We start from the raw sequence: 88801 nt of genomic DNA, 5'->3' as shown, positions 1-88801 counted from the left end.
AATAAATGAGATAATTAATTGAATAATAACAATTTAACTAACTGAATCAGCTAGTGATTTCAACTACTGATTCGCATAAATAACTTAATTTTTAATAGAGTATAAAAATATGATTTTACCTATTTATGTATATGGTCAGCCTGTATTGAGAAAGGTTGCAGAGGACATAACACCGGATTATCCGAACCTGAAAGAGTTGATTGAAAACATGTTTGAAACAATGGTGCACGCCGATGGCGTAGGACTGGCTGCTCCGCAGATTGGTTTGCCTATTCGCGTGGTTACTATTACGTTGGATCCGCTTTCGGAGGAGTATCCTGAATTTAAAGACTTCAATAAGGCTTATATCAATCCCCACATTCTGGAAGTCGGGGGCGAAGAAGTGAACATGGAAGAGGGCTGTCTCAGTCTTCCCGGTATTCATGAAACAGTGAAAAGAGGTGATAAAATTCGCGTGAAATATATGGACGAGAATTTTGTGGAGCATGAAGAAGAGGTAGAGGGTTATCTGGCTCGGGTGATGCAGCATGAATTCGATCATTTGGATGGTAAGATGTTTATCGACCATATCTCACCGCTTCGTAAGCAGATGATTAAAGGAAAGCTGAATACGATGTTGAAGGGAAAAGCACGCAGTTCTTATAAGATGAAACAGGTGAAATAAAGATAAAAAACGTTTATATCCCTGTTAAGTAAGCGAAAAGCATTATTTTTGCTTCGTTTACAAGCATAAAATATCAATGGTAAAAAGAATCTTAACAGTTTTATTACTGTTCCCAACGCTGGTGTGTGCTCAGATAAATACGGATCGGGTGATGACTATTGCCCGAAACGCTCTTTATTTTGAGGACTATGTACTTTCTATTCAGTACTTTAACCAGGTTATTAACGCTAAACCTTATCTGTATGAGCCCTATTTCTTCAGGGCATTGGCAAAACTAAATCTGGAGGATTTCCAGGGTGCTGAAACAGACTGTGATGCAGCTATCCAACGCAATCCGTTTGTGGTGGGTGCTTATCAGATTCGTGGTTTGGCAAGGATTCGTCAGAGTAAATTTGATGGAGCGATTGAAGATTACAAGAAAGCATTGCATTATGATCCGGAGAATATTACCTTATGGCATAATCTGACATTATCTCATATCCAGAAGAAAGATTATGATGCTGCGAAAGAGGATTTGGAAAGTTTGCTGAAAGTATCTCCGCGTTATACCCGCGCTTATTTGATGAGGGGGGAAGTGTCCTTGCAACAGAAAGATACGATTGCTGCTTTGAACGACTTCAATAAGGCTCTTGAACTGGATAAATATGATCCGGACGCATGGTCTGCAAGAGCGATCGTTAAATTACAGCAGGCTAAGTATGCGGAAGCTGAAGCGGATCTCAACCGTGCTATTCCTTTGAGCGCTAAGAATGCGGGAAATTATATAAACCGTGCATTGGCACGCTTTCATCAGAATAATTTGAGAGGCGCTATGAGCGATTATGATCTGGCGTTGGATATTGATCCGAATAACTTTATCGGTCATTATAACCGTGGTTTGTTGCGTGCTCGGGTAGGAGATGACAACCGGGCTATTGAAGATTTTGACTTTGTCATCAAGATGGAGCCGGATAATATGATGGCTGTCTTTAACCGTGGATTGCTACGTGCCCAAACGGGTGATTATCGCGGGGCAATACAAGATTACACAACTGTTATCAACCAGTATCCGAACTTCCTTGCCGGATATTACCAGCGTTCGGAAGCTCGCAGAAAGATTGGCGACAAGAAAGGAGCGGAGCAGGACGAGTTTAAAGTCATGAAAGCTCAAATAGATAAGCAGAACGGTGTGACGAATAAAGATGTAGCACAGAATAAGGATAAGGAAAACGAAGAGGAAGGCGGAGAGAAGACCCGTAAGAAATCAGATAAGAATATGAATAACTATCGTAAGATAGTGATTGCCGATGATTCCGAAGCTGAACAACGCTATACAAGTGATTATCGTGGACGTGTGCAGGATAAGAACGTAAATATAAAACTGGAACCGATGTTCGCTTTGACTTATTATGAGAAGATGAGTGACGTGAAGCGTTCGGTGAACTTTCACAAATATATTGAGGGTTTAAACCGTACAGGTATACTTCCGAAACGTCTTCGCATCACGAATATGGAAGCTCCGTTGACGGAAGAACAGGTGAAAGTGCATTTTGCCTTGATCGATACACATACATCGGCTATTGTGGAAGATGATAAGAATGCCTCAAAACGTTTTGCCCGTGCAATTGATTTTTATTTGGTGCAGGACTTCTCGAGTGCGGTCTCTGATTTGACTCAGACAATCTTGCTGGATGGTGATTTCTTCCCGGCATATTTTATGCGTGCATTGATTCGTTGTAAACAGTTGGAATATCAGAAAGCGGAACAAGCTGTCGAAACAGATGTTGTTCCTGGCGATAATAAGCGTAAAGAGATTACCGCAGTAGATTATGAGGTGGTGAGAAAAGATTTGGATAAGGTGATAAATCTGGCTCCGGACTTTGTATATGCATATTATAATCGTGCCAATGTTTCTGCCATGTTGAAAGATTACCGGGCTGCAATTGTCGACTATGATAAGGCGATCGAGCTGAATCCTGATTTTGCAGACGCTTACTTCAATCGTGGACTGACTCATATTTTCTTAGGAAATAATAAGCTGGGTATTTCTGATTTGAGTAAAGCCGGTGAGTTGGGGATTGTTTCTGCTTATAATGTTATCAAACGTTTTACGGATCAATCGGAATAACATTTTTTTGATAAAAAATAGAAAACTCAAAAGATTTAGTTACTTTTGCGTTCAAATTATGAAAATATAACATCATCATATTATGATAAAGATAACATTTCCCGATGGCTCCGTTCGTGAATATAACGAAGGAGTGAACGGTTTACAGATTGCTGAAAGTATCAGCTCGCGTCTGGCACAGGAAGTGCTGGCATGTGGAGTGAACGGCGAGACTTATGATTTAGGACGTCCTATTAATGAAGATGCTAATTTTGTTCTTTATAAATGGGATGATGAAGAAGGTAAACATGCGTTTTGGCATACAAGTGCACATTTGCTGGCGGAAGCTTTGCAGGAACTTTATCCGGGTATCCAGTTTGGTATCGGACCGGCTATCGAGAACGGATTCTACTATGATGTGGATCCGGGTGAAGCTGTGATTAAAGAAAGCGACCTTCCAGCCATTGAAGCTAAAATGTTGGAACTGGCTGCAAAGAAAGAAGAGGTAGTCAGAAAAAGCATCGCAAAGACAGATGCTCTGAAAATGTTTGGCGATCGTGGCGAAACATACAAATGTGAATTGATCTCTGAACTGGAAGACGGACACATTACAACTTATACCCAGGGTGCATTTACTGACCTTTGTCGTGGTCCTCACTTGATGACGACTGCTCCGATCAAGGCTATCAAGTTGACTTCAGTGGCTGGTGCTTACTGGCGTGGTCATGAAGATCGTAAGATGCTGACCCGTATTTATGGTATCACGTTCCCGAAGAAAAAAATGCTGGATGAATATCTGATATTGCTGGAAGAAGCGAAGAAGCGTGACCACCGTAAGATCGGTAAGGAGATGCAGTTGTTTATGTTCTCCGAAACTGTAGGTAAGGGACTTCCTATGTGGTTGCCAAAAGGTACTGCATTGCGTCTGCGTCTGCAAGAGTTCTTGCGTCGTATTCAGACACGTTACGATTATCAGGAAGTAATCACTCCGCCAATTGGTAATAAATTGCTGTATGTGACTTCAGGTCACTATGCAAAATATGGTAAGGATGCATTCCAGCCTATTCATACTCCGGAAGAGGGTGAAGAGTATTTCTTGAAACCAATGAACTGCCCTCACCACTGTGAGATTTACAAGAACTTCCCACGTTCATATAAGGACCTTCCATTGCGTATTGCAGAATTTGGTACGGTTTGTCGTTATGAACAAAGTGGTGAGTTACATGGTTTAACTCGTGTACGTAGCTTTACACAGGATGATGCGCATATCTTCTGCCGTCCGGAACAAGTGAAAGATGAATTCCTTCGTGTGATGGATATCATATCTATCGTGTTCCGTTCTATGGATTTCCAGAATTTTGAAGCACAGATATCCTTGCGTGATAAAGTGAACCGTGAAAAGTACATCGGTAGCGATGATAACTGGGAGAAGGCTGAACAGGCTATTATCGAGGCTTGTGCGGAAAAAGGATTGCCTGCTAAGATTGAGTATGGAGAAGCAGCTTTCTATGGTCCTAAACTTGACTTTATGGTGAAAGACGCTATCGGTCGTCGTTGGCAGCTGGGTACGATTCAGGTTGACTACAACTTGCCGGAACGTTTTGAACTTGAATATATGGGTTCTGACAATCAGAAGCATCGCCCGGTAATGATTCACCGTGCTCCGTTCGGATCAATGGAACGTTTTGTTGCCGTACTGATTGAACATACTGCCGGTAAATTCCCATTGTGGCTGACACCGGAACAGGTAGTTATTCTGCCAATCAGTGAGAAGTTCAATGAATATGCAGAGCAGGTGAAGATGTATCTGAAGATACACGAAATCCGTGCGATTGTAGATGATCGTAACGAGAAGATCGGCCGTAAGATTCGTGATAATGAGATGAAACGTATTCCTTATATGCTGATTGTCGGCGAAAAAGAAGCTGAAAATGGAGAAGTTTCTGTTCGTAGACAAGGCGAAGGTGACAAAGGAACCATGAAATTTGAAGAATTTGCTAAAATTTTGAACGAAGAAGTTCAGAATATGATAAATAAATGGTAACTTTGCAGCCGTTTCAGAATAAAATATTTAGTATAACAATAAAAAGATCAAACTAGGAAGTAAACGTTTTTAATGAAGAATGACACTCTAAAAGGGCAATACAGAATCAATGAACAGATTCGTGCCAAGGAAGTTCGCATAGTAAGCGATGATATTGAACCGAAAGTATATCCAATCTTTCAGGCTCTGAAAATGGCTGAAGAGAGAGAATTGGATTTAGTGGAAATTTCTCCTAATGCTCAACCCCCTGTTTGTCGTATTATTGATTATTCTAAATTTCTTTATCAATTAAAGAAACGCCAGAAGGAACAGAAAGCGAAGCAGGTTAAGGTTAATGTGAAGGAAATCCGTTTCGGACCCCAGACAGACGACCATGATTACAACTTTAAGTTGAAGCATGCTAAAGGATTTTTGGAAGATGGCGATAAGGTGAAGGCTTATGTATTCTTTAAAGGTCGCTCCATCCTTTTCAAGGAGCAAGGTGAAGTGCTTTTGCTTCGTTTTGCAAATGACTTGGAAGACTACGCTAAAGTAGATCAAATGCCGATACTGGAAGGTAAGCGCATGACTATTCAGCTTTCTCCGAAAAAGAAAGAAGCTTCTAAAAAGCCGGCAACAGCTGGAACACCGAAACCTGCTGCTCCTGCACAAAAAGCAGAGAAGCCGGAAACGGGCGAAGAATAAGAAAGGATGCGTAACGCGCAGGTATAGTGCGTTGCCATTATATATTTAATAATTTAAAAACAAGTAAGATGCCAAAGATGAAGACTAACTCCGGTTCTAAAAAAAGGTTTACCCTTACCGGAACAGGTAAAATCAAAAGAAAGCACGCTTTTCACAGTCACATTTTGACTAAGAAAACTAAGAAGAGAAAAAGAAATCTGTGCTACTCTACAACTGTTGATACAACAAATGTAAGCCAGGTTAAGGAACTCTTAGCAATGAAGTAATCAAAAGCGTAAAAGTATTATTAAAGTATTAACCGAATGCATTAGCCTGAAGTTCGCTGCGTGAAGTAGCGGCGCTAACATTCAAAAAAAGTAAAACTATGCCAAGATCAGTAAATCATGTTGCTTCAAAAGCAAGAAGAAAGAAAATTTTGAAATTAACCAGAGGTTACTTTGGTGCAAGAAAGAATGTATGGACCGTAGCTAAAAACACTTGGGAAAAGGGTTTGACTTACGCGTTCCGTGACCGTAGAAATAAGAAAAGAAACTTCCGCGCTCTTTGGATACAACGTATCAACGCTGCTGCACGTCTTGAAGGAATGTCTTATTCTAAATTGATGGGCGGTCTGCACAAAGCCGGTATTGAAATAAACCGTAAGGTTTTGGCTGATTTAGCTATGAATCACCCGGAAGCTTTCAAAGCTGTAGTTGCAAAAGCAAAAGCTGCTTAAGCATCAATAGTTTACGAGTTACAAAGTGTCAGTTACTAAGCTAGTAACTGGCACTTTTCTTTTGTTAGGCAGATGAAAGGGAATAAAAAAAATGTTAGTTGGCAAACAAAATCCTTTTTTTTCTTGTTAGTTTCATGTATTCTTATTACATTTGTGATACAAAAATATTAGCCGTATCGACTGGATCGGGAAACTCTTCAAATTAATCTGATGCACCGAGAAAGCTTCGTTCTTCAATGGCGGGCCACATCCTTCGGGACAGCTTTAAGCCGGTGGATTACAAAGAGGGCGAGCGCTCAAATCTTGTTCTATCAGAGTTTCATCACATCGTCGATGCGGCTTTTTTATATACTTTTCTATGATATTCTATTTCTCCGGTACAGGTAATTCTAAATGGATTGCAAATCAGCTTTCCAAAGAGCAAAAAGAAGAATTGTTTTTTATTCCCGATGCGTTAAAGAACAGAACGTTTGAGTTTTGTTTGCGGAAAGATGAAAAGATCGGTTTTGTATTTCCTGTCTATTCGTGGGCGCCTCCTGCAATCGTACTTAATTTTATTCGGCAACTCTCTTTAAAGGGGTATAAAAGACAATATTTGTTTTTTGTTTGTTCCTGTGGGGATGATACCGGGCTTACGCAGCAGGTGCTGGAGAAGGCTTTGAGTCATAAAGGCTGGAAGTGTCATGCAGGCTTTTCTGTGACTATGCCCAATAATTATGTATTGCTTCCCGGTTTTGACGTAGATAAGAAAGAACTAGAGGAGAAAAAACTGGCAGATGCTATTCCGACTGTCAATCAAATTAATGCTTCAATAAGTAGGAGGGAAGAGTTGTTTCTTTGTCATGAAGGGAGTATTCCTTTTATTAAGACGAGGATTATCAATCCTTTATTTAATCGCTTTCAGATGTCTCCCGAGAATTTTTATACTACGGATGCTTGTATTGGATGTAGGCGTTGTGAGAAGAGTTGTCCGGTAGGGAATATTATGATGATGGGCAGAAAGCCTGTTTGGGGGATGGATTGCACCTCATGCCTGGCATGTTATCATGTTTGTCCGCAGCATGCGGTGCAATATGGGAAAAGAACGAAAGATAAAGGGCAGTATTTCAATCCTAATTAATCCACTCGCCAATTAATCTACTCGTCTTTGATTTTAATGCAGCAATTGGATAAATCTTCAATGATAGCCAGGCTTTCTACTCTGACGCCTTGCTCCTCAAGTTTTTTACGCCCATTTTGGAAGGCTTTTTCAATAATGAATCCCATTCCTACCAAATTTGCTCCGGATTGCTTGATGAGGTCGATAATGCCTAATGCGGCATTGCCATACGCGAGGAAGTCATCCACGAAAAGAACATTGTCATTTGGAGTGAGGAAATCGGCACTGATAACGACTTCATAATCACGATCTTTAGTGAATGAGTGCACAGTGGTGCTTAGTGCATTCTGGATGGTTTTAGGAGACTTTTTCTTTGCAAATACAACTGGTAAATCCATTAGGTAGCCTGTCATGATAGCCGGGGCGATGCCGCTGGCTTCGATTGTCATAATCTTATTTACGTTTGTGGCTGCAAAACGACGGACAAACTCGACTCCGATTGATTTCATCAGGACAGGGTCCATTTGATGATTAATAAAACCGTCTACTTTCAGGATACCTCCTTCGTAGCATTTTCCGTCTTGCAGAATTCTTTTTTTAAGTAATTGCATGCTGTATGATATTAATTAATAATGTGCTAATATTCCATCCCGCATGGTGAAAACGGCGGTTGGTATATTAGCACATGGATATTTGAATCGTTACTTGTTGTCTCTTAAGTCTTTCACCCGGACGGCTTTTCCTTCGCTTTGAGGGAGAGAGCCTTTCTTTACCAGTTTAACTTTAGGAGTCACCAATATTTCATCCTTCAATTGGCGGGTAATATCCTTGCGGATTTTCTCCAGTTCAATATAATTGTCGGTAGAAAGGTCGCTTAATTCTACTTCGACGATCATTTCGTCTTGGTTGTTGACAGTTTCCAGCGTAATCAGGTAGTTGCTGCCTAATTCGGGGAATTGTACGAGAATCTTTTCTACCTGCATCGGGAAGATGTTTACTCCCTTGATAATGAACATATCATCACTGCGGCCTTTGATACGGTCGATGCGGATATGGGTACGGCCACATGGGCATTTTCCGGGAAGAATACGGGTTAAATCGCGGGTACGATAGCGAATTAACGGCATCATTTCACGATCGAGAGTCGTAAGTACTAATTCTCCGATTTCTCCTTCCGGAACGGGTTCGCCTGTTTCCGGATCGATAATTTCTACCAGGTAGCAGTCTTCCCAGAAGTGCATTCCATTCTGTTCCTGACATTCGAAGGCAACACCGGGGCCGTTCATTTCTGTCATACCGAAGCTGTTGTATGCTTTTACGCCCAGCATCTTTTCTATTTTCCGGCGTTGTTCGTCGGTGTGGGGTTCGGCACCGATAACCAGGGTTTTCAGTGTGGTTCCTTTGGGATCGAGACCTTCTTCCTGGAAGACTTCTGCAAGGCGGATGGCATAGCTGGGGATAGCATGTAAAGCGGTAGTCTTAAAGTCGTTGATGAATTTAATCTGTCGTTTACTGTTTCCTGCAGCGGCAGGGACTGTCAGGCAGCCCAAGCGTTCTGCACCGTATTGGAAGCCTAAGCCTCCTGTAAACATACCGTATCCGGAGCTGTTTTGGAAAACGTCAGTCTTGCGTATTCCTACTGCATACAGACAGCGGGCTACCAGGTTGGCCCAGGAATCGAGGTCGTGTTGTGAGTGAACGATAACAGTCGGGTTTCCGGTGGTACCACTGGAAGAGTGAATACGTACACCATCATTGCTCATATCACCTGCCACCAGTCCGAACGGGTAGTGGGCGCGCATGTCAGATTTGGTAGTGAAAGGTACTTTGCGGATATCATCCAATGACTGTATGCTATCTGCCGTGATGCCATGTTTGTTGAAAACTTCTTTGTAATATGGAGCGTTCGCAGCTATATTGATTGTTTTTTTAAGCCGTTGAAGCTGCAATTCCTGCAACTTCTCCCGGCTCATGGTTTCTAATTCTTCTTCCCAGTATTGTGTACTCATGGTAATGCCTTTTATTGCATCAGCTTTTCCGCAATTTCTTTGCCGGCTGCCAATGCTTTAAGATTCATTTCTACAATTGCTTCTCCCTTACGCTGGAAGATTTCACGGATGCTGTCTTGCACTTTTTCGTAATCAATGCCCAGGAATGGGATTGTTGCTCCCAGTAAGACAATGTTGGCAACGCGGGCGGAGCCTACTTCTTTTGCCACTTTGTCTACGTTCAATACTATCTTATGAGGCAGTTTGTTGATTTCTGCCATCACTTTGTCTGTTTCCGGATAATTGGGGATGTTGACAAACGGAGTTTCGTTAGTCACCAACCAGCCGGTAGGGCTAAGGTAGGGGAGGTAACGCAATCCTTCCATCGGTTCCAATGAGATGATGAGATCACATTTGCCTGATGGGATCAGGTCTGAAGCAATCGGCTGGTCGCTGATACGGAGATTGGATTGAACATCTCCTCCGCGTTGGCTCATTCCGTGCACTTCCGCTTGTTTCATGTATAATCCTTCTTTCAAGGCAGCTTTGCCGATTACTGTGGCAATGGACAGAATTCCCTGTCCGCCGACTCCTGATAATATAATGTCTTTTTTCATGGCTTACTTACTTCTTTTTTTGCGTGCTAATGTCTGGATACACTCTCTGCGTGGGATAATGACAGATACACCACGATATTCGATTTCTTCGCGAATGATTTGCTTCATTTCCTCATAGTTTTTCTTCAATGGAATAACTACACGGATATGGGCCGGATCTACTCCGATACCTGCACAGATCGCTTCGATGCGTCCGGTTCCGGCAGAGTCCTGTCCACCTGTCATGGCCGTGGTTTCATTGTCGGAGATGACGATAGTTACACTGGCGTTCTCGTTCACGCAATCTAACAGTCCGGTCATTCCGGAATGGGTGAATGTTGAATCGCCGATGACAGCTACGGCCGGGAAAAGACCTCCGTCAGCGGCACCTTTTGCCATCGTAATGGAAGCACCCATGTCCACACATGAGTTAATTGCATTGAAAGGAGCATTTGCGCCTAATGTGTAACAGCCGATGTCGCTAAATACTTTATGGGATGGATATTCTTCTTTCAGAACTTCGGTCAGCGTGATATACATATCGCGGTGTCCGCAGCCTTCGCAAAGTGCAGGCGGGCGCATTTCTACAACAGAAGGAATACCGAATTCCGATTTATTCTCTTTACCTACGGCACGGGCTACAGAGTCCGGATTTAACTCTCCGTCCTGTGACAGAGTACCGTCGAGGCGTCCTTTTACTTTAACGCCGATACCCAGATAGCCTTTCAATTGTTTTTCTACAAAGGGTTGTCCGTCTTCCAGAACTAGGATTTCGTCACAAGACTCGATCAATTGATGCAATTGTTTTTTAGGCAATGGATATTGGCCGATCTTGAGTACCGGATATTCGCAACCTTCCGGATAGTTTTCCATCAGATAATTGTAACCGATACCACAAGCTACGATTCCCAGCTTTTTGTTAGGACCGTCTGTGTATTTATTATAAGGTGATTCTTCTGAAGCTTTGATAAATTCGTCTTGGCGGGCAAGCAATACTTTGTAGCGTTTGCGGGCATTTCCCGGCAACAAGATGAACTGACGCGGATCTTCGCTGAAAGAGATGCTGTTCTGCGGCTTTTGCTCTTTGCGTTCTACTCCTGAACGGGAGTGTGCCAGGCGGGTTACCATACGCATCAGGATCGGTTCGCCTAGCTTTTCAGAGAATTCGAAGCCACTGTATACCATATCATACGCTTCCTGCTGATTGCTTGGTTCGTACATCGGTATCAGTGAGAAGTCTCCGTAGAAACGGCTGTCCTGTTCGTTCTGCGAGGAGTGCATACTGGGATCGTCTGCGGCTATCACAATCAATCCGCCTTTCACGCCTGTGATGGCAGAGTTGACAAAACAGTCGGCAGCTACATTCATACCTACGTGCTTCATACAAACTAATGCCCGTTTACCTACGAAAGACATACCCAACGCAGCTTCCATCGCTGTTTTTTCATTGGCACACCAACGGTTGTGTATATTCTGTTCGGTCGTTATAGGGGCCATTTGAATATATTCCGTAATTTCAGTTGAAGGAGTACCCGGATAGGCATAAACGCCTGAAAGTCCGGCATCCAGTGCAGCTTGTGCAATGGCTTCATCGCCAAGTAAGAGTTGCTTGCTCATATCTATTTCTTTTATTTAGTGTTGATCACAGTTTGTTAATCTATCGGGCAAAGATAGGCTTTTCCGTTCGTTTTATCACAAATTTACTTGAAAATCTTTCTTTCATTCAGGGCTTTCCAGTATTTTCTTGCATTTGCCATGTGGTCGGCGTAATTGGAGGCAAAGTTGTGAGTTCCGGAAAAATCTTCTTTGGCACACATGTAGATATAGTTATGTTTGGTATAGTTCAACACGCTATCTATTCCCTTTTTAGAAGGAATACGGATGGGACCCGGAGGTAATCCGGTATTTATATAGGTATTATAGGGAGAATTGACTTTTAAATGTTCGTTGGTAATTCGGCGCAGACCAAAGTCCTGCAGGGAAAATTTGATGGTGGGATCTGCTTGTAAGGGCATATCTTGATGTAACCGGTTGATATACAATCCGGCTACCATTGGCTTTTCTTCGTTGTTGTTGGTTTCTTCTTCAACGATGGAAGCAAGAGTGCTGACTTCTTCCGGTGTCATGCCGATGGCGGTAGCTTGTGACAGGCGATCTTTATTCCAGAAGCGTTCGTGTTCGTCCTTCATTCGTTTGAAGAATTCGTCTACGCTCATATCCCAATATACCTGATAGGTTTCCGGTATGAAGAGGCTGGGGAGTGTTATGCTGGTATATCCCATTTGCGCTTGGAAAGTAGAGTCGAACAGTTGGCTCGCGATTTCGGCAGAGTCTATCATGAGTTGCTTGCCGACGCTTCGCGCCAATCGGTCTAATGTCCGGACGCTTCCGATAGTAAGGTTCATAGGCTCCTGATAACCTCTGGAAAAACGGCTATATACATGATAAACATTGTCATTGGGGCGAATGGCATAACGACCGGTATGGATATTCTGATCGAAATCCTTGTATTTTGCCATCCACTGGAATCCGGTGAACTTATTGACATGCCCGAATTCTTTTATTTTATGGTAGATAGAATCGGCAGTATCATCCCGGTCTACATAAATATATACGGTTTTAGGTGGGTGAAATTGGGGGGCAAACAGATAATAATAAAAGGTGCCTCCGGCAACTGCACAAAGGAGGAATGCTCCGATTAGAATTGATAGTAGAATATTTCTCTTTTTTTTCTTCATCTTTTGAGGTGTATTTAAAAAGTTCGTCAAAGATAAAAAGAATTTGGATAGGAGTGTTCTCTTTTTAGGATGAATCATAAGGCGACTACATCAAAAGTATATTTCTTTCGGTGCGATTGTGAATTCATTCTTTCACGTTACGTCTGCCTTGCTTGATTTATTCAGCTGCTTATTGTGTCTCTTTGTTTTCATTGTGATTATCTTTTTGTTTCCAGAGTAGTTCCATTATTCCCATATATTGTGGGACTATTTTCCCGCAATATATGGGAATGTTTTCTCATAAAATAAGAGAATACTTTCCCACAATATGTGGGAATAAGACAATCTCTTGACGTTACAATGGGAAACCTTGAGAGTAATACAACAACTCCCTTTTATTGAAGTGAGAGTCTGTTTGTAACTAGAATGCCATTGGCACAAGGAAATGAATTCATTTCAGAGAAACGAGTTTTGCTACTTAATTAGGCCATAGGGAGTAATTAATATCTGCTTCTATTTTGTTTTCTATCTCATCGGGCAGAGGTGCGAAGAAATCCATGTTAGTCAGGCTCTCGATGCTATCTATTGTTACCGCATAGGATGATAGAGGTTCTACTGCCTGCTCATTATTGAATAAGAAACCGATAGCTCGCATCGGCTTGACAAAAGGAGAAAGGACTACTTTAAAAAACTTTTGAGGTACTACGACTTTATTCTTTCCGATTGTTTTGGGATGTTTTTCAATAATAGGGCCACCTATAATAATGATGGCGCTGTCTGCTATGGCCCAATTCCGGATCTTTTCTTCCAGATTTTTCCATCCTCTTCTGTTTAGTTGTGGATGTTGCGGACACATATTGCTGAAATAAAATGATTCTTTCATGGCTTCAGGACTCCATTTCATATCTGCTGCGGGAGCCATATGACCTTTGTCATATCCTGAACGGGTATAGTCGGCATTTGTGGCAATTGGCCCTGTCACTAATGGATCGGCAATAAAGCGATTACCTCTTTTTTCTTTTCCTTTGGTTTCTTCCCTGGTTAATTCGTAAGAAACCCAGTTGGGAATTTTTAAATCTTTGTTATATGATACCGTATATCCGCTATGGCGGATGATTTGTTCTTGCCGGGGAACTAGTGATACAGGTGTCTCCAGATCTTTACCGGGTGGAATTTGAAAGGAAGTATCGGTTTGCGGTTCGTTATTTTTCTGGATATTAATCTGCTGGCAATACAAATAAACACCAAAAAGAATAGGAATGAGCACAATAATGGCGATGATACATCCTAATCTATTATTAGAGTGTGATTTCTTTTTGAATAGTTTTCTGTTTTTACCTTTTTTATTTCGATTCATTGATTGGCTGGTGATGACAGGTTTGTTTTATTCTTCTTTTCTCATGCTGAATTCGCAACCGCAATATTGTTGGTTGTAAAAGTTATATTCTTTAATGATGGCAATACGTCGTTCGCTAAGTCCCCCTTTCCGCCAATTCTGTTCCCAGTATGTAACATCCGGGTAAAAGGCGGTAGCATATTGTCCGGCTTCATTGATCTGCTCCAGACTTTTCCAACGGCTGGAGGCAAGTGTCGTGGTAATTACAGAGAAACCATGTTCGTGTGCGTAACGGGCTGTCTCCAATAAACGCAGTTTAAAACAACGCAGGCAACGTCCTCCTCTTTCAGGTTCCTGCTCCATTCCTATTATGTGACATCGCCAGTTTTCATGATCGTAATCAGCATCTATAATCTCCAATCCCAATGATTGGGCATAGCGCGTACATTCTTCTTTTCTTATCATATACTCTTCCTGCGGATAAATATTAGGATTGCAATAATAAATGACGGGGGTGATATGATGTTGCATCATACATTCAATAATGGCTGATGAACAAGGAGCACAACAAGTATGAAGCAAGACTTTATCGGCTCCTCCCGGAACTTCGAGTTGGAATTTCTTTTTCATGCTGTAAAGTTAGTACATATTTACGATACGAGTCAATGGTTTATGTTTTATTCAGAATAGTTTTTTTAGTATCTTTGTCCACTCAAGTTTATAACAGATCAATAATGAATGAATTAAATTGCGGGCAAGAAGAGCAATATGCAGGCCCGGAGAAGAAAAAAAGTACCTCGAAAATTGTAAAGAGAACTTTAGTTGTGGCTGCATTAGCTTTGGCGGTATATGTTGTATATTCCGTAGTTTATTTATTTGTTTCGCCTGATCGTAATATTCAGCAAATCTATCTGGTTCCTGAAGATGCTGCGTTTATCATTCAATCATCGGCTCCGATTGAAGATTGGGAAAAGTTTAGTGGAAGTGAAACATGGCAATGTCTGAAGAAAGCGAAATCTTTCGAGGAAGTAACGGAGAGTGTAGAGAAGCTCGATTCGGTAGTCAAAAGTAATAAAGTGTTGTTGTCGCTTGTTGGTGAACGGGATATGCTTATTTCGCTTCACAAGACTCGTGCCACAAAGTGGGATTTTCTGCTGATTCTGGATATGCAGAAAACATCGAAAATGGATTTGTTGAAAGACCAGGTGGAAACCGTATTGGTCATGAGTGGCTTTACTGTCACCAACCGGATGCATAACGGTATTAATATCCTTGAAATGCGTGATTCTGAAACAAGGGATATTTTCTATATTGCTTTTGTGGATAATCATTTGGTAGGATCTTATACGTCCGGGCTTGTCGAATCGGCTATTGATTCGCGTAATAAACCCAAAATCGGACTCGACCAGTCTTTTATTGAAACGGAGAAGTTGGTTTCCGGTAAGGGGCTTGTCAGAGTCTTTATTAATTATGCGCGCGTACCTCAATTCATGTCTATTTATCTGGGGGCAAGAAACGAATACATTGATCTGTTTAGCAATTCTATGAATTTTGCCGGACTTTACCTAAATACGGATAAGGAGCGGATGGAAGTGAAAGGGTATACGTTGAGAAAAGATTCTGCCGATCCTTATGTCACTGCTTTATTGAATTCGGGAAAACATAAAATGAAAGCGCATGAGATTCTGTCCGGGCGGACGGCTCTTTATACCAATATAGGTTTCAACAACCCGGTAACTTTTGTAAAAGAGCTGGAGAATGCGATGTCGGTTCATAATAAACAATTGTATGATTCTTATCAAAGTTCCCGGAAAAAGATTGAAGGGCTATTCGGGATATCTTTGGAAGAAAACTTTTTGAGTTGGATGTCGGGAGAATTTGCTATTACGCAATCCGAACCGGGGTTGTTGGGACATGACCCAGAACTAATTCTGGCTATCAGAGCTAAAAGTATAAAAGATGCCCGTAAGAACATGGAATTAATAGAAAAGAAGATTAAGCGGCGCAGTCCGGTTAAGATAAAGACGGTTAATTATAAAGATTTCGAGATTAATTACGTCGAAATGAAAGGCTTTTTCCGCCTGTTCTTTGGAAAACTATTTGATAAATTTGAAAAGCCATATTATACTTATGTCGATGATTATGTAGTTTTTAGTAATAAGGCTGCATCTTTGCTCTCTTTTGTGGAAGATTACGAGCAGAAGAATTTATTGAAAAATAATCCGGGATTTGAAAATGCGCTTTCCTATTTAAAGTCAAGTTCTACCATTTTCTTATATACGGATGTGCACAAGTTTTATTCCCAACTGAAACCTATGATGAATCCTGCCACATGGAATGAAATACAATCCAATAAAGATATTCTGTATTCGTTTCCTTACTGGACTATGCAGGTTATAGGAGATGGACGGTCAGCTTCTTTGCAATATGTGATGGATTACAGTCCATATCAACCGGAGGAGGTTGTTGCCGTTGCTGCCGATGAAGATGATGAGGAAATGAACGAAGATGCTGAAACTGAAAAAGAACAGATGAGCGAATTGAAGCGTTTCTATGTCGAAAAGTTTGAAGGAAACGTTTTGAGGGAGTTTTATCCGGAGGGAGCGTTGAAGAGTGAAGTGGAAGTAAAGGAAGGAAAACGTCACGGTCGTTACCGTGAATATTATGAAGATGGGACATTGAAGCTTCGTGGAAAGTATGCAAATAATAAACCGAAGGGTACATGGAAGTACTATACCGAGGACGGGAAATTTGAACGCAAAGAAAAGTTCTAGATTACGTCAACAAAAGTTGATTTAAAAATTATGCTCAAAAAATAATCGGATTCTTTTTGTTTTCTCAAATAAAGCTGTAATTTTGCACGCCGTAAACGAGAGACAAACGCCGCTATAGCTCAGTTGGTAGAGCAACGCATTCGTAACGCGTAGGTCGCCAGTTCAAGTCTGGCTAGCGGCTCTCAAATTAGAACGCTGATTATTAATTAATAATCAGCGTTCTAATTTTTACAGGATTCCCTATTCTTATTTTAAAAGGGAAATCCTGCGTATGTAATAGATGTGAAATATAAAAATGTAATCTATGTTGAGTCGTATTATTGTTTTAGTGGTTGCCGGAGTAGCCGTAGTCTATATCGTTCGCTTTATAGATAACTTTTTCTCCCAGCGTAGAAGATAAAACTAGCTTTCAAACATTCTGCTGCGTGCGAGCATACAAGCGCCAACGATGCCGGCTTTGTCTTTCAGCTTAGATGTGATGATGGCTGAATCTTTATTAACCAGATTTAGAGAGTACTTGCGTACGGCTGTTTTTATGGGCTGGGTGATATAATCACCGGTTAAAGATAAAGTTCCACCTATAATGACCAGTTCCGGGTTGAAGATATTGATTAGCCCGGCGATCTGTTTGCCTAGTTTCTGTCCGATTTCTTCTACAATTTCAATGCAAAGCAGGTCTTCTTTATTCACAGCGGCAATGATCTCATCAAGAGTGATCGGGTTTTCCTCTGTGGCGATTCGTGTAGATAGAATGGAACTTTCCCCACTTTGAATACGCTCTAATAAGATACGATGAAGTGCCGATCCGGAAGCTTCCGTCTCCAAGCAACCTTTTTTTCCGCAATGGCAGATTATCTCATTATCATAAGCACTCATGTGTCCAAATTCACCGGAGAATCCGGATTTCCCGGTATAAATCTTACCATCAATAATAATTCCGATACCTACTCCCCAGCTTACATTCACAAAAATGATATCTTTTTCTCCTTTTACGCAGCCTTGCATATATTCGCCATAAGTCATGGCACGCGTGTCATTATCAATGGTTACTTTATATCCCAATTTTTCGGATAATACATCCGCCAACGGCCTTTCCTCAAAATTGAATTGACTGAAGCTATACCCTGATTCAGGATTTACACGTCCCGACACATTTACATTAATATTTAAGATCTTTTCTTTATTAATAGTGAGCTTTTTTATAAAATTAAGAATATGCTTGCATAACTCATTCATCCCTTCGATTGAGTTCTCAAACTTATAAGGTATATTCATTTTTAATTCTACCATATCACCTTTGAAATTTATCAGTCCGATATTGACGGCGAATCTTTTGATGTCTACACCCAAAAAGTAACCGGATTCCGGATTAAGCCCATAGAGGTTGGGATGGCGTCCGCCACTAGTCTCCAATTTGCCATAATCATTAATATATCCGTCATCACACATTTCACCGATAAATTTGGTGACGGTTGGTACACTTAAATCCAGCTCTTTTGAAAGATCGGGAATTGTGGAACTTCCATTATATATATAATGTGTAATAATCCTCTTTTTGACGAGAGCACTTTTAGAGCCCTTTTCTATTTCTTTCAAGAATTGTTGGTTCATAACTATGCATATTTGGTAATTCACACAAAGATAATTAATTTTTTTATTAATACGTGGTTTTGAAGCCTTGAAAATTAGAATATCTTGAATGTTATATTTCCTATATACTATGTAATGGATTTATATATAGGATAATGTAGCTATGGATGATTGTGGATATAATAAATGAAAGAAGACGATTTGTGAGGTAATTCCCCCTTCTATTAATTAATAATGCAAGAAATAATGATTTTATTAATAAAATATTTTATTATCTATTGTTTATTTAATAAATATAGCTATATTTGTGCCGTGATATTATTAATAAAACTCTATATCCTTAAATGAATTTAGTATGAGAAACTATTTTTTAGGTCTGTGTTTATTATTTGCTTTGTGTTTTACAGCATGCTCTCATTCGGATGATTCTGTTGATGTGCTAATTATTGGTGGAGGTGCCAGTGGAGTGACTGCTGGTATTCAGTCTGCTCGAATGGGGGCTGCAACATTGATAGTAGAAGAAACAGAATGGCTGGGTGGAATGCTTACATCTGCAGGTGTAAGTGCTGTTGACGGAAACTATGATTTACCGGCAGGTTTGTTTGGTGAGTTTCGCGAACATTTGGCAGATTATTATGGTGGACTTGATTCTCTAAAAACCGGTTGGGTGAGTGCAGTGTTGTTTGAACCTTCAGTCGGAAATAAAATTTTCCATGAAATGGTTGACGCGGAGAAAAATCTAAAAGTATGGCATAATGCTACCTTGGTAAAGCTGGAAAGAGAGAAAGATGTTTGGATTGCTCAAATTCAGATGAAAGATAATACAATCAAAAAAATACATGCTAAAATATTGATTGATGGTACTGAATTGGGGGATATAGCAAAAATGTGCGGGGTGAAATATGATGTTGGTATGGAAAGCCGTCATGATACAAAAGAAGATATCGCTCCGGAAGAGAAAAATAATATAGTTCAGGATATTACATACGTAGCAATCTTGAAAGATTATGGTAAAGATGTGACTATTCCTTGTCCTGAAGGATATAATAAGGATGAATTTGCTTGTGCTTGTGCCAGTCATGTTTGTATCACGCCTAAAGAACCGGATCGTGTATGGTCTAAAGACATGATGATAACTTATGGAAAACTTCCTAATAATAAATACATGATTAATTGGCCGATAGAAGGCAATGATTATTATGTAAACTTGATTGAAATGACCCGTGAGGAACGTGAAGAAGCCTTGAAATATGCAAAACATTATACGATGTGTTTCGTTTATTTTCTGCAACATGAATTAGGTTTTAATACATTGGGCTTGGCTGACGATGAATATCCTACAGCCGACAAATTGCCATTTATTCCTTACCATAGAGAGTCTAGGAGAATCCATGGGCTAGTACGTTTTGATTTAAATCATGCTTGTGAACCGTTCAGGCAGTCTCAACCTCTTTATCGTACTTGTATTGCCGTGGGGAATTATCCTGTGGACCATCATCATACGCGTTATCATGGATATGAAGAGTTGCCTAATCTTTATTTTCATCCGATACCGTCATACGGTTTACCTTTAGGAACTTTGATTCCGAAAGATGTTGAAGGATTGATTGTTGCTGAAAAATCAATATCTGTTTCTAATATAATTAATGGTACCACTCGTTTGCAGCCGATGGTTATGCAGATCGGGCAGGCAGCGGGAGCATTGGCAGCTCTTGCGGTGAAAGAAGGTAAAAACATAAGAGAAGTATCTGTTCGGGAAGTACAAAATGCGATTTTGGATGGAAAAGGATATTTATTGCCTTATTTAGATGTTGAGTTAGATCACCCAATGTTTAAGTCACTACAACGTATCGGCTCTACAGGTATATTAAAAGGTATAGGTAAAAGTGTTGACTGGTCAAATCAAATGTGGTTCAGAGCGGATACATTATTATTGGCAAATGAGTTGAAAGGATTGGGTGATGTTTATCCTTTTGTCAATAAGCAAGTATTCGAAGGTAATAATACCATATCAATTCAGAAAGCTACAGAGCTAATAGGAGAGATTGCAGAAAAAGAAGGTATTGAGATGAAAGAGGGTAGGGTAGAAGAGATATGGAATGAATTTGAATTGAAGGACTTTGATATGAATCGAGACATCCTACGAAGTGAAATGGCAATTTTGATTGATCAGATATTAGATCCTTTCAATAATAAAAAAGTAGATATTACAGGACAATATATTCAATAGGTAATAATAATATAAGTGTTAACTGCTGTTTTAATTAAACTAATATGAAAACATTAGATCGAAGAGACTTTCTAAAAAAAGCCACATTGGCTGGCGCGTCAGCCTTGACTGTACCAACTTTGTTTGAATCTTGTACTTCAAAAGCTAGTGCCAGTACAGTAGTGGCAACTGATGGTTTGGAAAGTAAACTCATTGTTCCTAAAAACAATGGCTTAAAAATTACCGGAACTTTTTTGGATGAAATATCACATGATATTCCACATCAGAACTGGGGTGAGAAAGAATGGGACTTGGATTTTCAGCACATGAAAAATATAGGAATTGATACGGTAATAATGATCCGTTCTGGTTATCGTAAGTTTGTCACTTTTCCTTCTCCTTATTTATTGAAGAAAGGTTGTTATATGCCTTCTGTTGACTTGGTGGATATGTTTTTACGTTTAGCTGAAAAGTATGGAATGAAATTCTATTTTGGACTATACGATTCGGGTAAATACTGGGACACAGGGGATATGACCTGGGAAGTGGAAGATAACAAATATGTAATTGATGAAGTTTGGGAAAATTATGGTTCCAAGTATAAAAGTTTTGGAGGATGGTATATCAGTGGTGAAATAAGCCGGGCAACGAAAGGGGCGATTGGTGCTTTCCATGCATTAGGAAAACAATGTAAGGATATATCTAATGGATTACCGACTTTTATATCGCCTTGGATTGATGGCAAAAAAGCAATCATGGGAACGACAAAAATGACTAAAGAAGATGCCGTTTCTGTACAACAACACGAAAAAGAATGGGATGAAATTTTTGATGGAATTCATGATGTGGTAGATGCATGTGCATTTCAAGATGGGCATATTGATTATGACGAATTGGATGCGTTCTTTTCTGTCAATAAAAAATTAGCAGACAAGTATGGTATGCAATGTTGGACAAATGCCGAATCTTTTGACCGTGATATGCCAATTCGTTTTCTACCCATTAAGTTTGATAAACTTCGGATGAAGTTGGAAGCAGCCAAACGTGCCGGATATGATAAGGCTATTACTTTTGAATTTTCTCATTTTATGAGTCCACAATCAGCCTACCTGCAAGCAGGTCATTTATATGACAGATATAAAGAATATTTTGAAATAAAATAAATGTTATGAAGTCTACAATCAATTTTGGTTATCTTATATTCCTTTCTGTTGTGGCAGCATTGGGAGGCTTTTTGTTCGGATATGATACCGCAGTTATATCGGGAACAATTGCCCAAGTGACTCAACTTTTTCAATTAGATGCACTGCAACAGGGATGGTATGTAGGATGTGCTTTAGTAGGCTCTATCGTAGGTGTTCTTTTTGCTGGAATCTTAAGCGATAAGTTAGGAAGAAAACTTACGATGGTTATTTCAGCCGTATTGTTCTCTACATCAGCTTTGGGGTGTGCACTATCTGCCGATTTTACTCAATTGGTGATCTATCGGATAATAGGTGGAGTAGGGATAGGGGTTGTTTCCATTGTTTCTCCTCTTTATATATCTGAAGTAGCCGTGGCACAGTATAGAGGACGCCTAGTGTCATTGTATCAGTTGGCTGTAACAGTCGGTTTCTTAGGAGCTTATTTAGTTAACTATCAATTATTGGCATGGGCGGAGAGTGGTACGCAATTGAGTGTGGATTGGTTGAATAAAGTATTTATAACTGAAGTATGGAGAGGTATGTTGGGTATGGAAACATTGCCAGCAATCTTATTCTTCATAATCATATTCTTTATTCCGGAAAGTCCTCGCTGGTTAATCGTGCGTGGAAAGGAATTGAAGGCTGTAAATATATTAGAAAAAATATATAATTCAATTACAGAAGCGAAAAGTCAATTAAAAGAAACGAAATCTGTACTGACCTCTGAAACGAGATCGGAATGGTCGTTATTAATGAAGCCTGGAATCTTCAAAGCTGTTATTATCGGTGTTTGTATTGCCATTTTAGGGCAATTTATGGGAGTGAATGCAGTGCTCTATTACGGCCCTTCTATTTTTGAAAATGCAGGACTTTCAGGTGGCGATTCTCTTTTTTACCAAGTTCTGGTAGGACTAGTCAATACTTTGACCACGGTTCTGGCTCTTGTCATCATCGATAAGGTGGGCCGCAAGAAGCTGGTATATTACGGAGTTTCGGGCATGGTGCTCTCTCTGGTCCTTATCGGTCTTTACTTCCTCTTCGGAGATTCCCTAGGAGTATCCAGCCTCTTCCTGCTTGTTTTCTTCCTGTTCTATGTATTCTGCTGTGCCGTATCCATCTGTGCCGTGGTGTTTGTACTCCTCTCGGAGATGTATCCCACCAAGGTTCGCGGACTGGCCATGTCGATAGCAGGATTCGCCCTGTGGATCGGAACGTACCTGATCGGACAGTTAACCCCCTGGATGCTCCAGAATCTTACCCCCGCCGGAACATTCTTCCTGTTCGCCCTCATGTGCGTGCCGTATATGCTGATTGTCTGGAAACTCGTGCCGGAGACTACCGGGAAGTCGCTGGAGGAGATTGAAAGATATTGGACCCGTTCGGAATAGTAAAACAAAAAGACCTTAATAACTTAATAATAAAAGATGTATGGATTTTAAGAAACTGGCAAATCAATACAAGGATGAACTCTTGGATAATGTTCTTCCTTTCTGGCTTGAAAACTCACAAGATCATGAATATGGAGGCTACTTCACCTGTTTGGATCGTGAAGGAAGAGTTTTCGATACAGATAAATTTATCTGGCTGCAAGGCCGCGAAGTGTGGATGTTCTCTATGCTTTACAATAAAGTGGAAAAACGTAAGGAATGGCTGGATTGTGCCGTTCAAGGTGGTGAGTTTTTAAAAAAATATGGACATGATGGAGACTATAACTGGTATTTTTCCCTTGACCGTTTGGGTAGACCATTGGTAGAACCATACAATATCTTTTCATATACATTCGCTGCCATGGCTTTCGGGCAATTAAGCCTTGCAACCGGTAATCAGGAATATGCTGACATTGCTAAGAAAACCTTCGATATTATCCTTTCCAAAGTAGATAATCCGAAAGGTAAATGGAATAAACTTCATCCGGGCACTCGTAATCTAAAAAATTTTGCCCTGCCGATGATACTATGCAATCTTGCTATGGAAATTGAGCATATTTTAGGCAAGGACTATTTGGAACAAGCGATGGATACTTGTATTCATGAAGTTATGTCTGTTTTCTATCGTCCCGAACTTGGTGGTATCATTGTTGAGAATGTAGATGTGAATGGTAATCTGATAGATTGCTTTGAAGGACGGCAGATTACCCCTGGCCATGCGATTGAAGCCATGTGGTTTATAATGGATTTAGGGAAACGCCTAAACCGTCCGGAATTAATCGAAAAGGCTAAGAACATCACTCTTACAATGCTTGAATATGGTTGGGATAAAGAATATGGAGGTATCTACTATTTTATGGACCGTAACGGTTGTCCTCCCCAACAACTGGAATGGGACCAGAAACTCTGGTGGGTGCATATTGAAACACTCATATCTCTTCTGAAGAGTTATCAATTGACCGGAGATAACCAATGTCTGGAATGGTTTGAAAAAGTACACGATTATACATGGACCCATTTTAAAGATAAAGAGCATCCCGAATGGTATGGATACTTAAACCGGAGAGGTGAAGTGCTACTACCATTGAAAGGAGGAAAATGGAAAGGATGTTTCCATGTACCAAGAGGGTTATATCAATGCTGGAAAGTATTGGAACAGCTATAAACAATAACGGATATGTTAACCAATCTATATTAATAATCTAAAAATTAATTCTATGACAGAGTTTAACTCAAAAATCAAGAAGAACTCTCGTATATTGAAAATATTTATGTTTTCAATCTGCGCGCTATTTGCATGTGCTATCAGTAGTCATGCACAGAGTTTAGTGAAAGGAACTGTTACTGATGGTATAGGAGAACCGCTACCAGGAGTAAGTGTTGTCGTAAAAGGAACTACTAATGGCACTATTACAGATGTAAATGGAAAATATAGCATTCAGGCCACCGCAAAAGACATTTTATCATTCTCATATGTTGGAATGTCAGATCAGGAAATAAAGGTAGCAGGTCAGACGACCATTAATGTGGTTATGAAAGATGATGTGGCAGCTTTGGATGAAGTGATTGTGGTAGGATATGGTACTGCCAAGAAGCAATCTTTAACCGGGGCCGTATCTGCGGTGAAAGGCGACGAACTGCTGAAAGCACCGGCAACCAATGTGTCGAGTCTTTTAGGTGGACGTTTGCCAGGTATTTCATCTGTTCAAGTATCTGGTGAACCCGGAGACGATCAGGCTACATTACGAGTTCGTGGCTCTATTTATAATGTTACTTATATAGTAGACGGAATGCCTCGTTCTATTAATGATATTGACCCTAATGATATCGAAAGTGTATCTGTTTTGAAAGATGGAGCTTCTGCAGCTGTTTATGGATTAAAAGGAGCCGGTGGTGTTATTATTATAACTACAAAAAAAGGTCAGGAAGGAAAATCCAAAATCACTTATAATGGTTCAATAGGAGCATCTATGAATGCAAACTTTCCGCAGTTTATGAATGGACCTCAATTTGCATATTATTATAATATGGCTGACATGATGGATAAAATGGCTAATGGAAGCATTTCAAACATTAGTCAATATAATCCCGTTTTTACAAAGGCGAATGTGGAAGCTATGTTGAATGGTGATCCTACTGACGGATGGGATAATGTTAACTATATTGATAAAGTATTCGGAACCGGTATTAATCAGAAACACAATGTAACAATACAGGGAGGTAGTGATAAGATGCGTTACTTTGCTTCTGTGGGTTATTTAGGTCAAAAAGGTAACATTGACAATTTCTCTTACAAGAGATACAATTTAAGAACTAATCTTGAGACTCAACTGGCTAAGAACTTCCAGTTAAGTTTAGGTATTGCAGGAAATGTCGGTAAACGTGAAACTCCGGGATATGCTTCAGGCGGTACGGATTCTAATTCCGAATTGGGTGAACAAGGTTGGTTGTCAGTAGCTCATCAGACTATAATGATGCATCCCTATTTGCCGGAAACATATGACGGACTTTATACTGCTACTACACAGAATAACACAAGTCTGCCCAACAGTCCGTTGGCTGCTATTTATGAATCCGGATACAAGCATACCAATAGCTTTGATTTGCAGACCAACATCTCATTGCAATACAATGTGCCTTGGGTTAAAGGTTTGAGTGTAAAAGTAACCGGAGCTTATGACTATACAACTTCTCATAATAAGAATTTGAATACGCCTTACTCCACATATATACATAAAATGCCGACTTCGACAGCAGATTGGACTTGGTCTAAAGCAGACGATCCTCGCGGCACAGCAAATGGAATAAATTTAGGTGAAGGACAGTATAGTTCTCATCAAATGGTAGGCCAAGGAAGTATAAACTATGCAAGCTCCTTCGGAAAACATAATGTAGAAGCAATGGTATTGGCAGAAATCCGGGATTATAAAGAAAACAGTTTCTCCGGCTATAATAAAAACATGAGTTTCTCTGAACTACCGGAATTGAGCTTTGGACAACCTGCAGACTCTCCAATCTCGGGATACAGTGATGCAAACCGTAGTATTGGTTATGTTTTTCGTTTGAAATATGACTATGACAATAAGTATTTGGCAGAGTTTACAGGTCGATATGATGGTTCTTACAAATTTGCCGGCAATGTTAGTGGGAAACGTTGGGCATTCTTCCCGTCAGCGTCAGTAGCGTGGAGAATATCTAAAGAAGATTTTATGTCTAGTCTGACATTTCTGGATGATATGAAGATACGTGCATCTGTCGGTTTATTAGGAAACGATGCAGTGAGTCCGTATGCTTTCCTTAGTACTTACAATTTGATGGATGGTAACAAAAATGCATACCAGACAATTCTGAATGGAAAAGTAATGCAAGCATTACGCGCCTCTGTAATTGCCAATCCTACTCTAACTTGGGAGAACACCTTAACCTACAATGCAGGATTTGACTTTACGATGTGGAATGGTCTGTTGGGAATGGAGTTTGACGCATTCTATAATTATACCTATGATATTTTGACAGCAATGGGAGGCGATTACCCGCCATCTATGGGAGGATATTATTATACTTATGCCAACTATAATAAGGTGGATAGCAAAGGCGTTGAAGTAACGGTGAGTCATCGTAATAAATTAAACTTGGCAGGTAAGCCATTCTCCTATGGCGCAAGCTTCAATCTGACATTTGCAAGAAACCGTTATCTCCGTTATCCAGATAGTCCGAACACAGTAGAGTGGAGAAAACGCACAGGACGTAGTGTTGATGCTTCTGTTGTGTGGGTTGCAGATGGCTTATTCCGTTCGGAAGAAGAAATAGACAATTCAGCCTGGTATGGCACTCGTCCTAATGTCGGTGATATCAAATACAGAGATTTAAATGGTGATGGTAAAATAGACGAAGATGACAGAACACGTGTTGGACGTGGCAATCGTCCCGAATTAACTTACGGTTTGAACCTGAATTGTGCTTGGAATGGATTCGATTTAAGTGCACAATTTACTGGAGGTGCACTGTTTGATGTATCGTTGACAGGAACTTATTACAATGGATATGACGATAATACAGTCTGGACACAGGCATTTAAAGAAGGAGCCAACTCACCACTATATCTGGTTCAGAATGCATATACAGTAGAAAATCCGAATGGAACATTCCCACGACTTACACTGGGTAATCAAGGACACGGAGGAGATAATGGATTAGCTTCCACTTTCTGGTTGCGTAACGGTAGATACCTTCGTCTCAAATCCGCACAATTGGGTTACACATTCCCCAAGAGATGGATGAGTCCTGTCGGTATTCAGAATCTTAGAATTTATGTAGAAGGTTCTAATTTATTCACGATTTCCGGTCTTCCTGATGGAATCGATCCTGAATCTCCGGGAGTAAATAACGGATACTATCCTCAACAACGCACCATTATGGGCGGTATAACTTTGACTTTCTAAACCTTTAAAAGTTCTATTATGAAAACAAAAGTATTAAGTATCATATTGTTGGGAGCCTCTTTAGGGCTTGGCTCATGTAGTGATTATCTGGACATGACTCCAACAGACAGAGCATCAGATAAACTTGTATGGAGTAAACTCGACTATGCAGAACAGGCAGTCAACGATTTCTATCGCTATATAGATTATTTAGGAGTCTACAGGGATGGACAATGTTTGGCAGGAATGACAGAAGCTCTGACAGATCAGCTTAAATATGGTTCCTACAACTATATGGCTAAATGTCAGATACCTAGTGAAATTGCTTATGGAGGTTCTGTTCTCACAGTGAATTATGTTAGTACTTACCTTGGCAACTGGGGGACGATGTACGAATATGTGCGCCGTGTCAATGAAGGTATCAACAAATTAAAGAAATATGCTTCATTTGGTCAGGCTGATGAAGAACGCTTGGAAGCTGAAATGCGTTTCTTCAGAGGGTATCTCTATACAGATTTATTAAAGCGTTATAAAGAAGTGATTATATACGATGAGAATCTGGATAATATAAAAAAGGATATGCCAGTTAGTTCGGAAGCCGACGGATGGAATTTTGTATATAATGATCTAAAATATGCCGGTGAACATTTGCCTGTTGATAAAACTCCTAACGGACGTTTAACTAGCGGAGCTGCTTATGCAATGTTATCGAGAGCTATGTTGTATGCGGAAAGATGGGATGACGCTCGTATTGCAGCTGAAAAGGTGATGGGAATGGGTTATGAATTAGAAGCAAAAGAAGACTATTCAAATGCCTTTAAAGCAGGAAGCAAAGAAGCCATTCTACAATATTGTTATGATAAGAGTTCCACTGTGACTCATGACTTTGATGGATATATGGTTCCTGGAGGTGATAAAGCGCTCGACGGCAATTCCATGACCGGAGGATTCGGTACCCCGACACAAGAAATGGTTGAATCGTATGAATATGCAGATGGTAGTGGCTTCCCCGATTGGAGTGCATGGCATACTGCTGAAGGTACTACAACGACTCCTCCTTATGCCAAATTGGAACCACGTTTTAAAGCTACCATTCTCTATAATGGAGCAACATGGAAAGGCAGACCGATAGAATCTTTCGTAAACGGTACTGATGGTTGGGCTGCATGGAAAACAGATGCCAAACCGGAAGGACGTTCTACTACCGGGTATTATTTACGTAAACTGGTAGATGAAGCTCATAATTTTACTTCCATACAAGCCAGTACACAGCCATGGACAGAAATTCGTTACGCAGAGGTATTACTGAATCATGCAGAAGCATGTTATCATCTGAATGGCTATACGGATAAGGCAAATAAAGACATAAAAGATATTCGTAACAGAGTGGGATTGTCTTACACAGACAAAAGTGGGGATGATTTAATGAAAGCCATCCGTCAGGAACGCAAAGTAGAACTTGCTTATGAAGGACATTATTATTGGGACATGCGTCGTTGGAAATTATCTGCGACAGCATTTACCGGTATTCGTCTTCATGGAATGAAAATAGAGAAAAATGCAAATGGGTCTTTCACTTACATTTATACAGAATGTGATGATAAAGATCGTAATTTCCCGACTAAGATGTATCGTTTCCCAATGCCACAGGCAGAGTTGGACAATAACGGTGCGGTAACTCAATATGCAGAATGGCAATAAATCTAAAATGAAAACATTATGAAAAAGAATATATTATATCTATTATTAGGGATTTTGGCTCTCACGAGTTCTTGCCAGGATCCGGAATATGTGCTTCCTACTGCGGACAGACAGGGAATCACGAGCTTGACTGCACTCTTTACTTCTGGGCCATACGTGGATAAAGAGGCTGTGGTATATACTATTGCAGATGCTTCTGTAGATAAGTATGTAATTCCTATGCCATGGTATTATCCGGAAAATAGTGATAATGAAACTTCAGAATATATGAAAGCGATGAGGATTCAGGCAAAGTTGGCACCAAACTGTACTATTGAACCGGTTCTTTCAATTCTCGATCTGACTAAAGAGAATTATTTCACTTATACAGACGCTCAAGGATATAAGAAACAAATCTGCATCACAGGCGAAAGAGTTAAGTCTACTAAGTGTCAGTTATTAAGTTTCTCAATACCGTCTGAAGACATTACAGGTATTATTGATGAAGACCACAAAACTGTATCTTTAATCTCTGCGGAAGATTTATCTTCTTGCTTGGCAGATTATTCACTGTCGGCTCATGCGACCATGTCACCGGATCCTAAAACAGAGCCTCTTAATTTTAATTCACCTGTTGAGCTTACAGTGATTGCTCACGATGGAGTGACAAAGCAAACTTATACTATTCAAAAAGCAGTACCGGATAAGATTCCTTACGGATATAGAAAAGGTAGTGAGACAGAATTATTTAAATTGGATATGGGAGTTATCGGCTTACCTTGGACTGGAGCAAATGCACCTTCTTTAGCTGTTTCCGGAAATAATCTGGTAGTTTGCTTGGGTGATGGTACCACAACTCCTGCATATTACAATGCATCTACGGGAAATAAGATTGGTAATGTAACTTTGGGTAGTGTGAGTGTTGCATCTTTAGGATGTATGACAAGTGATAGTAGGGGAAATATATTATTAGCAACGAAGGCTACTAATGGCAAGTCTTTCTCAATCTATAAGACTTCTTCTGTTACGACTGCTCCAACTTTATTGACTACTTATACTAATAATACAGGGTTAGATATGGGTACGAAAGTGTCTGTTCAAGGAGATATTAATACTAATGCCTCTATTATTGCTACTTGTGACGGAACAGCCAGTTCAGGTTCCAATAAGTTTGTTCGTTGGATTATAACAGACGGTGTATTGGGAAGTCCTCAAGTAGTAACAGTGAATGGTGTAGGTAATTGGGGAGCTCCCGCATCAAACACTAAAGTTGTGACTAAAGGAACTACTGCTCAAAGTGATTATTTTTTGTCATACTATGATTCTAACATTCTTTATTGGGTGAATGGAACAAATAATAATGCAAGTAAATCTCTGGAAGACTCCGACAATGGTAATTCTTGGGCAATGAATAACAACTGTCTGGATACAAGAAGCTTTAATAATGCACAATATCTTGTATTGGTATGTACAGCTCATTTCCCGCAATGGGGTGGAACTCCATGCTTATATATGTATGATGTAACGTCAGACGGATCATTCACTGGTACAATATCTACTTCAGATGCTCTGTCATTCAATCCTTCACTTTCCTCATACAATTCATCCGATGGTGTAGCTGCAACAGGTGATGTATTGCTTGCTCCGACAACAGATGGATATAAGCTCCGTGCTTACTACGTGGATAACAACTGTAAGGTTATCGGAGGATATGAGTTTGATTGTATCGACAAATAATTAATTGATCTCTTTATCTCATATATGATGAGAAAATACCCATTCATCATATATGGGATAAAGAAATCTGTAAATCATTTAAAGGAGTAGCTATATGTCAACAAAGAAAAAAATGTTATGGTTATTATCATTACTGCCTTTTTTCATAGCATGTGGTGATGATAACACTGATATCCCGGATTGGCCATGGGCGGAGCCGGAGACTCCAACTGAACCTGTTGAAGCCAATCCTGGTATTGTAAATTTAGGCTGGACCAATGTGAAAAGCACTTATGGAACCTTGCCTGAACATATCAACGTATATAAATCACCAGAAACACTGGAAGGCAAAAAAGCGATAGCTTATATTGCGGTAGGTGATATGAGTAAGGCAGCATTTGGTGTATTAGGAGAAAAGACTGGATTGAAAAAGCCAAAAGAATTTTATGAAGAGAACAACTCCACAATTGTAATCAATGGAGGTTTCTTCTATGAGGGGTCATTAAGCCTAATATGGCGTAACGGTGAAATGGTGTGTAAGAACAATGATGTAACAGCAGAAGATTGGACTAACGGTCCATTCTGGTATCCTGTATTAGCTGCATTCTGTGAAATGAATGATGGCTCATTCAAATCAATGTGGACTTACACAACACTATCCAATGTTACTTATTGGTATTCGGAGCCCTCACCGGTAAAATCAGAAACAACTCCTAATGAAAATTTTCCGTCTACAGGAACTGTCTTAAATGCTAAAACAGGAATAGGCGGTGGCCCCGTACTTCTGTTGGATGGAAACATAAAGAATACATACGAAGAAGAAATTTTATCAGATATTGGCGCCACGGTGAACAGACCTCGTTCGGCTATTGGTATCACCAATGATAAGAAAATGATTCTTTTTGTGTGTGAAGGAGATGGAATGACAACGGGAGTTGCCGGTATGACCACCGAAAATGTAGCTAATATCATGAAAACACTGGGATGTACGGATGCTATCAATTTGGATGGCGGTGGTTCCAGTTGCATGTTAGTCAATGGGCAAGAGACTATCAAGACAAGTGACTCCAGCGGAGACGAAAGATCCGTAGCATCAGTAGTCACTCTTAAATAAAAAATGTACTGCGGATATATCAGGCAGTATATACCTAATAAAACAAGTATGATATGAGAAAATTTCTAAAAATACTAATACTGACTTTCTTGGGAGCAGTTACAATAACCTCCTGTAGTGATGATTCTGATGGAATTCCCGGATGGCCGTGGAACGATAATTCGACAGAAAAGCCGGACGAGCCGGATGTTGCAGAAGCTAAGCCACGATATATTTGGATTGATGCGGCTGCTAATTTTCCTGACTATGCCAATAGTAAGGAAAACATAGCCAAAGATATGGAAAAGATAAAAGCGGCAGGATTCACTGATATTATTGTCGATGTACGTCCCACTACAGGAGATGTATTATTCAATACTAATGTTGTAGATCAGGTGAAACGTATGGATGTATGGGGTAATTCCGGATATAGTTATTATGAAAGGACGGAAACTTGGGATTATTTACAGGCATTTATTGAGGAGGCTCGTATACAAGGATTAAAAGTGAATGCTTCTATCAATACATTTGTAGGAGGCTATTTATGTCCGTATAATTTAGGACATGATGGAGTCTTGTTCCGTGATGAATCAAAAAAAGGATGGGCTAGTGTAGCTAATCTAGCTGACGGGCTAACCAATACGATGGATTTGTTGGACGATGAAACCGATTATGGAGCGAAATTTTTCAATCCCGCTAATGATGATGTACAAAACTTTGTTTTACAGTTGTTGGCCGACTTGGCTAAATATGATTTGGATGGCATCATATTGGATCGTTGTCGTTATGATGACTATGGCTTAGAAAGCGATTTTTCAGATATTTCCAAACAGAAGTTCGAAGAATACATCGGTGAAACTGTAGCAAACTTCCCGGCAGATATTATGGCACCCGGTACGGATGAAATACCTTCTGACCAGCCTGTTTATTTTAAGAAGTGGTTGGAATTCAGAGCGAAAGTTATTCATGATTTCATAGTAAAGGCACGCGAGAAAGTTAAATCTGTCAATAACAATATCAAGTTTGGAGTTTATGTTGGTGCCTGGTATTCAACATACTATACATCAGGCGTGAACTGGGCCAGCCCTAAATACAACACCTCCGCTTATTATCCGAAATGGGCTACTTCCGATTATAAGAATTATGGATATGCGGACCATTTGGACTATATCTTTTTGGGTGCTTATGCTTCCGTGAACAATATATATGGAAGTGGCGAATGGACCATGGAAGGTTTTTGTAAGAATGGACGTGAACTGTTACAAGGAGATGTACCTTTTGCAGGCGGACCAGATATCGGTAACAGTACCGGATGGACTGACGGAGGACAATCTGCAAAAATTCCGGATACTATTGATGCTTGTATCAGTAATAGTGACGGCTTCTTTGCCTTCGACCTTTGCCACGTTAAGAAATACGACTATTGGAACGCTTTTAAAACAGGCTTTGATAAATATCTGGAATCTATCGAAGAATGAGGTTTGAACTAACCAACTAATTATGAAAATATATTTATTACAATTCTTTTTATTAATAGGTCTGGGCTTGAATTTACAAGCCCAGATTCCTTCTAACCCTATTCGCGGGAAAGTAACCTGTAATGGGACAGGAGTCCCGGGGGTAGTAGTGACCGACGGAATAGACTGTGTTTTGACTGACCAGCAAGGCCAATATACTCTCCCCCCTAATAGGGATGTTCGTTTCATTTATTTATCCACTCCTTCCGGATATTTACCGAAAACAGAACAAACAATACCTTTATTCTATCAGAAGCTGAATCCGGCCAAGCAAGATATTTACGACTTCGAATTGGTAAGAAATCCGCAAAATGAGATCAATCATTTGTTTTTGGTGCAGGCAGATGCGCAGGTTACTTCCGAAGATGACGTAAAGGCTTATGCTAAATATCTGCAAGATATGAAAGAATATATTCGTCCGTATATGGGCAAAAAAGAAGTATTCGGCATAGATTGTGGGGATATCGTAGGAGATACTCCTTCTTTATATCCTTCCTATATAGATACGGTATCATCATTAGAGATTCCCATCTATCGGGCAATTGGTAATCACGACATGACGTATGGAGGGCGTACTTTTGAATATTCTTATCGCACTTTCGAAAGTTATTTCGGTCCTATCTACTATTCATTAAATAAAGGTAATGCTCATTATATCGTGCTTGACAATTGCTTTTATGTCAACCGTGATTATCAATATATAGGTTACATTGATGAACGTACTTTCCAATGGCTGGAGAAAGACCTCTCTTATGTGCCCAAAGACAAACTTGTCTTTGTAGTGATGCACATTCCTTCCAGTCTTCAGAAGAAGCTAAGATATAACACGCTAGATTAAGATGAAACGGTCAATACAGCTGCACTATATAAATTATTGGAAGGTTATAATGCCCACATCATTTCCGGACATACACATTTTAATGTAAACGTATGTTTTAATGACTCATTAATGGAGCATAACACGGCTGCTGTATGCGGTACCTGGTGGCGTGCGGACATCAATGTGGATGGTACTCCGAGGGGGTACGGAGTGTATGAAGTAGACGGGAATCAAGTGAAATGGATCTATAAAAGTGCAGGTTACCCGAAAGAGCATCAGTTACATGTATATCCAGCCGGTTCATCTGACGAGCACCCTTCCGATATAATTGCTAATGTATGGAACTGGGATGAACAGTGGAAAGTGGAATGGTATGAAAACGGAAAACGAATGGGAGAAATGCAACGCTACAAAGGATATGATCCTGCAGCAAAAGCAATCTGTTCTGACAAAGAAAAAGTGAAATATGAATGGATTTCCCCGGTTCTTACCGAACATCTTTTTCATGCTACTCCCCGCAATAAGAATGCTAAAATGGAAGTGAAAGTGACAGATCGCTTCGGCAACGTGTATACTAAAGTTATAGAAAACAAATAAGGATCATATGTTGAAAGCCAAATATTTTATATTATTGATATGCTTGTCGTTTCTCCTCAAGGCAGAAGCGAAAGTAACCCTTACTTCCATTTGGGGGGATAATATGGTGTTACAGCAACAATCGGAAGTTACTTTTTCCGGAACAGCAACTTCGGGAAAACGTGTACAGGCTACCGCTTCATGGAATAATAAAAAAATCCAAACGAACGTTGATGCAAAAGGTGAATGGAAACTTTCTCTCCAAACACCGGTAGCTGGAGGTCCGTATAGTATTACGTTCTCGGATGGAGAGGACCTCACATTGCAGAATATTTTAATAGGAGAAGTCTGGTTCTGTTCCGGACAGTCGAATATGGAAATGCCAGTGAAAGGATTCCGTGGACAGCCTGTGTTTGGTTCCCAGCCGTACATTGTATCTGCTAATCCCAAACGTCCACTGCGTCTCTATACTGTAAAAAATGCTTGGAGTACCATTCCACAGGAAGCTGGGGTGGACGGAGAATGGAAAGAAGCCTCTCCGGAAGATGTTGCTGATTTCAGTGCAACTGCTTATTTCTTTGGCAATCAGTTACAGCAATCTTTGGATGTTCCCGTCGGTCTGATACATTGTTCCTGGAGCATGTCAAAAATAGAGGCTTGGATGAATAAAGAGACTTTATCGGGCTTTCCGGAAATAGCATTGCCTGATGTAGCACAGAAAGAGTTCGGGTGGACGGCAGGGACTCCTACATTGTTGTGGAATGCAATGGTGAATCCATGGAAAGGATTTCCTGTTAAAGGAGTGATTTGGTATCAAGGTGAAGCAAACACACCCGATCCCGGATTATATAAGAGATTATTTTCTGCAATGGTTTCTCAATGGAGAACATTCTTCAACAATCCCCAAATGCCATTTTATTACGTACAGATTGCACCATGGAAATCGGAAGGCAATGATAAACTGGATTGGGCTTGGTTCCGCCAGTGTCAGTTGGAGTTGATGTCAGCTGTTCCAAATGTTGGGATGGTGACCACAGGTGACGCCGGGAGTGAAAACTTTATTCATTCGCCCTATAAGATAAAGGTCGGTGAACGACTGGCTTATTGGGCATTGGCAAAAACGTATCATCGTAAAGGTATTCAATATTCCGGTCCTATATACAAATCCCATCGGGTAAAGGGGAATGTAGTAGAAATAGACTTTGAATATGGTGAAGAAGGTTTGACTCCGGAGAATCAAAACGTGAAAGGGTTTGAAATAGTGGGGACAGATGGCATATTCCGGCCAGCCAAAGCGGAAATTATCAATGGCTCTTCTACCGTAAAGGTCTGGAATGATTCGATCAATGATCCGATAGAGGTACGCTATTGTTTCCGGAATTATATGTTGGGCGAATTATGCAATAATGCAGGGATTCCTGCTTCTCCTTTCCGGATCGTAATCAAAAAGAAACCTGCACTGATGTGGTTCGATGCCGAAGCTAATTTCGAACGTTTCAGCCATAAAGACTCAATTGACTTTTATTTGGAGAAAATCAAATCAGTAGGTTTTACCCATGCAATAGTGGACATCCGACCCATTACAGGAGAAGTACTTTATCAAAGTCAGTTTGCCCCACAAATGAAAGAGTGGAAAGGCGCAAAGGCCGGGAATTTTGATTATTTGCAATACTTCATTAAAAAAGGGCATGAATTGGGGATTGAGGTTCATGCTTCATTAAATGTATTTTGTGCCGGACACAATTATTTCGATCGTGGAATGGTGTATAGCGGACATTCGGACTGGGCGTCCATGGTATATACTCCCGAGAAAGGCATTATTCCGATTACGGAAGAAAAACAGAAATATGGTGCTATGATTAATCCCTTGAACGAGGAGTATCGTACGCATATTCTAAATGTATTGAAAGAAGTAGTGACCAAATATCCTGATTTGGATGGTCTGATGCTCGATCGCGTACGCTATGATGGTATAACAGCTGACTTCTCGCCGCTTTCACGTGAAAAGTTTGAAGCATATATAGGTAAGAAAATGTCTAAGTTCCCCGAAGATATTTTTGTTTGGAAGAAGAATACGGACGGAAAGTTTATCACACAACCGGGAAAGTATTTCCATAAATGGATTGAATGGAGAACGAAAAATATTACTGATTTTATGGCATTGGCACGTAAGGAAGTGAAGGCTGCCAATCCAAAAGTTTCTTTTGGCACATATACCGGAGCTTGGTATCCGTCTTATTACGAAGTGGGAGTTAATTTCGCTAGCAAAAAGTATGATCCGGCTCAAGACTTTAGTTGGGCCACTCCCGAATATAAAAATTACGGATACGCAGAACTAATCGATTTGTATGCAACCGGAAATTACTATACAGACATAACGATAGAGGAATACAAGAAAACGAACCGCAATATCTGGAACGAGACAGACTCGCAAGCTCAGGCCGGTACATGGTACTGCGTAGAAGGTTCCTGTCAGCACTTGCGTCAGATTCTTAAAGATAACAAGTTTATGGGTGGTATCTTGGTGGATCAATTCTATGATAATCCGGGGAAATTGTCCGAAACAATAGAAATGAACCTTCGTCGATCGGATGGACTAATGGTGTTTGATATAGTACACATCATCCAAAAGAATCTTTGGAAAGAAGTAGAAAAAGGAATGCGTGAGGGAGGATCTTTATGAACAACAGAGCTTTAGCCTTAGATGCTTTACGGGGATATGCAATTATTACGATGGTGCTTTCGGCTACCATCGTAACGCATGTTCTTCCCGGTTGGATGAGCCATGCTCAAACACCTCCACCGGATCATGTGTTTAATCCTCTGTTGCCCGGTGTTACTTGGGTAGATCTTGTGTTTCCTTTTTTCCTGTTCGCTATGGGAGCTGCGTTTCCTTTTTCCATAAGGAAACGTGCTGAAAAAGGTGATTCAAAACTAAAACTCGTTTATGAAGCTGTCAAACGGGGGATTCAGTTGACCTTCTTTGCTATTTTCATCCAGCATTTTTATCCGTATATGCTAAGTTCTCCGCAAGATATGAGGGCATGGTTATTGGCTATACTCTGTTTTGCTGTTCTATTTCCCATGTTCATGCGTATTCCTTTAAAAATGCCGGATTGGGCACATATTTCAATAAAAGTGGGAGCTTACATTGTTGCTGCCATTATGTTAGCTACCACTTCTTATGCAGATGGGAAAACATTCAGCTTATTCTCCAGCAACATCATAATTTTACTGTTAGCCAATATGGCTATTTTCGGTTCTATCCTTTACATTTTCACAATGCATAATCGTTGGATGCGTTTAGGAATTCTGATATTGTTGATGGCTATGATATTAGGAAGTACAGTTGATAGTTCGTGGACACAGAGCGTGTTTAATTATACTCCTTTGCCGTGGATGTATCGGTTTGACTATTTGAAATACTTATTTATCGTTATTCCCGGCAGTATAGCCGGTGAGTATTTAGCGGAGTGGATGAAAGCATTTCAAAAAGAGACGGATGATTATGCTACATCTCCTTATCGTAAAATAAGTATTATGCTAATGATATTATCCGTTATCATCATCATTGGCAATCTTTACGGTCTATACACTCGTAATTTGGTTGTTAATCTGGTGGTTACTGTTTTATTGTTATTAACTGGCAAGTGTGTATTTCCACATAAGGTGGATGGAATAGCTCTATTATGGAAAAAGTTGTTTAACGCAGGAGCATATTTACTTCTTCTGGGTTTGTGTTTTGAGCCTTTCCAGGATGGCATTAAAAAAGATCCAACTACTTTTAGTTATTTCTTTGTAACTTCCGGGTTGGCTTTTCTGGCTCTTTTATTTCTAAGTATCGTTTGTGATTATTTCCGATGTGTCAAAAGTACTCGTTTTTTGGTGATGTCCGGTCAGAACCCGATGATAGCTTATGTGGTTGGCGATTTGTTGATTATGCCCTTGGCTAATATACTTGGAATTGCTTCATTATTATCTTATTTTCAACAAAATGCCTGGTTGGGATTTCTTCAAGGAGTAATCCTTACTTCTTTAGCTGTTTTAGTAACTATGTTCTTCACAAAAATCAAATGGTTTTGGAGAACATAAATATCAATGTGACTATTTTATATTAAATTGATCGACATATTGTCATTCTTTCTTTGATTCTACTATTTCCCACTTTTTGTGAATGAAAGAAAGTGGAGCGAGAAAACAATGAAATACGGTATTTATATGCATAATTACGAATAAAAGAACGGGCATTTGCATATAAATTACCGTATTGTTTGTGGGAAATACACGGTTGATTGTAATGATACGTACGGTTCGTTTTAAAGAAACATACGGTTGGTTTATAAGAAACAGCACGTACGTTTTAAAGAAAGCTATTTTGACTCATAAAAATAGGATTTTTTGATTTATTAGAAGTGCTTTTATGAACTTACTTTATTAAACAAAATGCATAAATAGATTTAGAAATACATTCACTATGCAATGCATGATATCAAATAATAATGATTATGCTCCATAAGGAACGGATTTCTTTAATTTCTGAATAATACTAATGGCTAATCTATGCGATTCTTTTCTATATCCGGCTGTTCGCCTGAATAAATTCAATTATAGCATCATTCAAATACCAAAATGATATTTTATCATTTTGGTATTTGAAGATTTGTTTTTATTGATATAATGTACAAAAAGCTATCTATCCAGAGTATTGGAAATAGTGACGCTATGTCAACAAGATAGTGTCGCTATAGGCTGAATATAGTGACGCTATACCGAGTGGATAGCGTCACTATTTTATTTGATTGCTTTCTTAATGATTGGACAAACAAAATCAGCGTATCTCATCATGCCTAAATCTGTGAAATGAATACCGTCTATAGTAGCTTCTCCATCTTCTCCCAACATATTTTTGGAAGAGATAAAAATGATATTCTTTTCATTTTCCTTCTTTAACCGATTGAATATTTCCTTTAACGTGTCATTCTTTCTTTGTACTTCTTTAGCTATTCTTTCATCATAAAGTGTATGAGTGAAAATAGGATCTTCTATAAAAATGACTGGCGTAGCCGGATGTTTACAACGAATGATACGATAGAATGCTTCCATTCGTTCTTTCATCTGTTCTGCAGAAGCATTAGGCACAAAGTCTAAAACAAAAACGCTGGCATCTACTTCGGCTATCACTTTGGCCACTTCCAAGTCTAAAAGTGCGTTTCCGCTAAATCCCAAGTTGATACATTCACGGTTCAGCCTTCTCGATATGATATTGGTATGTGCCATTCCGGGACGTGAAGCACAACCTCCTTGAAGAATACTGGTGCCATAAAATACAACCGGCTTTTTGCGGATCGGATAATCAATTAAAGGCTGATCGATGGTGGCTAACGAATCTACTCCTATAGACAAAGAAACAAGACCATCGTAAAGAGGAAGATAAAGCATATATTCTCTCTCTTCCGGTCGCATGTTAGCAATGATTGTTGCTTGATTTGTTTTTCCACCCGGACGACCACTATTAACAAAACGCCACTCTCCATTCTTCTGAAGACAATAAAGGTCTAAGCCTTTTGCACCTGTATCCGTCATATGATTCATATGAAAATTGATGAGCGTTTCCCATTTAGCGGCTATTGTGGTAGAATTACTACGAAAACGTATCGCCATTCCGGCAGAATTACGGCTTAAATTCCATAACGGAGCACGGGAGATATTCTTCAATGAATCCGGGAGCCTTTCATATCGGGCTCCGGTAGCTTCGGTAGCTTTTCCTAATAAAGGGAACTTTGAGGCATCATGATATACTAATTGAGCATATATATGACACACCGAAAAAAACATTATAAAAATACAGATTCTTCTTTTCATATTTTGAGTATTATCGTTTCAAGTTCGCCAAAAACATTTTATTCGGGTGAAGAACATAGTTATCAGTACTGATAATGTTGTCAATACCACTCCTCGTAAAAATCCCATCCATGCGTTTTCGTTGAAATATACAAGCAATGATGCGATTCCTAATAAATTGACCAAAGGCATAATCAACAGATCTCCTACTACATAAGCCATCATAGGATTTTGCCCGGGCATTACGAGAAAACGCGTACTCTTCACGCAACGAAAATAGTCACATATTACATTTAAAAGCAACAAAGCCATAAATGCCAGGCCTGAAGTGAGGAATAAATAACCAAAAGTGGCGGGGTCTTTTTTTATACCTCCTTGAAAAGGTTCAAAACATAATCCCAAGATAACTAGAAAAGCTCCGGCTGTAAAAAGTTCTCTCCAAAGCTTTATAAATCCTGTGCCTTTTCTCAATAAAAAGACTCCACTTATCAATAACGGAATATTTATTATCAGATTCAAGACTGTACAATGTGTATAAAGTCCTGCCAAATTTACAATAATTATAGCTAATGTCAAAAGAATCATTACAATAGCTTTCCATTTATTGGTAGATTCAACAAACGAATCATTGTGTTGCTTCAGCCAGTCCATCAAATATTCTCCCGCAATGCTTCCCGGAATCACGATAAAGAGATATTGTAAATACTCAAAATGAAAAGCCCATGGTAGAGGTGTGTAGTTGTATATAGCTTGTGCCCAGGAATTCTCGACCTGTCCGCTCAACAACAAAGCCATCAATATCAGTAATACACCTACTCGCGCCCGGAGGCTTTGCATTGTGAAAATATATATGACTGAACCAAAAACAGCCATATTTGCCAATAATAATATGATAATATTGCTGAATGATACATCAAAAACTCTTCCATTTGCATATTGAGTTGTCTGTAACAGAACAATAGCTATCCCATATGCTACCACCTTAATAGCTATACGCATCCAATCCGGCATTTTCAGTGGAATACGAATGAACATGGGGAATAATATCACAAAACAAAGGATGGCCAATAACCAGCCACGCATGTCTTGTGGATTACTCAATACATGCGGATAAAAATGCTGGATGAAAATAGCAAAGAAAGTCAATTGTACACCTCGTTTGATAGCTTCATATACCAATCTCAACTTAGTGTCCCCTTTCTCAAATCTTTTTTTGATTGAGAAAGGGAAAGCTGCTCCCATTGCAAACAAGAAGAATGGAAAAACCAGATCCACCCAGGTGATTCCTGATAAACTGGCGTCGAAAGCTCTGTCCGGCGGAGGAGTTTGCGCATGATACATCCATCCGGGTAAAGAATTCCACGCAACCGTTGCCGAAAGCACCATTGTGATTATAGCGTATCCTCGTAGGGCATCTAAAGCATAAGCACGTTTAGTCATAATATCTATGGATTGATTGTTTGAATATATTCTTTGCCAAAACGGTCGGTAACTTTAACCGCTATACGAGCATCTTTATTTTTAGGAGTTGCCCGGAATATATGCTGGGTAGGTCTTGGAGTAATCCATGTATAGACCATCTTTTCCCGGTCCGAACATACCACTGATGCGTATGGGTCTAAACCTGTATATTGTGTCATGCTTCCCATCAATTGACCGTCTTCCAACCATTCCACTTTCCACAGTTTATCCCAGTTCCAGACATTAGCAATAATATCCGACGGATGCTCTTTAGAGGCCCCTGCCGGATATGAGCGAAACTGATGTTCTTTAGGATATCCGGAACTTTTATAATACCATTTCACATCGTTACCATTCACTTCGTATACACCATAACCACGCGGAGTGCCATCCAGACAAACATCCGCTTTCCACCACGTACCACAAACCGCAGCTGTATTATGTTCCATCAGATTCTCATTAAATACTACATTGAGATTGTAGTGAGTGTGTCCTGTGATAAGATGTGCCTTATAGGGTTTCAAGATCTGATGCAGTGCACCGGCATTAACCATCTGATTGCCAATCATATCATAGTTATACAAAAAAGCTTCTTGCTTTTCCGTTTGACGGGAAGGGATATGCATAATAAAGAATACGAGTGACCCTTTCGGTACGTATGATAAATCCTGGTCAAGCCATGCAAATGTCTTTTCGTCCAGATAACCCATATAAAAATAATCACGTCCGATGAAGAAGTTGTTGTCTACTACGATGTAATGGGCATTCCCTTTATTAAAAGAATAGTAGGAAGGACCAAAAGTATCTTCAAAAGTCTTGTAGGAAGTTTCATGAGTACGACCGTCATAATTCATATCATGATTGCCAACTACACGATAAATGGGTATATCCAGTTGATCGGCTCTTTTCAGGTAATCGGGATATAATTCTTGATGGTCGCCTACAATGTCTCCGCAATCGATACCAAAAACATCAGTTGTTGCATAAGAAGAGAGAAGTTGTTTGCAATCATCCACTACATACTGATAAATAGCCAGTTCATCTCTGGAAGTAACCTGTATGTCAGATTGAGTAACAAAGACATGAGAGGCATCATCTTTCGGATTCTTCTTTAAATTAAAATTATAGTTTTGCTTTTTAGAATGATCGATTGGTAAATAAAAAGAAGGAATAGTCCCTTTCCGGTCTGTCAGATAACCTGAAGGAGTACAAATATACACAAAACGGCTGTCTCCCAAAGTTGGTATATTATACTTTCCAGAAGCATCAGTTTGCACACATATACGGCCATCGGTAACCATTATCCCCTGTATCCCCTTACCTTCGCAGGTTACTTTACCTTTGATGATATGAATCGAGGCTTCTGCCTGAACTGAAAAGTTCAAGCAGAAGCACATTAAAAGCAATAAAAAAAAGTGTAGTTTATTCGTTCTCATATTGAGGTGTACTTTGTAAATTTATCGAATGATTTCTTTTGCGTATTTCTTATAGATTTGCCGGGCTAGTTTTATTCCGTCACCACCTTCGTTATAGTTGATTCTGTTACTCGGATTTACCCATTCGTTTTCATACATCCGTGATTCATTAAAGAAGGCTTCCTCATCAAAAGCCTTCTTCTTTTCGACAGCTTTAATCACTTCATTTATAAAACGATCCCACCGGACAGAATAATACTGATTGGTTAGTCCTGCCCATGACCGATTGGCGTAGTCGGTCAGGTGATAGCTATCTCCCCAAATGGTAATCAGAGAACGGGCATTCATCTCATAATAGTTTTTAGAAGCGGCATCGTGTCCCATATCGCGGGCGTCAGTGATCCATTTATTCAGAGAAAAGGTAGGATGACAGCTAACGAGCTTATCAAGATCAGCAAGAATTTCTCTCATTTTATCCCCTCGGTTTTTCATCATCATTATATCTCCGGCTTCATATGCAAGAGTAAACTCATCACGGACTACATTAAAATAATTTCCTAAAACTTGTCGTCCAATATTAACCAAATCAAACTCATAGCTATCCCGTTGACAGTCTTTTACTAACAATAGTAATCTCCACGCTTCAACTAAATCTTTGGGTTGATATTCTATTGTCGGCTTGGTAGTCCAATGTCCATTTCCCTTTAAACAAGGACGTGCATTGGTAAGTGTGCCTTGCCCTACTTGTGCCGGCTGGATATACACTTTTTCTGCCAGTATTTCCCATGCTTTTCTTGCTTCGGGAGACACCTTGCCAGTCCGTCTATCTGCCAGTTTTAAGAACCATTCTTTGTCTGTCTGACCGCTATTCCATGCTTTATCAAGAACAAATTCATACATAAACTGATTCAGGTCTATGCCTTCAAGAGTGGAACCAACTCCTTTAAGATTGCTGCCACCATTTTTTAAAGCATCTGCCAACCGTTCACTTACCAATTTAACTGGCCCTGACAAGAAAGAATTTCCTCCGAAATTGCCTAAATAACACCAAAGATAGGGTTGCCCGAAATAACTATCAGTCTGTTTCCATATTTCTGTATATTCGCAGAAGTAGTCTAATAGAATCAATTTGTCTTGAGGTACAGAACGAAGATAGGATTTTATACGTGGAGTAGTCCAATGCTTGATGTCAGCATAAAACAACCATGTCATTTGTAGCCATATTGCTTTCGGATCTACAGCAGCCACAGACTCGTAGATATGTTTAGCCATCATTCCTAAAGAATCGGCATCCCATGAAGGAGGATCTATCTCGTTAAACGGATCTATACCATAAATATGATTTGTGCCATACAAACGAGTTTGTTCGGTAAGATATTCTTTTTGTATGATCGCATACAAAGAATCCATAGGGTTAAGGAAAGTGCAACGATATTGATCGGCGAATCCTCCCCATTCGCTTACTCTGGATGTTTTTATATTGGGATAGACCCGTTTCAACGCTGCCGGTACATGTCCGGCAAAAGCCGGTAATACAGGTTGCATATTAAACTCACGTTCACGGGCAACGATCTGTTCCTGTAGCTCTGCCTGACTTGACAGCCACTCTTTGGGTAAGGGGCTTTGCCAGCCGTCCAAATTACACATTCGATGCCACGGAAGATGTGCAGGTCCTGTAAAATAGCCACGTATTTCTTCATCTGTCAATCCTAATTTACTCCAGACCTTATACCAGATGGCTTCCTGACCAGTAATAGCAAGAGGCATATTAATTCCGTTTAGAGCCATCCAATCGATGAAATGTTCCCAATCACTCCATTTCCACCAAGTCATTGAGTATCCGAACGTACAATAGTTCAGAAAGAAACGCGTTGGGACATTTGCCTTAATAGTGACTTCCGCCGGTATATTAGGAAGAGTCTTTGGCAATTCTATCGGATCATCCTTATACCATGAGATAGTAGTCAGGCAGTAGTTTTTCAAATAATGATTCAAACCTACAGCCATAGAGTTAGCATTATTTCCGGAAATAATAATTTTATTCCCTTCACTTTTGATGGTAAAAGTATCTGTAGAAGTATCATTCAACAGACGAAAATCAAAAAATGAAGCCTGTTGAGGAAACAACCGTTGTGTCATTTTACGCATGGTAGTGATATTTGTATCTTCCGCGCGAATTTGGCAGATGACAACAAGAAAAAGGAGCACACTAAATATTTTCTTCATAATCATATTATTGTTTGATAAAACGAATAGCACATCCACCGCTTGTTGCCAGTTTGACATGAAGCGTATCAGAAGCCGTTACTGTTTTTTCTTCATATTTAAAAGAAGTCGGATTTGTTTTCCATTCTGCATCATCACTGTCAGCATATATTTGAGCAATATACTTTACCTCCGTCTCTAAAAAACTTAAAGGAATGTCCAACTCTCTTGCATTTTCGTCAGTGATGCAACCCACATACCAATCGCTAGAGTTGCGATCTTTTCGTGCAAATACGGAATAATCACCAATTTTCGCATCTACGACATAAGTTTTATCCCAATCGGTAGGTACATCCTTAATAAAATCAAACGCTTTTATCCCTTTATAATTTTCTGGTAAATCCGAAGCCATCTGTAAAGGGCTGTAGATAACAACAAAGAGTGCTAATTGCTTGCAAAGCGTAGTATTGACACGTGTTCCCGGATATGCCTCGTTAGCAAAATTGAAAGTTCCGAATGTAAAATCCATAGGACCGGCTAATCCTCTGGTAAAAGGAATAACAGTTGTATGTTCCGGAGGATTTCCTCCATCGGGAGACCACGCATTGTGTTCCTGTCCGCGTACACCTTCTTGGGTCATAAGGTTGGGCCAGGTACGTTCAATACCGGTAGGCATAACAGGCTCGTGGTTGTCAATTGCTATTTGATATTTGGCAGCTGTTTCTATTACTTTCCGGTAGTGACGTACGCCATACTGACCGTCATGAGCTTCTTTAAAATCCATTAGGCGATTTACATATCCTGTTTTTACAACATGTACTCCATATTGTTGATAGAAAGCAAAAGCTTTGTCCAGTTGGTTCTCATAGTTGCGTGTAGCAGCTGCCGTTTCATGATGTCCGATCAGTTCCACACCTTTTTCACGGGCATAATCTGTAATTGCTTTAATATCGAAGTCCGGATAAGGTTTGGTAAAGTCTAAAGAATCACCATGCTTCATCCAGTTTCCTTCCCAGCCGACATTCCATCCTTCAACTAAAACACCGGAGATACCATTCTCTGATGCAAAATCTATATATTTCTTTGTATTGGCAGTAGTTGCGCTATGTTTAGGACCATAATACCATGTTCCTTTGCCCAAATGCATTTCCCACCATATACCCATGTATTTTCCTGGCTTTATCCAGGAAGTATCTTTAATTTTGGAGGGTTCGTTGAGATTCAACATTAAATAGGAGGTAACTAGATCGCCCGGTTTATCACCAATCACGATCGTTCTCCAAGGGGTAACAAATGGAGCTTTGATATATGCTGCTACTCCATTAGACCAAGGTACTAACGAAGCACAGAGGGTGGCAGAATCCTTGACTGTCAGATTCATTTTAGGATAATCTGTCAGATTGGCTTCGTGAATGGTAAGATACTTTCCTTCCGCTGTTTCCATTGTAAGAGGAGTACGTACGGTGTCTAGTTCGTTAATGGGAGAGAAGGTTGCTATACACTCATAATACGGATCGGATGCAGGAATCCACCAGGCTTTGTGTGTACCTGACATTCTAAACTCTGTTTCTTCACTCATAATCACTAATGAATCCATGGATTCCTGTTGCGGGAATTCATAACGATACCCAATACCATCATTAAACAGACGGAATATTACATTAAGTTTGCGCTTTCCGTCTGTTTCTTGGAGTAGTACCTTCAATTCATTATAGTGATTGCGTACATACCGGCTCTCTCCCCAAGGTTGTTCCCAAGTCTCGTCTAAAGAGGAACGTTCGGTACCTTTAATCACAAAGTGGTTTAAACTATCCTCATGTTCCAGAATAAATCCCAGTTTAGAAGGGAGTATCATAGCGGCGTTTTCTTTGTTTACTGTGTATGATATTGTATTATCATTTTCTGTGACTGTTAGTTGTATTTTACCATCCGGAGATTTTAGTACCAGATTATCAGTCTCGTTACAAGCTGAAAGGAGGCTGGTGATTCCCAGAATATAAAATACTCTCCTTAATACAGTTAATTGATTCATCTTCTTTCCTTTTTTATGTTTTTGCTTATTTAGATTGCTGCATTTTGCGGGTATATACATTACCACAATGATCTGTAACTTCTACTCTTATTTCGGAATCCTTCGTTTCAGGAACCGCATAAAACAAGTGTTCGGTAATGTCCGCTCCCAAATACTTATGTTTGAATGTAGAACTGTTTTTCTCGCAGTATTCATAAATAGCAGGATCGTATCCGGAAAAACGGATCATTTCCCCCTTGTCAATACCATTTTCATACCATTTCACTTTCCAGGTTGAATCGTAATTCCAAACATTTGCTACAACTGCCTCCTTTTTATTACGACTGGCACCTACCGGATAAAGCTCGAATTGATAATCTTTGTCTTTTCCTACACATTTGTAATACCAATTGACTTTACCTCCGTCAAACTCGTAAACGGCATATCCGCCTGGAGTTCCGTCACAAGCCCAGGGAGCTTGCCAAAACAGTGTTGACAAGGGAGCATGTACATGTTCGTAAAGATTGTCTGCCAAAACATAATTTTCATTATAGTGCTCATGTCCCGACATGATATGGGCATTGTAAGGTTTTAGCAACTCATACAAATGAGAACGGTTGTTCATGACTTTCATAGTAGACTCTTTTCCCCATTCTTTCCGACGTGCTTCTCTTGAATATGTAGGAATATGCATGGCAACTACTACTGTAGATCCCGGAGTGACTTGTTTCAAATCCTGTTCCAGCCACTGAAGTTGCTGCTCGGTGAGATAACCAACATATAAATAGCTTTTTGCAATAAAGAAAATATCATCAAGAACAACATAATGTATATCTCCTCTATTAAATGAATAATAAGTGGGACCATAATAAGATTTGTAAGTAGTACGGGCATGTTCATTAGAACGTACGTTTAAATCTAAATCATGATTTCCAATTACATAGAAAAAGGGAATTTCCGTTTCAGCTATTGCATCTATCATCGGTGTAAAGTAACTGGGCTTTTTATTGATGTCACCGATAATGTCTCCACAGACTATTCCATAGGCAGGAATTCCCTGATAATTAGTTGCCAACAGTTCTTTTACATCTTTTGAAGCCTGCTGTACTTGTGGCATTTCTTCATCGAAATAAACTTGTGGGTCAGCCCATACCACCAAAACGTGCTTTTTGTTGTCAGTAGATGATGGTGTCAGTTCAAAATCAAAATGCACTTTTTTTGAAGGTTGAGCAGGTACTTTTTGAAAGAACGCAGGAACTTTACCTTTCATCGGAATATTATAGCCATCAGGAAGGGTGATGTAAATGTATTCTGCATTAGAGGTACTTGATATGGAATATCGTCCCTTGTCATCCGTAAGGACAATTTGTGTACCATCTGTAACAGGTACATTAGCAATTCCCTTACCTCCGGACAGTACTTTCCCATAATAGACCACAGGAGTAGTGATTGCCTGCACACTGAAACAGGAAAAACTCCATTGTAACATGCTCAAAAGCAATAATAGTCTTAATTTCATTCTTTAATCCTTTCTATTTTAATCAAACGTGTGAGAGGCTTGTTTATTTTATATATTTGAGTTATCAACTGGTCTATTTCAGCTTGCCAGGCTTCACGTATCTGTGGAAACATGGCTTGGGTATAATTGGTATATAAATACTTCACTAAATAGTGACTTTCCCGCTCCGCTTTGGCAGCATCAAGAGCAGCTTTATTATCTGCGAAAAGTAATCCTCTATGCTTAAAAAAGACATACTGCATAGCCATATACTGTCGTAAACGTTTTTCTATAGCACATCTTTCCTCATTCAGATACATGATAGACAGGCTCTGTTGGTATTGGGGCGTGCATGTTATTTCAGCCAGATTAATTCCTTTACTCAATTCATTGCTATCCCAACATCCTATTTCTGTTCCATCAATAGTCACCCGGAAATTGCCATGCAAATCGGTCACTTTCATTATTTCCTGATTCATTTCCTGCATAAAGGGAATTTGTCTGACAGCATCCCGGGCTGTACCTTTTGTTCCCCAACGAGGAATAGTGTCGACAGGGAAAGGCAAGGAACGGGATAAATAGCTGAAAGATATTGTGTCATTTTCGTTCTTTATATGAGTTATTCGACAATTTCTCTCTTCCATTGCTTTCCTGTTAGTTGCATTGATATGAAAATAAGCGACTTCTTTTCCTGCAAGTCCCTGTGCTTTTAAGAACAAATATGCCATTACCATGTGGCCGTCTTTATCCGGATGAATTCTGTCACCTCCACAGAAAGTAGCTGTAGAATCAGACTGCTGAATCTCCTTATTCAGCTCACACATCACTGTATTGAAATTGACAAATCCCCATCCTCGCTTTTGGGCAACTTCTGCTTGCATTTCAATAATTCTTTTGATCGTCTCATTCTTTCCATGTAAAGTTTCCACTCCTTCCAATTTCACATTCTCATCATAAGGAGAAGAACCCAAAAGTACTACGTTTTTTATTTTCTTGTCTGCAAGAATCTGCTGTTGTAGTTTTCCAAACTCTGTGTTAGCGTATTCTACCTGTTTATTCGCGTACTTATCATATCCGGGCTTATTATATCCGTCATATCCGGAATCATTCATTCCGAAGGAACAAACCAGATAAGTTGGCTTTTTAATTTTAATATCTGAATCGAAACGAAAAACCATGTGGCTTGCACAATCGCCACCAATTCCTCCATTATAAATACGAAGAGGCAATTCGGGGAAATGCGTCATATAATACAGCCATATATAAGAATGATAATGGCCTCCTTCCGTTATACTATTTCCAAGAAAGACAATTCTGTCATTGGCTTTAAATGATGGAATTTGCTGTGCACTTACGGGAAACAATAAAATGCAACAGGTATATAATATGAATAGTATTTTTTTCATTGCTCAATCTTTTTATTCAATAGGAGTCAGAATTGCTGCCCAACCACCGCCTTTGGCCATTGTGACATTGATCGAATCACCTTTTGAAACTATTACCTCTTCTGTTTTAAAATCCGATGCATAAACATCTGCATTCACACCATCTTTGAAAACTTCCATTTTATATTTGTCTGCCTCAAGAAAGTTCAGTTTTACTTCAATGCTGCGGGCATTCCAGTCTGTCAGGCCTGCCAAATACCAATTCTTCCCATTTTTACGAGCAATCACCAATTGTTCTCCGATTTTGGCTGTTATCGCTTTGGTATCGTCCCAAGTGGTAGGTATACGGGAGATAAAGGAAGCAAATTCAGGAGCTTTATAATAGTTTGAAGGAGAATCTGCTAACATTTGTAACGAGCTTTCATACACTACATATAAGGCTGCTTGATGGGCACGCGTACCTAAACTGATCGGATGCACGAAATTGATGTAAAAATCTTCTGCTGTCGCATTGTTTACTGCACCAGGCGTATAATCCATCGGACCGGCTACCATTCTAGTGAATGGAAGTATCAGGTCATGTACCGGATTAATATCTCTTGAATCTTTATCGTGCTCTAATCCCAGTACACCTTCAAAAGTCATCACATTGGGGTATCTCTTTTGTAAGCCGGAAGGTTTGAAAGAACCATGAAAATCAACGAGTAATTTACGGTCCATAGCCGCTTTTCCTACACGCTCGTAGAAATTAACCATATATTGATCCGAACGTTGCATAAAATCGACTTTTATACCTTTGATTCCCCATTTTTCATAAATATCCAGAATTCCTTCCAAATCTTTATCCAGCGGGTTCCACAAAGTCCATAATACAAGGCCAACGTTTCTTTCCTTTCCATATCGTACAAGTTCCGGGATATTAAGTTCGGGGATTGCCTCTTTAATATTCCAAGTCCCGGCTGACCATCCTTCATCTAATAAAATATATTCAATTCCGTATTTTGAAGCGAAATCAATGAAATATTTATAAGTATCAGTATTCACACCTGCCTTAAAATCTACTCCATATACATTGAGTGTACTCCACCAATCCCAAGAGATCTTTCCGGGTTTAATCCATTCTGTATCTTGAGTGACAGATGGAGAGGCCAATTGATATACTAAGTTGTTTTCAATTACTGCTTTGTCATCCTCGTTAATCATTAACACACGCCAAGGGAAGGTTCTTGTTCCTTCAGTTTCGGCAATGTAAGAAGCTTTCTCTAATAATACTTCATCACGGTCGGCATCTTCCTTTAATGCACTTTTTAAAACTACAGGAGGAAACTCGCCAGAGAGTGTGTTATTGCGATCACCAGTCAGGAATAGATTAGGATAATCGAGAAGATCGGATTCCATGATGACAACTTTTGTTCCTTTAGGAGTAGAAAGATAAATGGGTAGATAACCTTTCATTTCTTTAGTCAGAGAGGCAATGTTTAATTCATCAAAAATGGCTTCACAATGTGTAATGTATTCCTGATTCTTTTCTCTAGGCCAATATACTTTGCAACCATCTGTCCAGTTTTGCTCAACAGTTTCATTATTAATGATAACTTTTGGTTGTTGTAGCGAAGTCTCAAAACGATAGGCAGCTCCATTGTTGTATACCCTGAAGACTATTGCGTAATTGCCCTTGCAAGTCAGGGTTAACTGATTATATTGGTCTCTGATGATTTTTTGTTTAAGTGGAACAACAGCGGTTTGCTCCGAATTTACTTTGACTGTTTTAGCCTTTATTACTTTCGGATTCACTCCTGGTTGTTCAGTCTGTCCTGCGATATTCATCTGCATCAGACTGGGATTTATTATACGCTCCCCGTTGTAATCAATGCTCCAGCTCAATTGTTTACCGGCTGTAACAGTCACTTTGATTTTTCCATCCGGTGAATTTACTGTGTAGTTTTTGGCTTGAGTCATTATGCATGTGCATAAAATAATGTGTAATAGTATAAGTACTCGTTTCATTTTATATATTATATTTTATTGAATGTTCTCTATTTAAAGACTCTCTGCTCGTTGAATTCCTTCTTTAATAGCTGCCCATTGATTGAATTCTATTACTTGTACAATGTCAAACACCATTAATCCTTCGGATTGGGAAAGACAGACATAAACGGCATCTGCTATATTGTCCTCGTGATTTAAAGCATACAAAGTTCCATAGACTTTACATGCACCATGAATAATGCGTTGTGCACGCGCTATACCATATTCTATTGATTCGGGATCATTTAATCCAAATATTTTGGTTAAATAAGTTCCACATAGAAAAGTATCCAATAATCCAGCAAAACCTGCATTTTTATATTCAGATGAAGCCCAACTGTATTCTTTTGAGAAATCATATTCGGTGGATGCCCAATTTTGTCCTTGCCCATAAATGGCATGAATCCATGAGGCGGCCCAATATTCTAATTGAATATCCGGTTTAATATTTTTGATTTCTGTACGTACCCGTTCTACAAAATTGCGTACAACCATAGAACGGAACTCCCACCATTTTTTATAATAAGCCCCTGTACGCTTAGTCCCATCCGTATTCCAAGTGAAAATATCATCCGGGAATTGATCTAGTTGTTTTCCAATGTATTGTTCAAAAGTTACTTTTGTAGTCTCCGAAAAGTCACTTTCATCTCCCGGATAACGACAATAGTCTAAAGCAAAGCCATCAAAATCGTAATTTGTAACTAATTCTTTTATGAAATTCAAACAAAAGTCTTGTACTTCCGGTAAAACAGGATTCAAAAAGGCGGAAACTTTCGTTTTATCGTTCTTTATATCTATCAACCCTTGATCTTTGGTGTATTCCAGACAAGTTTTTCCATTCCATGTATCATCACGATATGCCATCCCATTTTTAGAAGAAGGCAGGCCTGCTGTAAATATGGTGGTGGATACTGTAACTTTAAGTTCACGTTTATGGGCCTCATCAATAAAAAATTGAAGATAATCCCAATCTCTTTCAATATGTATACCGGCAAGATCAGTCAATGGGGTTAAATAAGAACTTTTAAACAGGGCATCCCCTTGTACAGGACGGACATCAACTACAATTTTATTAAAACCTGTTGATTTGGCAAGATCAAGATAATAGGTGATGTTCTCTTTCTTTGAGAAACGTTCAAAATTAGCTTCTGCATCAAACCAAAGCATTTTTTCTTTTTCAGGAATCGGTTCTTCCGGAATAACAGGAGCGGGAGGATTTGCATCAGGAAGTTCTGGTTCTACAGTCTTTGTGGAACAACTACTAAATGATAGAAGAAAAAAGAATAATAAAATGCTTGGAATGAATTTCATACTTTATTGTTTTTATTTCCCGATTTCAGGCTGACATTTAAAAAATACAGCCTGAAACCGAGAATAATAAGAAAGCTAAATAAAATAAATTTGTTATCCTAAAGATCTTTCGACCGTTATTTTAAAGCTACTGCCGTAGTTATAGCACGTTGGGCGCCTGCACTTGGTTTTATCACCGATTGTCCGTTGACCAACATACAAGTTGAACCACCACCATCAAGATTCATCGCATCTACACAACCCAAGCTTTTCAAAACATTAGCTATCATAGCCATATTCATACCCTTTACACCCTCCGTCACACTACGACCTTCGCAAACGAAAAATACGACCTTATTATTGGCTGTTACTCCAATAGCTGTTCTTGGATGATAATTTTCAGGAGCAACTCCACTTTCTTCATCAAAAAGCTCTTCAGTAAAAGTATTTCTCACATTTCCGTCTTTCAACAAGATCGGACCTCCTCCAATAGCTGTTTCCGCATTTAGTTTTACGCCTCTAGCCGGAAAATAAGCTGAAGGTATAGGTTGAGGTTCATAACCGGATTTATTAGGAGAAGGTTCTTCATAGGTATATGTCACGCCATCAGCTGTTGTATAAGCCCAATCTGTGGAGAAACTACCATTTTTTGACAACTGAAAGATACCTCGTGTCGGGTAATAACTTTTTTGAGAGCGTATCTCTTCCTGTGAATTTACTGCTAATACCTCTCCTTCACGACATAGCAGACTAACAGACTTTCCAGCTCCCATAACAAAATATCCGCCATTCATAATTATCGGATATTTTTGTTGTTCTGCTTGCCAAATTTGATTGGGAGTCTTAGAATATATCTGATCTCCTATAGTTGCAAAATTAGCTTTTGACATATCTGCAACAGCAATAAAAGCAATAGCTTTCATACCTTCCAATTCTGTTGGAGATTTATATACACTTATGTACTCAGGTAACGTGCCAAACTCTGTTGCCTGTTTAACCCAACCTAATGTTGTCGGATCAGGATCCGGCATTACTACCTTTTCATTATCATCATCTGAACAACTTGTCGCTGACATAGCGGCAATCATGAAAAGAAGCCAATATTTTGATATATTTTTCATTATCATATTGATTTAATCGTAAATGTTTATTTTTTATTTTTGTGCTTCCGCACGTTCTATGCCTTTTCGGATACCATCCCATAGATTCATCTCAATAACCTGTACTATGTCGAACACCATCAAACCTTCCGATTTTTCAAGACAAAGACTAACAGCATCCGCTATATTGGCTTTATGATTTAAAGCGTATATCGTCCCAAATACTTTGCAATCATTACCAACCAACCTCTGTGCACGGTCAATGCCATACTCTATAGATTCCGGATCATTCATTCCGTAAATACGCTCCAAGTACGTTCCACATAAGAAAGTATCCAGATAAGGTGCAAATCCTGATTCATTATAAGCTTCCGATCCCCATGGATAATTTAATGAGAAATCAGATTTTGGACTAGCCCAATTTTGTCCTTGTCCATAAATACCATGAATCCAGGAAGCAGCCCAATACTCTAGTTCTACTTTCTTATTAATGGAATGAATTTCTTTACGTACTTCTTTCACAAAGCTTGTAATAACATTAGCCCGAAATGCCCACCATTCTTTATAATAGATGCCTGGTTTTTTCGTTCCATCTGTATTCCATGTGAAAATATCATCTGGAAAGTTCTGAATTTTCTTGCCCAGGTAGCGTTCAAAAGCTTTCTGACTGTCAATAGAGAAGTCGCTGTCATCTCCGGGATATCGGCAATAATCTAATGCATAAGCATCCACATCATAGTTTTTCACTATTTCACGAACAATACTCAAAGCAAATTTGCGAACATCCTTACGAACCGGATTCAAGAAAGCTCCTACCTTTTTCTTATCCTCCCTGATGTCAAGCATCTTTCCGCCGGGTGTGTACTCCAAGCATGTTTTTCCATCCCAACGTGGCTCATCATAGACTAAGCCTTCACGACTAGCAGGATGTCCGGAGGGAAACATTGCAGTAGAAACTGTAACCTTTAATCCTAACCGACGAGCTTCACTGATAAAATACTGCAGGTAATCCCAATCTCGATGAATCACCTTGCCATTTACTGTTGTAAGCGGAGGGAGAATTTTACTTTTATATAGTACTTCCCCATATATAGGTTTGACGTCTACTACTACTTGATTGAAGCCTACAGATTTAGCTTTTTCCAGATAGTAAGAAATAGAATCTTTAGAAGCAAAACGCTCAAAATTGGCTTCTGCATCAAACCAAAGGTATTTAGGTTGTTCTTTGCCCCTGTTCCCGGCAAAGGAACAGGTAGCAAATAACAATAGAAAAAACGATATAATGCTTTTATTCAACATATTTCAATTCTATATAATTAGGAGTATTATGTCTATTTTTCGTATTTGGTAAGTTCATAACAACGAATACCTACACCATAACCGTAATAGAGGTATAATGATTCCCCATCATCACTTGGTGAACAAGTAGTCCAGATACAGGAGTTGGTAGTCCAAGGCTCGATTGTTTCAGTGATGGGTAATGAGTTATTATTGGATGGATCTAACAAGTGTAGTCCAACCCAGCCCCAACCACAAGTAATAGTTGAACCATACCATCTGCCATTGAATGGAATTCCTCTACCGGAAATAAGCACATGATTACCCCAGCCAGCATATCCTTTCTTATTCCACATATCAATATATGGACCTGTGATGTTGTTAAATGCCCCTGCCGTATTTGCTTTGTAACCGATTTCCGGTCCCATTACACCTCCTGCATTCACTGCGTCTATAACATAAAATGGTGGGTTATCTGACACTCCGAGTACAGCTACAATCTGTCGCCAGTTACTATCATTGCTTGGACGGCCGGTAACTAAGGATAAAGTGCTTGTATATGAACCGTTTTCAAATTTGTAAACAGCATGTGTACCTACACCATCTGGTTTAGAATCATAGACATATCCCACTTTATCAATATCACCGGTTGCAGAAACTTTATTTGCTCCGGGAGTTACATTAGCAACTTTTTGAGGAGCTCCTTCAACAGTAGTCCATCTGTATAATCCTACATTCTTTACTACACCTATCAGATTACCGGCATCATCATTTACTAACTGGCATAAAGAAGCGTCTATTCCTGTCACGTTTAACGTTTTATCAACTTTCTGCCCTGTATATTTATCATAGAAGTTAAACTGGGTATCTATTATATAATTACCAAACACTGCACCAAAACCATCTTTGTATTTGTTAGATGGGGTAGGTACACTAATTTCCCATTTCTTGAAGAAATATTCAAAACCTTCTCCATCGTTTAATTTTCCGCCATAAGTCCATTTCACGGTCCAGTCAGTGGTTGTGCCATCTTGCGCCTTCACTGTATAATGTACATCTTTTGAAAAATCTTGAGGTACATCAGGGGTAGGAGTAACTGTTGCATATGGAGAAATAAAGAACGAACAAGTAATTCCATTTAGTTTGCTTAAATCTAAGTCTGGAGTAATCTTGAATTCAATTATATTACCATCCTTAATGGTACCTTGTTTATAATTTCCCTCCCCCAATCTTACTTTGAATCCGGTTATATCAGTATCAGAGTATAATGTAGGATCGTCCGAGCATGCGGAAAATGCAACCATTGTTGCCATTATAGCAACTTGAAGCCAATTATGATATTTTATTTTCATGACATCTACTTTTTTAGTTATTCGGGTGTTTGGCAACCAGAGTATATTCTTTTTGCGTTCCATCACCTGCTACAATAGTTAGTTTAAATGGAGTAGATAAATCTTTAGCACCCGTCAATGAAGGATAAGCAAACGCTGCTACAGGCAAATTTGCCGTTACATACAATTCACTCAATTTTACTTTTGCCGGGAGTTCGAAAGTTATATTTCCATTCTCTGATATGACTCCATCGTAAGTAGTACCATCTTCCGGAGAATTAGCACGAACCATAATAGATACAATATTACAATCAGAGTGATAATGGATATCATCATGCTTTTCACAAGAAGAAAAGGAAAAGCTAAATGTTATCATTAATATGATGTATGTAATTACTTTGAAATTTTTCATAACTATAATAATCTTTTAATATTACCAAGGAGCATTATTCTCACATAACGGATTATTCTGTAATTCATCTACAGGAATAGGCAGTAAGTAATAGCGTTCTGGGAAGAAGCGGTTTATATTGTCATCACATGACACTTGTTCATAGGTATAAGTATTGTCGTCTTTTTTGGTGATTTTTGTCCCATGTGCCTGCTTACCATCAATGACTTCTCCTGCCAAACGCCATCTGCGTAAATCCCAATAACGGAATCCTTCAAACGCTAATTCACAGATACGCTCTTTACGTAATAGTTTCATAAATGAATCTTTATCCGGAGCTTCCTCTGTAGTGCGTTTGGGTAAATTAACACGTTCTCTGACTTCGTTGAGAGCTTCTAAAGCATCATCCTGATTTTTGCTATAATCCTGTTCTGCCAAGGCTTCGGCCAGATTTAACAAAACCTCCGCATAGCGCATTTCAATCCAAAATTGATCGCTTCCTTTGTCATCAAAATCAGCATTGTTTTCTTGTAGATATTTTCTGATAAAGTATCCGGTAACTGTTTGTTTTTCTCCCGGATTCATGTTATCTCTATAAGCAGCGAAACCATTTTCAGCATCCACATAAGTATAGATTTTCTTTTCTTTCCAGGTAGCTCCATTGTATATAATAGATGCATAGAAACGAGGTTCGCGACCTACATAAGGATCATTAGCCATAGAGCCACTCCATGAGAAAGGAGTTCCGTCGGCCATATCATAAGAATCGACTAATTCACTCGTCGGGACAGCTCTTCTTATTCCCTGTTTACCGTCAGGAGCAAAGTAACGATCAAAATAATGAGGCATATCTGGTATCTTATATGCTATAGAGAAAATAATTTCTTTATTGCCTGCCACTTTGAATACATCTTCATAATTGTCCATTAAGTCATACTTATTGAGCTTTTTAATCTCATCAGCTGCGGTAATAGCAACATCCCAACGTTTTGCGAAAAGTGCTGTACGACACATATAAGCATATGCAGCTCCTTTAGTTAGACGTCCATCCCATTTACTATCCCATTCTTTCGGAAGATGTCTTGCCGCAAATTCTAAATCTTTCAGAACAAAATCCCACGATTCAGCTTCAGTTGCTCTCGCTTTATCTTTTTGCCCTTCTGAATCGACTCCATTGGTTTCATCACGAAGTATAACACCTCCGAAAATTCTAATCATACGTGCATAATTCACAGCCCGGATAAAACGAATTTCGGCAATACGAATATTGAGAAAATCTTCACTAAATTTATTTCCATAAATACCAGCATCACGTAGAAATACATTTTCTCTAAATATATCAGTATAAAGTCCCCATGATGACATCGGGTTGTTATCTGATGTTATTGTATTTTGCTGTAACAGAATCTTATTATGAGCACTCCATGTCTGTGGAACTCCATTCCCATACTTTACTAAATCTGTATATCCATCGGTTAAGGATAAAGAAGAAAAGTTGGATAAGCCATTAAGAGGCTTATATAAGTAAGTCACATACATATCTAAAGAAGATTCCGAACTCCAGGCTACTGTTTCTGAATATGAGTCTGTGGGATCTTTCTCCAACAAATCATGGCATGAGGTTAGAAACTGTGACGTAAACATCAGTCCTATCCCTAATAGATATAATCTTTTTATTTTCATAATTATTGATTTAATTAGAATGTGATATTTAGTCCAACACTATAATTCTTTTGTTGGGGGTAATAACCATTATTTATAATAGCCATTTCAGGATCGCAATATTTGAACTCCGTAAAAGTAAACAGATTAGTACCTGCTACGTATACACGAACGTTGGATAATCCGATATTGGCTTTAGCAAGTATTTTTTTAGGAATGGTGTAACCAAACTGCAAGTTCTTTAAACGTAGGAAATTACCATTTACCAACCACCAGGAAGAGGTATATGCATTGTTTCCATTATGAATGGCACTTAATCTGGGATAACGGGCATTAACATTCTCCGGTGTCCATGAATCTTCTACCAGATAATAAGGAGCATTACCTCCAGAGTAGAATGGTCGTGTATAAACTGTATTATCCATTGAACCATGGCTATAAGTACCATTCAGTGTATAACTTACAATAGCGGCTCCTTGCCATAACGCACTCAAGTTAAAGCCTTTCCAATTGAAATCCATAGACAGAGAGTAGTTTAGCTCTGGTAAAGTACTGTGACCTATTTTAACTCTGTCTCCATCCTGTGTAATTTTACCGTCTCCATTAATATCTTCATACATGATATCACCAAAACGTTGAACTCCATTGCCAACGAAAGGACGGTTATCCAATTGCTCTTGTGTTTGATATAATCCTATAGCTTTATAGCCATAAATTTGTCCTAAAGGTTCACCTATGTTAGTCCGGTACCAAGGAGTACTTTCACTCTCTATTCGCGATAAAACTTTATTTCTAGCCCATGCCACACTACCGGTTATGTTATAATAGAAGTCATTAATATGGTTCTGATGCTTTAACACCAACTCAAAACCGCGATTATCGATCTTGCCAGTATTTCCTTTTTGAGCATAATTTCCACCTAGTGAAGGAGGGAAACCACCGCTCCGGCTTTCTTGTATGTCTTTTGTTAACTTATAAAATAAATCGAATTCTACTCCTAGTAATCCATTCCACATTGTCAGGTCAGCACCAATATTATAACTGCGGGTGGTAGACCAGGTTAAGCTGGAAGTAATAGAGTTGGATGCACCTAATCCCGCATAAGGAACTCCTCCGAATATATACGCATTCTTCTCTACCTTAAAAATACTTCTATGCAAAAAAGCATCTGTATTATCACTACCTAATTCACCAACAGAAGCGCGAAGCTTTAGTAAGTTGATAGAAGAGATGTTATTTTTTATAAAGTTTTCTTCCGAGATTACCCATCCAAGAGATACAGAAGGGAAGAAGCCCCATCTTTTATCTTTAGCGAATTTATAGGATCCATCTACACGGAAAGCAAATTCTGCAAGGTATCTTTTATCGAAAATATAATTGAAACGTCCTACATAACCAATGGTAGCTTTATCGCTGTGGCTACCTGTAGGATTGGATATAAATTCAGTACCTAATGAAAGGTCAACCGGATCATTGAAGTTATAACCGCCCATCTTTCCTGTCATTGTAGAACCTTTCAGTTGTGTCTGTTCATATAAGAATAAAGCAGAAACTGCATGCTTGCCAAAAGTATTTGCATATTCAACAGTTGGGCGGACCATAAATCTTCTGAAAGAAGAGGCCGATTTTGTATAATTACCTTTTTCACTTGTAGAAGATGCACGCATTAAATTATATGATTTTGAATCTGCACTGTATGCATTGACGTTATATCCTACTAAAAAACCATTATCTTCTGTATAGCTAGTATCGTAAACTAAGCCCAAAGAAGCTTTCAGCCCTTTCACCCATGGGAAAGCATAACTAACTTTCATTGTACCATCAAACTCATGTCTTTGATTTTTCTGGAATCCACTATTTCTCAATGTAGCAAGGGGACTTTGTGTGGTGGAACTACCAGGACCAATCCAAGCAGTGTATTCTCCTTGATAATAAATAGGGATAATAGGAGCTGCATAAACAGCCTGCTGGATTGGATTTTGTTCAGCTTGTGCACTTGTACTAATTCCAGGCCAATTCTTTTCTTCATAGAAGCCGGAGATATTAAGTTCGAACGTTAAATCCTTGGTGATATTACCTTCTACATTAGAACGAACATTGTAACGATCATAATTCACATTTTCGATGATACCAGATTGATCCAACATACCTATACTAGTAAAGAAGCGGATGTTTTTGTTACCACCAGAAGCCGAAATATTATGTTGATGTGTGAAGCCATAATTTTTAAAAACTTCTTTCGTCCAGTTTGTACTTCCATATTTACCTTCCGGATCATAGTTATTAGCTACTTTCGTCTGAATATCAGCTCCGTAATACGGACCATTACCATCAAGTTCACTAGCTTTATTATACCAATAGATATAGTCAGGACCATTTAACATTTCAGGCATAGCTGTGTTTTTTTGGAAAGTTACAGAACCGTCATATGAAAGCGTAACTTTACCTTCAGTACCTTTCTTGGTTGTTACCAAGATTACTCCATTTGCCGCTGCCAAACCATAAACAGATGCTGTGGCGGCATCTTTTAGAATAGATATGTTTTCTACATCATTCGGATTTACTGTATTCAACATACGTTCAACACCATCCACTAATATGAGGGGACTTGAATCTAAAAAAGTACCTAAACCGCGAATGTTGATAGATGTTTGATCGTTTCCGGGAAGACCGGAACGTTGAACACTTGTTACTCCCGGTAATTTACCTGTCATCATATTGGATAGGTTGGCTTGAGGAGCCATCATCAACTCTTTAGAGCCTACTTGAGAAACAGAACCTATTAAGAACTTCTTTTTTTGAGTTCCATACCCAACTACCACAACTTCATCCAATGCTTTTGCATCTTCTTGTAATCTGATAGTAATCTCTGAACGACCCTGTAAAGCAACTTCTTGAGTCTGATATCCAACAAATGAAACGACTAAAGTTGATTTTAAGTCTTGTACATTTAAGTTAAACTGCCCGTCAATATTGGTAATAGTACCATTGGACAAATTCCCTTTTACACTAACAGTAGCACCGACAAGCGGTTCATTGTTTGAGTCATACACTGTCCCTTTCACGTTCGTGTTTTTTTGAGCATGAGCGTTTAAAAAAGAAAGCGAACAGATGAATAAGGCTATAAACCTTATACTCCATGTGATTTGTTTCTCCATATTAAATATTAATGTTAATAAAACAAGATAGTTATTTATAATTCATCAAGTCTTCTAATGTTTTCCAGCACTGAAACAGCCCTCTTGGTACATGGAAACACCCTTTCCATTTTCCTCCTTTGAGTGGGAGCAATACTTCTCCTCTTCGGTTCAGGTATCCATACCATTCGGGATATTCTTTATCTTTGAAATGCTCCCAAGTGTAGTCATGTACTTTTTCAAACCATTCCAGACACCGTTTGTCTCCCGTTAACTGATAACCTTTCAGCAGGGAAATAAGCGTTTCGATATGCACCCACCAAAGTTTCTGATCCCATTCCAATTGTTGAGGTGGACAACCGTTACGGTCCATGAAATAATAGACACCTCCGTATTTCTTGTCCCAGCCATAATTAAGTATTGTAAGGGTGGTCTCTTTGGCTTTCTCTATCAATTCCGGACGGTTCAGACGTTTGCCCAGATCCATGATAAACCACATCGCTTCAATGGCATGGCCCGGAGTTACCTGACGACCTTCAAAGCAGTCAACCAGACTACCGTCTATATCTACATTTTCAACAATGATACCTCCGAGTTCAGGACGGTAAAAAACTTCCATTACTTCGTGGATGCAAGTTTCCATTGTTTCCCGCAGATAGTTCTCATCCAATAAATGCTCTATCTCCAAAGCCAGGTTGCAGAGGATCATTGGCAGGGCAAAGTTCTTCAGATTACGAGTTCCCGGATGAAGTTTGTTCCATTTGCCTTTCGGATTATTCACTTTAGACAGGATGATATCGAAGGTTTTTCTGGCGATGTCTGCATATTCCTGATTACCAGTGGCCAGGCTTAACTGACCGAAAGCCATGGTGGCAAATGTATATGAAAAGATATTGTACGGTTCTACCAATGGTCTACCCGAACGGTCAAGGGAAAAATACCAGTTATAATCGCCGTCATGTCCATATTTTTTTAGGAATTCGCCACCCTGAATGGCGCAGTCCAACCATTCTTGGCGATTTTCCACTTTATTGTAAAGCATGGAGAACATCCATACCTCACGACTTTGCAGCCAAATAAACTTATCCGTATCGAATACTTTTCCTTCACGGTCCAGACAGGTGAAGTAACCACCATACTCATGGTCTTGTGAATGTTCAAGCCAGAAAGGAAGGACGTTGTCCAGAAGCTCATCTTTGTACAGACTTGCCAGTTTCTTGAAATCCATAATCGTATTTCCATTATAGATTGTTATAGGTAATTCAGCGGTTAAAGAGATGTCTGCTGAATGACCAATGTTATTCTTACTATCCATATTTATAAAATGTTAGTTTATTGTTATTAAGGTCTGTTTTATATTTATTCCGAACGGGTCCAGTATCTTTCAATCTCCTCCAGCGACTTCCCGGTGGTCTCCGGCACGAGTTTCCAGACAATCAGCATATACGGTACGCACATAACGGCGAACAGGAAGAATGTTCCGGCGGGGGTAAGGTTCTGGAGCATCCAGGGGGTTAACTGTCCGATCAGGTACGTTCCGATCCACAGAGCAAATCCTGCTATCGACATGGCCAGTCCGCGAACCTTGGTGGGATACATCTCCGAGAGAAGTACGAACACCACGGCGCAGATGGATACGGCACAGCAGAATACATAGAACAGGAAGAAAATGAGCAGGAAGAGGCTGGATACTCCCAGGGAATCTCCGAAGAGGAAGTACAGACCGATAAGGATCAGAGAAACAACCATACCCGAAACTCCGTAATAAACCAGCTTCTTGCGGCCCACTTTATCGATAATGACAAGAGCCAGAACCGTGGTCAAAGTATTGACTAGTCCTACCAGAACTTGGTAAAATCAAAGTTTACTGTTTGCATAGTAATATTATAGTAGAAAAGTTTTATCTTTATCGCGTTAAACTAACTAATACCCCCATTATGAGAAGAATTTATTATTTACTTTTCCTTATCCTTTTAGGATATTCTTTTGACGTAAAAGCTTCAGACACAGTATTTATCCATGAAACACAAATCCCGGTTTTGATAGAGCGGCAAGACAATGTTCTGTTCTATCTTCGTTTGGATGCAAAAGAAAGTAAGAAGCTCGATGAAATCATTTTAGATTTTAGTAAAAGTACGAATCTGACTGATATTCAGGCAATCAAACTCTATTATGGAGGAACAGAGGCGTTGCAGGACAAAGACAAAAATCGCTTTGCTCCAGTAGAGTACATATCCAGCCACCGTCCGGGTGGGACATTGGCGGCTATTCCTTCCTATTCGATCAAATGTGCAGAGGTGGGATCATCAGAAAAAGTAGTATTAAAAGGTAATTACAATTTATTTCCGGGTGTAAATTATTTTTGGATCAGTTTGCAGATGAAAAAAGATGCCTCTTTGCAGACTAAGATACTCTCTGACTTATGTGCCGTTAAAGTAGATGGGAAAGAACTATGTTGTAAATCTATTTCTCCAAAGAATATTGTTCACCGGATGGCAGTTGGAGTTCGTCATGCCGGTGATGACGGTTCTGCTTCTTTCCGTATTCCCGGGTTGGTGACTACCAATAAAGGAACCTTATTAGGCGTGTATGATGTTCGATATAACAGTAGTGTCGATTTACAGGAATATGTTGACGTGGGTTTGAGCCGTAGCATCGATGGAGGAAAGAATTGGGAGAAGATGCGTCTTCCGCTTTCATTTGGCGAGTATGGTGGTCTGCCTAAAGCACAGAATGGGGTAGGAGACCCTTCTATTTTAGTAGATACTAAGACGAATACCGTTTGGGTGGTTGCCGCATGGACACATGGTATGGGTAATCAACGCGCCTGGTGGAGTTCCCATCCGGGAATGGATCTGAATCATACGGCACAGTTAGTATTGGCTAAAAGCACAGACGATGGTAAAACCTGGTCGAAGCCTATCAATATAACAGAGCAGGTGAAAGATCCTTCCTGGTACTTCCTGCTTCAAGGTCCCGGACGTGGAATAACGATGAGTGATGGCACATTGGTATTTCCAACGCAATTTATAGACTCTACCCGTGTTCCGAATGCAGGAATCATGTATAGTAAAGACCGGGGGAAAACATGGAAAATGCACAATATGGCACGAACCAATACAACGGAAGCACAAGTGGCGGAAATAGAACCGGGAGTATTGATGCTGAATATGCGTGATAATAGAGGAGGAAGCCGGGCTATTGCTATAACGAAAGATTTGGGAGAAACATGGACAGAACACCCATCTTCCCGCCAAGCACTTCAGGAACCGGTATGTATGGCCAGTCTGATTCATGTAGATGCCAAAGACAACATATTAAATAAAGATATCCTGCTGTTTTCGAACCCGAATACGACCAAAGGACGTAATCATATAACAATAAAAGCAAGTCTGGACAAAGGATTTACCTGGTTGCCGGAACATCAATTAATGCTCGACGAGGCAGAAGGATGGGGGTATAGTTGTCTGACAATGATTGATAAAGAGACAATTGGTATACTATATGAGAGTAGCGTCGCACATATAACCTTTCAAGCGATAAAATTGACAGATATAATAAAGGAATAAAGAGTCTGTCCCGAAAGTCCGAAGATTTAAATCTATGCTTACGATTTATAGGTAGCAAGATTTAGTTATAATGAAAAAGAATATTATTATAATAAAAAACGCCATTTCAGCTTACATTTGAGGGCAGAATACTACTCTTTATTTAACTAATTATAAACTGAAATTTTAGCCGATTTAATTGAGGCTTTCTGGACAGCTCATGCTAAAACAACATATTTTGTTAAATTATCCGTGAAATTTGCTGAAAAAGTAATATCTTTGAAACCGTTAATATCTAATGCCCCCACTATGATGATTGATTTGATCGGAAAAAAGACTCAAATAGCATGTGGACTACTATGCTGTTGCAGTATGGCGTATGCGCAGAGTAATGACAATTCCGAAATTGTGGTTTTAAATGCAGGTTGGGAATTTTCCCAGGCAGGTACGGAGCTATGGCGACCGGCACAGGTTCCCGGCACCGTTCATCAGGATCTTATCTATCATAAACAAATTCCCGATCCTTTTTACGGTATCAATGAACAGAAGATTCAGTGGGTGGAAAATGAAGACTGGGAGTACCGGACTGCTTTTACAGTTACCCCCGAGCAACTGAAACGGGACGACGCCCAATTAGTTTTTGAAGGTCTTGACACATACGCCGATGTATATCTCAACGGAGCACTGTTGTTGAAAGCCGATAACATGTTCGTCGGTTATACGATACCCGTCAAGTCGCAACTCCGTCTCGGAGAAAACCTTCTTCACATCTATTTTCATTCACCCATCCGGCAGACAATGCCTCAATATAACTCTAACGGATTCAACTATCCGGCAGACAACGACCATCACGAAAAACATGTAAGCGTATTCTCCCGTAAAGCCCCTTACAGTTATGGCTGGGACTGGGGAATCCGCATGGTGACTAGTGGTATCTGGCGTCCGGTAACCATCCGTTATTACGACGCAGCCTCTATCAGCGACTACCACGTAAAGCAACTTTCGCTGACCGACCAACTGGCAAAACTATCCAACGAATTGGAAATAAATAATATACTCCCTCAAGCACTTCAAGCAGAGGTGAGAATCAATACCTCCTTCGAAGGAAACACAGAAAAAGGCATTAGCCAGGCAATCACCCTACAGCCCGGAATCAATCATATATCTATTCCTTCCGAAGTGCTGTCGCCGGTACGTTGGATGCCGAATGGCTGGGGAAAGCCCGCCTTGTATGATTTCTCTGCTCAAATAATCGTAGAAGATAAAGTCGTAGCTCAACAATCCCACCGGATAGGACTGCGCACCGTTCGCCTCGTCAATGAAAAAGATCAGGACGGAGAATCCTTCTATTTTGAAGTAAACGGCGTTCCGATGTTTGCCAAAGGAGCCAACTATATTCCCCAGGATGCTCTATTGACTAACGTCACTACCGAACGCTACCAAACCTTATTTAGGGACATCAAAGAAGCCAACATGAATGTCATTCGTGTGTGGGGAGGCGGAACCTACGAAGACGACCGTTTCTATGACCTGGCAGATGAAAACGGAATACTGATATGGCAGGACTTTATGTTTGCCTGCACTCCCTATCCGTCCGACCCCACCTTCCTGAAAAGAGTAGAAGCAGAAGCCTGCTACAACATTCGCCGCCTTCGCAATCATGCTTCCCTGGCGATGTGGTGTGGCAATAATGAAATACTGGAAGCCTTAAAATATTGGGGATTCGACAAGAAATTCACGCCGGAAATCTATCAGGAAATGTTCCAGGGCTATGACAAACTGTTCCACCAACTCCTTCCTACCAAGGTAAAAGAGCTGGATGCCGACCGTTTTTATATACACAGCTCCCCGTATTTAGCCAATTGGGGACGCCCCGAATCATGGGGGATAGGAGACAGCCACAACTGGGGAGTATGGTATGGACAAAAAACTTTCGAATCACTAGATACAGATCTTCCTCGTTTCATGAGCGAATTCGGTTTCCAGTCCTTCCCGGAGATGAAGACTATTGCCACCTTTGCGGCTCCTGAAGATTATCAAATCGAATCGGAGGTGATGAATGCCCATCAGAAAAGCAGCATCGGCAATGCCCTGATTCGCACCTATATGGAACGTGACTATATCATTCCCGAAAAATTTGAAGACTTTGTCTATGTCGGACTAGTATTGCAGGGACATGGCATACGTCACGGTCTGGAAGCGCACCGCCGCAACCGTCCCTATTGTATGGGTACATTATATTGGCAATTGAATGACAGTTGGCCGGTAGTGTCATGGTCGGGTATTGATTACTACGGTAACTGGAAAGCCTTGCATTATCAGGCAAAGCGTGCATTTGCCCCCGTTCATATCAACCCTTTGCTGGAAGGTGACAACCTGTGTGTTTACCTGCTTTCCGATCATCTTGACACCCGGGAGAAACTGACGCTGGAAATGAGACTGACGAATTTTGCAGGAAAGAAAGTCGGAAGAACGGTTGTCCTTCCTTCTTTGACTCTTCCGGCCAACACTTCCCAATGTGTATATCGCACTTCGCTCACCACTTTGTTTTTTCCTGCAAAGCGCCCGCTTGCGGATGACCTGCGCCATTGCTTCATGCAACTGACCTTGAAAGACAAATCCGGGCATACGGTAGCCGAAACAGTCTACTTCTTTAGAAAGACGAAAGACCTGCTTCTGCCCAAGACAACCGTTTCCTGCAAGATAAAACAGAAAGACGGCGTGTGCGAATTGACTCTGCTTTCTCCCGCTCTTGCAAAAGACGTCTTTATTGAAATCACTTTGCAGGGAGCCCGTTTCAGTGACAACTTTTTCGACCTCCTTCCCGGAGAGCGTAAGACAGTTGTTATCACTTCTCCCCAAATAAAGAAAGGAGAGGAGATCCATTTGACAATCAAACATATTCGTGAAACCTATAATTAATTTATTAATAACTTAACACTTAATTTTTTAGTTTATGAAACAACTCTTAAAGTTAACCGGATGTCTGGCACTAGCAGGACTTTTTGCCTCTTGCCAATCGGCGCAACAGGAAGCCAACTACCAGATCATCCCCATGCCACAAGAAATTGTAACAGCTCAAGGAAATCCCTTCATTCTGAAGAGCGGTGTGAAAATCCTCTATCCGGAAGGAAACGAGAAGATGCAGCGCAACGCACAATTTCTAGCCGACTATCTGAAAACCGCTACCGGAAAAGATTTCGCTATCGAGGCCGGAACGGAAGGTAAGAATGCAATCGTACTGACATTGGGCACGGCAAACGAAAATCCGGAATCCTATCAGTTGAAAGTTGCCGGTGACGGAATCACGATTACTGGTCCTACCGAGGCCGGCGTATTCTATGGCATCCAGTCCCTGCGCAAATCATTGCCTGTGGCTGTCGGTGCAGACATTTCCATGTCCGCTGTAGAAATCAATGACGCTCCCCGCTTTGGCTATCGTGGTGCACACTTCGATACCAGCCGCCATTTCTTTACCGTAGATGAAGTGAAGACATATATCGATATGATGGCTTTGCACAATATGAACCGTTTTCACTGGCATATTACCGAAGACCAGGGCTGGCGTCTGGAAATCAAGAAATATCCGAAGCTGACAGAAATCGGTTCCAAGAGAACAGAAACAGTCATCGGACGTAACTCCGGTGAATACGACGGCAAACCTTACGGTGGCTTCTATACCCAGGAGCAGGCGAAAGAAATAGTAGCTTATGCTGCCGAACGTTATATCACAGTTATTCCCGAAATCGACCTTCCGGGACACATGCAAGCTGCCCTTGCCGCTTACCCCGAATTAGGATGTACCGGTGGCCCGTACGAAGTATGGAGACAATGGGGAGTATCTGAAGATGTGCTTTGTGCCGGAAACGATCAAGTCTTGAAATTCCTCGAAGATGTATATAGCGAATTGATTGAAATCTTCCCTTCAGAATATATTCATGTAGGTGGTGACGAATGTCCGAAAGTACGTTGGGAAAAATGTCCGAAATGTCAGGCACGTATCAAGGCGCTGGGCTTGAAATCGGATGATAAGCATAGCAAGGAAGAACGTCTGCAGAGCTTCGTAATCAACCATATCGAAAAATTCCTCAACGACCACGGACGTCAGATCATCGGTTGGGATGAAATCCTCGAAGGCGGACTTGCTCCTAACGCTACTGTTATGTCATGGCGTGGTGAAAAGGGGGGTATCGAAGCAGCCAAGCAGAAACACGATGTTATCATGACTCCGAACACTTACCTGTATTTCGACTACTACCAGACAAAAGATACGGAGAACGAACCTCTCGGTATTGGTGGTTACCTGCCTCTTGAAAGAGTGTACAGCTACGAGCCGATGCCGGCTTCCCTCACTCCGGAAGAACAGAAATATATCAAAGGCGTGCAGGCTAACCTCTGGACTGAATACATTCCTACTTTCTCTCATGCCCAGTATATGGTATTGCCCCGTTGGGCTGCCTTGTCCGAAATCCAGTGGTCGGCTCCCGACAAGAAGAATTATGAAGACTTCCTGTCCCGTCTGCCGCGCCTGATTAAATGGTACGATGCGGAAGGATACAACTATGCCAAACATGTATTTAATGTAACTGCCGAATACACGCCGAACCCGACGGACGGTACACTGGACATCACTTTGTCTACCATTGACAATGCGCCTATCCATTACACCTTGGACGGCACGGAACCTACCGCTGCTTCTCCGCTTTATGAAAGCCCGCTGAAAATCAAGGAAAATGTAACTTTCTCTGCCATTGCTGTCCGTCCTACCGGAAACAGCCGTGTGGTTTCTGAAAAGGTTAATTTCAGCAAATCCAGCATGAAGCCGATTGTAGCCAACCAGCCGGTCAATAAGCAATACATGTTCAAAGGCGAATCTACATTAGTAGACGGCTTGAAAGGAAATGGCAATTACAAAACCGGTCGTTGGATTGCGTTCTACAAGAACGATATGGACATGACTATCGACCTTCAGCAGCCTACCGAGATTTCGAGCGTTGCTATTTCTACTTGCGTGGAGAAGGGCGACTGGGTGTTTGACGCGCGAGGACTTTCCGTAGAAGTTTCGGACGATGGCAAGAACTTTACCAAAGTTGCTTCCGAGGAGTATCCTGCTATGAAAGAAAGCGATAAGAATGGTATCTATGAACATAAACTGTCATTCAGCCCGGTGAAAACTCAATACGTGAAAGTGGTTGCCCTGTCTGAAAGTAAAATGCCGGCATGGCATGGCGGCAAAGATAGTCCGGCATTTTTGTTTGTAGACGAAATCACGATAGATTAATGAATATAAGAAATAGATACGCTAAAGTTTGTCTTTTCTTATGGGTATTGGGAATGTGCTTAACCGCACATTCCCTCAAAGCACAGTCCGTCATACCTGTCCCATTAAAAATGGAGCAGGGGACGGGCTGTTTTTTACTGTCAGAGAACACAAAACTTTATATAAACTTGCAGGGTTTAGAAGCGCAGCTTCTGGAAAATTGCTTGCAAGCATTGCCGGTTCATTTGAAGAAAGGGAAAAAGAAGGATACGCAGAATATACTTTCTCTGTTGATAACTGAAAAGAACCACCAGTTGCCATCACCGGAAAGCTATACTCTTTCCGTTACTCCGCAACAAATCCTGATACGCGCCACTTCGGGAGCCGGATTATTCTATGGTGTGCAAACCCTGTTGCAGTTGGCACAACCTTCGGGGGCAGGCAGCTATTCCATAGCCTCTGTCGAGATAGAAGACACTCCCCGTTTTGCTTACCGTGGACTGATGCTGGACGTGTCCCGTCACTTTTCTACCAAAGAATTTATAAAGAAACAGATAGACGCACTGGCGTATTACAAAATCAACCGTCTGCACCTGCATCTGACCGATGCGGCAGGCTGGCGATTAGAAATCAAGAAATACCCTTTGCTGACCGAATTTGCGGCCTGGCGTACAGATCCCACCTGGAAGCAATGGTGGAACGGCGGACGTAAATATGTCCGTTTCGATGTTCCCGGAGCTTACGGCGGTTATTACACCCAGGATGATATTCGTGAAATCTTGGAATATGCCCGTCAGCATTATATCACGGTGATTCCCGAGATTGAGATGCCCTCCCATTCGGAAGAAGTGCTGGCAGCCTACCCGCAGTTATCCTGTTCGGGCGAACCTTACAAGAACTCCGATTTCTGTGTCGGCAATGAAGAAACCTTCACGTTTCTGGAAAATGTGCTGACGGAAGTCATGGAACTTTTCCCTTCCGAATACATTCATATCGGTGGCGATGAGGCCGGAAAGTCGGCTTGGAAGACCTGCCCGAAATGTCAGAAGAGAATGAAAGACGAGCATCTTGCCAATGTAGACGAGCTGCAAAGCTACCTGATATACCGCATTGAGAAGTTCCTGAACAATCATGGACGTCATCTGCTGGGATGGGACGAGATTCTGCAAGGAGGCATTGCCCCCAACGCAACCGTCATGTCATGGCGTGGAGAAGAGGGGGGCATCGCTGCCGTAACCTCCGGCCATCGTGCCATCATGACGCCGGGTGCCTACTGCTATCTGGACAGTTATCAGGATGCCCCATATTCGCAGCCGGAAGCCATCGGTGGATACCTGCCGTTGAAGAAAGTATATTCTTACAATCCCGTTCCCGCTTCTTTAACTGCGGAACAGGCGAAGTTGGTCTACGGTGTGCAAGGCAACCTATGGGTGGAATACATTCCCACTCCCGAACACGTGGAGTATATGATTTACCCCCGAATCCTGGCATTGGCGGAAACAGCCTGGTCGGCTCCGGAACGTAAGTCATGGCCGGATTTCCATACCCGTGCATTGTCGGCAGTGGCCGATTTGCAGGCAAAAGGATACCATCCTTTCGATTTGAAAAAAGAAATCGGCAGCCGTCCCGAGTCGCTTCAATCGGTCAGCCATCTGGCATTGGGTAAAAAGGTGATTTATAATTCACCTTACAGCTCCCATTATCCGGCACAGGGAAACACTGCTCTGACGGACGGTATACGTGGCGATTGGACCTATGGTGATGGCTCGTGGCAAGGATTCATCTCGGACAACCGCCTCGATGTGACGATTGATATGGAAAAAGAAACTTCCATCCATTCCGTCACTGCCGCCTTTATGCAGGTGGTAGGCGCGGAAGTATTCCTGCCGGAGACTGTGGTGATTTCCATTTCCGATGACGGAACCCATTTCACCGAGTTGCGCAAACAACACTTTGAAGTGAGCAAAGAAACACCCATCCGCTTTACGGATATTTCATGGCAGGGCGAAGCCAAAGGAAGATACGTACGCTATCAGGCACAGGCCGGAAGTGAATTCGGAGGCTGGATATTTACGGATGAGATTATTGTGAAATAAATATTGAAGGCATAAGGATAATACGTACGATGTGCTTTTTTAGGATTATTCCGGCCTAAAGCAACCGTGTAATCCGTATCATCCGGACTTGTTGATTTCAACCTGTCAATATCATTTAAATAAAAGAGGGAATCTACTCAACCAGATTCCCTCTTTTTTTGTTATATTTGTATTATTACCTTAAAAACTAAGAATATGGTACAACACGCTAGACTCATTTTCTACAGCCTTCTTCTTTTGGTAATCCCGTGCGAGGGCACGTTGGCACAGAAGATTCCCGTCGCGCCCATAGACTCATTGATTACCGTAGGATATGCCACCGGAAGTTTGAAAACCCTGTCCGGTTCCGTAGAGAAAATCACGGAGACACAGATGAACAAAGACCAGATAACGAACCCTTTGGAAGCAATCCGTGGACGTGTGCCGGGATTGACCATCCAACGGGGCTCCAACGGACCGGCGGCTCTGGATGCGGTGCGCCTGCGGGGAACTACCTCACTGACCAGCGGCAACGACCCTTTGATTATCGTCGACGGAGTATTTGGCGACTTGAGTATGCTTACCTCCATTTACCCTACGGATATTGAGAGTTTTACCATTCTGAAAGACGCTTCCGAAACCGCACAGTACGGTTCGCGAGGTGCATCCGGTGTGATAGAAGTCACCACCAAAAAAGGGATGAGCGGCAGGACACAGGTAGCTTACAACGGTAGCTTCGGGATTTCCACCGTCTACAAGAATTTGAAAATGCTGTCCGGTGATGAATTCCGTCGTGTAGCATCGGAACGAGGCATTTCCATTCTGGATAAAGGGAACAATACCGATTTCCAGAAAGAGATTGAGCAGACAGGACTGCAACAGAATCATCACATCGCCTTTTATGGCGGTTCCAGTGAGTCCAGTTATCGTGTTTCCCTCGGTTTTATGGATCGTCAGGGAGTGATTCTGAATGAAGACATGAAGAACTTCACTTCAAATATGAACATGAATCAGAAAATGTTCGACGGCTTCCTGAACTGCGAGTTGGGAATGTTCGGCTCCATTCAGAAGAATCATAACCTGGTAGATTATCAGAAAACGTTCTATTCGGCAGCTACGTTCAATCCTACCTATCCCAATCATAAAGACCCCGTCACCAATTCGTGGGACGGAATAACAACCGCCAGCCAAATTACCAATCCATTGGCATGGATGGAAGTGCAGGACGATGATGCCACTTCGCACATCAGTACGCACGCCCGTCTCACTTTCAATTTGATGGAAGGACTGAAACTAAGCCTGTTCGGAGCTTATACTTACAATATCGTAGAAAATTCGCAATACCTCCCCACTTCCGTCTGGGCGAACGGTCAGGCATACAAAGGAACCAAAAAACGCGAATCTTTATTGGGAAACATGATGCTGACCTATAAGAAAAACTGGAAAAAGCATTTCTTTGACGTACTCGCACTTGCCGAACTTCAGAAAGAGACTTATACCGGCTATTATACCACAGTCAGCAATTTCAGCACCGATAAGTTCGGGTATAATAACCTTCAGGCAGGAGCGCTCCGTTTGTGGGAAGGCACTAATTCCTACTACGAGCAACCGCGCCTAGCATCTTTCATGGGACGCTTCAATTATACATACGCCGACCGCTACGTACTGACGTTGAATGCCCGTACAGATGCTTCCTCCAAATTCGGAGCCAACCATAAATGGGGCTTTTTCCCCTCTGCGTCCGCGGCATGGGTGATTAGTGAAGAAGAATTTATGAAGCAATTCCCCGTGATAGACAATCTGAAATTCCGTATCGGTTACGGTCTGGCAGGTAACCAGAGCGGGATTGACTCATACACAACGCTGAATCTCGTCAAGCCGAACGGTGTCGTCCCCGTCGGAAACTCCGCCATCGTATCTTTGGGAGATATTCGGAATACGAATCCTGACCTGAAATGGGAAGTGAAACATACCTTTAATACCGGTTTCGACATCGCTTTATTCGGCAACCGCCTGTTGCTTTCCGCCAACTATTACAACTCCCGCACTACGGATATGCTTTACCTTTATAACGTAAGCGTGCCCCCTTTCACCTATAACACCTTGCTTGCCAACATCGGCTCCATGCGCAACTGGGGTACGGAAATCGCCATCGGTATCACCCCTTTGAAAACGAAGGACATGGAACTGAATATCAATGCCAACATCACCTTCCAGCGCAACAAACTGCTTTCATTGAGCGGTATGTATAACGGCGAAATGCTTTCTGCTTCCGAATATAAAAGTCTTGCCAGCCTTGATGGAGCCGGCTTCCACGGCGGCTACAACCACATCGTTTATCAGATGGTGGGGCAACCGTTGGGCGTGTTCTATCTTCCTCACAGCACCGGACTGGAGTCCGACGGAAACGGTGGATATACCTATGGCATCGCCGACCTGAATGGCGGAGGCGTCAGTCTGGAAGATGGTGAAGACCGCTACGTGGCAGGGCAAGCCGTACCCAAAACGATTCTAGGATCTAACATCAGTTTCCGTTACAAGCGTTTCGACCTGTCTTTGCAGATCAACGGAGCCTTCGGACATAAAATCTACAACGGAACTTCCCTGACCTATATGAACATGAATATATTCCCCGACTACAACGTAATGAAGAAAGCTCCGCAACAGAACATCAAGGATCAGACCGCCACCGACTATTGGCTGGAAAAGGGAGATTACGTCAACTTCGACTATGTGACGCTGGGCTGGAATGTGCCGATTGAAAAGGTGCAGAAACTAAAGAAATATGTCCGTTCCCTGCGCTTGGCATTTACTGTCAACAACCTGGCAACCATCTCCGGTTATTCGGGACTTTCGCCCATGATTAACAGTTCCACGGTGAACTCAACGTTGGGCGTGGACGATAAACGGGGGTATCCGTTGGCACGGACGTACACCTTAGGATTGAGTATTAACTTTTAATGGAGGAGGAGAGGATGAAACGATATATGAAAAATAGAAATCAGTTTTTGCAGATCTCAAAGCAAATAATCTACCCTTCAAGAATATTATTATTTTTTCTGGTGACGAGTCTGACCTTATTTTCCTGTGATAAGTTCTTACAGGAAAATCCGAAAGACAAGCTACCGGAAGAGGATGTCTACAATACGATCTCGGAAGTATATCTCAATGCGGTAGCTTCGCTTTATACCTACATAGGCGGTTATAGTGACAGTCAGGGATTGCAGGGAACGGGTAGGGGAGTCTACGACCTGAACACTTTCACTTCCGACGAAGCCATCATCCCCACCCGTGGAGGCGACTGGTACGATGGCGGTTTCTGGCAAGGACTTTACCTGCACGATTGGGGTGTTGAGAATGACGCTATTCAAGCTACATGGGAATATCTTTACAAAGTCGTCATGCTAAGCAACAAATCGCTCGAACGGATAGACAAGTTTGCCGAAACCCATTCCGATGCTGCACTTCCGGCATACCGGGCGGAAGTGCAGGCCATGCGAGCCATGTATTATTATTATCTGATGGATTTGTTCGGACGCATCCCGTTGGTTCAATCCTCTTCAGTGGCAATGAAAGAGGTTGTCCAGAGTGAACGGAAAACGGTTTTTGAGTTTGTATTCAAGGAATTGCAGGAAGCGGCTCCTCTGTTGAGCGATGCGCACAGCAACCAGTCCGGTCCTTATTATGGCCGTATCACCCGTCCGGTAGCCACTTTTCTATTGGCTAAACTGGCTCTGAATTCCGAAGTCTATACGGACAATGATTGGACAGACGGACAACGTCCGGACGGAAAAAACATAAAGTTTGCAGTGAACGGCAACGAACTCAATGCGTGGGAAACAGTCATCTACTACTGTGACCAGCTGAAGACGCTGGGCTACAACGAATTGGAACCAAAATACGAAACCAATTTCTCCATTTTTAATGAATCATCGATAGAGAATATTTTTACCATTCCGATGAATAAAACCTTGTACACCAATCAAATGCAATATCTATTCCGTTCCCGCCACTACAATCATGCCAAGGCGTACGGCCTAAGCGGTGAGAACGGTCCCAGCGCAACTATTGAAGCTCTCAAAACCTTCGGTTATGAAACAGCCGAACAAGATCCCCGCTTTGATATTTGCTATTTTGCGGGAGTGGTGCACGATCTGAAAGGAAACATCATCAAGCTGGATGATGGCACCGTATTGGAGTATCTGCCCTGGAAAGTAGCTCTGGATATCACAGATACCCCGCACGAACAAACCGCAGGAGCCCGTATGAAAAAGTACGAAGTCGACCCCACTGCCACAAAAGACGGTAAGTTGATGGAGAATGACATTGTACTGTTCCGCTACGCGGATGCTCTGTTGATGAAGAGTGAAGCGAAAGTGCGCAATGGAGCTAGTGGAGATGAAGAACTGAATGAAGTCCGTAGCCGCGTCAATGCCTCCTCTCGTCCTGCCACTTTAGAGAATATCCTTGCCGAACGTCAACTGGAACTGGCTTGGGAAGGTTGGAGACGTCAAGACTTGGTTCGCTTCGGGAAGTTTACAAGAGCTTACAGTAGCCGTCCGCAATTGCCGGATGAGGGAAACGGATATACTACCGTGTTCCCTATACCGGAGAAAATACGGGTGATGAATACGAAGTTGAAGCAGAATCCGGGGTATTAACAGCAGTTATTATTCAATCAACTCAAAATCATATTTTTCAAATTCATTCCCGTTGATAATCATAGCAATTTGGTGAAGTCCGAGATGGAGCTTCCTCGTTGTAACCACCCGGAAAGAATGTTTTCGGGTGATTCGCGTGGTTGAGTTCCCGGCATATTCTTTCTCGCTGATTTTATGCACTTTCTTCGTCAACGTTCCATTCGCTTTTTGGTAATAGATTCCATATTCGAGTCGTATCTTGGTCGTTTGATCGTTCTTGTTCAACAGTTTAAAACTAACCTCCAACGAATCCCCGACTTTCACTTCCGGGCTTGAAATTTGGAAATCCTCCACACAGATATTGCTGATAGTAGAGTTGAAGCCAAACAACTCCATCACCTCCGGATTGCCTTGTTTTAAGAGCGTCCGGCAGCCGTGTTTAATAATCCAATCCACCTCTTTCGATTCTCCCTTCCATTTCTTCACTAAATCAATGACGATTTCGGGATTATCTTTCGCGATATCATTCAAATTATTGGCAACGCTCAACCGCACAAATCTTGCCGGATCATTTTTTAGATTTTCCAGAATAGGAATGATAGGCGCAGGATTCTCTTTCAGGTTCGGCAACGCCATCGCCCAGGGAAGACGCGGACGACAACCTTCTGACGCAAGCCGCCTGACTCCCCAATGTTCGTGTTTCGACCAAACCAACATCTGTTTCATCATCTGATCCGGATATTTGATAATAAAAGAATGAGTCACAAACTCGCAACTTGTGAACTGCGTGATTTTCTCTATCGCCTTGACAGAAGTTTCGTAATCGTCCAGCCCATATTGTTCGACATAATTATCCAGAATTCCCCCATACTCCAAAGTCAAACCAAACTTCGTGTCGTCTATCACCGAGAAATCAGGTCGTGTCTTTTTTATATGATCCAACAATTCAAGTATCTTAGCGATCGCCTCTTTGTAATCTGCCGGTAAAAACTTTCTTAGCACCGTTGTGATGTGCATGCAGCGTTGTTTAAGTTCCCTGCCTTCCCATTCATCGTCCATCACTTGAGATACAAACTCGCGAGCATCAAAATCGTTGATAACAAGTTTCAAATCTTTCGTAAACAGATCGAAAAATTGCTCGTTAAACATGTTTTTAAAAGGTTCTGCCATTCTTTAAATATATAGTTTAGTTAAACAGTTATTGTTTTTTTATGGAGCGACTAAATAATATTTCTTTGATAAATTCGTTTTTTATAATTTGAATTTTAAAGTGTTGATAATTATTTTATGCCGATCTATTTGTTTGTTATACAAATATATGCCATTTTTTTTAGGATAGCTCTATATCGCGCCTTATTTAGGTAAACTATATGAAAAGATTGTGCGAGAGGGAGTCTATTTAGAGAATATCATAAAAAAAAGTGAGCCACAAAAAAAGATTGCAGCCCACTTATTCCTTATATATGATAATATGATAGCAAAAAGATTAATCGAAGAAACTCTTGAATTTCTTGAAAATCTTCTCTTTTACCGACGTGTTAGGTTTGAAATTGTCCGAAGCTTCCATCTTTTCGAGCGTGTTCTTTTCCTCCTTGTTGAGAGCTTCCGGCACATAGATACTGATATTGACCAGCAAATCTCCCGTACCGTACCCGTTTACATTCGGCAACCCCTTGCCACGCAAGCGAAGCACTTTACCCGGTTGAGTACCCGAATCAATCTTCACTTTCACTTTGCCGTCGATTGTCGGAATTTCCACAGCACCGCCCAGTGCAGCCGTCGGGAAACTAAGCAACAGATTATAAATCAAATCATTTTCGTCGCGAATCAAGTCCTGATGCGGTTCTTCCTCAACGAGGATCAATAAGTCGCCTGCCACACCGTTGTGCTTGCCGGCATTTCCTTTGCCGCCCATAGAGAGCTGCATCCCCTCTGCCACTCCAGCAGGGATATTCACCGATACCACTTCCTCGCCGTAAACGATTCCGTCGCCACCACACTTCTTACATTTATTCTTGATAATCTTTCCCTCGCCGCCACACGTAGAACAAGTGACGCGAGTCTGCATCGTGCCCAGAATGGTCTGCTGGTTACGGATCACCGAGCCGCTACCCTTGCAAGTAGGACAAGTCTCCGATCCGCCGTCACCCTCGGCACCCGTGCCATGACACTGGTCGCACGGCACATATTTTTTGAGTTTAAATTTCTTTTCTACTCCGGTAGAGATTTCCTTTAATGTCAGCTTCACTTTCACACGGAGGTCACTGCCGCGATACCGGCGTTGCTGTGAACCGCCACCGCCGCCAAATCCGCTGAATCCTCCGAAGCCTCCCCCGAAACCGCCGCCGCGGCCACCGAAGATGTCGCCAAACATAGAGAAGATGTCATCCATCGACATTCCCTCGCCACCGAAACCACCGAACGGACCGCCATTGCCTGCCGCACCGCTCACTCCCGCATGACCGAACTGATCGTAACGCGAACGCTTCTCCGGATTGCTCAACACGTCGTATGCCTCGGCCGCCTCCTTAAATTTCTCTTCAGCCTCCTTGTCGCCCGGATTCTTGTCGGGGTGATACTGAATTGCTTTCTTACGGTATGCTTTCTTTATTTCTTCTACTGTGGCTGTCTTCGTCACCTCCAATATTTCGTAATAGTCTCTTTTTTCTGCCATGCCCATTTATTGATTTATGATTGAAAAGATTTATGATTTATGAATTCTGATTTATGATTTACTCTGCAGACCAATAGCGCAGCCATAAATCATAATTCATAAATCTCCTCATTCTCCTACTACCACTTTAGCGTGGCGGAGCACTTTGTCGTTCAGTGTATATCCCGTTTGCACACAGTCCAGAATCTTACCTTTCTGTGCTTCCGACGGTGCGGGGATTACCGCGATGGCTTCATGGTAATCAGTGTCCAGTGGTTGGTCTTTTGTTTCGATGACTTTCACACCGTTTTGTGCCAGGACAGCCATAAATTTATTGTAAATCAGTTCTACTCCTTCTTTTACGGCATTGACATCTGTTGCCGTTTCCATTGTTTTGATGGCACGTTCGAAGTCGTCCACCACCGGAAGAATACTGCTAAGGCTCTTTTCGCCACCGTTCAGAATCAGTTCGGCCTTCTCCTTCATGGTGCGTTTCCGGTAGTTGTCAAATTCGGCAGACAAGCGCAGGTATTTATCCTTCTGCTCTTCAATCTCCTCTTGGGCCTTTTCCAGTTCTTTTTCCAACTCTTCTTCATGAGTCAGGGGAGTGGCGTCCTCCGCTTGTTCGTTTTGCGGTTGTTCTTCCGCATGGTTTTGAGTTTCCTCAACGTTCAGTTCTTCTTCCTTCACTTTTTTTTCTTTCGGATCCATCTTGGTATTTACTATTTTACTATTTACTATTTAACACACACGTTATCTTACTTGGTAGAATAACGCCAATAAACATACCGGGCTGACCGGATGTCATTGATTTTGTCTGCAAAAACTTTGCCAAGTTGGCTGTTTTGCCAAAAAACGCAGCAAAGGTAACACTTTTATGTCAGATTGGCACATATCAGATAGCTCATAATTCATTTTAAATGTCTAACTTTGCACGCTAAAATAGTTAATACTAAAATAGTAACTAACGAAATAGTAAAATAGTAGCTAGCAAAATAGTAAAATAGTAACTAGTAAAATAGTAAATAAAGAAGATGATTACAGTTTCGAACGTTTCGGTACAGTTTGGTAAAAGAGTGTTGTTTAATGACGTAAACTTGAAGTTTACGAGTGGTAATTGTTATGGTATTATTGGTGCTAACGGTGCGGGAAAATCTACCTTCCTTCGTACGATTTACGGAGATTTGGACCCGACAACGGGTACCATTGCGCTCGGACCGGGCGAACGCCTTTCGGTGTTGAGCCAGGACCACTTTAAGTGGGACTCTTATACCGTTATGGATACTGTGATGATGGGGCATACTGTGTTGTGGGACATCATGAAGCAACGCGAAGAATTGTATGCGAAAGAAGATTTCACAGATGAAGACGGACTGAAAGTATCCGAGTTGGAAGAGAAATTTGCCGAGTTGGACGGATGGAATGCGGAAAGCGACGCAGCCATGCTGTTGAGCGGACTGGGCGTGAAAGAAGATAAGCATTATGTATTGATGGGTGAGTTGAGCGGTAAGGAAAAAGTGCGTGTCATGCTGGCGCAGGCATTGTACGGAAATCCGGACAACCTCTTGCTCGATGAGCCTACCAATGACTTGGATATGGAGACAGTGACCTGGTTGGAAGAGTATCTCTCCAACTTCGAGCATACTGTATTGGTAGTGAGCCACGACCGTCACTTCCTCGATTCTGTATGTACGCACACCGTAGACATCGACTACGGAAAAATCAATATGTTTGCCGGTAACTATAGTTTCTGGTACGAATCCAGCCAGTTGGCTCTCCGTCAGCAGCAGAACCAGAAGGCGAAGGCTGAAGAGAAGAAGAAAGAGTTGGAAGAATTTATCCGCCGTTTCAGCGCCAACGTAGCGAAGAGCAAGCAGACCACGAGCCGTAAGAAGATGTTGGAGAAACTGAACGTAGAAGAAATCAAACCTTCTTCACGTAAGTATCCGGGCATCATCTTCACTCCCGAACGCGAGCCGGGCAACCAGATTCTGGAAGTTTCCGGATTGAGCAAGAAGACGGAGGAAGGCGTAGTGCTTTTCAACGACGTCAATTTCAACGTAGAGAAAGGTGACAAAGTGGTATTCCTGTCGCGCAACCCGCGTGCGATGACTGCGTTCTTCGAAATCATCAACGGAAACATGAAGCCGGATGCCGGTACCTTCAACTGGGGGGTAACCATCACCACTGCTTACCTGCCGCTGGATAATACCGATTTCTTCAATACCGACCTCAACTTGGTGGACTGGTTGAGCCAGTTTGGCGAAGGAAACGAAGTGTATATGAAAGGTTTCCTCGGCCGTATGCTTTTCTCCGGCGAAGAGGTGTTGAAGAAAGTAAGCGTACTCTCCGGAGGTGAGAAGATGCGTTGTATGATTGCCCGTATGCAGCTCCGCAATGCAAACTGTCTGATTCTGGACACTCCGACCAACCATTTGGATTTGGAATCTATCCAGGCATTCAACAACAACCTGAAGACGTACAGGGGAAACATCCTTTTCTCTTCTCATGACCACGAGTTTATCCAAACGGTTGCCAACCGCATCATCGAACTGACACCGAACGGTATCATCGACAAGATGATGGAGTATGACGAATATATCACGTCCGATCACATCAAGGAATTGAGAGCGAAGATGTACGGGGATCAGTAATTCCCCGTCTTGGATGTCGTAGCCATCGTATAAAACTTAGGCGCGAATTACACGGATAACACGTTTCTGATTTTAAAGAAATCGTGCAATTCGTGTAATCCGCGCCTGATTTTTATAGATAGGATTCCATTCACCTGTTCTGATGAGATTATTTATTTAGCCCAATATCAGATGTGGAGGTGAGTGCATACCTAAATCGGTGTTTGTGATGTGACAAGTACTTTATGATACCTCTTCCATCAGCACCAATTCCCAACTGCGCCATACGATCGTTGCCAGTTTCAATCCCCCTTTCTCACGAGCTTCTGCCACACATTCATCCTTGCTATAGCGAATCAACTGTTCCCGCGCATCATCGGCAAGTGCGCGTATCTCTTTCTCCGACGCTCCTGCTTTCGCATACTTCACCTCCAATAGATACGTGTACGGTGGAGATACAGGTGCCGCCGGACTGGGCTTAAAGAAGAAATCGGCAAAACCCTTATTCATCTCATATTCCGGATATAGTTGATAATAGCGGAACATACTTAGATAGGCGAGGAGGAATCCTTTGATATGAGCTTCCCCTTCTATGTACTCCCTTATCCGGCTCTGCTCTCGAATGGCCTCTGCTAGAAATTCGAACAACGGTTTCCAGTCTCCTTTGAAGGACATATTCTCAAACAGAGTGCGCAGACGGTTCACGTCGAGCTTGAAGATGTCATGACGGGCATATCCCTGAATCAGGAAATTGAATAGCTGTTCGCGAACCACCAGATTGGGAATGTGCAGGATGGGACGTCCCATCATATCCACCCCTTTGATAGAAAGCAGTCCGAAATAGAACAGCAGAGATTTGAAGTTGCCCACGTCCGTCATTTCCAGTGCGGAGAAATGGGTGACTATTTCAGTCACTATCTCGCCTTGCTCCGCAATCTCCTTGATGACGGAGAAGTTTTCGCCCAGTCCATGGTCGAGACGGACAAGGTAGGCAAGCTTGTTAAAGTCCGTACGGATATTGGGATCTACAATCTCTTTAGGTTTCACTCCGTGCAATATCAATGACTTCATGCAGTAGAGCACCATGTCCGAGTTGAACATACAATCTGCTAATTTATTTTCACTGAAGCAATAATTGTCATAGTTAGGCTTCATCATTGTCACCGCATCGTCTACCGACATCGGGAGAGCGCCTTGTTCCTTATAATACGTCAGCATCTCGCGCAATTCCTTCTCGCTGAAACCTACAAGGTCGTTAAACCACGGGTCGGTGGTGATATTCGTTCCGATGTTGAATCCGCTTGTCACGTCGTCCATCGTCACCGGGCTTACTCCTGTGATGAACAAACGGTTGACGGCAGAACCCATTCCTGTCGTGGCGGCTTTGATTACATTGAAAAACCTGCGGATATATCCTTCGCCATGCGTCGCTTTTCGATATAAGTCCGTGCCGTAAGTAGAAAGAATGGTATTCGTGAAATTATCGTATTCATCAATCAGGAGATAGATTTTGATGTCTCCCTTACGGGTGGCATAGGTATTGATTGAGGACAAAAAGGCTCCGGGATCTGCTTGTGTTTTTTCATCCAGCACTTTCCAAATGTCTTTTCCCAACAGATGCTCATATCTATAAACAAAATCGGACAGCTTCCCGCAACAATGCAACCGGAAAGATTCCTCCACCTCATTGATATTCGAGCTCACCTCCGAGAAATTGAATCTCATGATGAGAAACTGGTTATGTATCGGCGTAGGATGCTGCCCGATATACAGATTGCCGAACAATTCGTCGAACTGGTCGGCATACCGAACGTCATAATAAGCCTCCAGCATTGCCAGCGTCAGACTTTTCCCGAAGCGCCGGGGACGGATCAGGAACAGATAAGACGGTTGCATTTCTATCTTTTCGATAAACATCGTCTTATCCACATAATAATAGTTTTCTTTTTGGATGCGACCGAAATCCGTCAATCCGTATGGTATTTGCTTCATCATATTGTGATTCCTATCTTTATTCATCATTCATATCGAGCAAATATACGGAAAAACGGATGAAAGTGACACGTTTTATGCCACTAATTTATCCGTTTATCTGTTATTTCGTGCAAAAACGACTATTTGGAGGAAAAAAGCTATTTTGTGGAAAAACGACTATCCGTGTGAAAACTGCCATTTCGCGGGAAAACTACAACTCCAACCCCGTCTGCACCGGAAGCTGCGGGCGTATTGAATTTTCTTTGCGCTCTTCGGCCGAATACTCCACCACCCAATATTCCGTGATATTGTTGGAGGTCTTCCGTGAGTGGAAATGGTTGTTTTCCAATACCGTGACCAGCATTTGTTTCATCTGTGCGTTGGCCTGTGTGCGCCCGTTCATGCTCAATACCGACAGCAGCTGGGAGGCAGGATACCATTTTGCTTGTATATCGTTTGGTCTGGCTGCCCGGAAATAGAAGAAAAGATTCTCCTCTACCGGATCTTTTTGGCGGAACGCCTCATTGCGGTTGTTGAGAAACGTAATCTCCTGGTTCTCATACCAATATTGAAACCCCTGCCGGTAGAGTGCGTATGCTTGTGCATATATCCCCTGATGGTTGACAGGCGTGTGATAATCTATTTCCAGCAACGTATTGAACAGGATGCGCCTGTTCTCGCCGATGTCCGGCAGACAGTGCGGATTGTTGGTGCTGGCGATGAATGATGCGCGGCGGATGAACGTATAATTTTGGATGTCGTAAACCTTCCGTTCGTTCATTACATCTTGCGTGATGAGACTTTTCAACTCCTGCATGCGTGCGGGAGAGAGCGTATCAAACTCATCCAGATTGATGGGCAGGCAGGACGACATTTGCAGGAGATGGTCTTTGTTGTCGGGACTAATCATGCCGTTGCGATAATAATCCTTCAGCTCCGGTGGGAGGAGATGGCGGACAAAAGTACTCTTGCCTTTTCCCTGTGCGCCGTGGAGCAGCATCAACTGGTGGTTTTGCGCTTCGTCGTCGATGGCACATGCCACCATTCCCACCAGCCAGCGGCGGAAGCTGTCTTCAAAAAAAGCCTGGTCTGCCGCTTTCACTGTTTTTGTCAGTTGGCCGATGTGGTCTGTTTTCCCGTCCCATGTCTGGAGTGAGGTGAAATAATGAATAAACGGGTTGAACGGCTTTGCATAGTCCGAGTCTACCAGTGCTTTCAAATTAGCTTGCGAACTGTATATCTTCTTCATCTGTGCGTTGATATAGAATGTGTTGACATCCTTTGTGCGCAGTGTACTGAAAGGTGGCTGCTCTGTTTTAGGGAGATCAGGTATTATTTTCCGGAACTCGATTTGCTCTTTCACCACGTTTCTCCTGATTTCGTAGTGTTCGTCCATAAATTTGATGACTTGGCATATTCTCGGTTGTTGGCTTTCTTCTTCCGCCTGATCGGTCTTTGAGGTGTATTGGTAAGCATTGTGCAAGGGCAGTTCGAGGTCGAAGTCGGGTAGGTCGCCGAAATGACTGTGTGCCAGACTGACGGCTTCCTCTTCCGTGATATGGCGATGGTAACACTGATTGCCGAGACAATAGAAGAAATTGTCCCGGTTGCCTGTCTCGAGACGTTCTTTGCGTTTGGTGTACTCCAGCGCCTTGCGGAAGTCGAGTTGCACTTGCAGGTCGATGGGCGACGCATTCTCCTGCACGGGGAGGAGCGGGGATCGTTTTCCCGGATTCTTGCGCTTCTTGTTTTTACATTCTTCTTCAGTGGGCAGTGTCACTTTTACGGTCAGCGGCTTCACGTTTTCCAGTCGTTCGGTAGAGAGGAAGGCGTCCGGATCGTGCGACACGAAGAATCCGCGTCCCGGGTCACTTCCGCTGGTGTCTACTTTGGTATTGAGCAGCTTTTCATATTGGCTGCTTGCCAGGGCGTATATGCGGTGGTGGTAGCGTTCGAGGGTGAGGAAGTCTACGGTTCCCAATGCGTTCAGTTCGGTGCGTAAGGTTTCCGCCTCATTGCCGGTAAGATAGACGAAGATCTTCAGCCCGTGCATCCGGGGGCTGACGAAGCTGCCTAGCGTGTCGGGGCAATCGTTCACTAGTTGGCGGAATTCCGGGATCTTTTCTGCCGGCATATCGTCACAGTCGAGCGTGATGATGTCCTGATACGTGTCCAGACTGTAAGCCAGCCTTTCCTTGGCGTAAGTAGCCGTGATGGTGCAGTAGGGCAGTTGCTTCTTCATGTGGTCTGCTTTCACCGTTTCTCCTGCATCCATTGCTTCCCGGAGTCTCCGGATTCTGTCGCGATAGACATCCCCCCGGATAAATTCGAACATTTGCCGGATACTGATACTTCCTGATACGAGTGATAATCCCCTGTATGTCGTTATTGAGATATTTTCCATTTTAATTATTGATATGAATGTAAGTCGTGTCAATATTAACACACTGCAAAGGACGGCTTTTCATGTAGAATAAAAAAACTGCTTTTGGTACTCAAAAAGCAGTTTTTTAACAGTCGGTTCTTTCGTGTTAATCTTCAAGAAGCGTTCTTTTCATTCTTTGTATCTCATAATCAATCTCTTCCACGCTTAATGATTCGTCCGAATCATCCGATTTCTTGAAATCAACAGCCATAAACAACAACTCTGCAAAGTATTTGGGGCTTTTAATGTTAAAAACAGAGTCATGGTCATAACAGAGATGGACAAAGGGGAGGAGAAACTTCTTGCGGTCGCTTGGACTTACCTCTATTCTGTTGGTATACAAATTGTTGACAGTGCCAAGCATTTGCGTGATAAACTGGGATACTTGGGGAAATTCTCCCTTTTCGAGTGTTACAGCCTGTTTGTTCTGGTAAACGAAGCCTTCGGAAAAAATGTCTTTTTTCTCATGATTTTAAGTGTTATTTGATTAGTGTTAAAAAATGTTGGTCTAAAAAGACGCAAAGGTACGTTTTATTTTGTTTCTATCGTTTACTTATACTTTTTATTCTCTTTATATATTTTATTTGATGGAAAAAGCGTGTAATTGAGGTGGAGGGGGACCAC

At 41.2% G+C, this 88801-nt stretch carries 56 protein-coding genes, 1 tRNA gene and 2 pseudogenes; 28 read left to right on the top strand and 31 right to left on the bottom strand.

What is annotated here, in order from left to right:
• Nucleotides 1–109: 109 nt before the first annotated feature.
• The 7 genes from def to LPH68_RS05845 all read left to right on the top strand — a co-directional run bounded on the left by def (nt 110) and on the right by LPH68_RS05845 (nt 7313).
• The gene (def, locus tag LPH68_RS05875) at nt 110–664 is read left to right on the top strand and encodes a peptide deformylase (RefSeq protein WP_004313245.1); all 555 of its coding nucleotides are present in this window, start codon (nt 110–112) and stop codon (nt 662–664) included.
• A gap of 76 nt (nt 665–740) precedes the next feature.
• Entirely contained in the window at nt 741–2771 is a 2031-nt protein-coding gene (locus tag LPH68_RS05870; RefSeq protein ID WP_151922946.1) for a tetratricopeptide repeat protein, read from the top strand.
• Between the two features lie 82 nt (nt 2772–2853).
• Nucleotides 2854–4794: a threonine--tRNA ligase gene (gene thrS, locus LPH68_RS05865; protein ID WP_004313247.1), complete on the top strand. Its 1941-nt coding sequence runs from the start codon at nt 2854–2856 to the stop codon at nt 4792–4794.
• Between the two features lie 72 nt (nt 4795–4866).
• Nucleotides 4867–5478, top strand: coding sequence for a translation initiation factor IF-3 (gene infC / locus LPH68_RS05860; RefSeq protein WP_008021991.1), 612 nt, complete (start codon nt 4867–4869; stop codon nt 5476–5478).
• A gap of 68 nt (nt 5479–5546) precedes the next feature.
• Nucleotides 5547–5744 carry a 50S ribosomal protein L35 gene (gene rpmI, locus LPH68_RS05855; protein WP_004326827.1) on the top strand — a complete coding sequence of 66 codons (198 nt, stop codon included), beginning with the start codon at nt 5547–5549 and terminating at the stop codon, nt 5742–5744.
• A gap of 98 nt (nt 5745–5842) precedes the next feature.
• Nucleotides 5843–6193 carry a 50S ribosomal protein L20 gene (gene rplT / locus LPH68_RS05850; RefSeq protein ID WP_004297540.1) on the top strand — a complete coding sequence of 117 codons (351 nt, stop codon included), beginning with the start codon at nt 5843–5845 and terminating at the stop codon, nt 6191–6193.
• A gap of 358 nt (nt 6194–6551) precedes the next feature.
• On the top strand, nt 6552–7313 hold the full coding sequence (locus tag LPH68_RS05845) for an EFR1 family ferrodoxin (RefSeq protein WP_008774847.1): 762 nt from the start codon (nt 6552–6554) through the stop codon (nt 7311–7313).
• A 17-nt stretch (nt 7314–7330) separates the two neighbouring features.
• Here LPH68_RS05845 and xpt read toward each other — a convergent pair whose 3' ends face one another.
• From xpt to LPH68_RS05810, 7 genes are all read right to left on the bottom strand, one after another.
• Nucleotides 7331–7903: a xanthine phosphoribosyltransferase gene (gene xpt, locus LPH68_RS05840; protein WP_004311456.1), complete on the bottom strand. Its 573-nt coding sequence runs from the start codon at nt 7901–7903 to the stop codon at nt 7331–7333.
• A gap of 90 nt (nt 7904–7993) precedes the next feature.
• Nucleotides 7994–9301: a phenylacetate--CoA ligase gene (locus tag LPH68_RS05835; RefSeq protein WP_151922947.1), complete on the bottom strand. Its 1308-nt coding sequence runs from the start codon at nt 9299–9301 to the stop codon at nt 7994–7996.
• An 11-nt stretch (nt 9302–9312) separates the two neighbouring features.
• The gene (locus LPH68_RS05830; protein ID WP_151922048.1) at nt 9313–9897 is read right to left on the bottom strand and encodes an indolepyruvate oxidoreductase subunit beta; all 585 of its coding nucleotides are present in this window, start codon (nt 9895–9897) and stop codon (nt 9313–9315) included.
• A 3-nt stretch (nt 9898–9900) separates the two neighbouring features.
• Entirely contained in the window at nt 9901–11493 is a 1593-nt protein-coding gene (locus LPH68_RS05825) for a thiamine pyrophosphate-dependent enzyme (protein ID WP_151922948.1), read from the bottom strand.
• Between the two features lie 83 nt (nt 11494–11576).
• Nucleotides 11577–12614, bottom strand: coding sequence for an endolytic transglycosylase MltG (gene mltG, locus LPH68_RS05820; RefSeq protein WP_151922949.1), 1038 nt, complete (start codon nt 12612–12614; stop codon nt 11577–11579).
• Nucleotides 12615–13071: 457 nt separating this feature from the next.
• Nucleotides 13072–13950 carry a DNA/RNA non-specific endonuclease gene (locus tag LPH68_RS05815; protein ID WP_151922950.1) on the bottom strand — a complete coding sequence of 293 codons (879 nt, stop codon included), beginning with the start codon at nt 13948–13950 and terminating at the stop codon, nt 13072–13074.
• Nucleotides 13951–13977: 27 nt separating this feature from the next.
• Nucleotides 13978–14559, bottom strand: coding sequence for an epoxyqueuosine reductase QueH (locus LPH68_RS05810; RefSeq protein ID WP_087322486.1), 582 nt, complete (start codon nt 14557–14559; stop codon nt 13978–13980).
• A 104-nt stretch (nt 14560–14663) separates the two neighbouring features.
• Here LPH68_RS05810 and LPH68_RS05805 point away from each other — a divergent pair, with 104 nt between their 5' ends.
• Both LPH68_RS05805 and LPH68_RS05800 read left to right on the top strand, forming a co-directional pair.
• Nucleotides 14664–16703, top strand: a complete 2040-nt coding sequence (locus tag LPH68_RS05805) for a DUF3352 domain-containing protein (protein WP_151922951.1) — start codon at nt 14664–14666, stop codon at nt 16701–16703.
• A 108-nt stretch (nt 16704–16811) separates the two neighbouring features.
• Nucleotides 16812–16884, top strand: a tRNA-Thr gene (locus LPH68_RS05800).
• A 221-nt stretch (nt 16885–17105) separates the two neighbouring features.
• Here LPH68_RS05800 and LPH68_RS05795 read toward each other — a convergent pair.
• Nucleotides 17106–18314, bottom strand: coding sequence for an ROK family transcriptional regulator (locus LPH68_RS05795; protein WP_004307234.1), 1209 nt, complete (start codon nt 18312–18314; stop codon nt 17106–17108).
• Nucleotides 18315–18648: 334 nt separating this feature from the next.
• Between LPH68_RS05795 and LPH68_RS05790 the strand changes: the two genes are divergently transcribed.
• The 12 genes and pseudogenes from LPH68_RS05790 (at nt 18649) to LPH68_RS05735 (ending at nt 39028) form a co-directional block, all read left to right on the top strand.
• Nucleotides 18649–20523, top strand: a complete 1875-nt coding sequence (locus LPH68_RS05790; protein WP_049702992.1) for an FAD-dependent oxidoreductase — start codon at nt 18649–18651, stop codon at nt 20521–20523.
• 44 nt (nt 20524–20567) lie between these two features.
• Complete coding sequence (locus tag LPH68_RS05785; protein ID WP_008644125.1) at nt 20568–21665, top strand: DUF4434 domain-containing protein; 1098 nt, start codon at nt 20568–20570, stop codon at nt 21663–21665.
• 5 nt (nt 21666–21670) lie between these two features.
• Entirely contained in the window at nt 21671–23074 is a 1404-nt protein-coding gene (locus LPH68_RS05780; RefSeq protein ID WP_230296881.1) for a sugar porter family MFS transporter, read from the top strand.
• A gap of 40 nt (nt 23075–23114) precedes the next feature.
• Complete coding sequence (locus tag LPH68_RS05775) at nt 23115–24278, top strand: AGE family epimerase/isomerase (RefSeq protein WP_008651671.1); 1164 nt, start codon at nt 23115–23117, stop codon at nt 24276–24278.
• Between the two features lie 52 nt (nt 24279–24330).
• Nucleotides 24331–27555, top strand: a complete 3225-nt coding sequence (locus LPH68_RS05770; protein WP_004319081.1) for a TonB-dependent receptor — start codon at nt 24331–24333, stop codon at nt 27553–27555.
• A gap of 18 nt (nt 27556–27573) precedes the next feature.
• Nucleotides 27574–29235, top strand: a complete 1662-nt coding sequence (locus tag LPH68_RS05765; RefSeq protein WP_004297563.1) for a RagB/SusD family nutrient uptake outer membrane protein — start codon at nt 27574–27576, stop codon at nt 29233–29235.
• Between the two features lie 18 nt (nt 29236–29253).
• A complete protein-coding gene (locus LPH68_RS05760) occupies nt 29254–30951 on the top strand; it encodes a DUF5018 domain-containing protein (RefSeq protein WP_004308394.1) in 1698 nt (565 codons plus the stop codon).
• Nucleotides 30952–31045: 94 nt separating this feature from the next.
• Nucleotides 31046–32044 (top strand): phosphodiester glycosidase family protein, encoded by a 999-nt coding sequence (locus LPH68_RS05755; RefSeq protein WP_151922953.1) that lies wholly within the window; start codon nt 31046–31048, stop codon nt 32042–32044.
• A gap of 53 nt (nt 32045–32097) precedes the next feature.
• A complete protein-coding gene (locus tag LPH68_RS05750; protein ID WP_008644145.1) occupies nt 32098–33501 on the top strand; it encodes an alpha amylase family protein in 1404 nt (467 codons plus the stop codon).
• Between the two features lie 22 nt (nt 33502–33523).
• Nucleotides 33524–34957: pseudogene (locus LPH68_RS05745) on the top strand (calcineurin-like phosphoesterase C-terminal domain-containing protein).
• Nucleotides 34958–34964: 7 nt separating this feature from the next.
• Nucleotides 34965–37619, top strand: a complete 2655-nt coding sequence (locus LPH68_RS05740; RefSeq protein ID WP_151922955.1) for an alpha amylase family protein — start codon at nt 34965–34967, stop codon at nt 37617–37619.
• Nucleotides 37616–39028 carry a DUF5009 domain-containing protein gene (locus LPH68_RS05735; protein ID WP_141409156.1) on the top strand — a complete coding sequence of 471 codons (1413 nt, stop codon included), beginning with the start codon at nt 37616–37618 and terminating at the stop codon, nt 39026–39028. The genes LPH68_RS05740 and LPH68_RS05735 overlap by 4 nt, the downstream gene beginning before the upstream one ends.
• A 699-nt stretch (nt 39029–39727) precedes the next feature.
• On the opposite strand, the gene LPH68_RS05730 is transcribed toward LPH68_RS05735, so the two are convergent.
• The 17 genes and pseudogenes from LPH68_RS05730 to LPH68_RS05650 form a co-directional block, all read right to left on the bottom strand.
• A complete protein-coding gene (locus tag LPH68_RS05730) occupies nt 39728–40798 on the bottom strand; it encodes an SGNH/GDSL hydrolase family protein (protein WP_151922956.1) in 1071 nt (356 codons plus the stop codon).
• 18 nt (nt 40799–40816) lie between these two features.
• Nucleotides 40817–42217, bottom strand: coding sequence for a DUF5009 domain-containing protein (locus LPH68_RS05725; RefSeq protein ID WP_151922957.1), 1401 nt, complete (start codon nt 42215–42217; stop codon nt 40817–40819).
• A 5-nt stretch (nt 42218–42222) separates the two neighbouring features.
• Nucleotides 42223–43674, bottom strand: a complete 1452-nt coding sequence (locus tag LPH68_RS05720) for a calcineurin-like phosphoesterase family protein (protein ID WP_151922958.1) — start codon at nt 43672–43674, stop codon at nt 42223–42225.
• A gap of 21 nt (nt 43675–43695) precedes the next feature.
• Nucleotides 43696–45879: an alpha-N-acetylglucosaminidase gene (locus LPH68_RS05715; protein WP_217728446.1), complete on the bottom strand. Its 2184-nt coding sequence runs from the start codon at nt 45877–45879 to the stop codon at nt 43696–43698.
• Between the two features lie 7 nt (nt 45880–45886).
• Entirely contained in the window at nt 45887–47890 is a 2004-nt protein-coding gene (locus LPH68_RS05710; RefSeq protein WP_151922960.1) for a glycoside hydrolase family 97 protein, read from the bottom strand.
• Between the two features lie 25 nt (nt 47891–47915).
• Entirely contained in the window at nt 47916–49388 is a 1473-nt protein-coding gene (locus tag LPH68_RS05705; RefSeq protein ID WP_151922961.1) for a calcineurin-like phosphoesterase family protein, read from the bottom strand.
• Nucleotides 49385–50773, bottom strand: coding sequence for an SGNH/GDSL hydrolase family protein (locus tag LPH68_RS05700; RefSeq protein ID WP_151922962.1), 1389 nt, complete (start codon nt 50771–50773; stop codon nt 49385–49387). The genes LPH68_RS05705 and LPH68_RS05700 overlap by 4 nt, the downstream gene beginning before the upstream one ends.
• A 12-nt stretch (nt 50774–50785) precedes the next feature.
• Nucleotides 50786–52759: a glycoside hydrolase family 97 protein gene (locus LPH68_RS05695; RefSeq protein ID WP_151922963.1), complete on the bottom strand. Its 1974-nt coding sequence runs from the start codon at nt 52757–52759 to the stop codon at nt 50786–50788.
• A 33-nt stretch (nt 52760–52792) separates the two neighbouring features.
• Nucleotides 52793–54091 (bottom strand): family 10 glycosylhydrolase, encoded by a 1299-nt coding sequence (locus tag LPH68_RS05690; protein ID WP_151922964.1) that lies wholly within the window; start codon nt 54089–54091, stop codon nt 52793–52795.
• A gap of 116 nt (nt 54092–54207) precedes the next feature.
• Nucleotides 54208–55191, bottom strand: a complete 984-nt coding sequence (locus tag LPH68_RS05685) for a phosphodiester glycosidase family protein (RefSeq protein WP_230296879.1) — start codon at nt 55189–55191, stop codon at nt 54208–54210.
• A gap of 33 nt (nt 55192–55224) precedes the next feature.
• Nucleotides 55225–56469, bottom strand: a complete 1245-nt coding sequence (locus LPH68_RS05680) for an alpha amylase family protein (RefSeq protein ID WP_230296878.1) — start codon at nt 56467–56469, stop codon at nt 55225–55227.
• 32 nt (nt 56470–56501) lie between these two features.
• On the bottom strand, nt 56502–57800 hold the full coding sequence (locus tag LPH68_RS05675) for a DUF5018 domain-containing protein (RefSeq protein WP_230296877.1): 1299 nt from the start codon (nt 57798–57800) through the stop codon (nt 56502–56504).
• A gap of 13 nt (nt 57801–57813) precedes the next feature.
• A complete protein-coding gene (locus LPH68_RS05670) occupies nt 57814–58191 on the bottom strand; it encodes a hypothetical protein (protein WP_128858665.1) in 378 nt (125 codons plus the stop codon).
• A 21-nt stretch (nt 58192–58212) separates the two neighbouring features.
• Complete coding sequence (locus tag LPH68_RS05665; protein WP_141409162.1) at nt 58213–59853, bottom strand: RagB/SusD family nutrient uptake outer membrane protein; 1641 nt, start codon at nt 59851–59853, stop codon at nt 58213–58215.
• A 14-nt stretch (nt 59854–59867) separates the two neighbouring features.
• A complete protein-coding gene (locus tag LPH68_RS05660; RefSeq protein WP_141409163.1) occupies nt 59868–62990 on the bottom strand; it encodes a TonB-dependent receptor in 3123 nt (1040 codons plus the stop codon).
• A 31-nt stretch (nt 62991–63021) separates the two neighbouring features.
• Nucleotides 63022–64197: an AGE family epimerase/isomerase gene (locus tag LPH68_RS05655; protein ID WP_128858708.1), complete on the bottom strand. Its 1176-nt coding sequence runs from the start codon at nt 64195–64197 to the stop codon at nt 63022–63024.
• 131 nt (nt 64198–64328) lie between these two features.
• Nucleotides 64329–64826, bottom strand: a pseudogene (locus tag LPH68_RS05650) (MFS transporter); the annotation flags it as partial.
• A gap of 80 nt (nt 64827–64906) precedes the next feature.
• Here LPH68_RS05650 and LPH68_RS05645 point away from each other — a divergent pair.
• The 6 genes from LPH68_RS05645 (at nt 64907) to LPH68_RS05620 (ending at nt 78513) form a co-directional block, all read left to right on the top strand.
• Nucleotides 64907–66538, top strand: coding sequence for a sialidase family protein (locus LPH68_RS05645; RefSeq protein WP_151922966.1), 1632 nt, complete (start codon nt 64907–64909; stop codon nt 66536–66538).
• A gap of 288 nt (nt 66539–66826) precedes the next feature.
• Nucleotides 66827–69439 (top strand): glycoside hydrolase family 2 protein, encoded by a 2613-nt coding sequence (locus LPH68_RS05640; RefSeq protein ID WP_151922967.1) that lies wholly within the window; start codon nt 66827–66829, stop codon nt 69437–69439.
• 34 nt (nt 69440–69473) lie between these two features.
• Nucleotides 69474–71798 (top strand): glycoside hydrolase family 20 protein, encoded by a 2325-nt coding sequence (locus tag LPH68_RS05635; RefSeq protein ID WP_151922968.1) that lies wholly within the window; start codon nt 69474–69476, stop codon nt 71796–71798.
• A complete protein-coding gene (locus tag LPH68_RS05630) occupies nt 71798–73873 on the top strand; it encodes a family 20 glycosylhydrolase (RefSeq protein WP_151922969.1) in 2076 nt (691 codons plus the stop codon). The genes LPH68_RS05635 and LPH68_RS05630 overlap by 1 nt, the downstream gene beginning before the upstream one ends.
• A 195-nt stretch (nt 73874–74068) precedes the next feature.
• Nucleotides 74069–76813, top strand: a complete 2745-nt coding sequence (locus LPH68_RS05625; protein WP_230296876.1) for a SusC/RagA family TonB-linked outer membrane protein — start codon at nt 74069–74071, stop codon at nt 76811–76813.
• Nucleotides 76813–78513, top strand: coding sequence for a RagB/SusD family nutrient uptake outer membrane protein (locus LPH68_RS05620; protein ID WP_151922971.1), 1701 nt, complete (start codon nt 76813–76815; stop codon nt 78511–78513). The genes LPH68_RS05625 and LPH68_RS05620 overlap by 1 nt, the downstream gene beginning before the upstream one ends.
• Before the next feature lie 9 nt (nt 78514–78522).
• Here LPH68_RS05620 and LPH68_RS05615 read toward each other — a convergent pair whose 3' ends face one another.
• The 3 genes from LPH68_RS05615 to LPH68_RS05605 all read right to left on the bottom strand — a co-directional run bounded on the left by LPH68_RS05615 (nt 78523) and on the right by LPH68_RS05605 (nt 81856).
• Nucleotides 78523–79662: a DNA alkylation repair protein gene (locus LPH68_RS05615; protein WP_230296875.1), complete on the bottom strand. Its 1140-nt coding sequence runs from the start codon at nt 79660–79662 to the stop codon at nt 78523–78525.
• Between the two features lie 316 nt (nt 79663–79978).
• Nucleotides 79979–81166 carry a molecular chaperone DnaJ gene (dnaJ, locus tag LPH68_RS05610; RefSeq protein ID WP_004315796.1) on the bottom strand — a complete coding sequence of 396 codons (1188 nt, stop codon included), beginning with the start codon at nt 81164–81166 and terminating at the stop codon, nt 79979–79981.
• A gap of 108 nt (nt 81167–81274) precedes the next feature.
• Nucleotides 81275–81856 (bottom strand): nucleotide exchange factor GrpE, encoded by a 582-nt coding sequence (locus LPH68_RS05605; protein ID WP_004315797.1) that lies wholly within the window; start codon nt 81854–81856, stop codon nt 81275–81277.
• A 323-nt stretch (nt 81857–82179) separates the two neighbouring features.
• On the opposite strand from LPH68_RS05605, the gene LPH68_RS05600 reads away from it, so the two are divergent.
• Nucleotides 82180–83799 carry an ABC-F family ATP-binding cassette domain-containing protein gene (locus LPH68_RS05600; protein ID WP_230296874.1) on the top strand — a complete coding sequence of 540 codons (1620 nt, stop codon included), beginning with the start codon at nt 82180–82182 and terminating at the stop codon, nt 83797–83799.
• Between the two features lie 222 nt (nt 83800–84021).
• Here LPH68_RS05600 and LPH68_RS05595 read toward each other — a convergent pair whose 3' ends face one another.
• From LPH68_RS05595 to LPH68_RS05585, 3 genes are all read right to left on the bottom strand, one after another.
• On the bottom strand, nt 84022–85773 hold the full coding sequence (locus tag LPH68_RS05595; RefSeq protein ID WP_195651565.1) for an ATP-binding protein: 1752 nt from the start codon (nt 85771–85773) through the stop codon (nt 84022–84024).
• A 190-nt stretch (nt 85774–85963) separates the two neighbouring features.
• Nucleotides 85964–88156, bottom strand: coding sequence for a VapE domain-containing protein (locus tag LPH68_RS05590; RefSeq protein WP_230296873.1), 2193 nt, complete (start codon nt 88154–88156; stop codon nt 85964–85966).
• Nucleotides 88157–88283: 127 nt separating this feature from the next.
• A complete protein-coding gene (locus LPH68_RS05585; RefSeq protein WP_192920082.1) occupies nt 88284–88520 on the bottom strand; it encodes a hypothetical protein in 237 nt (78 codons plus the stop codon).
• Nucleotides 88521–88801: the final 281 nt, after the last annotated feature.

Source organism: Bacteroides sp. 1_1_30 (assembly GCF_020982715.1).
In the GTDB taxonomy this organism is placed as follows: Bacteria; Bacteroidota; Bacteroidia; order Bacteroidales; family Bacteroidaceae; genus Bacteroides; species Bacteroides xylanisolvens.
Note: the sequence above shows the minus strand (reverse complement) of the source record. Positions and strands in the feature narration are given on the sequence as shown.

Excerpts from the sequence above, each read along its gene's own strand:
- LPH68_RS05835 (WP_151922947.1), bottom strand. The coding sequence starts at position 9,301 with ATGAGTACACAATACTGGGAAGAAGAATTAGAAACCATGAGCCGGGAG.
- LPH68_RS05810 (WP_087322486.1), bottom strand. The coding sequence starts at position 14,559 with ATGAAAAAGAAATTCCAACTCGAAGTTCCGGGAGGAGCCGATAAAGTC.
- LPH68_RS05680 (WP_230296878.1), bottom strand. The coding sequence starts at position 56,469 with ATGTTGAATAAAAGCATTATATCGTTTTTTCTATTGTTATTTGCTACC.
- infC (WP_008021991.1), top strand. The coding sequence starts at position 4,867 with ATGAAGAATGACACTCTAAAAGGGCAATACAGAATCAATGAACAGATT.
- LPH68_RS05605 (WP_004315797.1), bottom strand. The coding sequence starts at position 81,856 with ATGGATCCGAAAGAAAAAAAAGTGAAGGAAGAAGAACTGAACGTTGAG.
- LPH68_RS05765 (WP_004297563.1), top strand. The coding sequence starts at position 27,574 with ATGAAAACAAAAGTATTAAGTATCATATTGTTGGGAGCCTCTTTAGGG.
- LPH68_RS05600 (WP_230296874.1), top strand. The coding sequence starts at position 82,180 with ATGATTACAGTTTCGAACGTTTCGGTACAGTTTGGTAAAAGAGTGTTG.
- LPH68_RS05690 (WP_151922964.1), bottom strand. The coding sequence starts at position 54,091 with ATGAAATTCATTCCAAGCATTTTATTATTCTTTTTTCTTCTATCATTT.
- mltG (WP_151922949.1), bottom strand. The coding sequence starts at position 12,614 with ATGAAGAAAAAAAAGAGAAATATTCTACTATCAATTCTAATCGGAGCA.
- LPH68_RS05670 (WP_128858665.1), bottom strand. The coding sequence starts at position 58,191 with ATGAAAAATTTCAAAGTAATTACATACATCATATTAATGATAACATTT.
- LPH68_RS05805 (WP_151922951.1), top strand. The coding sequence starts at position 14,664 with ATGAATGAATTAAATTGCGGGCAAGAAGAGCAATATGCAGGCCCGGAG.
- LPH68_RS05785 (WP_008644125.1), top strand. The coding sequence starts at position 20,568 with ATGAAAACATTAGATCGAAGAGACTTTCTAAAAAAAGCCACATTGGCT.
- LPH68_RS05830 (WP_151922048.1), bottom strand. The coding sequence starts at position 9,897 with ATGAAAAAAGACATTATATTATCAGGAGTCGGCGGACAGGGAATTCTG.
- LPH68_RS05775 (WP_008651671.1), top strand. The coding sequence starts at position 23,115 with ATGGATTTTAAGAAACTGGCAAATCAATACAAGGATGAACTCTTGGAT.
- LPH68_RS05870 (WP_151922946.1), top strand. The coding sequence starts at position 741 with ATGGTAAAAAGAATCTTAACAGTTTTATTACTGTTCCCAACGCTGGTG.
- LPH68_RS05720 (WP_151922958.1), bottom strand. The coding sequence starts at position 43,674 with ATGAGAACGAATAAACTACACTTTTTTTTATTGCTTTTAATGTGCTTC.
- LPH68_RS05740 (WP_151922955.1), top strand. The coding sequence starts at position 34,965 with ATGTTGAAAGCCAAATATTTTATATTATTGATATGCTTGTCGTTTCTC.
- thrS (WP_004313247.1), top strand. The coding sequence starts at position 2,854 with ATGATAAAGATAACATTTCCCGATGGCTCCGTTCGTGAATATAACGAA.
- rpmI (WP_004326827.1), top strand. The coding sequence starts at position 5,547 with ATGCCAAAGATGAAGACTAACTCCGGTTCTAAAAAAAGGTTTACCCTT.
- LPH68_RS05845 (WP_008774847.1), top strand. The coding sequence starts at position 6,552 with ATGATATTCTATTTCTCCGGTACAGGTAATTCTAAATGGATTGCAAAT.
- LPH68_RS05795 (WP_004307234.1), bottom strand. The coding sequence starts at position 18,314 with ATGAACCAACAATTCTTGAAAGAAATAGAAAAGGGCTCTAAAAGTGCT.
- LPH68_RS05695 (WP_151922963.1), bottom strand. The coding sequence starts at position 52,759 with ATGAAACGAGTACTTATACTATTACACATTATTTTATGCACATGCATA.
- LPH68_RS05635 (WP_151922968.1), top strand. The coding sequence starts at position 69,474 with ATGAAACAACTCTTAAAGTTAACCGGATGTCTGGCACTAGCAGGACTT.
- LPH68_RS05625 (WP_230296876.1), top strand. The coding sequence starts at position 74,069 with ATGGTACAACACGCTAGACTCATTTTCTACAGCCTTCTTCTTTTGGTA.
- LPH68_RS05675 (WP_230296877.1), bottom strand. The coding sequence starts at position 57,800 with ATGAAAATAAAATATCATAATTGGCTTCAAGTTGCTATAATGGCAACA.
- LPH68_RS05710 (WP_151922960.1), bottom strand. The coding sequence starts at position 47,890 with ATGAATCAATTAACTGTATTAAGGAGAGTATTTTATATTCTGGGAATC.
- LPH68_RS05735 (WP_141409156.1), top strand. The coding sequence starts at position 37,616 with ATGAACAACAGAGCTTTAGCCTTAGATGCTTTACGGGGATATGCAATT.
- LPH68_RS05640 (WP_151922967.1), top strand. The coding sequence starts at position 66,827 with ATGATGATTGATTTGATCGGAAAAAAGACTCAAATAGCATGTGGACTA.
- LPH68_RS05700 (WP_151922962.1), bottom strand. The coding sequence starts at position 50,773 with ATGAAAAAAATACTATTCATATTATATACCTGTTGCATTTTATTGTTT.
- LPH68_RS05730 (WP_151922956.1), bottom strand. The coding sequence starts at position 40,798 with ATGAAAAGAAGAATCTGTATTTTTATAATGTTTTTTTCGGTGTGTCAT.
- LPH68_RS05655 (WP_128858708.1), bottom strand. The coding sequence starts at position 64,197 with ATGGATTTCAAGAAACTGGCAAGTCTGTACAAAGATGAGCTTCTGGAC.
- LPH68_RS05715 (WP_217728446.1), bottom strand. The coding sequence starts at position 45,879 with ATGAAGAAAATATTTAGTGTGCTCCTTTTTCTTGTTGTCATCTGCCAA.
- LPH68_RS05725 (WP_151922957.1), bottom strand. The coding sequence starts at position 42,217 with ATGACTAAACGTGCTTATGCTTTAGATGCCCTACGAGGATACGCTATA.
- LPH68_RS05645 (WP_151922966.1), top strand. The coding sequence starts at position 64,907 with ATGAGAAGAATTTATTATTTACTTTTCCTTATCCTTTTAGGATATTCT.
- LPH68_RS05770 (WP_004319081.1), top strand. The coding sequence starts at position 24,331 with ATGACAGAGTTTAACTCAAAAATCAAGAAGAACTCTCGTATATTGAAA.
- LPH68_RS05760 (WP_004308394.1), top strand. The coding sequence starts at position 29,254 with ATGAAAAAGAATATATTATATCTATTATTAGGGATTTTGGCTCTCACG.
- dnaJ (WP_004315796.1), bottom strand. The coding sequence starts at position 81,166 with ATGGCAGAAAAAAGAGACTATTACGAAATATTGGAGGTGACGAAGACA.
- LPH68_RS05705 (WP_151922961.1), bottom strand. The coding sequence starts at position 49,388 with ATGAAATTAAGACTATTATTGCTTTTGAGCATGTTACAATGGAGTTTT.
- LPH68_RS05630 (WP_151922969.1), top strand. The coding sequence starts at position 71,798 with ATGAATATAAGAAATAGATACGCTAAAGTTTGTCTTTTCTTATGGGTA.
- LPH68_RS05755 (WP_151922953.1), top strand. The coding sequence starts at position 31,046 with ATGTCAACAAAGAAAAAAATGTTATGGTTATTATCATTACTGCCTTTT.
- xpt (WP_004311456.1), bottom strand. The coding sequence starts at position 7,903 with ATGCAATTACTTAAAAAAAGAATTCTGCAAGACGGAAAATGCTACGAA.
- LPH68_RS05750 (WP_008644145.1), top strand. The coding sequence starts at position 32,098 with ATGAGAAAATTTCTAAAAATACTAATACTGACTTTCTTGGGAGCAGTT.
- LPH68_RS05665 (WP_141409162.1), bottom strand. The coding sequence starts at position 59,853 with ATGAAAATAAAAAGATTATATCTATTAGGGATAGGACTGATGTTTACG.
- LPH68_RS05660 (WP_141409163.1), bottom strand. The coding sequence starts at position 62,990 with ATGGAGAAACAAATCACATGGAGTATAAGGTTTATAGCCTTATTCATC.
- LPH68_RS05595 (WP_195651565.1), bottom strand. The coding sequence starts at position 85,773 with ATGATGAAGCAAATACCATACGGATTGACGGATTTCGGTCGCATCCAA.
- LPH68_RS05590 (WP_230296873.1), bottom strand. The coding sequence starts at position 88,156 with ATGGAAAATATCTCAATAACGACATACAGGGGATTATCACTCGTATCA.
- def (WP_004313245.1), top strand. The coding sequence starts at position 110 with ATGATTTTACCTATTTATGTATATGGTCAGCCTGTATTGAGAAAGGTT.
- LPH68_RS05815 (WP_151922950.1), bottom strand. The coding sequence starts at position 13,950 with ATGAATCGAAATAAAAAAGGTAAAAACAGAAAACTATTCAAAAAGAAA.
- LPH68_RS05825 (WP_151922948.1), bottom strand. The coding sequence starts at position 11,493 with ATGAGCAAGCAACTCTTACTTGGCGATGAAGCCATTGCACAAGCTGCA.
- LPH68_RS05615 (WP_230296875.1), bottom strand. The coding sequence starts at position 79,662 with ATGGCAGAACCTTTTAAAAACATGTTTAACGAGCAATTTTTCGATCTG.
- LPH68_RS05790 (WP_049702992.1), top strand. The coding sequence starts at position 18,649 with ATGAGAAACTATTTTTTAGGTCTGTGTTTATTATTTGCTTTGTGTTTT.
- LPH68_RS05780 (WP_230296881.1), top strand. The coding sequence starts at position 21,671 with ATGAAGTCTACAATCAATTTTGGTTATCTTATATTCCTTTCTGTTGTG.
- rplT (WP_004297540.1), top strand. The coding sequence starts at position 5,843 with ATGCCAAGATCAGTAAATCATGTTGCTTCAAAAGCAAGAAGAAAGAAA.
- LPH68_RS05620 (WP_151922971.1), top strand. The coding sequence starts at position 76,813 with ATGGAGGAGGAGAGGATGAAACGATATATGAAAAATAGAAATCAGTTT.
- LPH68_RS05685 (WP_230296879.1), bottom strand. The coding sequence starts at position 55,191 with ATGAAAAATATATCAAAATATTGGCTTCTTTTCATGATTGCCGCTATG.